The organism is Streptomyces sp. NPDC052079 (genome assembly GCF_040680275.1).
Taxonomy (GTDB): Bacteria; Actinomycetota; Actinomycetes; order Streptomycetales; family Streptomycetaceae; genus Streptomyces.
This window is the reverse complement of record NZ_JBFAWL010000009.1, coordinates 95,757-199,311: the sequence shown is the minus strand read 5'-3', so window position 1 is coordinate 199,311 and position 103,555 is coordinate 95,757. Positions and strand designations below refer to the sequence as shown.

Sequence of the window (103,555 nt, the reverse complement as noted above, 5' to 3'; positions counted from 1 at the left end):
GGTAGGTCTCCGGCATGGCGACCGTGGCGACCCGTTCGGTGCCGAACCGGTCGATGATCGCGCGGTAGACCTCCAGACGCCGCGCGGACTCCACGCCCGAACCTCAACCGTGCGGGCCAACCGGTCGTGCAGACCGCGTCCGTCGCGGTCCCAGATGAGGGCCGGCACGGCCAGGCACAGCAGGGCCGAGCGCAGGAGCCCGCGCAGCGGCTGGACCCGGCCGCTGTCCAGGGCGATCACCCGCAGTCCGAACAGACGCTTGCCCGGGGTGAAGCCGACCGTGCCGACGGTGAGGACGCTCAGCACCAGGAACACCAGCAGCGCCCAGTTGCCGGTCGTCTGCCCGTCGTAGCCGTCGGTGATGAGACCGTATGCGATCAGCATGCACAGACCCCAGTCGACGGCGAGGGCGCCGAGCCTGCGGCCGGGGCGGGCGATCGAGCCCGGGCCGTGCTCCGGCAGCCCCAGCTGCTCGCCCCGGTACCCGAACTCGGCACCGGCTTCCTCCAGCGCCGCACGCGGCCCGGACAGCCATGATCCGATTGCTTGCCTGTTGTCCACCCGTCCACGGTACTGCTCCCGGATATGGCCACAGCACGGCAGGGTGCGTCGGGGCTACCGTGGGAGTGGGCCCGGTTAACTTGTGCGAAACAAATGGGTCACGCCAGAGAAATGACTCGTCCCTAGGGTCGAGTGCAGCGTGTGCCACCCGCACTGGCCGCACGAACGATCTACCACCCCGGCGGGACGGTCGGGAGTAGGAGGAGCTGGATGTTCCAGAACGCCGACGAGGCCAAGAAGTTCATCGCGGACGAGGACGTCAAGTTCATCGACGTCCGGTTCTGCGACCTGCCGGGTGTGATGCAGCACGTCACGGTGCCGGCGGAGGCGTTCAACCCCGACGACGAGCTGGCCTTCGACGGATCCTCGATCCGTGGTTTCCAGGCCATCCACGAGTCCGACATGGCGCTGCGCGCGGACCTGTCGACCGCCAGGGTCGACCCGTTCCGCCGCGACAAGACGCTGAACATCAACTTCTTCATCCACGACCCCATCACGGGCGAGCAGTACTCCCGTGACCCGCGCAACGTGGCCCAGAAGGCCGAGGCCTACCTGGCCTCGACCGGTATCGCGGACACCGCGTACTTCGGTCCCGAGGCCGAGTTCTACGTCTTCGACAGCGTGCGCTTCAAGACCTCCGAGAACGAGTCCTTCTACCACATCGACTCCGAGGCGGGCGCCTGGAACACCGGCGCGCTGGAGGACAACCGCGGTTACAAGGTCCGATACAAGGGCGGCTACTTCCCGGTTCCGCCGGTCGACCACTTCGCCGACCTGCGCGCCGAGATGTCCCTGGAGATGGCCAGGGCCGGCCTGAAGGTCGAGCGTCAGCACCACGAGGTGGGCACCGCCGGCCAGGCCGAGATCAACTACAAGTTCAACACCCTGCTGGCCGCCGCCGACGACCTTCAGCTGTTCAAGTACATCGTGAAGAACGTCGCCTGGCGCAACGGCAAGACCGCGACCTTCATGCCGAAGCCGATCTTCGGTGACAACGGTTCGGGCATGCACGTCCACCAGTCGCTGTGGGCGGGGGGCGAGCCGCTCTTCTACGACGAGCAGGGTTACGCCGGTCTGTCGGACACCGCCCGCTACTACATCGGCGGCATCCTCAGGCACGCCCCGTCGCTGCTGGCCTTCACCAACCCGACGGTGAACTCCTACCACCGCCTGGTGCCCGGCTTCGAGGCCCCGGTGAACCTGGTGTACTCGCAGCGCAACCGCTCCGCCGCGATGCGTATCCCCATCACCGGTTCCAACCCGAAGGCCAAGCGCGTGGAGTTCCGCGCACCCGACGCCTCCGGCAACCCGTACCTGGCCTTCTCGGCGCTGCTCCTCGCGGGCCTGGACGGCATCAAGAACAAGATCGAGCCGGCCGAGCCGATCGACAAGGACCTCTACGAGCTGCCTCCCGAGGAGCACGCGAACGTGGCCCAGGTCCCGACCTCCCTCAGCGCCGTCCTCGACCGCCTCGAGGCCGACCACGAGTTCCTCCTCCAGGGCGACGTGTTCACCCCGGACCTGATCGAGACGTGGATCGACTTCAAGCGGGAGAACGAGATCGCCCCGCTCCAGCTCCGCCCGCACCCGCACGAGTTCGAGATGTACTTCGACGTGTGACCGGCCGACGGCGCCCCCGCCCCTGGATGGATCCAGGGGCGGGGGCGCCGTCGTGTGACCGGAAAGCTTCCCTCTCCGCGCCCGGGGAGGGATCCTTGGTCTAACACTGCTGTTCGAGAGAAGGTCACGGGGATGTCCGAAAGGGACGACGAGCGAGAGTTCGACATCAAGTGGGCGGACGGCGCCGAGTACAGGGAGCCGTCGGCACGGGCCCGTATGCTCGCCGCCCGCTGGAAGGACAACCCGCCCGGACCGGTCCCGTTCCGGGGTGAGCCGGAGCACCGGGGCTCGGCGGGCCGCTCGTCGTGGGTGTCGACGGCCGTGGTGCTCGGCTGTGTCGTCGCGGTGATCGTGCTGCTCGGCTACATCAACTTCCGTCCGTACTGATCTCTCCGTCCCTGCCCCGCCCCCACGACCGCGGGACGGGGCTGGACGCAAAGGCAACGGCAAACGCAACGACACAGCCAGTGGATGGCCGTTGCGCAGGCCCGGGTTGTGCAGACCCGGGACTCTAGCCTCGGGTGGCCGTCGGCCGGTTGTAGCGCATGAGCGCGCGCACCATGTGGCACGTGGTCTCCGACGGCGGGTGCACGCCGATCAGCTCCGCCGTGCTCCGTATCGTCGCGTTGCGCGCCTGCTGGGGCAGGTAGACGCCGGAGTCGAGCAGGGCGATGGCGAGCCGCATCGCCTTGAGCCGGCGGTTGTGCGTGACGTACCACTCACGCGGGCGGCCGGGCGGCAGCGGACGCTTCTCCACCGGGGCACAGGGCATTTCGAGCAGCACGGGACGCTCCGCGGTGGACTGGGTGGGCTTCGGCTTCAGTGCGGCAGCGGGCATGGGCATCCTCCTGTCGCGGTCGGGGCGGCCCGCCGAGGTCCACGACGACCCCGGCGACTCCCTCGAACACTGCTAACAGTTTACTGCCCGCCACTGACAATCAGCAGACCTCCTCGGGCCACCAAATACCCTGGTGAGCACAGGTTTTGTCGCTGTGTCACAGCGCTCCCGCCAGGCACGTGCGAGACGGCGGTGAATTCGAACAGAGCGGTGCCGGCGTACCGTGTGCGGTATGGAGATCTGGATCAATCCCGCCTGTTCCAAGTGCCGTAGCGCCCTCAGCCTGCTCGACGCCGAGGGGGCCGAGTACACCGTGCGGCGATATCTGGAGGAGGTGCCCGGTGAGGAGGACATCCGGGAGGTGCTGGAGCGGCTCGGTCTGGAGCCGTGGGACATCACCCGGACGCAGGAGGCCGTCGCCACGGAGCTGGGGCTCAAGGAGTGGGAGCGCAACGCCGGTACGCGGGACCGCTGGATCGCGGCCCTCGCCGCACATCCCAAGCTGATCCAGCGGCCGATCATCACGGCGGACGACGGCACGGCGGTCGTCGGCCGGACGGAGGAGGCCGTTCGGGACGCCCTCTCCCGCCGAACCGACGTGTGACACAAGCCACTTGGTCAACTTGGCCCGACTGCTGAGTAACTCCGTTCGGTATCTCGTACATAGCGGCGTACGCCCCCCTACCTCTTCGAGGAGGCGCGCATGTCGCGCAAGAGAACTCTCGGTCCGAAGAAGAAGCTCGCACTGTTGCTGAGCGCCGCCACGGTGGCGGGAGGCGGCGCCTTCGTCATGGCGACGACGTCGAACGCCTCCCCGCCCGAGGCCACCACCAAGGCGGCGGCGGACTCGAGCGTCTGTCAGGGACTCGCCACGGCGCTCGGCAACAACGAGAGGTTCATCGAGGGCCAGAAGGCCAACCCCGACGCGCAGTCGGAGGCGCGGATCGCCAACCGCGAGGCGGTCATCGCCCAGATCAAGGTGCAGCAGGAGGCGTCCGGGTGCACGGTTGGGGAGTCGGCTCAGGGCTCCCAGGCCGCGCAGCCGGAGCAGCCCGCGCCTTCCCAGCCGGCCCAGGGTGAGCAGCCCGGCCAGGGCGAGCAGGCCGGCCAGGGTCAGCAGGCCGGTGGTGACGCCGGCGCGGCCGCGGGTGAGCAGGTGTGCAACGGCTCCACCGTCACCCTGTCCGGTGAGGGCGGCGCCCCGGCGGCGTCCAGCAACCAGTTCCCGGCCGGTACGAAGCTGAAGGTCACCAACCTGGACAACAACAAGTCCACGACGGTGGAGGTCACTTCGGTGTCCGGCAGCTGTGTGCTGCTCAACAACGCGGCCTTCGAGCAGGTCCGCGAGGCCGGCAAGTTCCTGATCCGCCGCGCGGTGATCGAGAAGGTGGGGTGACGTCCCGGGGTCCGTAGGGAGGGGCCCGCCGTTCCTGGGGTCGGGAGCGGCGGGCCCCTTCGCGTGCCCTCGCCTACACTCCGCCCGCCAGGTAACACGGGGTTCACATGCGGGCAATGGCCGGGAAATCGCCTGTTGACAGGCTGCGGGGCAGCGACGGCGGCGCCCCGGTGCCGCAGCGCCGCGGCACCCGCGCAAGCGCCAGACCCACCCCGAAGGATGTGGACCGTGAGCTTCAAGGCCGAGTACATCTGGATCGACGGCACCGAGCCGACCGCCAAGCTGCGTTCCAAGACGAAGATCCTGGGCGACGAGGCCAAGGGCGCGAACCTGCCGATCTGGGGCTTCGACGGGTCCTCCACCAACCAGGCCAAGGGGCACACCTCGGACTGCGTGCTCCGGCCGGTCTTCGTGTGCCCGGACCCGGTCCGCGGCGGTGACGACGTCCTGGTGCTGTGCGAGGTCCTCAACACGGACATGACGCCGCACGAGTCCAACACCCGTGCCGCGCTGGCCGAGGTCGCCGAGAAGTTCGCCGCGCAGGAGCCGATCTTCGGCATCGAGCAGGAGTACACCTTCTTCAAGGACGCCTACCCGCTCGGCTTCCCCAAGGGCGGCTTCCCGGCCCCGCAGGGCGGCTACTACTGCGGCGTCGGCTCCGACGAGATCTTCGGCCGTGACGTCGTCGAGGCGCACCTGGAGAACTGCCTGACGGCGGGCCTGGGCATCTCCGGCATCAACGCCGAGGTCATGCCCGGCCAGTGGGAGTTCCAGGTCGGTCCGCTGGCCCCGCTGGAGGTCGCCGACCAGTTGTGGCTGGCCCGCTGGCTGCTTTACCGCACCGCCGAGGACTTCGACGTCGCCGCGACCCTCGACCCCAAGCCGGTCAAGGGCGACTGGAACGGCGCCGGCGCGCACACCAACTTCTCCACCAAGGCGATGCGCGAAGGGCCTGACGGATATGCCGCGATCATCACCGCGTGCGAGTCGCTGGGCGAGGGTTCCAAGCCCCTCGACCACGTCAAGAACTACGGCGCCGGCATCGACGACCGTCTCACCGGTCTGCACGAGACCGCCCCGTGGAACGAGTACTCCTACGGCGTCTCCGACCGCGGCGCCTCGGTGCGCATCCCGTGGCAGGTCGAGAAGGACGGCAAGGGCTACATCGAGGACCGCCGTCCGAACGCCAACGTCGATCCGTACGTGGTGACCCGTCTGCTGGTCGACACGTGCTGCACCGCGCTGGAGAAGGCCGGCCAGGTCTGATCCGCACCGCAGTCGCCGCGAGGGGCGCCCGCCGATAGCGGTGGGTGCCCCTCTCGGCGTCTGCCAACAGCAGATTCCCGTTCCCCCGGGCCGCACGGGCGGGCAGAGTCGCCGGTATGAGACTTCTGTTGCTGGGTGGTACGGAGTTCGCGGGCCGGGCCGTCGCCGAGGCGGCCCTCGGGCGGGGCTGGGAGGTGACCGTCTTCCACCGGGGGCGGCACGCGTCACCGCGGGGTGCACGGACCCTGCTGGGCGACCGCACCGCGGTCGACGGTCTGGCCGCGCTCGACGAGGACCCCGGGGAGTGGGACGTCGTCGTGGACACATGGTCGTCCGCCCCGCGCGCGGTCCGGGACACGGCACGGCTGCTGCGGGGCCGCGCCGGGCGGTACGTGTACGTGTCGAGCTGCTCGGTGTACACCTGGGCGCCGCCCGCCGGGTACACCGAGGACGCTCCCGTGGTGCGGGGCGCCTCCGCCGACGCGGATCTCACGGACTACGCGCGCGACAAGCGGGGCGGCGAGCTGGCCGCCGTGGACGCCTTCGGCGCGGACCGCTCGCTGCTGGTGCGGTCCGGGCTGCTCCTCGGGCCGTACGAGAACGTGGGCCGGCTGCCCTGGTGGCTGAACCGGATGGCGCGCGGCGGGCCCGTCCTCGCTCCGGGCCCGCGTGAACTGCCCCTGCAGTACGTCGACGTCCGCGATCTGGCGGAGTGGATCCTCGGGGCGGCCGAGCGGGAGCTGAGCGGGCCGTACAACCTGATGTCCCCGCAGGGCCACACCACGATGGGCGAGCTGCTCGAAGCGTGTGTCGAGGTGACCGGCGGTCCGGCCGAGCTCCGGTGGACCGCGCCGGAGGTGATCCTCGAGGCGGGCATCGAGCCCTGGACGCAGCTGCCGGTGTGGGTGCCGCCGGGCACTGATCTGCACGACGCGCTGCACTCGGCGGACGTCTCCCGGGCGGTGGCGACGGGACTGCGCTGCCGACCGGTCGCCGAGACCGTGGCCGACACCTGGCGCTGGCTGACGGATCTCGGCGGCACGGCGCCGCAGCGCGCGGACCGGACCGCCAAGGGGCTCGACCCGGAGGTGGAGGCGAAGGTGCTGGCAACCGCCTGAGGGGTGGGCCGGTGGTGACGGAACGGGCGATCGCGCAGCACACCGAGAACATCTCCGCCGAACCGGGTCGTGAGGTCTCGGACGACGACAACCGGCGCGCGCCGGCGGTTCTCGCCCTTCCCGACCATGGCCGGTGAAACCGGACCCGTCGCTTCACCCGGGGTGGGTGATCCGCAACTCCCGGTATTTCAGGGGCTGTTGAAACACCAGCGGCCGTACTGACTTCTCACCGATTTCCGTGACGGGTGAACACCCGTGGGGCGGCTGCCGTACTCAAGGGAGCCGCTTCACTCCTAACGGGCGCCTCGATGCCCCGCAATGGGATGCCCCGCAAGGAAGTCAGAGGAGTTCCATGGGACGCAACACAAGAAAACGCCGCACGCCGCTGGCCAACAAGGCCATAGCCGCAACGGCGGCCCTAGCGCTCGGTGGGGGCGGGCTGATCTGGGCCAACTTCTATGCCTCGGCACACGAGGAGGACGGAGGCCACAACCGGACGAAGTCGAGGAACGCGCAGGTCGCGACGATCAACTGCCCCGACGTCGGCCAGAAGCTGACGAAGGTGCCGCGGCAGGCGCGCAGGGGTGTCGCAAGGGAACTGTCCCAGCTCGACCGGCAGATCACGGACGCCTACACGCGCCTCGCGGAGACGCGCCAGGCCCAGGCGGGTGACGACGGCTACGTCGACAACGCGATCCTCGCACCGCTGAAGTCCAAGCGGACGGCCACGCTGGACCGGATCCGCACCACCATCAACCGGGCCGGCGGCCAGGCGCCCCGTGACTTCGGCCGGTTCGCCCAGTGCCAGGGCGTTCCCGCGGAACAGCCGGCGGACGACGGCAACGGCCAGGACCAGGGTGACGGCGGCCAGAACGACGGTGGCCAGAACGACGGTGGCCAGGACCAGGGTGGCGGCGGCCAGGACAACGGCCAGGACCAGGGCAACGGCGGCCAGGCCGGCAACGGTCCCACGGCGGACGACTTCATCAACATCGAGGACGTCCAGCCGGGCTCGCGCAACCTGCCCAACGGTCTGGCCGCGAACGGCGACGGCGGTTCGACGGGCAGCTTCACCACCGAGTGCGGCACCAACGAGAACGAGCTGCGCAACTCGGACAACGTGATCGTCGCTCCCGGTGTCAGCAACGGTGCCCAGCACCAGCACGACTACGTCGGCAACCAGGCCAACACCGCCTTCGCAAGCGACGAGGACCTGGCCAACGGGGAGACGACCTGCCAGAACCAGGGCGACCGGTCGACGTACTTCTGGCCGGTCCTGCGGATCCAGGACGGTACGCAGGACATCGACCAGAACCAGCCGGGTGGCGGTCAGGACGGCAACGTCGGCACGATCGTCGCGCCCACCGAGGTGGACCTGAAGTTCGTCGGCAACCGGACGAGCGACGTCGTCGCGATGCCCACGGCCCTGCGCATCATCACCGGTGACGCGAAGGCCTTCACCAACGGCCTGAACAACGCCAACACCGCGTGGAGCTGCACCGGCTTCGAGGACCGCCAGGTGACGGACAAGTACCCGATCTGCCCCGAGGGCAGCAGCGTGGTCCGCACGTCCGCCTTCCAGAGCTGCTGGGACGGCCAGAACATCGACAGCGCCAACCACCGCACGCACGTCGACTTCGTCGAGGCGGACGGCACCTGCTCGAACGGCTTCCAGGCCATCCCGCAGCTCCAGGTCCGCCTGGTCTACGACAACATCCCGGCCCCGCAGATCCAGAACGGACAGGTGGTGAACCCGTTCGCGGTGGACTCCTTCCCGGAGCAGCTGCACAAGCCGATCACCGACCACAACGACTTCATCAACTTCTTCGACGAGGACCTGATGAACGAGATGGTCGAGTGCATCAACAGCGGCCAGGACTGCCAGTAGTCCGGTAGCGGCAAGGGGCCGGCGGTGGGAGATCCCACCGCCGGCCCCTTCGTCCGTCCGCGGACGCGGCGTCAGCCGTGGTGGCCGCCCTTGTTGTGGCTGCCACCGGGGTTCATGTGCTCGGAGCCCTCCTCCATGGTCCCGCCGAGGGTGTTGCGCAGCGCCGTGACGGTCTTCTCCTCGCCGACGGCCACCCACTTGCGGCCGACCAGGTAGTAACCGCCATAGTCCTTCGCCGTGTTGAGCCACTCGCGCTGGCCGCGGTCGGTGGCGAAGGTGGCGAGGACGTACTTCTCGCCGCCCTTCTTGCACAGGGCCTGGCGGATGGTGTCCGCGTCGGTCTGCATGTTCGGCTTGCAGTTCACCTCGGCGGCCAGGTGCTCCAGGCTGCCGGTGGCGGTCGGCGGGACGTGGTCCGCGTCGTCGTGGCCGCCGGATCCGCAGCCCGCCAGCGCCAGGGCCGCCACCGCGCCGGTCAGCGCGAGCATCGGTCGGGTCAGCCTCATGTGTTCCTCCGGTCCTTGACGGCGGCATCGTGACGGCGACACGCCACACGGAGCCCCGGCACGGGGCCCTCGGCCTTCGATACGTCCCCCAGGACCGCTGTGCTCAAATTCCGCCGGGCGAGCGGTCAGGTGACCATCCACCGGTTCGTTCGTTCTGCTGAACGTGCAGTCACAGGATGTCGTCCCGCCCTCGGTGCCCTCCTCCCCGGCCGGTCCGGGGGTGGACGTCGAGCAGGCCGAGGCCGCGCTCGTCGAGCACTATCCGCGGCTCGTCCGGCTCGCCTATCTGGTGCTGCCCGCCCGCATCGGACGGAGCAGACGGGTGCTCACCGCGCACGCCCTGGTCCAGCGGGCGCTGCCCCGCGGCCGTACCCCCGCCCCGGTGATCCCCGCCCAGTCGGCCGGGCGCCACGGGGACCCCGGCTATGCGCTGGTCCGGCTGCAGGTGGTGCGCACGGCACTGGAAGCGGGCCGCCCGCTGCGGCGGGCCGCCTGGCCCAGGCGGGCGCAGTTGCCGCCGCTGCTGCCCCAGGTGTGGGGGCTGAAGCTGTTCCCGCGCCCGGGCGGCGCCGACGAACTCGCGCTGGACCAGCGGCTGTCGGCGCTGTCCGGGCCGGCCCGCGCCGCCCTGGCGCTGCGCGGACTGGAGCGGCTCCCGGACGGCGACGTGCGGGCGCTGCTCACCTCCGCGGGCGTCACCGACGTGGCCGCCGCGCTGGACGAGGCGGACCGGGTCCCCGACTCCTACCGGCTGCTCGAGTCCCCCGAGTTCGACCCCTGTTCGCTCCAGGCCCGGCCCACGGATCTGCTGCGCCGCCGCCGGCATCTGAAGGCCGCGCTGGTCGGCGGGGCCGCGCTGGCGGTGTGCGGGACGCTGGTGGGCCTGCCGGGCGACGGCTGGGGTCCCGACGGTGCCGCCGCTCCCCCGTACGCGCGGAATCCGGCCGCGCAGGCCGCGCTGGATCCGGGGAAGCTGACCCGGGTGCCCCCCGACGCGTGGAAGACCTCCGCGCGCACCGACTTCTCCGTGTGGCCCGCGCGCGGCCGCCTCACCGACGACCGGTCCCTGCTGCGGCGGGCCCTCGCCGTCTGGGCCCGCCCGGGCAGGACCGTCCAGGTGGCGGCGACCCCGGGCACCCCCTCCGGCGGCCCGGCGGGTCCTCCCCAGCTGCTGTACGCGGGGACGGTCGGGGCCGCGCGGGTGGTGATTCTCTACGACGGTCTGCGCGTCGTCCGGTACGCCGAGCCGGCGGACGGTACCGGGGGCGCCGCGCTGGATCTCGCCCGGGTGGACGGTGCCGGGCGGGCCGGGTCGGGCGCGGTGGTGCTGAGCCGGGCCGACGGCAACGTCCGCTATCTGACCGCCCCCTGGGTGCGTGAGGCGGGTGAGCGGGATCTGCGCGAGCCGGGCTCCGGCGCGATGGCCCTGGCCCTCGTCGACGGAGTGACCTCGCCCCTGGCCGGTCCCGCGTCGAAGGACGGCTCCTGCACCTCCTGGAACGTGCTGGAGCTGACCGACGCCACCGGCACCCGGCTGCTGACCGACCTCGGCGAACTGGTCCCGGCCCGGCTGACCGCCGGGCGGCCCGGCGCGGTCACCGAAGCGTCCGGCGCGAAGGCGCTGCGCACCTGGGCGCCGTACGCCTGCTCACTGGGCGCGGTGCGTTCGGCGGGCGTGCGGAGTGTGAACGCCTGGGCGTTCGCCGAGCAGCCGCTGCCCGGTGGGGGCAGCCGGGCGGAGTGGGTGTGCACCCGCGCGGAGACCTGGCGGGGTGGCGGGGCGCGGGTGCTGGCGCAGTTCCGCACGCCGGGCGCGCGGTTCGGGGTGGTGGCGGCGAAGGCCGAGGACGTCCCGGCGTGCGGGGAGCGGGAGCCGCGGGTGCTCGCCGGGGTGCTGTGGAGGTCGGAGGAGGGCACCTGGTATCTGCTGGCCGCCGGGAGCCGCGACGTGACGTCGGTGAGGGCGGAGGGCGGGGTCGAGGGGTCGGCCCCGGGTTCTCTGCTGACCCTCCGCGCGAAGAAGGGTGCCCGGGCGGATCTGTTGGGCAGACTGGAGGACGGGCGGTCGATCAGCGGGCTGCGATGACGGGATGAACACCGCCGGCTGGTCCGGACCGGGAGAGGCCGGAATCGATCGGTAAGGTGTTCGTATGACTACCGGGGTGCGGCGCAGGATGGGAGTCGAGGAGCGGCGGCAGCAGTTGATCGGCGTGGCCCTCGAACTGTTCAGCCGGCGCTCTCCCGATGAGGTCTCGATCGACGAGATAGCGTCGCGGGCGGGCATCTCCCGCCCGCTGGTCTATCACTACTTCCCCGGCAAACTCAGCCTGTACGAGGCGGCGTTGAGGCGTGCCGCGGAGGATCTGGCGTCCCGGTTCGTGGAGCCGCACGAGGGTCCGCTGGGGTCGCGGCTGCGGCGGGTGATGGCCCGGTTCTTCGACTTCGTGGAGGAGCACGGGCCGGGTTTCGCCGCCCTGATGCGGGGCGGTCCCGCCGTCGGCTCCTCCGCCACGAACGCCCTGATCGACTCTGTACGGCAGGCCGCGTATGACCAGATACTGTCGCACTTGGGCGTGGTGGGACCGGCGTCGGCGCGGCTGGAACTGGTCGTGCGCTCGTGGATCTCGCTCGTCGAGTCGACGGCGCTGATCTGGCTGGACGGCCGGCGGGTGCCGCGTGAGGAGCTGGAGGCGCAGCTGGTGCAGGACTTCGCCGCGCTCGCCGCCGTCGCCGCCGCGCGGGACGAGGAGCTGGCCACGCTGCTGCGTGGGCTGCTCAAGAACGAGCCGGGCGACGGGCCGTTCACGGACCTCGCCACCCGGCTGATCTCGCTGGCCGCTTCCTGATCAAAACACCCAGCGGCCCTACTCCTCGAACTTCCGGTACGACGCGTCCAGGTCGCGTACTTCGGCGGAGGCGTGCAGCATCTGGCCCTCGGCCGGCTCGACGTACTGGCGCAGCAGGTCCAGCACGGTCTCGGTGAGGCGGGCCTTGGTCTCGTCGGTGCGGCCGGCCAGCAGGCCGATGTGGACGTGCACGAGGGCGTGTCCGTCGGTGTCCGGGCCGACCACGATGTCCTCGGTCCGCCGGAACCGGGTCTTGCACGCCGGCGGCTTGGCGGCCGCGATCTCCACGACGGCGGTGTGCAGGTCCCGCGCGAAGGCGGGCCGGTCGAAGCCGTCCGCCAGGCGCTCGGAGTAGTCGACGGTGATCTGCGGCATGAGCCCTCCTGTTCCAGGTCAGGAGGGCTCACACTAGCCGCAGCTCTTTACCGGGGTCAGCCGGCCTTGGTGAACACGGCGACCGTGCGCGCCGGAACGGTGAACGTGCCGGTGTCCTTCGCGTAGGACGAGGTCTTCACGACCGCGTCCCCGCCCGCCGCCTGCACCGGGTGCAGACCGTAGCCCGTCCCGGCGAGCGCGGTGACGCGCTGCTCCTGCCGCTCGGGCGTGGCGTTGAAGACGACGACCAGGTCGCCGAGCCTCATCGTGATCACGCCCGGCGTCTCGTCCTTGCCGGACAGCGGGAAGGACAGCCGGGACTGGACCTCTCCCGCGGTGTCGAGGGAGAACACCCGCTCCGTCGAGCGGATGGTCAGCAGGTCCCGGTACGCGGCCGAGGTGCCCTCGATCTGCGGGCAGCCGACCCGCACCGAGCCGAGCAGCGGCTTGGCGTAGGGCCACTTGTCCTTGTTGTCGGCGGCCGGCGGCAGTCCGCGGCCGAAGCCGTTGCCGTCCGCGCAGTTCCAGTGGATGGCGTTGAACCAGTCGCCGCTGTCGTAGGAGTTGCGGTCCAGGGACTTGGAGCGCAGCAGGTCGGTGCCCGCCTGGGAGAGGGCCGGGCCCTGCGAGAGGGTGGCCGTCGCCATGGCGAGGACCTGCATGCGCGCCCGGTCCGCGGCCGGGGTGTCCTTCGGCAGCTTGAAGGCGAGCGCGTCGAACAGCGACTCGTTGTCGTGCGCGTCCGCGTAGGCGAGGGCGTCGCCGGGCGCGGCCGCGTATCCGGCGGGGGCGCCGTTGTAGTCGACCTGGGAGCCCTTGACCTGCTCGCCGCTGGTGTCGGTGAAGGTGTAGTCGGCGAGGTTGCCGCTCAGACCGACCTTGATGAGGTCCTGGTAGTGCAGCAGGCGGGCCTTCTGCTCGGCCTTCGTGCCGTTGCCCGTCGAGGAGTTGGGGTCGGTGTAGAGGCCGGAGGCGAAGCCCTGCACTCCGGGGTCCTCGTCGAAGGGGCCGCCGCCGCGCACGGCGTCACGGGCCCGGTCGGAGAAGGTGGCGATGCCGGTGCCGGCCATGTTCTTCTGCGTGGCCTGCACGAAGCGGGCGTCGTCGGCGATCTCACCGAAGTTCCAGCCCTCGCCGTAGAGGATGATCTTCTTGCCGTCGACGCCGTCCTTCGTGAGGGTGAGCTCGTCGAGGGCCTTGCGCACGGCCAGCATGTTGGCCTTCGGGTGGTGGCCCATGAGGTCGAAGCGGAAGCCGTCGACCTTGTACTCCTTGGCCCAGGTGACCACCGAGTCGACGACCAGCTTGCCCATCATGGCGTTCTCGGTCGCCGTGTTGGCGCAGCAGGTGCTGTTGGCGACCGAACCGTCGGCGAGGAGCCGCTGGTAGTAGCCGGGCACGATCCGGTCCAGGACGGACGTCTTCGCCTGGCCGCTCGCGGCGGTGTGGTTGTAGACCACGTCCATCACGACCCGCAGGCCGTCCTCGTTGAGCGCCTTGACCATCTTCCGGAACTCGACGGTGCGCTCGGTGCCGTCCGGGTCGGTGGCGTAGGAGCCCTCGGGGACCGTGTAGTGGTACGGGTCGTAGCCCCAGTTGTAGGCGTCCTTGGCGGCTGCCTTCGCCACGCACTCCTGCTGCTGGTCGGAGTCGGCCGGGTAGGAGGCGAGGTCGCAGTCGGCGGTCTGCCGGTCGGACTCCTTCTCGGGGATGGTGGCGATGTCGAAGGCCGGCAGCAGGTGTACGTACGAGGTGCCGGCCTTCGCCAGCTCGCGCAGGTGCTTGCTGCCGTCGCTGTCCTTGTCGGTGAAGGCGAGGTAGGTGCCCCGGTGGTCGGCCGTGCGGTCGGCCACGGAGAAGTCCCGGATGTGCAGTTCCTGGATCTGCGCGTCCTTCAGCGGCACCGCCTTCGGCTTGTCGTACGTCGACCACGCACGCGGCTTCAGGGACCGGTCGCCGAGGTCGACGACGAGGCTGCGCTCGGAGTCGGTGGTCAGGGCGACCGAGTAGGGGTCGGTGATCTTGTTGGTGACGATGTCGCCGGCGGCGGGCGCCCACACCGTCACCGCGTACCGGTACTCCTTGCCCTTCCAGGAGCGCGGTCCGGTGACGGACCAGACGCCGGTGCCGCCGTCGCGGCGCATCCGGACGGTGCGGTCGCCGATCTCCAGGGTGACGTTCTGTGCGGTCGGCGCCCATACCGAGAGGGTGGGCCGGCCGTGGCGGAAGACCGGGCCGAGCTCCGCCTTCGTGGCGTCGGCGGCGTAGAGGTCGTCGAGGACGCCCGCGATCTGCACACCGGTCGCCGCGAGCACGGCGCCGTTCGCCGCCCGCTGGGAGGCGACGACCTGGCCGCGCAGGGCCTCGCGCACCCGGTCCCGGTCGCGCGGGTCGACGGACCAGGCGGTGCCGTCCTTCAGGTGCGGGAACCTGGCCTTCTGGGCGTCGGTGAGCTTCGCGCTCGTCAGCCGGATCCAGCGCGCGTCGTCGCTGGTCAGGGCACCGTCCTGCACCGTGATGGAACCCGTGCGGGAGGCGAGGAGCTGGGTGGAGGCGGCGGCCTCGGAGCCGTTCCAGACGACGGTGTCGCGGTCGATCCAGACCGCCTTGGAGGTGGTCGGGTCGAGGGCGGCCGCCGAGCCCGCGGGCTGCGGCAACAGGTACTTCTCCCGGCCGTTCAACAGCCACACCTCGTGGCCGTTGGCCTTGAGGTCGAGCGACTGGTCGGACGGGAGGTCCTTCTCGTCGCCCTTGTGGATGATGTAGCTGAGGCTGGTGGCACCCTCGGCGAGCGGTACCTCGAAGACAGCGCCATAGGCATCAGTCTTCACCGGCTGAAGGGGCTTCGACCAGTCGGTGGGGTTCGCGGCACCGGTCCAGGTGTGCAGCCCCCAGCCGTCGTAGTCGCCGTCGGCCCGCTGGTAGTGGAGCACCGCCTTGGTGGTGTCCTGGGCCGGGTACTCGGGCCGTTCGGCGGTGACGGTCTCCTTGCCCTGCTCGATCCAGATCTCACCGGTTCGGGTGAGGTCGATGGTGCGGTCGGTGGCGACGTCCTTGTTGCCCTCCTTGTCGATGACGAGGAAGCCGAGGTCGGACGCGCCCGGCTTGAGCTTGACGTAGGCGAAGGCGCCGTAGGCGTCCCGGCCGGTGAAGGGGTGGCTGTCCGGCCACTCGGTGGCCTCGCCGTCCGCCAGGTCGCCCCAGGCGTACAGGCCCCAGTCGTCGTAGTCGCCGTCGGCGCGCTGGTAGTGGACGATCGCGTAGTCGCGGGAGGCGGCGGTGGGCGGCTCGGGCGCGGGCGGGGTGCCGGTGGTGGAGGCGGCCAGGGCGCTCGCGGTGCGGCCGGCGGAGTCGGTCACGACCGCCTTGTAGCGCAGGGCGGTGCCGGCGGGGACGTCCTCGCCGATGGTGTGGGTGACCTTGTAGGGGGCGTGGTCGGCGGAGCCGAGGGTGTGCCATTTGCCGTTGCCGGTCTGGGCGGCGAAGACGACCCGGTTGAGCTGTCCGCCGTCGACGTCGGCGGTGAGCTCGACGGTGCCCGTGGCGCCGGCGTCCGGGGCCTTGAGGGTGATCGTGGGCTTCACGGCCGGCTCGGCGAGCGGGCCGGCGGCCTTGAGGACGATCGCCCGGCCGGCCGGCACGGTGACGGTGATCTTCTTGTCGGCGTCGCTGGTGACGGTGGCGTCGGTGCCGTGCAGGCCCTTGAACGTCATCCGGGCGGAGCCGGTCGCGAAGGTGGCCTTCCGGGCCTCGGCGGCGTTGTTGAAGGCGACCACGTACTCGGTGGTGTCCTTGCCGGTGCCGGTGCGGGAGAAGGCGTAGACGCCCGCGCCGTCGGCGGCGTACCGCTCCTGCTGGATGCCGTCGGTGAGGGCCGGGTGCGCCTTGCGGAGCTTGGCGAGAGCACTGATCTGCTCATAGAGCGGTGCTCGCGTGTCGTAGGTGTCCTCGGCGTGGGTGCGGCCGGTGCCGATCAGGTCGTCGTCGAGGTAGTCGGCCGTGCGGGAGGCGAACAGGGTCTGGCGGGCGTCCTTGTCGCCGCCGGCGCCGGTGAAGCCCTGTTCGTCGCCGTAGTAGACGACCGGGTTGCCGCGGCTGAGGAACATCAGCTCGTTGGCGAGCATGTCCTTCTTCAGCAGCTCGGCGTCGGAGGCCTTCGGGTTGTCCTGCTTCAGGAACGTGCCGATGCGGCCCATGTCGTGGTTGCCGAGGAAGGTGACCTGCTCGTAGGCGTTGGCCCGGTCGGTCGTGTACTTGTAGTCGTCGCCGAAGACCGCGGCCAGCTTCCTCGCGCTGCCGCCCTGGGAGGCGTACTGCCGGGCCGCTTCCTGGAAGGGGAAGTCGAGCGTGGCGTCGAGGCGGCCCTCGGTGACGTAGGGGGCGGTGACGTCCGTGTCGGCGGAGTAGACCTCGCCGAACATGAAGAAGTCGTCGCGGCCCTTCTTGGCGGCGTAGGAGTCCAGGGCGGTGGCCCACTGGGTCCAGAACTCCATGTTGACGTGCTTCACGGTGTCGATCCGGAAGCCGTCGATGTCGAAGTCCTTCACCCACCGCTGGTAGATCTTCGCCATGCCGCTGACGACCTCGGGACGCTCGGTCCACAGGTCGTCGAGGCCGGAGAAGTCGCCGTACTCGGCGGACTCCCCGGCGAAGGTGGAGTCGCCCCGGTTGTGGTACATCGCCGGGTCGTTGAGCCAGGACGGGACCTTGATCCGCTTCTTGGCGCCGGGCACGACCGGAGTGCGGGGGAACGAACCGGCGTCCACGCGCGGGAACCTGCGGTCGCCGCCGGCGTAGTCGGCGTCGTCGAAGGGCTCGCCGTCCTTCGTCAGATACGGGAAGGCGCCCTTGGAGAGGTAGCCGTAGGACTTCTCCTCGTAGTCGACGACGTCGGCGGTGTGGTTGGTGATGACGTCGAAGAAGACCTTCATGCCCTTGGCGTGGGCCTTGTCGATGAGGGTCTCGAGGTCCTCGTTGGTGCCGAAGTGCGGGTCGACCTGGGTGAAGTCGGTGATCCAGTAACCGTGGTAACCGGCCGAGGCGTCCTTGCCGGTGCCCTGCACGGGCTGGTTCTTGAAGATCGGCGCCATCCAGATGGCGGTGGTGCCGAGTCCCTTGATGTAGTCGAGCCGCTTGGTCAGGCCCTTGAGGTCACCGCCCTGGTAGAAGCCCTTGTCGGTCGGGTCGTACCCCGTGGTGAGGCGTGAACCGGTGAGTCCGCCGCGGTCGTTCCTGGTGTCGCCGTTGGCGAAACGGTCCGGCAGGACGAAGTAGAACTGCTCGCGGGTCAGATCGTGCCGCGCGGGCGACTGGGCGAGCCGGCCGTCCGAGGGGGGCGCGGGCGGCGTGTCGGCGCGGGCGGCGAGCGGCTGCACCAGGGCGGCGGCGAGCGCGGCCACGGTGACGGCGGCGAGGCGTCGCCCCCGTGCGGTGCGGCGCCCCCGGGGCGCGGGCCATCTGGGTATCAAGGCAGTGAACTCCTTGCGCTTACGGCTCATTGGGTCCGACCCCACGCCACAGCGGTGGCCTGTTTCGGCCGCATCACCGGAGCGTCGGCGTGACCGTATCGCCGTTGAAAGCTTTACAGCAAGGGTTATGAAAGTAACGGTAAGGACTTTCATCGCGGCAGGGGTCGCGCCGCCGCCCGTGAACGGCGGCGCGACCCGCGCGCGTTCAGCAGCCCGACTTGCCCGCGTACACCGCGAGGGCCGTGTTGGCACCCAGGGTGGCGGTCAGCCGGCCCGAACCGTCCACCGTCACCGGGGTGTTGTTCTGGACGTTGCAGTAAGTCCCCGCGGGCAGGGAGGTCTGGTAGGTGCGGGTCAGTGAGCCGGACTCGTGGTTGATGGCCACGAAGCCCTTGCTGCCCCGGCCGAAGGCAATGGCGTCGCCGCCGTTGTCCCACCAGTTGGTGACCGCCTGGCCCCGGGTCGCGTTGCGGAAGCCGACCATGGACTTGATCTCCGGCCAGGCGTGCTGGCACTTCCAGCCGCTCTGCCAGCAGGCGTCCACGCGGCCTCCGTTGGGCGGCCCGGCCTCGTGGTCGGTGAACTCGTAGCCGGAGTTGATGTCCGGGGCGCCGTAGGGCCAGGCCAGCATGAAGACGTTGGCCAGGGTGTAGTTGGCGTTGTCCTTGTAGGTGAGCGTGGAGCCGTTGCGTTCGGTGTCGTGGTTGTCGACGAAGACGCCGGAGACGGAGCTCTTCATATAGCCCCAGCCCTCGCCGTAGTTCTTCAGGTAGGCGAGGTTCTCGTTGTTGAAGACCCGCTTGAGGTCGTAGGCGTAGCGGAACTCCTGGACGTCGCCGTTGCCGGTGTACTCGGTGGGCTGGACCACCTCTCCCGCCCCGTAAATGACCTCCTGCTTCCAGTAGACGTTCGGGTTGCTCAGCCGGGACTTGATGTTGGCCAGGTCGGCCGCCGGCATGTGCTTGGCCGCGTCGATGCGGAAGCCGTCCACACCGAGCGAGAGCAGGTCGTTCATGTACCGGGCGATGGCTCCGCGGACGTAGTCCTCGCCGGTGTCGAGGTCGGCGAGGCCGACCAGTTCGCAGTTCTGGACGTTCCAGCGGTCGGCGTAGTTGGTGATCTGCGAGGTGCAGTTGTCGAAGTCGTACGAGGAGTACAGGCCAGGGTAGTTGTACTTCGTGTACGACGATCCGCCGGTGCCGGTGCCGTTGCCCGCGGCCATGTGGTTGATGACCGTGTCGGCGACGACCTTGACGCCGGCCGAGTGACACGTGTCGACCATGTTCTTGAACGCGGCGCGGTCGCCGAGCCGGCCGGCGATCCGGTAGCTCACGGGCTGGTACGACGTCCACCACTGCGGGCCCTGTATGTGCTCGGCGGGCGGGGAGACCTGGACGTATCCGTATCCCGCGGGGCCGAGGGTGGTGGCGCACTCGCGGGCGACGGAGGCGAAGTTCCACTCGAACAGGACGGCGGTGACGTCCTTGGTGCCGGGCGGGGAGGCCTGCGCCCCGGTCGGGGTCATGACAATGGAGGCGGCCGCGAGGGCGACGGCCCCGGAAAGGGTTCTGCGTGCCATGTGGGGTGCCTTCTTCATCGAAGGGTGTGGGGGATGCCGCCATGGATGGTTGCAGCTTCTTGCAGAAAGCTTCAACAACCTTGCGGCAACGCAGATGGTAGAGGCCCGCCGCCCAGAAGGGCAGCGGGCCGTACCAACTTGTATGAGAAAAGTTGCGGGACGGACGAACGTCAGTTCGTGGTCCACCATACGGTGGTGTCCGCCGGGACCTTCGCCTTGCCGGCCGTCTCCCCCACCTCACCGCTGGCGATCAGCACCCGCCCGTACGCCGGGACGGTCACCGGCTTCCCCGTGGTGTTGGCGACGCACACGAACCTCCCGCGCCGGAAGGCCAGGACACCCTCGGGCGCCCGCAGCCACTCCACCGCGTCGCCCGCGCCCAGGTCGGCCTGGTCCCGGCGCACGGCGAGCGCGGACCGGTACAGCTCCAGGGTCGAGCCGGGGTCACCGGTCTGCGCCTCGACGCTCAGCTCGCCCCAGCCCTTCGGCTGCGGAAGCCAGCTGCCGCCGTCACCGAAGCCGTACGAGGAGCCCTCGCGGGTCCAGGGGATCGGCACCCGGCAGCCGTCGCGGAAGCCGTCCTGGCCGGCGCCCCGGAAGTACGCCGGGTCCTGGCGCACCTCGTCCGGCAGGTCCACGACGTCCGGCAGACCGAGCTCCTCGCCCTGGTAGACATACGCCGAGCCGGGCAGCGCCAGCATCAGCAGCGTCGCCGCACGCGCCCGGCGCAGGCCCAGCTCGCGGTCGCCGGCCAGGCGGATCTGGGTGCCCAGGCCGGGCGGGTTGGCGAAGCGGGTGGCGTGCCGGGTGACGTCGTGGTTGGACAGCACCCAGGTGGCGGGGGCGCCGACCGGACGCATGGCGTCCAGGGTGCGGTCGATGACCGTGCGCAGCTCCTCGGCGTCCCAGTGCGTCCCCAGGTACTGGAAGTTGAACGCCTGGTGCAGCTCGTCGGGGCGCACGTAGTTCGCGGTGCGCTCGACGGTCGGGGTCCAGGCCTCCGCGACGAAGATGCGCCCGCCCGTCTCCCGCCCCCGCCCTTCTGCGGAAGGCCCTTCGGGCCCCATTGCATCGGAGTACTCGTCGAGGATGAGGCGCCACTGCCGGTAGATGTCGTGCACGCCGTCCTGGTCGAAGAACGGCATGACATCGTTGCCCAGCAGCTTCAGCTGCTCATGGGATCCCAGGTCGGGCAGGCCCTCGGCCTTCACCATGCCGTGGGCGACATCGATACGGAAGCCGTCCACCCCCATGTCCAGCCAGAACCGCAGGATGGAGCGGAACTCGTCGCCGACCGCCGGGTGCTCCCAGTTGAAGTCGGGCTGCTCCGGCGCGAAGAGGTGCAGATACCACTCGCCGGGCGTGCCGTCGGGCTCGGTGACCCGGGTCCAGGCGGGGCCGCCGAAGATCGACTCCCAGTCGTTGGGCGGCAGTTCGCCGTTCGCGCCCTTCCCGGGGCGGAAGTGGTAGCGGTCGCGCGAGGGCGAGCCGGGGCCCTCGGCGAGGGCGCGCTTGAACCACTCGTGCTGGTCGGAGGAGTGGTTGGGCACGAGGTCGACGATGATGCGCAGGCCCAGCGCGTGGGCGTCGCGGATCAGCGCGTCCGCGTCGAGGAGGGTGCCGAACATCGGGTCGACGGCGCGGTAGTCGGCGACGTCGTAGCCGGCGTCGGCCTGCGGGGAGGCGTAGAAGGGGCTGAGCCACACGGCGTCCACGCCGAGGTCGCGCAGGTACGGCAGGCGGGAGCGGATGCCTTCCAGGTCGCCCATGCCGTCGCCGTTGCTGTCGGCGAAGCTGCGCGGGTACACCTGGTAGATCACCGCGTCCCGCCACCAGCCGTGGCGCCGGGCGACGGTGGCGACGGCCGCGTCGGTCGTGGGGGGCGGGGCCGGGGCGGCGGAGTGCTGCTGGCTCATGTCGTCCTTGATACGAGTTCGTCGGGTGGCGAGTGGGTCGGCGGCGGGGAGACGGGGCGGCCGCGGTGACAGCGGGGTCGGATGGGCACCGCGGCCGCCTACCCGCGCGAGTCAGGCGCGCGGGAGTCGTGCTGCGAAGGAGGTCAGCCCTTCGTGCCGCCGGCGGTGAGGCCGGTGACCAGGTTCTTCTGCACAAGGTAGAAGAACGCGGAGACCGGTATCGCGATCAGGACCGCGGTGGCGGCCATGAGGTTGCGCTGCGCGTCGTGCTCGCTGACGAAGCTCTGCAGGCCGACCGCGAGGGTGTACTTCTCGTCGTCGAGCATGAACGTCGTGGCGAAGGCGACCTCGCCGAAGGCGGTGATGAAGCTGTAGAACGCGGCGACCGCCAGCCCGGGTTTGGCGAGCGGCAGGATCAGCCGCGCAAACGTGCCGATGGGGGTCAGCCCGTCGACGCGTCCCGCCTCGTCGATCTCGAACGGGATGGTGTCGAAGTAGCCCTTCATCAGCCAGGCGCAGTACGGCACCGCCGTCGAGCAGTAGACGAGGATGAGTCCAAGGTAGCTGTCGATGAGCTGAAGGTCCGAGAGGATCTGGTACATCGGGACCATCAGGACGGCCACCGGGAACATCTGGGTGACCAGCAGCACCCACATGAACTTCTTGTAGCCCGGGAAGCGCATGCGGGAGACGGCGTAGCCGGTGGTCGCGGCGACCAGGACACCGATGAGCGTGGTGCCGAGCGAGACGATCAGCGAGCTCTTGAGCCAGTCGAAGAAGTTCGTGTGCTGGAGCACGAACGCGTAGTTGTCGAGCGTCATCTTGCCCCAGATGCCGCCGGGACGCAGATAGTCGTCCTTGTCGGGGCCGAGGGACAGGAAGACCAGCCAGGCGACCGGGAACAGCGCGATCAGACTGGCGACGATCAGGATGCCGTGCGAGGTGAGGCGGGCCGCGGGGCCCCGCCGGCCGCGCCGGCGCGCCGTGCGGGGCGGGCGCGGGGCGTCGGCGGGCCGGTCCGCGGGAGCAGTGGTGGTGACGGTGGTGGTGCTCATGGGGACTCCTGCCTCAGATCGCGAGCTGCTGCTCATTGCGGTTCAGCCAGCGGCGGTAGAAGGAGGTGAAGACGATCAGGATGGCCAGCAGCAGCATGCCGTAGGCCGCGGACTCGGCGAACTCGCGCGGCTGCTGTCCAAAGCCGAGCTGGTAGGCCCAGGTGACCAGGATCTGTGCGTCCGGCGCGGTGTTGCCGAAGAGCAGGAAGATGATCGCGAACTGGTTGAAGGTCCAGATGACACCGAGCAGGATCACGGTGGAGCTGACCGAGCGCAGGCCGGGCAGGGTGACATGGCGGAACCGCTGCCAGGCGCTCGCGCCGTCCATCTCGGCCGCCTCGTACAGGCTGGCGTCGATGGACTGCAGCCCGCCGAGCAGGGAGATCATCATGAAGGGCACACCGCACCAGGTGTTGACCATGATGGCGGCGACGCGCTGCCAGAAGGTGTCCTCCAGCCACGCCGGGGTGGGCAGGCCGAGGGAGTCGAGGCCGGAGTTGATGATGCCGGCGTCGGCGAGCATGAAGCGCCAGCCGAAGACGGTGACGAAGGTGGGCACGGCCCATGGCAGGATCAGGATCAGCCGGTAGAGGGTGCGGCCGCGCAGCTTCTGGTTGAGCAGCAGGGCGAGGCCCAGGCCGATGCCGTAGTGCAGGGCGACACAGGCGGCCGTCCACACGATGGTCCAGATGAAGTGCGACCAGAAGCGGTCGTAGGCCGTCTCGCCCCACAGGATGTCGGCGTAGTTGTCGATGCCGATGAACTTGTAGGTGGCCTCGATCTCGTTGACGCCGATGGTCCGGGCCGAGTTGAGGCTGTCCGCGTCGGTGAGCGTGAGATAGAAGCCGTAGGCCAGGGGGTACAGCACGATGACGCCGAGCACGATGGCCACCGGCGCGATCATGGCGTAGGCGTACCAGTGCTTCCGGTACGCGTGCTTCAGGCGGTGGACCGGCCCGGGGCGGGGCGCGCGGTCACCGCGGCGCTTGCCGGTCGCGCGGTCGATGGCGACTGTCATGGTTCGGCACCTTCTGGATGATCAAGGAGTACGGCACACAGGCCGGCGGCCGCCGGACCCTCCCCTTTGGGACGTGGGTCCGGCGGCCACGCGGGCATTACTTGGTGAAGTCCGGCACCAGCTTGGTGATCGCGGTCTCCGCGTCACCGAGGCCCTTGTCCAGGGACTCCTTGCCGCTCGCGATCTGCGGCAGCTCGTCGTCCATCGGCACCCACAGCGAGCTGTACTCGGGCAGGGCCGGACGCGGCTGGGCGGCGGCGAGGACCGTCTGGTAGCCGGCGATGCCCGGGTCGGCCTTGACCTGGTCGGTGTAGGCGTCGTCACGCGTGGGCAGCGTGGAGTTCTTCAGCGCGATGGTCTCCTGCGCCTTGGCCGAGGTCATGAAGTTCACGAACTTCAGCGCGGCCTCCTGCTTGGCCTTGCTGGAGCCGGCGTAGACGGAGAGGTTGTGGCCGCCGGTGGGGGCGCCGGCCTTGCCGGTGGAGCCGGCCGGGACGGTGGCGATGCCGAGGTTGTTCTTGTCCTTGAAGGCGGAGCCCTTGTAGAAGTTGGTGATCTCCCACGGGCCCTGGATGATCGAGGCGACCTTGCCGTTGACGAACGCGTCCTGGATGTGGGCGTAGGCGTCGGCGGTGACGTCGGCCTTGTGCAGGCCCTTGCCGTCGAAGAGGTCCAGCCAGGTGCCGTAGGCCTTCTGGGCCTCGGCCGACTTCACGGTGATCTTCTTGGCGTCGGCGTCGACCATGTCGGTGCCCTCGCCGTACAGGAACGGCTGGGCGTAGTAGCCGGCGGTGGAGCCCCAGTAGCCGTCGACGCCGGTCTTGTCCTTGACGGTGGCGGCGGCCTTCTTCAGGTCCTCCCACGTCTTGGGGGCCTCGACGCCGGCCTTCTTGAACAGGGCCTTGTTGTAGACGAAGGCGAGGGTGTCCGTGGTGAAGGGGACGCCGTAGGTCTTGCCCTCGTACTTGGCCTGCTCCACCAGGTTGGGCTTGAACTTGTCCTGCTCGGCGAGGGCCTCGGTGCCGTCCAGCGGCAGGAAGAAGCCCTTCTTGGCGAAGGCGGGGGTCCAGCCGACCTCGGAGCGCAGCACGTCGGGGGCGCCCTTGGAACCGGCGGCGGTGTCGAACTTGTTCTGCGCCTGGTCGAAGGGGACGTTGACGTACTCGACCTTGATGTTCTTGTTCGCGGCCTCGAACTCCTTGACCAGGGCCTGATAGGTCGGCGCCTCGTTGGTCGCGTTGGAGGTGTCCCACCAGGTGATGGTGACCGGTCCGCCGGCCGAGTCGCCGCTGTCGCTGTCTCCGCCGCAGGCCGTCGCCGCGAGGGCGAGGGACGCCACCAGCGCGGTGGCCGCTATGCCACGCCGCATGAGGTTCTCCTTGAGGGTTATGCCCGTGTGGGGGGCCCTGACGAGGGCCCGCGGGCCGGCCCCGTCTGCCGTCCCGCTGACTTGCCGACCGCGCCGTTGCCGCCGCCGGGCGACTGGAACGTAACAGCGATGGAACCGTTCCGAAAGACCTTGCAGAAAAGTTTTGCAAGAGACCCCGAGAGTTATGCCGTCGTGACCTCTTCTCGACCGCCCCGCGACCCGGGTTTCCGCCCGTACGACAGGGGTTCGGACTGTTGTGCAAGACTCTGCAAGCACTTGCCATCCGTTGCCGCCGGGGGGAATCATCCCTTGCGGAGCGGACGCCGACCACGACTTGAGGGATCGCGATGACCCAGCAGCCCGCAGCGGGCCGTCCGACGGCGCGCACCAGGCGTCCCATCGGTGTGCAAGGGGAGAAACGGCAGATACAGTCCGGTCCTGTGACCACACGGCTTGCTGATATCGCTGCTCAGGCGGGGGTGAGCGAGGCGACCGTCAGCCGGGTCCTGAACGGGAAGCCGGGCGTCGCCGCCACCACCCGCCAGTCCGTGCTCGCCGCCCTCGACGTGCTGGGCTACGAGCGCCCGGTGCGGCTGCGGCAGCGCAGCGAGGGCCTGGTCGGGCTGATCACCCCCGAGCTGGAGAACCCGATCTTCCCGGCGCTGGCCCAGGTCATCGGGCAGGCGCTGACGCGCCAGGGCTACACCCCGGTACTCGCCACCCAGACCCCGGGCGGGTCGACGGAGGACGAGCTGACGGAGATGCTCGTCGACCGCGGCGTGGCCGGCATCATCTACGTCTCCGGACTGCACGCCGACACCAACGCCGACATGCAGCGCTACGAGCGACTGCGGGCGCAGGGCGTGCCGTTCGTGCTCGTCGACGGCTTCTCGCCGAAGGTGCAGGCGCCGTTCATCTCCCCCGACGACCGGGCCGCCATGGCGCTCGCCGTGACGCACCTCGCCTCGCTCGGGCACACCCGTATCGGGCTGGCGCTCGGGCCGAAGCGGTTCGTGCCGGTGCAGCGCAAGATCGAGGGCTTCGTCCGCACGGTGCAGGAGCAACTGGGCCTGACTGCCGAGACGGTCGAGACCGAGCTGATCCAGCACTCCCTGTACACGCTGGAGGGCGGCCAGGCCGCCGCCAACGCGCTGATGGACCGCGACTGTACGGCGGTGGTGTGCGCGAGCGACATGATGGCGCTGGGCGCGATCCGGGCGGCCCGCCAGCGCGGACTGGACGTGCCGAAGGACATCTCGGTGGTCGGTTTCGACGACTCGCCGCTGATCGCCTTCACCGATCCGCCGCTGACCACGGTCCGCAAGCCGGTCCCCGCGATGGGCCAGGCGGCGGTGCGCACCCTGCTCGAGGAGATCGGCGGAACGCCCGCGCCGCACAGCGAGTTCGTGTTCATGCCGGAGCTGGTGGTGCGCGGTTCGACCGCTTCGGCCCCTGGGGAGCGGAATCGTCCCTAGGACGGATATACGGCCTTTCGGGCACTGCCGGAGGAGGAGAGCGGACGCCTGTTCCCGCAGGAGAACATGCAGGCCGGGCCCGACCGAGGGATGATCCTAGGGGGACGTCTTTTCTGGCAGACTCTGTGCCCATGGGTGACACGACCGTGACAACGCTGGAAGGCCGGGAAGAGGCCACAGCGCAGCCCGTCGCGGAAGAGACGACGGGGCAGGGGCTCGTGCGCCGTCGGCGTGCCCCCCGCCGCCCCCGATTGTGGTTCGAGATCCTGCTGATCGCGGTGAGTTACTGGACGTACTCACTCATCCGCAACGCCGTGCCGGAACAGCGCGCCGAGGCGCTCGGCAACGCCGACTGGATCTGGCGCCTGGAGCAGCAACTCGGCACGGCGTTCGAGGAGTCCGTCAACCATGCCGTGAACTCGGTGACTTGGCTCGTCGTCGGCATGAACTACTACTACGCCACCCTGCACTTCGTGGTCACTCTGGGTGTCCTGGTGTGGCTCTACCGTGGTCATCCGGGCCGCTACGCGGCGGCCCGGCTGGTCCTGTTCACCACCACGGGCATCGCCCTGGTCGGCTACTACCTGTATCCGCTCGCCCCGCCCCGGCTGATGAACGGCCAGGACTTCATCGACACCGTGCTGGTCCATCAGACCTGGGGGTCGATGGCGTCGGGCGATCTGAAGAACATGTCCAACCAGTACGCCGCGATGCCGTCGATGCACATCGGCTGGTCGGTGTGGTGCGGTCTGACCATCTTCGCGCTGGCCACGGTTCCGTGGGCGCGGGTGCTGGGGCTGGTGTACCCGGCGGCCACGCTGGTGGTCATCGTCGCCACCGCCAACCACTTCTGGCTGGACGCGGTGGGCGGCGTCATCTGCCTGGCCGTCGGCTACGGCGTCGCACTGGTCTGGTACGGCCGGCAGCCGTACGCCCTGCCGAGGCTGGTGCCCGAACGCGAGAAGCGGACGGGACAGGGGAAACGGGAGCCGGAGCGGATTCCGGTGCCGAAGCAGGGGTGAGGCGGAGCCGTCCGTTACTCCGCGGGGCGGCCCGTCGCGTTCGGGGCCGCCCTCACGTCCGGGACCGCCGTCACGCCCCTCCGTAGAACAGCTTCTCCACCACGCCCCGGGCCCGCCGTGCCGAGCGCCGGTACGCGTCGAGCATGTCGCCCGCGTGGCCGGGGCCGTAGCCCAGGTAGCGGCCGACGGCGCCCAGTTCGCGCGGCTGGGTGGGGAAGGTGTCCCCGGCGCGGCCCTTGACCAGCATCACCGCGTTGCGCACGCGGGTGGCCAGGACCCACGCCTCGTCGAGGACGGCGGCGTCCTCCTCGGGGATCAGCCCGGCCGTGCGGGCGGCGGCCAGCGCCTCGCGCGTACGGGTCGTGCGCAGCGCCGGCTCCCGCGCGCCGTGCCGCAGCTGGAGCAGCTGCACGGTCCACTCCACGTCGGACAGCCCGCCCGGGCCGAGCTTGGCGTGCAGTTTGGGATCGGCGCCGCGCGGCAGCCGCTCGGACTCCATACGGGCCTTCAGCCGCCGGATCTCGCGGACGGCCTCCTCGTCGAGCCCGTCGGCCGGATAGCGCAGCGGGTCGATCAGCTCGATGAAGCGGCGGCCGAGGTCCTCGTCCCCGGCGACAGGTTCGGCGCGCAGCAGCGCGTGCCGCTCCCACACCAGCGACCAGCGGCGGTAGTACGCCTCGTACGACGCGAGGGTGCGTACCAGCGGCCCGGACTTGCCCTCCGGGCGCAGGTCGGCGTCGATCAGCAGCGGCGGGTCGGCGCTGGGGAGCTGGAGCAGCCGGCGCATCTCGGCGACGACCTTGCCCGCCGCGTCGGCCGCCTCCCGTTCGTCCACGCCCTCGCGCGGCTCGTGCACGAACAGCACGTCCGCGTCGGAGCCGTAGCCCAGCTCGTGCCCGCCGAAGCGGCCCATGCCGATGATCGCGAAGCGGGTGGGGAGCGTATCCCCCCAGCCCTCGCGGACCACCGCGCGGAGCGTGCCGGCGAGGGTGGCGGCCGTCAGGTCGGACACCGCGCCGCCCACCAGGTCCACCAGGGCGCCCTGGTCGGCCTCGGCGGGCTGGGACTCGGTGCCGTAGGAGCCGACGATGTCGGCGGCGGCCGTACGGAACAGCTCCCGGCGGCGCACGCCACGGGCGGCCGTGACGCCCTGGACGGCGTTGTCGGCGCGGCGGACGGCGGCGAGGATCTCCTGCTCCAGGTGGGCGCGTGAGCGAGGGGTCAGTCCCCCGCCGTCGCCGTCGCCGAGCAGGGCCACCGCCTCGGGGGCGCGCATCAGCAGGTCGGGGGCGAGCCGCCCGGCGGACAGCACGCGGGCCAGGTTCTCGGCGGCCGCGCCCTCGTCGCGCAGCAGCCGCAGGTACCAGGGCGTCTTGCCGAGCGCGTCGGAGACCTTGCGGAAGTTGAGCAGGCCAGCGTCCGGGTCGGCTGAGTCCGCGAACCAGCCCAGCAGCACGGGCAGCAGCGTGCGCTGGATGGCGGCCTTGCGGGTGACGCCGGACGCCAGCGCCTCCAGGTGGCGCAGCGCGGAGGCCGGGTCGGCGTAGCCGAGGGCCACCATGCGCTCCCGGGCCGCTTCCGGGCTGAGCCGGGCCTCACCGGGGCCGAGCGCCGCGACGGCGTCCAGCAGCGGCCGGTAGAACAGCTTCTCGTGCAGCCGCCGTACGACGGAGGCGTGTCGCTTCCACTCGCGGGTCAGGGTGGCGACCGGGTCGGTGCGCAGGTCGAGGGAGCGGGCCAGGCGCCGCAGGTCGGCCTCGTCCCGGGGGACGAGGTGGGTGCGGCGCAGCCGGTAGAGCTGGATGCGGTGCTCCATGGAGCGCAGGAAGCGGTAGGCGTCGTCGAGCTGGGCGGCGTCCGCGCGGCCGACGTAGCCGCCGGCGGCGAGGGCCTTCAGCGCGTCGAGGGTGGTGCCGCTGCGCAGCGAGGCGTCGGCGCGGCCGTGCACCAGCTGGAGCAGCTGTACGGCGAACTCCACGTCCCGCAGGCCGCCGGGGCCGAGTTTGAGCTGGCGGTCGATCTCGGCGGCGGGGATGTTCTCCACCACCCGGCGGCGCATCTTCTGCACGTCGGCGACGAAGTTCTCCCGCTCGGCGGCCTGCCACACCAGCGGCTGCAGCGCGCGGACGTACTCCTCGCCCAGCCGGAGGTCACCGGCGACCGGGCGGGCCTTCAGCAGCGCCTGGAACTCCCAGGTCTTCGCCCAGCGCTGGTAGTAGGCGAGGTGGGAGGCGAGGGTGCGCACGAGCGGCCCGTTGCGGCCCTCGGGGCGAAGATTGGCGTCGACGGGCCAGATGGAGCCCTCGACAGTGGTCTCGGAGCAGATCCGCATCATGTGCGAGGCGAGCCGTGTCGCGGCGCGCAGCGCCTTGTCCTCGTCGGCCCCGTCCATGGCCTCGCCGACGAAGATGACGTCCACGTCGGAGACGTAGTTCAGCTCGTGGCCCCCGCACTTGCCCATCGCGATCACCGCCAGCCGGCACAGCGCGGCGTCCTCGGGCGCGGCGGCCTCGGCGAGGGCGAGGGCGGCGCGCAGGGTGGCGGTGGCGAGGTCGGCGAGCTCGGCGGCGGTCTCGGCGACCTCGATGGTGCCGCAGACGTCACGGGCGGCGATGGACAGCAGACAGCGCCGGTAGGCGACGCGGAGGGACACCGGGTCGTCGGCGGCGGCGAGACCGCGTTCGAAGTCCTCGATGCCGGGGTGCAGATCGCGCGGCTCATAGGTGACCAGGGCCTGCCAGTCGCTCGGGTGCCGGGCGAGGTGCTCGGCGAGTGCCTCGGAGGCGCCGAGCACCCCGAGCAGCCGGTCCCGCAGCGGCTTGGCGGCTATCAGCGTGTCCAGCAGCTCCTGGCGGGCGGCGGCGCCGTCCTGCGCCTCCAGCAGCCGTACGAGTCCCAGCAGGGCGAGGTCGGGGTCGGCGGTCTGGCCGAGGGCGTCCAGCAGGACCGGGTCGCTGCGCACGGGCGCCAGTTCGTCGCTGTCCAGCAGCCGCTCGGCGGCGGACGGATCGGTGAAGCCGTGCCGCAGCAGCCGCGTGAAGATACTGCTCCTGCGCCCCGGCGCCGACGTCATCCCCGGTCTCCCTCGTGCCTCGGATCTGGGTCGTACGGCCACGAGCCTAGTCGCAGCAAGGGCGCGCGGCGCTGGGGTGCCTTGCGATGAGTTCCGGCGTCGGACGGGGTCCGAAGGAGGTAGGCATGTACCGCCCGCCCGCGATGGAGGTTCCATGAACGGCATTCCCGAGACCCGCCTCGATCCCGACGCCCGCCTCGACCCGCGCTACAGCGATCCGGAAGCAATCGCACCGCCCTGGTCCCATGTGGAGCGGCTGATCTCCCAGGCGGAACTGTTCTGGATCTCCACGGTCCGCCCCGACGGACGCCCCCACGTCACACCGCTCCCGGCCGTCTGGTCCGCGGGCGCGCTGCACTTCTGCACCGGGCCGGAGGAGCGCAAGGCGCGCAACCTGGCGGAGAACCCGCATGTCGTGCTGACCACCGGCACCAACATCTGGAACAAGGGCTACGACGTGGTCGTGGAGGGCGAGGCGGTACGGGTCGGCGACGACGCGCGGCTGCGGGAGCTGGCGGCGGCGTGGGAGGGGAAGTACGGCAGCTTCTGGCACTTCGAGGTGCGGGACGGGCACTTCCAGCACGGCGGGGGACGCGCCGTGGTGTTCTCGGTGGCGCCGCGGACCGTTTTCGGATTCGGTAAGGGAGAGCCGTTCAGTCAGACGAGGTGGCGGTTCGACTGACGCCGTATCCGACGAGGAGGCCGGAGTTTTCATGGACATGACCCTTGAAGTGATCCCGCTCCCAGTGAGCGACATCGACCGGGCCAGGGACTTCTACCGGGACATGGTCGGCTTCCACGTCGACATCGACCAGGAGGTCATGCCGGGCATGCGTATCGTCCAGCTGACCCCGCCCGGCTCCGGCTGTTCGATCGCCCTCGGCGACGCCCTCTGGGAGTCCGTCCCGGGGCCCACTCCGGCCCCCGGCTCCTACCAGGGGCTCCAGCTCTGCGTCGCCGACATCGGGGCCGCCCGCGCGGAACTGGTCGAGCGGGGCCTGCTGGTCTCCGAACCGGTCCGGTACGCCGAGGCCGACGGCGCCACGTTCATGTACTTCGCGGACCCGGACGGCAACGGCTGGGCGGTCCAGGAGTACCGGCGGCGGGCGGAGGAGCCGCTGCACAAGGCACTGACGGAGCAGGCGGGGGCGTAGCGGAGCCCCGCTGCCGCGCGGCTACAGGACGGGCAGGTTCTTGCGGAGTTCGAACGCCGTGACCTCGGAGCGGTACTCCTCCCACTCCTGCTTCTTGTTGCGCAGGAAGAAGTCGAAGACGTGTTCGCCGAGGGTTTCGGCGGCCAGGTCGCTGCGCTGCATCAGGCTCAGGGCCTCGCCCAGGTTCTGCGGCAGCGGCTCGATGCCGAGCGCACGGCGTTCCGCGTCGGAGAGGGCCCAGACGTCGTCCTCGGCGCCCGGCGGGAGTTCGTAGCTCTCCTCGATGCCCTTCAGGCCGGCCGCCAGGAGCAGGGCGTAGGCCAGGTACGGGTTGGCCCCGGAGTCCAGGGAGCGGACCTCCACGCGCGCCGAGCCGGTCTTGCCGGGCTTGTACATCGGGACGCGGACGAGGGCGCTGCGGTTGTTGTGACCCCAGCAGATGTACGACGGGGCCTCGCCGCCGGCGCCCGCGGTGCGCTCCGAGCCGCCCCAGATGCGCTTGTAGCTGTTGACCCACTGGTTGGTGACCGCCGAGATCTCCGCCGCGTGCCGCAGCAGACCCGCGATGAAGGAGCGGCCGACCTTGGAGAGCTGGTACTCCGCGCCGGACTCGTAGAACGCGTTCCGGTCGCCCTCGAAGAGGGAGAGGTGGGTGTGCATGCCGGAGCCCGGGTGCTCGGAGAAGGGCTTGGGCATGAAGGTCGCCTGGACGCCCTGTTCCAGCGCCACCTGCTTCATGACCAGGCGGAACGTCATGATGTTGTCCGCCGTGGAGAGCGCGTCCGCGTACCGCAGGTCGATCTCCTGCTGGCCGGGGGCGCCCTCGTGGTGGGAGAACTCCACCGAGATGCCCATCGACTCCAGCATGGTGATCGCCTGGCGGCGGAAGTCCATGCCGACGTTCTGCGGGGTGTGGTCGAAGTAGCCCGAGTTGTCCGCGGGGGTCGGGCGGCTGCCGTCGAGCGGCTTGTCCTTCAGCAGGAAGAACTCGATCTCCGGGTGGGTGTAGAAGGTGAAGCCCAGGTCGGAGGTGCGGGCGAGGGCCCGCTTGAGCACGTAGCGCGGGTCCGCGAAGGACGGGGAGCCGTCCGGCATGAGAATGTCGCAGAACATCCGGGCCGTGCCGGGGCCCTCGGCGCGCCACGGGAGGATCTGGAACGTCGACGGGTCGGGCTTGGCGATCATGTCGGACTCGTACACCCGGGCGAAGCCCTCGATGGCCGAGCCGTCGAAGCCGATCCCCTCGTCGAAAGCCTGCTCGAGCTCGGCGGGGGCGACGGCCACGGACTTCAGGAAGCCCAGCACGTCGGTGAACCACAGGCGCACGAACCGGATGTCGCGCTCCTCCAACGTCCGGAGCACGAACTCCTGCTGCTTGTCCATCTTCCGCTTCCCCATCCTTGCCGGTCAGGTCGCCTGTCCGCGCTCGCCCCTCGGAAGGCGGGCGAGGTGACGAGCGGGCACACGCGCATCCCACCACACCAGCGTTTCATACGGGTTGCCGACCCCGACCGGACGACTGGCCGTGGCCTGAACGCCCCGCTCACGACAGGTGTACCCCGCTGAGGCCCATCCTGCCTGTTCGGGTGCGTGTTCGTAACGGGTGGGGCGGGTCTTGCGGGTGCAGGTGGTCAGGGTTTCGGGGAGATGCCCAGCAGGAGCGGGCCCGTGGGGTCCGCGACGATGTCCGACACCGTGATCGGGTCCAGCGTGGCGTAGAACGCCTCCTGGGCCCGGCGCAGGGCGCCGCGCAGGCGGCAGGCGGAGCTCAGCGGGCAGGGGGCCGAGGTGGCCGTCCCCTCGCAGTCGACGACGTCTCCCTCGCCCTCGAAAGCCCGGACGAGGGCACCCACCGAGGCGGTGCGGCCCTCCTCCGTGAGCGCCAGGCCTCCGCCCCTGCCGCGCCGGGCCGTGAGCAGGCCCATGTGCTGGAGTTCGGCGACGACCTTCGCGGCGTGGGTGTACGGCACGTCCATGGCCGTCGAGACGTCCCGTGTCGTCGGGTTGGAGTCGCCGCCGGTCACGGCGAGGCGCATGAGGACCCGCAAGGCCAGGTCGGTGGAGCGCAGGAGCCGCATGGCATGCAGGGTAGGTAATGCGCATCTGGGGTTCAAATTTCGGGGAGGCGGTAGCCGCGTGCGTCCGTGCGGATGTTTCTACCCTCTACGACGGACCCGACTTCCCCATTACGATCAGCTGATCCGTTCGTCCTACTCCTCTCCCCCGAAGGACACTCCCATGGGCTCCGCCAACAAGAGCAGCGCGGCACGCACGGCACGCATAGAGGAGATGCGGCGTGCGGAACGGGCCCGCGAGCGCCGCACCCGGATTCTCACCATCGGGGCGAGCGTGGTCGTCGTCGCCGGACTCGTGGTCGGCGGTGTGGTGCTCATCCAGTCGCAGTCGGACGACGGCGGCAGCAGCTCGGCGGACGGTTCCAAGAACCCGGGCAAGTTCGTCACGGCCAAGGACGGCGTGCGGACCTGGGAAGGCGAACTGGCGCGCAATCACGTGACCAAGGTCGTGGACTACCCCGTCACGCCTCCCGTCGGCGGTGACCACAACCCCGTGTGGATGAACTGCAACGGGGACGTCTACACCGACGAGATCAACGACACCAACGCCGTGCACTCGCTCGAGCACGGGGCCGTGTGGGTGACGTACAACGCCGATGCCGACAAGGCCGACGTCGACGCGCTCGCCGCGAAGGTGAAGAAGACGCCGTACACGCTGATGAGTCCGGTGGACGGGCAGAAGGACCCGATCATGCTCACCGCCTGGGGGCACCAGCGGGCGGTGACTGGTGCGGATGACCCGGATGTCAACGCGTTCCTCGAGAAGTTCGTCCAGGGTCGGCAGACGCCCGAGCCGGGGGCCGCCTGCACGAACGGGCTGGCCGAATGAGGAAACCGGGGCTGATCGCCGGCGCCGCTGTCACCGTGCTCGTCGCGGCCGGTGCGATCACCTTCGCGGTGGCCGGGGACGAGGGGTCGTCCGGCACGGTTCCCGCTGCCGACTCCGCGGATGCCGGGTTCGCCCGGGACATGGCCGTCCACCATCAGCAGGCCGTCGAGATGTCGTACATCGTGCGGGACCGGACGGACGACGAGGCGGTCCGCCGGCTCGCCTACGACATCGCCCAGACGCAGGCCAATCAGCGGGGCATGCTGCTCGGCTGGCTCGACCTGTGGGAGCTTCCCAAGGTGTCCCTGGACCCGCCCATGACCTGGATGGGGATGGGTGACACGGCCTCCGGCAAGGACGGGGCGTTGATGCCGGGGATGGCGACCAACGCCGAGATGGAGCGGCTGGGGGCGTTGAGGGGTGAGGCGGCCGAGGTCTTGTATCTGCGGCTCATGACGGACCATCACAAGGGTGGGGTCCACATGGCTCAGGGGTGTGTCAGCGCGTGTGAGGTGGGGGTCGAGAAGCGGCTTGCGCGGGGGATGGTGGAGGCGCAGGAGTCGGAGATCGCGTTGATGGCCCGGATGCTGGAGGAGCGGGGGGCTGGGGGTGCGTAGAGAGCGCGCTATATCGCGTCGCTTTGACGATTACACTGGGGCTCGTGCCTCAACTACGTCTCGCCCTTAATCAGATCGACTCGACCGTCGGTGATCTCGCCGGCAACGCCGAAACGATTGTCCGCTGGACCCGGCACTCCGCCGAACGGGGCGCGCACCTCGTCGCGTTCCCGGAGATGGCGCTCACCGGGTATCCCGTCGAGGATCTCGCCCTCAGGTCGTCGTTCGTGGAAGCCTCGCGGGCCGCTCTGCGCTCGCTGGCGACGCGGCTCGCGGAGGAGGGGTTCGGCGAGCTTCCGGTGATCGTCGGGTATCTCGACCGCAGCGCCGCCGCCCAGCCGAAGTACGGGCAGCCGGCCGGTGCGCCGCAGAACGCCGGCGCGGTGCTGTACGGGGGTGAGGTGGTGCTCAGCTTCGCCAAGCACCACCTGCCGAACTACGGCGTCTTCGACGAGTTCCGGTACTTCGTGCCCGGCGACACCATGCCGGTGGTACGGGTCCGGGGTGTGGATGTCGCGCTCGCCATCTGTGAGGACCTCTGGCAGGACGGGGGGCGGATCCCCGCGGCGCGGTCGGCGCGGGCCGGGCTGCTGCTGTCGATCAACGCCTCGCCGTACGAGCGGGAGAAGGACGACACCCGGCTTGAGCTCGTGCGCAAGCGGGCGCAGGAGGCCGGGTGCACGACCGCGTACCTCGCGATGATGGGCGGGCAGGACGAGCTCGTCTTCGACGGGGACTCGATCGTGGTGGACCGTGACGGTCAGGTGGTGGCGCGGGCGCCGCAGTTCGCCGAGGCGTGTGTCGTGGTCGACCTGGATCTGCCGGCTGCCGTGGCTGATGCGCCGGTGGGCGTTGTGGACGACGGGTTGCGGATCGAGCGGGTCGTGCTGTCGGAGGAGGCTGTGCCGGCGTACGACGTCGAGTCGGCGGCGGCCGGGGGGTATGCCGAGCGGCTCGGTGATGACGAGGAGGTGTACTCCGCGCTCGTTGTGGGGCTGCGGGCGTATGTTCAGAAGAACGGGTTCCGGTCGGTGCTGATCGGGTTGTCCGGGGGGATCGACTCTGCGTTGGTCGCCGCGATCGCTTGCGATGCGGTGGGGGCGGAGAACGTGTACGGCGTTTCTATGCCGTCGAAGTACTCGTCGGAGCACTCGAAGGACGACGCGGCGGAGCTGGCGCGGCGGACCGGGCTGAACTATCGGACCGTGACGATCGAGCCGATGTTCGACGCGTATATGGGGGCGCTGGAGCTGACGGGGCTGGCGGAGGAAAATCTGCAGTCGCGGCTGCGGGGGACGCTGCTGATGGCGATCTCCAACCAGGAGGGGCACATCGTGCTGGCGCCGGGGAACAAGTCGGAGCTGGCGGTGGGGTACTCGACGCTGTACGGGGACTCGGTGGGGGCGTACGGGCCGATCAAGGACGTGTACAAGACGTTGGTGTTCCGGCTGGCGGAGTGGCGCAACCGGGCGGCGGTGGAGCGGGGGCAGACGCCGCCGATTCCGGAGAACTCGATCTCCAAGCCGCCGAGTGCGGAGTTGCGGCCGGGGCAGGTGGACACGGACTCGCTGCCGGACTATCCGGTGCTGGACGCGATCCTGGCGCTGTATGTGGACCGGGACCGGGGGGCTGACGAGATCGTCGCGGCCGGGTTCGATGCGGAGCTGGTGGCGAAGACGCTGCGGATGGTGGACCGGGCGGAGTACAAGCGGCGGCAGTATCCGCCGGGGACGAAGATCTCCCCGAAGGGCTTCGGGAAGGACCGCCGTCTGCCGATCACCAACGGCTGGCGCGAGGGCTGACGCCTGCCGCTGCGGGTGGGTGGGGGTGCGCGTTGTATGCCTGCGGCGCCTCTGTCCCTCCGGTGGGGGTTTGGGTAGCGCCTACGGGGGTGGGTGGTGCGGGGCCGGGTCGGGGGTGTCCGTCCTCGGACTGGCGCGACTGTGCTTGTTGGTGGAGGCGAGGGGGCGGACGCGCCAGTCGCTGCGGGCGGGCACCCCCGCCCCGACCCCTCCCCGCCGTCGGCGGCCACACCGCGATCCGCTGTTAAGCCGGCGCCATGCGGGCGGCCGGTTCGCTGCGCAGGCGCACCCGCCCCGTCCCCTGCCCGCCGTCGGCGGCACACCCCCGGCCACCGCGATCCGCCGTTAAGCCGGCGCCACGCGGGACGGCCGGTTCGCTCTGCGCGGGCACCCCCGCCCCGACCCCTCCCCGCCGTCGGCGGCACACCCCCGGCCACCGCGATCCGCCGTTAAGCCCGCGCCACGCGGGCAGCCGGCTCGCTCTGCGCGGGTGCCCCGCCCCGACCCCTCCCCGCCGACGTCGGCATACCCACGGCCACCGCGATCCGCCTTTGCGCCGGCGCGCCGGTTCGCTGTGCGGGTGCCCCCGCGCCGTCGCCTCCCGCGGTCGGTGGCTCCGCTTAAGCCGGCGCCATGCGGGCGGCCGGTTCATTGTGGGGGTGGTGTCGGGAAAGTTGCTGGTAGAGGGCCGCGTAGGCGGCTGCCATCTGGTCGGTGTCGAAGTGACGGCGGACTCGTCCTCGGCAGGCCACGGGGTCCAGCCGGTCCACCGAGCCGATCGCCTTGGCCAGTTCGGCGGGGTGATCACAGATGTAGCCGGTGACGCCTTCCTCGACGATCTCGGGCACCGATCCACGGCGGAGTGCGACGACCGGCGTGCCGCAGGCCATCGCCTCGATCATCACCATTCCGAACGGTTCCTCCCACTGGATCGGGAACAGCAGGCAGCGGGCGCTCGCCAGGAGGTCCAGCTTGGTGTGCCAATCGACCTCCCCGACCAAGTGCACGTCGTCGCCCATCCGGGGCCGGATTTCCGCCTCGATGTAGGGCTGCTCGGAGGGGTCGTTGCAGTTGCCGGCGACGGTCAGGGGCAGCTCTGCCTCCCGGGCCGCGTCGATGGCCAGATGGACACCCTTGTCCGCGGCGATCCGGCCGAGGAAGAGTGCGTTGCCGCCCTTGCGGTCGCGGTAGGGGTAGTGGGCGCTGCGCAGCGCATTGTGGACCTGTCCGGACCAATGGATGTCCGGAGCCTCTGCCTGCTGCGCGCGTGAGAGCGCCACCATGTGCACGGTGTCACTGAGTGCCCGGTAGTAGAGGCCCATCTCCCCGGTCACGGGGCCGTGCGCGGTGACCACGGTCGGCGCCTGGCGCTGCCCGGCTTGGAGCGGACCCGCCATGCTGTGGTCGTGGATCACATCGGAATCGAGGGAACGCAGCACGCGCGCCGTACGCGCGGTATGCAGGACCTCCGGGCGGGAGTTCCCCAGCCTCCGCGAACCCGCGGGATTGTCGTCAGTGGCGATGAAGCGGCCCTTGGTCCCGTTGCGGCCCACTCCGATGACGGTCACCCGATGCCCCAGTTCCACCAGGCCGTCGACCAGCTCGGCACACATCGCCTCGATCCCTCCGTAGCCCTCGGGCGGCAGCGCGAACCAGGGTGTGGAGATCATGGTGATGTTGAGTGGTGACTTCGGCCTCATGGGGTCCGCCCTTGGGGTGATCCAGGGCCCGATGACATGTCCGGGCCCTGCTGGTGGTGGGGTGCGGGAGCGGGCGGACGGCGAGACTGGCGCACGATCTCGACGTCGTTGGGCAGCCCGTGGATGCTGGTTGACGCCCCGTCGACCTCCAGATCCACGCGCCGACCGGCCAGCGGGATGTTGTTGATGGACAGGCGTCCGTAGCGGGCGGGCCACGCTGGCTCCACCCATACCTGGCTGTGCGACATCCACGGATCGATGCGCAGCAGCGCTCGCAGCAACTGGACCGGAGTGGCGGCAGCCCAGGCCTGCGGGGAGCAGGAGGTGGGATACGGCACCGGCGCCTCGTACTCCCCGCGGTCGAAGCCGCAGAACAGCTCGGGCAGCCGGCCGCCGAAGGTTTCGGCGGCGTCGAGGATGCCGGTGGCCACCCGCTGGGCCTCGTCGACGAACCCGTAGCGCATCAGTCCGGTGGCCAGGATCGCGTTGTCGTGCGGCCAGACCGAGCCGTTGTGGTAGCTCATCGGGTTGTACGCACCCATCGTCGTGGCCAAGGTGCGCACCCCCCAGCCGGTGAACATCTCCGGGGACAGCAGTCGTTCGGCCACCTGCCCGGCCTTGTCGCGGTCCGCGATCCCCGTCCACAGGCAATGGCCCATGTTCGAGCCCAGCGCGTCGATGGGGCGCTTGTCGCGGTCGAGACCGATGGCGTACCAGCCCCGCTCGGGCAGCCAGAATTTCTCGTTGAAGGCTTCCTTCAGCGCGACAGCCTTACTGCACCAGTGCTCGACGGCCTTGAGGTCACCGGCCTCATGAGCGAAGTGCGACCGGACGACATAGGCCGCGTAGACGTAGCTCTGCACCTCGGACAGGGCGATCGGCGGCTCGGCGAGGGTGCCGTCGGCGAAGTTGACACCGTCGAAGGAGTCCTTCCAGCCCTGGTTGAGCAGACCGTTGTCGGTCATGCGCTGGTATTCGACGAAGCCGTCACCGTCTTGGTCGCCGTAGTTCTCGATCCACTCGAGTGCCCGGTCGGCGTGCGGCAGCAGGCCCTCGACGGCCTCGGGGGCTATGCCCCAGCGGCTCAGCTCACCGAGGACGATGACGAACAACGGTGTGGCGTCGGCCGTCCCGTAGTACACACTGCCGCCGCCGCGGGCCAGCGGGAAGTCCAGGCCGAAGCGTGTCTCGTGCAGTATGCGTCCCGGCTGTTCCTCAGTGGTGGGGTCGACCTTGCGGCCCTGGGCCCGCGCCAGCGTCTGCAGGGTTCCCAGGGCCAGGTTCTGGTCCAGCGGCAGGGCCATGTAGGAGGAGAGGAGTGAGTCCCGGCCGAACAGGGCCATGAACCAGGGCGCGCCGGCGGCCACTGCCGTGTCCTGCGGGTGTTCCGGATCGAAGATGCGCAGCGCGCCCAGATCCTCCAGGCTGCGCCGCACCGTCCGGTGCAGTTCCGGGTCCTCGATCTTCGTAATACGCGGAGTGCTCTCGCGCCAGGCACGCAGGCGGCGGGCCGGCGCGGACTCGGTCGGCTCCACGCCCACCGGAAAGACACCGCCGGCATGCTCCTGGTCGACGCTGGGTCGCACCAGCAGCGTGGTGCGCCACTGGCCGTGGGCCGGCACGTCGGCCCGGAAGTCCAGGCCGTCCGGGCGGGCACGGGCGCCCTCGCTCTGCACCCGTACGCCGCGCCATGCCGAACCGGAGCGGAGGTCGAATTCCAGGACCGAACCGTCCGTCGTGGCCGTCACCTCGCCCTGCGGGCGCATTCGGTTCTCCTTGACGGCGAAGACGTCGGCGAAGTCGGCGCCGATGTCCAGGGAGACCGCCACGGTCATCGGTCGTGGGCTCAAGTTGCGCACCTTGAGGTCCTCGCGCATCCCCTCACCCACATAGCGTGTGCGCTCCACCAGCACTTCACTCTGCGAGCCGTGGGGTGGCACGCGGGCCAGGAACGTCGTGCGGTACGGGTCGGGGGACATGACGGTCAAATGGTGGGGGCGGACGCCGTCCACCCGTACCCGCCAGTCGGAGATGACCCGCATGTCCCGGAAGAACAGTCCCTGCGGGACCTCGGATTCCATGTCACCGGAGGCACTCGACACGCAGAACGTCGGCCCCTCGACCAGGGTGACGGTGGCCGCGTTGAGTACGGCCGGTTCGCTTTCCTCGACGATCGTGCTGACCTCGTCGGTCGTCGTCATGTCGCCTCCCTAGCTGTGAGGGCTGTCTGCAGCGGCTCCGGACACCGTGTCGATGAAGGGCTCGTCATCCATGAGCTGTCTCCTCGTGGGTCACAGGCGGGCCACCTTCCGGTAGAGCGACGTCTGCTGCAGCAATTGACGGTCGTCCAGGAAGTTCTCCTGGACCCGGCGCCGGGCACCGGCTCCCAGCGCACCCGCAAGGCCGTGATCACCCACCAGACGGCTGGTGTGCGCGGCGAAGGACACGCTGTCGCGTGGGTCGTCGAGCAGAATGCCGTGGACTCCGTGCTCGATCTGGTCACGGATACCACCGACGGCGCTGGCGACGACCGCGCGTCCCTTCCACATGGCCTCCGTGACGGTGAGGCCGAATCCCTCCGCCAGGCTCTTCTGTGTCACCACCGCCGCCGAGCACTGCAGGGCATTGACGATTACCGCGTTCTCCTCCGAATCGGCCATCGGCAGGCAGGCCAGGTGGACCCGAGTGCGCACCCGGTCCGGCAGCCGCTGCCACAGCGCCACACATTCCGCGAAGACCTGCCCGCCCTCGGGATCGTCGGTGACACCGGTGACATCCGGGCCCACCAAGGCCAGGTGGGCGCCGTCCAGGCTGCCGTCGGCCTCGGCGAACGAGGTGAGGACGCTGGCCATGTCCTTCAGCGGGTCCCAGCGGGAGACCTGCACGATGAGCGGCGCGTCAGCGGGTGGCGGCGAGGCGCTGTACAGGGAGGTCGGATTCCGCCGTACGCGGCCCACCGAGCCGTCGCCTCGACGGTAGATCGCCGGCCCGTCGTGCCCGTCCGCAGGCGCGCGCAGACCGACCCGGCGCAGGATGGCCGCAGCGGCCGAGGGGGCCAGGGGCCGGTTCTTGGCCGACAGGGGGTCGATCGACGGCCGGATCACGGCGACCCCCCGCCCGGCGAGCCAGCCGGGAACGTACTGCTCCCGGGAGAACACGAAGGCATCCGCCATGTCCAGCCAGGGCTGCAGAAACGCCCATGCCCGGTCGGTGTACGGATTGGGGTGGTCCGTGCCGATATGGCACCGCCAGACCACCCGCGCCCCGGCCAGCCGCAGGTGGGCGACGAGGCCGGCGGCCTGTGGATCGTGGAGGGTGACCACGTCTCCCGGCCGTATCGCGCGCAGCAGGGCGCGTGCATTGACCTCGCAGACTGCCGCGTAATGCTCGGTTCCGGCCCGGTCGAGTGGTGGGCCGGAGGCGTTGACCCCGTGCAGGAAGTGGTGCAACTGCTTGGTCAGGGCGAAGAAGGCGGGATCTCCCCGCATGGTGAACCAACGGGCGTCGAGCCCCGCACCACGGGAGTATCGCTGCAGCCGGTGCAGCATCTCGGCCACACCGCCACCGTTCATCGTCGAGTTCACGTCGATGATCCGGCGGCCGGCGAGCGCTTCCCTTGCCTTGCGGAAGGCGGTATCCAGCTTGTCGGCCCGCGCGGGCCCCACCGTGCCGCTGAGCACGAGCGGATCGGCGCCGGGGACGTGGGCTTCCGGGAGTACCGGTGGCGCGGCATGCGGCCCCCGGGGGATGACGGTCTGCGGTTGTGGGGTGCCGGGATGTGCCATGGTGCCTCCGCCCGCACGGCGGCTCGAGCGTTCGGGGCGTTTGCCCGTTTTATCCAGGTTCTGGGCGCGGGCAGTCCGCTGCATGCCCCCGGCGGTACCAATGCCGTAGCACGCGTTCGACCCGCCAGAGCAAGCGGCGACGGGGGCTGCCGGTTGATGCAAGCGCCGGGTTGAGTCGCGCGGGGAGGGGCTGACCCGGGGTTTCAGTCGCCCGGTGTGGTGACCTTCACTCGTGCGGCGATCGGGAGGTGGTCGCTCGCCGTGGCCGGGAGGGTCCAGGACGCTTCCGGTTCGGCGCCCTTGACCAGGATCTGGTCGATCCGCGCCATCGGGAACGACGCCGGCCAGCTGAAGCCGAAGCCACTGCCCACGGCGCCCTGGGTGGAGCGCATCTGCGAGGTGACGGCGTTCAGGGCGCGGTCGTTCATCGTGCCGTTCAGGTCGCCGAGCAGGACGACGTTCGGCAGCCGTTCCGCGGCGATGGCCTCACCCAGGGCGTCGGCGCTCTTGTCGCGCTGGCGGGCCGTGAAGCCGGCCTCCATCTTCACCCGGACCGAGGGCAGGTGGGCGACGTAGACGGCGACCCGGCCGCTGGGGGCCGTCACCGTGGCGCGCATCGCCCGCTGCCAGCCGAGCCGGATGTCCACGGCCCTCACGTCGCTCAGCGGGTACTTGCTCCACAAACCCACGGTTCCGACCACCGCGTGGTGCTTGTACGTCGCCGCCAGCGCCGACTCGTAGGCCGGGACCTTCGACGCCTTCAGCTCTTCCAGGGCCAGGACGTCCGCGCCCGAGGAGGCCACGTCGTGGGCGGTGCGGGACGGGTCCGGGTTGTCGGCGTTGACGTTGTGGGTGGCCACCGTCAGGTCTCCGCCCTCGGCGTTCTTGTCGGTGAGCAGCCCGCCGAAGAGGTTCAGCCAGACGGCGGCGGGCAGGATCGTGGCGATCAGTGCCGTCGCCGACTTGCGGAGCACCGCGAGGACGAGCAGCACCGGGATGAGCAGGCCCAGCCAGGGCAGGAAGGTCTCGACCAGGCTGCCCAGATTGCCGATCGCGTTCGGAATCTGCGCGTGGGCCAGCATGACCAGGGACAGCAGGGCCGCGACCGCCGCCAGGAACAGTCCCCGGCGCCAGATGCGGCGGTCGCCGCGCCGGCGGTCCCACAGGCGCCGAAGCCGGGAAGCCGGCTGCTCGGGACCCGAGCCTCCGTTGTCCGTCTCCGTGATGTACGCCTGCTGCGCCATACCGTCGCCTCACAACCTGCCGTGCACACCGTCGCCCCCCGTGTCCGTACGACCCTAGGGGATGATCGGTCCCTTTCCTGCCGCCGCGGGGCGGCCGTACGGGGGCGAGGACGTACGGGGACGCCCGGGGAGTTCCGGGTGGGGGTGCGGGGAGCGTCGTCTGTGACGAAACGCGCATATTTGGGGACGGGGGTTCGCCGTCTAGTTCTCGTCGCCGGCGGGGCGTAGGCCCTCGAGGAGGGTGTCGACCACTTGTTCGGCGAGGTTGTCCGGGAGGTCGGCGTCCGGGCGCATGACCGTGCGGAGCAGGACCGGGCCCACGATGATGTCGTTGAGGAGTTCCAGGTCGAGGTCGGCGCGCAGTTCGCCGTTGTCCCGGCCCCGGCGCAGCACCTCCAGGCCTAGCCTGCGGCGGGGCACGATGACGGTGTTGTGGTAGGCCTCCCAGAGGTTGGGGCTGCTCTTCATCTGGGCGTGCACGTTGTGCAGGATCGCCGAGGTCCGGCCGGCCAGGCCGCGCAGCCGCAGGGATTCCAGCAGCACGACGAGGTCGTCCCGCATGGAGGTGCCGGGGAGTTCGGGGTCGGGGGGCTCGGCGGCGCGCATGACGTCGACGAAGAGGTCCTCCTTGCCGTTCCAGCGGCGGTAGATGGTGGCCTTGCCGACGCCCGCGGTGCGGGCGATGCGCTCGATGGAGAGCTCCGCGAGGGGCACGCCGTCCTCCAGGAGCTTCATCACCGTGTCGATGATGGCGCGTTCGACCGCCTCGCTGCGGGGGCGGCCCCGCGCGGGTGCCTCCTGCCTGGGGTCGGTGCCGGCCGGACTCACGTTGTCGGATCCTTTCGGTTGGCTGCGGTGATTCTCCCCGGTCGGCGTCGGCAACGGCCCGCCGACCGTGGGTTTTCAGTCCGCCGTCGTCACCAAATCCGGTTCCTGGTCGTCCTGTTCGGGCGCGGGCATGCGGCCGGGGAAGAACACGGCGACGACGACCGCGCCCAGCACCGCGACGCCCGCTCCCCACAGGGCCGTGACATGCATCGCGTGCAGGAACGCGTCGTCGGCGGCGGCGGCCAGGGTTTCGCCGCGCGGGCCGAGCCGGTCGGCGACGGCCAGGGTGGCCTCGATGGACTCTCCGGCGGCGTGCCGGGCGCCGGGCGGCAGCAGGACCAGCTTGTCCTCGATGTCGGTGCGGTAGGCGGTGGACAGCACCGAGCCGAGTACGGCGACGCCGAGGGCGCCGCCGACCTGGCGGAAGGTGTTGCTGAGCGCGGACGCCGAGCCGGCCTTCTCCCGTGGCAGGGCCTGCATGATGACGACGCTGACGGGCGTCATCACGTGCGCCATGCCGGCGCCCATCAGGAGGAAGATGACCTCCAGGATCCAGATCGGCGTGTCCCCGTCCAGGATCAGGAAGGCGGCCAGCGTCGCCGCGAGCAGGAGAAGGCCCCCGGTGGTGGTGACCTTGTTGCCGAACCGGTCCACCAGCAGGCGTGCCCGGGGCGCGAAGAACATCTGGGCCGCGGCCAGCGGCAGCATCAGCAGCCCGGTCTCCAGCGGCGAGTAGCCGCGCACGCTCTGGGTGTAGAACACCGCGAAGAACGTCACGCCCAGGAGCGCGAAGAAGACCAGCGCGATCGCGACGATCGCGGCGGAGAACACCTTGTTCCTGAAGTAGGTGATGTCGACGGACGGGTGGTCGCTGCGCTTCTCGAACACCACGAACGCGGTCAGTACGGCGAGACCGGCGCCGATCGTCGTCAGCACGGTGCCGTCGGTGAAGTCGGCGAGCTGGCCGCCCTTGATGATGCCGTAGACCAGCAGGACCAGGCCGGTCACCGAGAGCACGACACCGACCGGGTCGATCCGGCCGGGCCGCGGATCGCGGGAGTCGGGGACCAGCCACAGCATCAGGGCGACGGCGAGGACGACGATCGGCACGTTGACGAGGAAGACCGAGCCCCACCAGAAGTGGTCCAGGAGCAGCCCGCCGGTGATCGGGCCGATGGCGATGGCCAGGCCCACTCCGCCCGCCCAGACGCCGATGGCCTTGGGCTGTTCGTCGCGTTCGAAGACGTTCATCAGGACGGCCAGGGTCGCCGGCATGACGAACGCCGCGCCCAGGCCCATCACCGCGCGGAAGCCGACCAGCTCCGCCGGGGAGCTCGAGAACGCGGCGAGTGCCGAGCCGATGCCGAACACGGCCAGGCCGCCGATCAGCATCTTCTTGCGGCCGAGCCGGTCACCGAGTAGTCCCGCGGTGAAGAGCAGGCCGGCGAAGACGAGCGTGTAGGCGTTGATCGCCCACTCCAGCTCGCTCTGCGTGGCGCCCAGACCGGTGGGGGCGGGGGTGGAGATCGTCTTGATGGCGACGTTCAGGATCGAGTTGTCCAGGACGACGATCAGCAGGCTGAGCATCAGCACGCCGAGGATCGCCCAGCGGCGCCGGTGCACGGCTTCCGGGACGTGGCGGGCAGGGGCGGCAGGAGAAGTCATGGGATCCAGCGTAGCGACTTTCGATACGAGACCGTCTCGTATCGATTGTGTTTTGCCCAGTTCTTGCCCGGTTCCGGCTCGTTCTTGCCGGGACGTTGGAGGGTCAACGGGTGCGCAGGGGCCGGTGAGGGGGCTGCTGATACGGGCCCGGCCACCTCTGGCCCTCCGGCGGTCCGGATGCCACCATGGACGTGGTCCGGGGACGCCGTCAGGGCGCCTCGAGATGACGTGTTGGGAGACGGTTCAATGACGCAGCTTTCGGCTGCCCAGACCGGGACGACGTCCGGTTCCCCCTCCGACGGCAAGACGCTGTACGGGGGCAAGGGCACGCGCCGTATCACTGTCCGTGACATCGCCGCCGCCAAGGAGCGCGGCGAGAAGTGGCCCATGCTCACCGCGTACGACGCGATGACCGCGTCCGTGTTCGACGAAGCCGGCATCCCGGTCATGCTCGTCGGCGACTCCGCGGGCAACTGCCACCTCGGGTACGAGACCACCGTGCCCGTCACCCTCGACGAGATGACCATGCTGGCCGCCGCGGTCGTACGGGGCACCTCGCGCGCCCTGATCGTGGGCGACCTGCCCTTCGGCTCGTACCAGGAGGGGCCGGTGCAGGCACTGCGCTCGGCGACCCGGCTGGTCAAGGAGGCCGGTGTGGGCGCCGTCAAGCTGGAGGGCGGCGAGCGGTCGCACCGCCAGATCGAGCTGCTGGTGGAGTCCGGCATTCCGGTGATGGCCCACATAGGGCTGACCCCGCAGTCGGTGAACGCGATGGGCTACCGGGTGCAGGGGCGCGGCGAGGAGGCGGCTCAGCAGCTGCTGCGGGACGCCAAGGCGGTGCAGGACGCGGGCGCGTTCGCGGTGGTGCTGGAGCTGGTGCCGGCGGAGCTGGCGGCCGAGGTTACGCGGGTGCTGCAGATTCCGACCGTCGGGATCGGGGCGGGGGCGGCGACGGACGCGCAGGTGCTGGTGTGGACGGACATGCTGGGGCTGACGGGCGGGCGTGTGCCCAAGTTCGTCAAGCAGTACGCGGATCTGCGTGAGGTCATGAGCGGGGCGGCGAAGGCGTTCGCGGAGGATGTGGTCGGCGGGGCGTTTCCGACGGAGGCGCACTCCGTGCACTGAGCGCCGGCGCTGGCGTTGAGCCATTGCGGCACCACCTTGTCGGCCCCGCTGATCTTCCCCCGTCGGCGGGGCCGACGCATGTCACCGGGGGCGGGGGGGTGTTGGCGCAGCCCGGCTGTCCGCCGGGGGGTGTCGCGCATCCCGGCGCGGGCGGGGTATCCGTCGCGCCCACCCGAGCCGCCCTGGGGGCACCTCCCAGGCCCTTAAGGCACTGGGGGAGGCACGACTGCCCGCGGGGGCGGTGGCGGTGCGGGTGGCCGCGGGAGCGGCAGCGGGACGCGGGGCCGGGGGTGTCGCGCCCCCGTGCCTTGTTCCGGTCCACGACGGTCAGCTCGGAGCACGGTCAGCGGCGCGCGCAGCCGCGCCCCGCCGACGGGGACGGCGGTGCCGTCGGGACGGAGTGCCTGGGTCGTGCCGAGGATGCGGTAGCGCACGGGGTCCATTGTCTCCGGTGGTGGTCGCGGCGGTGAGGCGGGCGGGGGTCGGCGCCGTTCCGGCGGGCGGGTCACCGGTGCGGGCGGTGGCCGGGCCGCCCCACCCTGCACGGAACCGGACGCCCGCGCGCGACGTTTTCCTCATGCGCCCGGTACGGTCGGGCGGTCCCCCACGCGTTTCCCGCGTGTTTCCCAGTGCCCGACAGTCCAGGGAGTCCCATGACCACCGCCCCGACCCGCCACAGCGACCGGAGGATCAGTTCGGTCTTCCTGGGGATCCTGGCCGTCACGGCGGTCACCGGATGGGCCACCTGGACCGGGTTCGCCGCCCAGCCGGGCGTCGCGGTGTTCCTGTTCGTGACGGCCGCCTGGATCGTCTCCCTGTGTCTGCACGAGTACGCGCACGCGCGCACCGCGCTGCACAGCGGTGACATATCGGTGGGGACAAAGGGCTATCTCACGCTGAACCCGATGACGTACACGCACGCCCTGCTGAGCATCGTGCTCCCCGTGGTGTTCGTGATCATGGGCGGAATCGGTCTGCCGGGCGGTGCCGTGTTCATCGAGCGCGACCGGATCCGGGGGCGGTGGCGGCACAGTCTGATCTCGGCGGCCGGTCCACTGACGAACGTGCTGTTCGCGGTCGTGTGCACGGCGCCGTTCTGGCTGGACGCGCTGGAGGGCGTACCGGCCGACTTCCGGTTCGCGCTGGCCTTCCTGGCGCTGCTCCAGGTGACGGCCGCGATCCTGAACTTCCTGCCGGTGCCGGGTCTTGACGGCTACGGCGTGATCGAGCCCTGGCTGTCGTACGGCATCCGGCGTCAGGTGGAGCCGTTCGCCCCGTTCGGTCTGCTGTTCGTGTTCGCGCTGCTGTGGGTGCCGGAGGTGAACGGCTGGTTCTTCGCTGTCGTCGACTCGCTGCTGGGGTCCTTGGGGATCCACGAGTTCGACACCTACTGCGGTTTCGAACTGTTCCGCTTCTGGCGTGACACCAGCGGGGTCTGCTCGGTCAGCCCGTGACGGGTCCCTCGTCCCGCTCGGCCCGCCCGCGCCGCACGTAGTACCAGGTCATGTTGGACGACAGACCCGCCAGCAGCACCCAGACGACGCCGATGAACACACTGCCCCGGACGAAGGAGACGACGGCCGCGGCGACGGCGAGGAGGCACACGGCGAGGGCGTAGAGGGCGAGGCGGGGCATGGGCGGGGGCTCCTGTCGGGGGACACTGCTACGGCGTCCAGTGTCCCCCATCGCCTCATACGTCCGTGACGCGGAGCCCGGCGTGTGCCTTGTAGCGGCGGTTGACGGAGATCAGGTTGGCCACGAGCGACTCCACCTGGTGGGCGTTGCGCAGCCGTCCGGCGTAGATGCCCCGCATGCCGGGGATGCGCCCGGCCAGTGCCTGGACGGTCTCGACGTCGGCCCGGACGTCGCCGAGCACCATCACGTCGGTGTCGATCTCGTCGATCTGCGGGTCCTGGAGCAGTACGGCCGACAGGTGGTGGAAGGCGGCGGTGACCCGGGAGTCCGGGAGCAGCGCGGCGGCCTGCTGGGCGGCGCTGCCCTCCTCGGGCCGGAGGGCGTAGGCGCCCTGCTTGTCGAAGCCGAGCGGGTTGACGCAGTCGACGACGAGCTTGCCGGCCAGTTCCTCGCGCAGGGACTCCAGGGTCTTGCCGTGGCCGTCCCAGGGCACGGCGACGATCACGATGTCGCTGCGGCGGGCGGTCTCGGCGTTGTCGGCGCCCTCGATGCCGTGTCCGAGTTCCCCGGCGGCGGCCTGCGCGCGCTCGGCGGCGCGGGAGCCGATGATCACCTTCTGGCCGGCCCTGGCGAGCCGGTACGCGAGGCCCTTGCCCTGCGGCCCGGTGCCGCCGAGCACGCCGACGACGAGCCCGGACACGTCGGGCAGGTCCCAGGGGTCCTTGGCGGGGGCCTTCGCGGGCTGCTGTGCGCTGTCGGTAGAGGTCATGGGGCGACTCTACGTCCGTGACGGCGCCGCTTCCGGTCCGGGTGAGCGCCGTCATTGGGTGGTGGGCGGTGTCCCCGGGTCGGGCGAATCCGGGGTGAACGGCGCGACAGGGACGAGCGGTTGGGGCAGGATGCGGCCGCATGGATGCCGTACGGGTCGCGCTGCTGCGGGATGTGCTCGCCGGGACGCAGTGGCTGGGCGCCACCCGGCACTTCGCGGGGACGCTGCGTGGGTCGGTGGTCTCGCACGGCGGCGGGCTGCTGCTGGTGGGTACGCCGGACTACGAGCCGTGGCATCTGGCGGCGCATCTGGTGGACGAGGCCGCGTGGTCGGGCACGCCGGAGCTGGCCCCCACGCTGGTGCGGCATGACGCACGTCCCTCGGACCCCGCGCATCTGGCGGTGGGGCCGGGGCGGCTGGAGGCGGCGCGACGGGGCGAGACGCTGCTGGTGGTGGCGCCCGGGGAACCACCGGCCGCGCTGCTCGAGCGGATCTGTGACGCCCGGCGGGCCGGGGCGACGCTGCTGTCCCTGGGCCCCGGTAAGGGGGAGCTGCCGGCGCTGGCGCACGAGGTCCTGCCCGTGCCGGAGGGCTCCGAGCTGGACCTCGACACGGTGCAGCACCTGGTGAGCGCGGCGGCCGGGGAGAACGCCCTGCCGGCCCGCAGGGGGCCCCGCCGGTTCCGGGACCGGCTGTCGCGGCTGGCCGACCTGCTGACGGCCCCGCCGCCCACGCGCTGGTAGCGGGGCCGGCCGGGTCAGTCGTCGTCGCGTCCGGCCGTCGGGGCGTCGTGCCACCTGGGGTCGTTCTCCCACTGGAGGTTGCGTTCGCGGGCAATCTCCATGGCGTGTTCGGCCTCGGTGCGGCTCGCGTACGGACCCAAGCGGTCCTTGGCGGGGCATTCGGGGCCCTCCTCGACCTTCCGGTGTTCCAGGCAGTAGTACCACTCGCCCGGCTTTCCGACCGTCCGCTTCTTGAACAGGGGCATGACCGGCTCCTCTCTCCGTCTCGCCATGAGGATGGTCCCCCGTCGCCGCTGAATTAGACTCACCGGCATGTCTGGCCAGTCGCTGCTCGTCCCTGGGGAGCTGTCCCCCACCCGTTCCGTGCCCGGGAACATCCGTCGTCCCGAGTACGTCGGCAAGCCCGCCCCCACGCCGTACACCGGACCGGAGGTGCAGACGCCCGAGACGATCGAGGCGATGCGGATCGCCGGGCGGATCGCCGCGCGGGCGATGGAGGAGGCCGCGAAGCTCATCGCGCCGGGTGTGACGACGGACGAGCTGGACCGGGTGGCGCACGAGTACATGTGCGACCACGGTGCCTATCCGTCGACGCTCGGCTACCGGGGTTTCCCGAAGTCCCTGTGCGCGTCGGTCAACGAGGTGATCTGTCACGGCATCCCGGACTCGACGGTGCTGCGCGACGGGGACATCGTCAACCTGGACGTGACGGCGTACATCGGCGGGGTGCACGGCGACAACAACGCGACCTACCTGGTCGGCGAGGTGGACGAGGAGAGCCGGCTGCTGGTGGAGCGGACGCGTGAGTCGCTCAACCGCGCGATCAAGGCGGTCAAGCCGGGCCGGCAGATCAACATCATCGGCCGGGTGATCGAGTCGTACGCGAAGAGGTTCGGGTACGGGGTGGTGCGCGACTTCACCGGGCACGGGATCAACTCGTCGTTCCACTCGGGTCTGATCATCCCCCACTACGACAGTCCGCACGCGACGACAGTCATCCAGCCCGGGATGACCTTCACGATCGAGCCGATGCTGACGCTGGGCACCCACGAGTACGACATGTGGGACGACGGCTGGACGGTCGTGACGAAGGACCGCAAGCGCACGGCGCAGTTCGAGCACACGCTGGTGGTGACGGACACGGGCGCGGACATCCTCACGCTCCCGTAGCCGCCCTTCCGCTGTGCCGGGGCCCGCTCTCTTCCGGAGGGCGGGCCCTCGCTTGTGCGGGGATGATGGAGGAGAGGTTCCCGACACCCCGTCGGCAACCACCGACTCAGGTAACCCTAACCACAGAAAATCCCGCACCATGGACCCCTTCTCGACCCTTATCCGCACCGCTTCCCATGAGCAGCACGCCGAGGCGGAGACCTCGACGTTCATGAGCGATCTGCTCGGCGGCCGGCTGGGCCTGGACGCCTATGCGCGCTACACCGAGCAGCTGTGGTTCGTGTACGAGGCACTGGAGTCCGGCGCGCCGGGGCTGGCGTCGGATCCGGTGGCGGGCCCGTTCATCCGGCCGGAACTGTTCCGGCTGGCCGCGCTGGAGCAGGACCTGGCGCGTCTCCGCGGCCCGCACTGGCGTTCCAGGCTGACAGCCCTGCCCGCCACCCGAACCTACGCCGACCGGGTGACCAAGTGCGCCCGGGACTGGCCGTCCGGCTACCTCGCCCACCACTACACCCGCTACCTGGGCGACCTCTCCGGCGGCCAGATCATCCGCGGCAAGGCGGAGCAGACCTGGGGCTTCGCACGCAAGGGCGACGGCGTCCGCTTCTACGTCTTCGAAGGAATCCCCAACCCGGCCGCCTTCAAGCGCGGCTACCGCGAACTGCTGGACACCGTCCCGGTGAACGACCCGGAGAAGCAGCGCATCGTGGCGGAATGCAAGCGGGCGTTCACCCTCAACACGGAGCTGTTCCGAGCACTGGGCGAGGAGTTCCCGCGCTCGGCGTGAGGCGGCCGCTTTCGCACGGTCGAGCGAGTATGTTCGGGCCATACGTAGTACTGGGCTTTCCGGAGGAGGCGGCGCTCGACGTTGTGCTGGCGGACAACCCGACCGGCTCCACGTGGCTGGAGCGGGAGACCGAAGTCGCGCGCTACCAGGAGTTGTTCGACGCTGCTCGCACGTCCGCGCTGTCCCCTGTGGAATCCCGTACGGTCATCCGCCGCCGGGCCAAGGAGCACAGGACATGAACACCGCACGCCACGGCACGCCGGACCTGTCGGGCGCGACGTGGCGTAGCAGTACCTACAGCGGCGGCAACAACGAGTGTCTCGAACTCGCCCACAATGTTCCCGCCCTCGCCCCCGTCCGCGACAGTAAGGAACCCGCCGGGCCGGTGATCCTTTTCGGGTGGAGCGCCTGGGGGGCGTTTGTCGCGGGGCTGGGCTGATACTCGTCAGCGTTCCAGGTGGACGCGGCCGCCGATTTCCGTCCAGCCGTGCGGCTGGGGGGCCGTGAGGATTTGGGAGCCTGTGCCCTGGGTGATGTTCAGGGCGCGGCCCAGGTGGTCGGTGAGGAGCAGCGCCGCCGCGCCCGTCGCCTCGTCCTCCTCGATGCCGTCGTCCCGGCCGGGGAAGGCGCGGGCGCGGATGCGGCCGGCCGGCTCGTCCAGCCAGGCCCAGGCGTAGATCCACTCCCCCTTCGGCGGCACGGGCAGGTCGTCGACCTCCGCAGCGGTGGCGTACTGGCGCAGGGTGCGCGGCGGCGCCCACTCCGCCCGTGCCTCGATCCAGCAGAACTCCCCGTCCTGCCGGGCGCCCATCACCCCGGCAGGCACGACCAGTTCGGGCACGTCCAGGAGCCAGGCCGTGCCGACGCAGGGGTGACCGGCGAAGGGCAGCCGCAGGGTGGGGGTGTAGATGTCGATCACCCCGCGCTCGGGGTCATCGACGAACACGGTCTCGCTGAAGCCGAGTTTCGCGGCGAGCTCCTGGCGGTCAGCGCGCTCCGGCAGCACCGAACCGTCGCGGACGACACCGAGCTCGTTGCCGTACCCGCCCCGGGGGCCGCAGAAGACGCGCAGCACGTCGTAGTCAGTCACGGGGGCATTCAAGCATCGCCGCGGCTGTGGGGCGGGTTCCCGGTGCGGGCCTCGCGCTCGGTGCCGCCGCGGCCGGTGGCGCGGTGGCGGTGGCCCGTACCGGCTACGGACCGGAGACGGACGGGACGGACGCGGGTGCGGCCGTGGAGTTCCACGGCCCGCACCAGGCGGGCATCGCCACGCCGGTGCAGGACCGGCTGCACTTCGCCGCGTTCGACGTGACGACCGAGGACCGCGCCGAGTTCGTCGAGCTGCTGAAGGAATGGACGGCGGCGGCGCGCCGGATGACGGCCGGCCGCTCGATCGGTGAGGGCGCGTACGGCGGTCCGGGCGAGGCACCTCCGGACGACACCGGTGAGGCGCTGGGGCTCAAGCCGTCCCGGCTGACGCTGACCGTCGGCTTCGGTCCTTCCCTGTTCGGGAAGTTCGGCCTTGCCGAGCAGCGGCCCGAGGCACTGGTGGACCTGCCGAAGTTCGCCGGGGACAACCTCGACCGCGACCGCGGCGACGGTGACCTGTGCGTGCAGGCGTGCGCGGATGATCCGCAGGTCGCCGTGCACGCGATCCGCAATCTCGCCCGCATCGGCTTCGGCCGGGTCGTGGTGCGCTGGTCGCAGCTCGGCTTCGGCAAGACCTCGTCGACGACTCCCGACGCGCAGACCCCGCGCAATCTGTTCGGCTTCAAGGACGGCACCCGCAACATCTCCGGGACGGAGAAGGACCGGCCGGAGAAGTTCGTCTGGGTCGGGGAGAAGGACGGGCCCGCGTGGATGGCGGGCGGTTCCTACCTCGTGGCCCGGCGGATCCGGATGCACATCGAGACCTGGGACCGCACCTCGCTGCAGGAGCAGGAGGACATCTTCGGCCGTGACAAGGGCGAGGGTGCGCCGGCCGGAAAGGCGAAGGAGCGGGACGAGCCGTTCCTGAAGGCCATGAAGCCCGACGCCCATGTGCGGCTGGCCCACCCCGACACCAACGCCGGGGCGACGATCCTGCGCCGGGGCTACTCCTTCACCGACGGCACGGACGGGCTGGGCCGGCTGGACGCGGGTCTGTTCTTCCTCGCCTTCCAGCGCGATCCGCGCACCGGGTTCATCCCGATCCAACGGAGCCTGGCCAGGGATTCCCTCAACGAGTACATCCAGCATGTGGGTTCGGCAGTCTTCGCCGTCCCGCCGGGCGTCCGCGACCAGGACGACTGGTGGGGCCGGGCGCTGTTCTCCGAGGAGGCGTGACCGTGTTCTCCAACTATCTGATCGGTCTGCGCGAGGGCCTGGAGGCCAGTCTCGTCGTCTGCATCCTGATCGCCTATCTGGTGAAGACGGAGCGGCGGGACGCGTTGAGGCCGGTGTGGTCCGGGATCGGGGTAGCGGTCGCCGTCGCGCTCGGGTTCGGCTGCGCGCTCGAGTTCGGCTCCCAGGAGCTGACGTTCGAGGCCCAGGAGGCGCTCGGCGGTTCGCTGTCGATCCTCGCGGTGTGCCTGGTGACGTGGATGGTGTTCTGGATGCGGCGCACCGCCCGGCATCTGAAGGCGGAGCTGCACGGCAAGCTGGACACCGCGCTCGCGATGGGCACGGGTGCGCTGGTGGCCACCGCGTTCCTCGCGGTGGGCCGCGAAGGGCTGGAGACGGCCCTGTTCGTGTGGGCGTCGGTGCACGCGGCCGGTGACGGCAGCCCGCGTCCGCTGATCGGCGTGGCGCTGGGGCTGGCGACGGCGGTGCTGCTCGGCCGGCTGTTCTACCGGGGCGCGTTGCGCATCAACCTCGCCAGGTTCTTCACCTGGACCGGCGCGATGCTGGTCGTCGTGGCGGCGGGTGTCCTGGCGTACGGCGTCCACGACCTGCAGGAAGCCGACTGGGTACCCGGTCTGACCAACCGGGCCTTCGACATCAGCGGCACCGTTCCGCCGGACAGCTGGTACGGCACGCTGCTGAAGGGCGTGTTCAACTTCCAGCCCGACCCGACCGTCCTCCAGGTCACGGTGTGGCTGCTGTACCTGGTCCCGACGCTCGCGCTCTTCCTCGCCCCGGTAGGGTTCGCCTCCGGGAAGGGGAAGGTGAAGGTACCGGATGAGCAGGGATCGCGGCCTTCGAAGGCTCCGCAGTCACCGCGGGCTTGAGACGTGGGTGCTCGTGGCCGCTCTGTCGCTGACGGCGAGCGGCTGCGTGGTGGTGCACGGTGAGCGCGAGGTGCTCCCGGCCACCACCCGCGCCGAGGCGGCGAAGGCGCTGGAGGAGTTCACGGCCGCCTACAACGAGGCCGACAAGGCCTACGACAGTTCCCTGGACGCCGATTACACCACCGGCCCCCTCGCCGACATCGACGCGGCACGGCTGAAGGCCGGGCGGGCCAACAGCCCGGAGGGCAATCCCCGGCACGTTCCGCTGAAGCTGACGGACGCGAAGTTCACCATCCCCGCGAAGGCGGGCTGGCCGCGCTGGTTCCTCGCGGATGCGGCCGGCAACAAGGGCGGCGAGGTGCGCTGGCTGCTGGTGTTCACGCGGAACGGGCTGGACGAGCCGTGGGAAGCGGCGTATCTGACGCTCGTGGCCCCGGAGGAGATACCGGAGTTCAAGACGGACGAGGACGGCTGGGCGGAGGCCGTGCCCGCGAACGCCACCGATGTGGCGGTGCCGCCGGGCGAGTTGAGCAAGGACTACGCGTCGTACCTCAAGGACGGCGGGAAGGTCTTCTCGGACGGCCCGCACACCAGCGCCTGGCGGGACGCGCGCGGGAAGCGGGCGGAACGGCCGGGGCTGGCCAGGCAGTACATCGACGAGCCGATGACGAACGGCGACTACGCCCCGCTGGCGCTGCGCACCGAGGACGGCGGGGCGCTGGTGTTCTTCACCACGCGCCATTTCGAGAAGCAGACCGCCGCGCAGGGGGCGTCGGTGCCGACGCCGAACAAGGATGTGCTGGCGCTGACGACCGGCGAGATCAGGCAGTCGCTGACGATGGAGTTCGTCTCCAACGAGGTGGCGCTGGATCCTCCGGCCGACGGGGCGGTGGAGGTCCTGGGAAGGATCCAGGGGCTGACGTCGGCGAAGGGCGAGTAGGGTCCGGGTCGGGCTTCCGGCGAAGGGCGAGTGGGGTCCGCGTCCGGCTTCCGGATCGGGCGAGTAAGTCCGCGCCCGGCTCAGACAAGTAGGTCAGCGTCGGGCTGAGGCGAGGGTCCGCGTCCGGCTTCCGGATCGGGCGCGTAACTCCGCATCCGGCTCAGACAAGTAGGTCAGCGTCTCCGGCTGAGGCGAGGGTCCGCGTCCGGCTTCCAGCTCAGGCGCGTAACTCCGCATCCGGCTCAGGCGAGTAAGTTCGCGTCCGGCTCAGCGGCGTAGGGGCCAGGCTGTGCCGGCCTGGTCGGAGTGTCCGCCGGCGTGGCGGGCGCAGGAGTCGGTGAGCATCTCAAGCAGGCTCAGCGGGTCCGGGAGCGCGTGTTCGGGGCCGCGCACCCAGTGCACCGACCGGCCGTCGTCGCCGGGCAGCCGGGCGGGCGGTACCAGGACGTAGGAGCCCCGGCAGTGCCAGCGCAGGCCGGGGTGCTCGTCCATGGTCTCCGGGTGGCAGTCCAGCTCGCACGGCCACCACTCGTCCTCGTCCTCGGGGGTGCCGCGGGTGAGGGTGAAGAACAGCATGCGGCCGTCGTCGCTCTCGGCGACGGGGCCGACCTCGATGCCGGCGTCGAGCAGGCGGGTCAGCGCCTCGCGGCCCGCGTCGAGGGGGACGTCGAGGACGTCGTGCACCATGCCGGTGGCGGTGATGAAGTTGGCCTGCGGCTGGTGGCGGGCCCAGCGCTCGATCTGGGCGCGGTCGGTGGTCGACTGCGTCTGCCAGGCGAACGACACCGGGTGCCGGGCGGGGGTGGGACAGCCCACGCGGTCGCAGGAGCAGCGGTACCCGGCGGGGTGGGCGGCGGGCGCGAGCGGCAGTCCCGCGTCGGCGGCGGCGAGCAGCAGGGCCTCACGGCCGCCTTCGTCGGCGGCCTGCTGCGTGCGGCGTCCGCGCAGCCACTGGGAGAGTCTGCCCTGTCGGCCGCTCCGGCCACCGAACTCCGCGCTCATCTATCCCCTCGCCTCGCCGTCGTGCGCATCAGCATGCCCCATGGTCCCACGCTCGTGCGCACCGGGGGGCCGTAGCCCACAATCGGCGCAGGTCGGACGAGGGTGACAGGAGCGGACGAGGGGGGTCCGGTGGGGCGAAGGGGGCGCTCACGGGGGCGCGCGGGGCGCACCGGAGCGGGTGTCATTGCGGACTGTCACGGGATGTGCGCCCCTACCGTGGTCGGCATGGTCACATGGATCGCGTCGCCGGGGCTCGCGTCCGTGGCGGCCGTGGTCTCGCTGGCCCTCACGGGCGGCCACGGCGGGGATCCGCCGCTGGAGTGGGGCCGCGGACCGCTGACGGTCGACTCGCTGCCCCCGGTCCCGTACGCCGCCCATCGGGGCGGGGCGCGCGAGGTGCCCGAGAACAGCATGTCGGGGCTGATGGCGGCGTACCGGCGCGGTACGGCGCAGGTGCTCGACGTCGACACCCGGGTGCTGCGGGACGGCACACCGGTCGTCTTCCATGACGCCACCCTGAACCGCACCACCTTTCTGGGCGGCGAGGTCCGGGGCCTGGACGCGCGTGAGTGGCGGGGCGTACGGCTGCGGCCGCGCGACCGGCTGCCGGGGAGCTGGCGCTCGGAGCGGCCGCCGACGGTCGCCGAGGTGCTGGACCGCCTGGGCGGGCGGATCGTGCTGATGCTGGAGGTGAAGGATCCGCGCGGGCTGGGCCGGCTGGCCGAGCTGATCCGGTCGCGCGGCCTGACCCGCTCCGTGTTCGTGAACACCAACGATCCCGAGGTAGCCCGCCGGATCCACGAGCTGGGTCTGCCGGCCCAGTTGTGGCGCTCGGCCCGGCAGCTGCGCACCGACCGCCCCGAGCGCTGGCGCTCCTACGTCGATCTGCTCGACGTCGACATCAGGGCGCGGGACGCCGATCTGCGGCGCGCGGTGCGCTCGGGCATCCCCCGGGTGTGGGCCCACACGGTCGTCACCCCGGCCCAGCGCGACCGGGCCCTGGCCCTCGGCTGCAACGGCATCATCACGGACGCGCCCGCCCGGCTGGCACGGCATCCGGTGCGGGGGCCGGGGGCGGTGAGTGCGGCGCTGGGGAGGTGACGGCGCGGGAGGCCCGGTCAGCGGGGGGCGAGGCCGTGGAGGGCGTAGTCGACGAGGGTGTCGGTGTAGTCGTAGTCGATCGGGCCGGTGTGCTGGAGCCAGCGCTGGGCGAGGGGGGAGACGAAGAGTTCCAGGGCGATGCGCGGACCGAGGTCGGGGCGGACGTCTCCGGCCTCCTGGGCCGAGCGCAGGCGGTCGACGTAGAGCTGGAGCTGGGGTTCCAGGAGCCGGGCGACGAATCTGCGGCCCAGTTCCTCGTTGACGACGCCCTCCGCGGCCAGGGCGCGGGAGGGGGCCTCGAAGGCGGGGTTGCGGAGTTCGTCGACCGTGGCGCGCAGGACCTGTTTGAGGTCGGCGGCGAGATCACCGGTGTCCGGGATGGCGTACTGCGTCTCGGCGGGTTCATGGCCGGTGTCGGCCCGGTCCTGGGCGGCCGCCTCCTGCGCCGCCTGCTCGCTCAGGTCCAGGAACGCCTCGAGGAGAACGTCCGCCTTCGACGGCCACCATCGGTAGATCGTCTGCTTGCCCACGCCGGCACGGGAGGCGATGCCCTCGATGGTGGTCTTCGGGTAGCCGACCTCGGCGACCAGGGCGAGTGCGGCGTCGTAGATGGCCCGCCGGGAGCGCTGGCTGCGGCGGGTGGCATCGGGGGCGGACTGATTGGGGGCCATACGTCGAATCTACCAGGCCGACAAGACGGTGCGTCTCGCCACGGGGTGGTTCAGGGCGGGCCGGTCAGGCGTCGGCGACCGGTGGCCAGGGGGAGCCCCAGTCGGCGTCCCGGGCCGCCCGGTACAGGTCGCCGTGGCGCTTGGTGACGGTGGCGCGGCGCAGGGACGGGTCCTTCTCGCAGAGGTCGAGGAGGACCTGGCCCTTGCGGATCTGCGGCTTGCGGACGATCCGGGCGGGGGCCGGGGCGGCCGGGACCCGGGTGGCGGCCACATAGCTGAACTTCTCGTCCTCGTAGGCGAGGGAGCCGCCCTTGACCTGGCGGTGCAGGGAGGAACGGCTGACCCGCGCGGAGAAGTGGCACCAGTCCGTGCCGGGGGCGATGGGGCAGGCGGCGCTGTGGGGGCAAGGGGCGGCGACGTGGAAGCCGGCGGAGATCAGGCGGTCGCGGGCCTCGATGATCCGGGTGTAGCCGTCGGGGGTGCCGGGTTCGACGATCACGACGGCCTGCGCGGCGCGGGCGGCGGCGTCGACGAGGGCGGCGCGGTCGGGGGCGGCGAGCTCGTTGAGGACGTAGGAGACGGTGACGAGATCAGTGCTCTCGACGGTGAGCGCCGCTCCGATACGAGAGCGCTGCCAGCGCGCGGACCGGAGCGCGGGGTTCGCGGCGGCGAGTTCCCGGCCGAGGGCGAGTGCGGGTTCGGCCCAGTCGAGGACGGTCACGGGGCGCTCCCCGTCCCAGGTCGCGCTGACCGCCCAGGCCGCCGCGCCGGTGCCGCCACCGACGTCCACATGGCCGCCGGGCACCCAGCCGGGCACGGCGTCCGCGAACGCCTCCAGCGCGGACCGCACCGCCTCGAAGGTCGCCGGCATACGGTAGGCGGCGTACGCGACCACATCGGCGCGGTCCCGGAGGATGGGTGCCTCGGTAGGGGTCGCGCCCCGGTAGGTGGCGATCAGCCGCTCGACGGCCTCCGCGGCCTGCCGCGCCGGAAGCCCGTCCAGCAGCCCGGCGAGGGCGGAGCGCAGGGTTTCGGCGGTGCTGAGGGAGGCGGAGGCGTTCACCCGGCGAGTCTACTGACCGGAGCCGGCCGAACGGCGCCCCGCCCACGGGCGGGCGAGGGGAACCCGGAGGGCGAGCCTGCCGCAGAAAAGCGGCGCCCGTTCACAACCCCCGCACCGCCCGCGCCACCCGGGTCGCCGCCTGCGCCCTCGGGCTGCTGTCCGGCGACTGCGGGCGGCGGGGGTGGACCGTGTTGGCCAGGAGGATCACGTAGGTGTCCGTGGCGCGGTCCAGGACGAGGGACGTGCCCGTGAAGCCCGTATGGCCCGCGGCGCCCCGGCCCGCCAGTTCCCCCATGAACCAGGGCTGGTCCAGCGCGAAGCCCAGGCCCGGCGGGGTGAACAGCAGGTCCACGAAGTCGGCGCCGAGGATGCGGGCGGGGCCGTAGGAGCCGCCGGCCAGCAGGGTGCGGCAGAAGACCGCCAGGTCCCGTCCGGTGGAGAAGAGGCCGGCATGCCCGGCGACACCGCCCAGCGCCCAGGCGTTCTCGTCGTGCACCTTCCCCCGCAGCATCCCCCGCTCCGCCTTGGCCCACGGACGCCGCTGGTCCTCGGTCGCGGCGGCGGACGGGCAGGGCCCGAAGGCGGTCGCGGTCATGCCGAGCGGCCGCGTGATGCCGTCCCCCACCAGGATGTCGAGGCCGCGGCCGGTGAGGCGTTCCAGGACGTGCTGGAGGAGCAGCATGTTGAGGTCGGAGTAGCAGTAGGTGCCGGGCACGCCGACGGGCCGCTCCGCGCGCAGGAGGGCCAGCCGTTCCGCGTCGTCGGCGCAGGCGTACAGCGGGAGGTCCGGGCGCAGCCCCGAGGTGTGGGTGAGCAACTGGCGCACGGTGATGCCATGCCGTACGGCCGCGGTGAAGTCCGGGAGGTACGCGCCCACGCGCGCGTCGATGCCCAGCGTGCCCCGCTCGATCTGCTGCACCGCCGCCACCGAGGTGAACAGCTTGGTCAGGGAGGCCAGGTCGAAGGGGGTGTCGACGGTCATCGGGACGCGTGCGGCCGGGGGCAGTTCGACCGGGGTGTCGGTCTTCTCGTCGTAGGCGGCGTAGCGCACGGCCCAGCCCGCCGCCTCCTGCACGGCGAGCACCGGGCCGCGCCCGACGACCACGACGGCGCCCGCCGCCCAGGGGCGTTCGCCGCGGGTGCGGGCGTGGACCTCACGGACCAGGTGCCGGAGTTCCCCGGCGTCGAGCCCGGCGCGTTCCGGTGTGCCGTGGCGAAGTCGCGGCGCGCTCAGATGCCCCCGCCTTTCGCTCCCGTCCGCTCGTTCCACGGACGGCACATTCCCAGGAAGCAGCCCATCGCCACCAGGGCGGCAACCAGTTGGACGACGGCCATCGGAACGGCCGTGTCCTCCCCCGCGATCCCCACCAGCGGTGACGCGATCGCCCCGATGAGGAAGGCCGTCGTACCGAGCAGGGCGGACGCGGAACCGGCCGCGTGGCGGGCGCGCATCAGCGGGAGGGTCTGGGTGTTGGGCAGGATGACGCCCATCGCGGACATCAGCACGAACAGCGCGACGGCCATCGGCGTCAGCCCCGCGTCACCGAAGACGCCCAGGGACAGCAGCAGCAACGCGACCGCGGCGACGATCACGACGGTGAGACCGAGGCCGAGCACCTTGTCCAGCCGGACCCGGCCGACCAGGATCTTCCCGTTGACCTGCCCCATGATCATCAGCCCGATCGAGTTGAGCCCGAACAGCAGGCTGAACGTCTGGGGGGAGGCGCCGTAGATCTCCTGCACGACGAACGGGGAGGCCGCGACGTACGCGAAGAGGGACGCGAAGCCGAAGCCGCCGGCGAGCATGTAGCCGGCGAAGACCCGGTCGGCGAGGAGCCGGCGCATCGAGCCGAGGGCCTCGCCGATGCCTCCGCCGTGCCGCTCGGCGGGCGGCAGCGTCTCCGGCAGCTTCGCCCAGACGACGGCCGCCAGGGACACTCCGATGACGGTGAGGACGACGAACACGCCCCGCCAGTCCGTGATCCGCAGGATCTGCCCGCCGATGAGCGGCGCCACGATCGGCGCGACTCCGGAGATCAGCATCAGTGTGGAGAAGAAGCGGGCCATGGTGATGCCGTCGTACAGGTCACGGGCGACCGCACGCGCGATGACGATGCCCGCCGCGCCCGCCAGGCCCTGCGCGAGCCGGCAGGCGACGAGGAGTTCGACGGTCGGCGCGAAGGCGCACAGCGCGGTGGCGACGACGTAGACCGCGAGGCCGATGAGCAGGGGCCGGCGACGGCCCCAGCGGTCGCTCATCGGACCGACCACGAGCTGCCCGAACGCCATGCCGGCCAGGCAGGCGGTGAGGGTGAGCTGGACCGTCGCGGCGGGTGCGTGCAGGGACTGGGTGACCTCCGGAAGCGCGGGGAGGTACATGTCCATCGCCAGCGGCGGGGTGGCGGTCAGGCCGCCCAGGAGGAGGGTGACCAGCAGGCTGGTGCGGCGGGCGGTGGTGGTGCGGTTTCCCGGCGGGATCGTCTTCCCGTCCGTGACGGCCGCTGTCGATACTGCGCCAGGTGTCCTGCTTTCTGCCGTTTTCGGTATGAATGCCCCGCCCTCAGGCACGTGACCCCTCCCTTTTCATGCCACCGGCTCCCTATGCTCTCAGCTCATGCGGAGTGCTCCACGTCGACGACGATGTCATGGGAGCGCTTCCACGAGAGTGGGACGATCACAGAGTCGGCACAAGGCACGAGCAGGGTGGGACGAATGACCGCGCGGAAAACGCGCCGAGGCCGCGGAGGTGATGCGGGCCCTGCGGGCCGGCGAGACCGAGTCGCCGCCGGTGCCGCTCGACGGCACCCTCGCCGTGATGCGGACGCTCGACGCGATCCGGGACCGCGTCGGCGTCCGCTACCCGGGAGAGGCCGCCGGAACCCGCGAGGTCACGCGGGCTTTTGTTCTCGGTCTCGTGGTCGTCCCAGGTGACCACGAAGGGGTGCGCGGCGTGCGCGGCCCGCAGGTCGGGGTCGGACTTGTAGAGGGCGTACCGCAGCCGGTAGTCCTCCAGCGTCACCGTCTCCCGCGCGAACAGGCCGGGAAGGGTACCGGAGGGGTAGGCACGGGCGCCGGCGACGTCGTTGACCGCGTACTCGTAGAGGTAGTCGCCGAGGTGGAACACGACGTCCAGGTCCTCGTCGGCCAGGTGCCGGTAGGCGGTCCAGTAGCCCTGGTCGTAGCGCTGGCAGGAGACCACGCCGAAGGTGAGTCCGGCGGCCCCACTGTGGCGGGCGGGCGCGGTTCGGGTGCGGCCGACGGGGCTGACGAAGCGACCTGCCCGGAAGCGGTAGTAGTAGACGTGGCCGGGGGCGAGGCGGCCGGCCTCGACGTGCACGGTGTGGTGGAACTCGGGGTGGGCGGTGGCCCTGCCCCTTCTGACGACGCGGCGGAACCGTTCGTCGAGGGCGAGCTCCCAGTCGACGGTGACGCGTTGCGCGGGCAGCCCGCTGTCGGCCTGGTAGGGAGTGGGGGCCAGGCGGGTCCAGAGCAGGACGGACTCGGGGTGGGGGTCGCCGGAGGCGACGCCGAGGGTGAAGGGGTCGTCGGTGATCCGTGCGGCGTCGAGTTCGGCGGCGGCCGCGGTGCCCGTGCCGGGCACGTTGACCGCGAAGGCGAGCGCGGCGGCGGCGCCGGTGGTGGTCAGGAAGCGCCGGCGGCCGACGTGCCGGGCGGCCGCCCTCAGTTCGGGCGCGTGCGGTGACTGGCGGACCTCGGATGTCATCCGTTTCCTCCCCTGGCGTGTGGATGCGGAAGAAATTCGAGTGGGCGGGGACGACGCCTGGTTGACGCGTACACAGCATCCGGATGACGGTCGTATGAGTTCCGCATGGCGGACCCTCCCGTACGCTGCGGGGCCATGAACGCCAAGGAAACGGACGGACGGGCAGGGGTCGCGGTGGTGACCGGGGCGGGTTCCGGCATCGGGCGCGCGGTGGCGGTGGAACTGCTGTGCGCGGGCTGGTCGGTGGCGCTGGCGGGACGCCGCGAGGAGACGCTGGAGGAGACCGCGGCCCTCGCCGCGCGCGAGTCCGGCGGAGGCGGATCGCTCGCCGTGCGGACGGACGTGTCACGTCCCGAGGACGTGAGCGCGCTGTTCGCGGCGACGGTCGGGCGCTTCGGCCGCGTGGATCTGCTGTTCAACAACGCGGGCACGTTCGGTCCCGGCGGGGTGCCGGTGGAGGAACTGCCCTACGAGGCCTGGCGGCACGTGGTGGACACCAACCTGAACGGGGCGTTCCTGTGCGCGCAGGCGGCGTACCGGCGGATGAAGGAGCAGGATCCGCAGGGCGGCCGGATCATCAACAACGGCTCCGTCTCGGCGCACGCCCCGCGCCCTTACTCGGTCGCCTACACCGCCACCAAGCACGCGCTGACGGGCCTCACCAAGTCGCTGTCGCTGGACGGGCGGCCGTACCGGATCGCGGTGGGCCAGATCGACATCGGCAACGCGGCGACCGACATGACCCGGCGTATGGAGACCGGCGCGCTCCAGGCGAACGGCGAGACCGTGCCCGAGCCGGTGATGGATGTCGCGGACGTGGCCCGCACGGTGCGGCACATGGCGGAGCTGCCGCTGGAGGCGAATGTGCAGTTCGCGACGGTCCTGGCGACGGCGATGCCGTACGTGGGCCGGGGCTGAGGGCGGGCGTACCGGCCGCACGGACGCGGACCTTCCACAAGCAGACTTTCAACGTCCGCCCCGTTGCGGCCGGTAGAGGACTTATGCTCAACTCTCCTACACCAAAGCTTCACACTTGGAGCAGAGGTCTTCCGCAGGCCATGTCCAGGGGGATGCGGCAGCCGTTCCACGCCATCGGGTGGGGGGTGGACCCGCACGGGACCGCGGGTACGCACCGGTGGGTGGAACGGCTGCCGCACGAAACGTGGGAACCGCTCGGAGTCGTCGTCGCCCATCGGGTCCGTGGGCAAGGCGCTCCGTGTGGATGCGAGCGGTCAGGGGCCGAGGTCGATGACGCGTACGGACTGCCCCTTCCACGTTTCAGGTGCGGTTGTGGCGATGACCGCCCCGTTCGGCCGCTCCGCCGTCGGCTCGGCGGCGTACCTGGTGTGGGCCGGGGCCCAGGAGGTCTCACGGGCCACGGCGAGCGCGGCGGGCAGATCCAGTTCCATGACGGTGATGCCAGGGAGCGCGGCAAGGTGCTCCGCCGTGCCCGGCCGCACGCGGTCGGCCGAGACCAGGGCGCAGGCAGGGGCGTAGAGGAACCAGCCCGCCTCGGCGTGGGCACGATGGATCAGCCGGGAGGCGAGCGCGTTGCCCTTACCGGCCGCGACCATCGCGGTGTCGTCGAGGACGATGTGCAGAGGTTCGGCCGTCACCTGGCGCCTGCCTCACTCAACCGCCGGTCCAGCTCCGCGTCGAGAGCCGCCCGTTCGCCCGCGCTCGGGTCGTAGCCGTTCCACTCACGCAGGGCGGCGCGGGCCTGCTCGGCCCTCTCCGCACGCTCCTCGGGGGTGAGCAGCGTCTCAGCGAGGTGCGAGAGGTAGCCCCGCAGGGACATGCCTTCGGAGGAAGCTATCCGGGCGAGCCTGTCTCGGGCCTCGGCGGGGATGCGGACGTTGGCGTCGGACATGATGCCTCCTTCGGACTGGGCCACTGGAGTACGGGTACGGGTACGTACCCGCCCAGCGCCCGCGATCAAGACCAACCGTCCGGTCGCGACGCGGTCCGCTGTACGCGACGCGGTCCGCTGTACGTGACGTGCCGGCGCGAGTACGTGGCGTGCGGCGTAACGGCGTCCCCGGCGGGCGCGTTGGGCCGGAGAAGGCGGTGGTCGATTCTTCCTGCTCGGGACCACCCCCCTCAATTTGAACGCGTTCAAATCACTGGATACCCTTGGGCGCAGACGACCTCGAGCAAGGAGCCCTCATGGCCACCGGATCCGCGGACAGCCCGGCAACCCTCTACGGCCACGTCTCCCTCGCCCTCGGAGCGGCCGCGCTGGCCGCCGCCGTGTTCGCCGGCCTCCTCGGCATCGCGTTCCCCCTGCTCTTCGGCAGCCTGGCCGTCACCTTCGCGCTGCTCGGGCTCGGCCGAGGGCTCAACCGGACCCAGTGCGTCGTCGGCCTGACCACGGGGTCCCTGGGCCTGATCTACCCGGTCCTCCTGGTCGCGGCCTGGGGATGACGTGGCGGAGCCCGGGAGTCGTATCCAGCTCCCGGGCCCCTGGGGATGCCACCCAATTGCGCACGCCGGTGGCGTTTAAGAGGACGGATCAGTCATCAAGCCGTCGTGTTCTTCCTTTGAACTACCGCACCGTGAGAGAGGTGCAGACGAGATTCGAACTCGCATCCGATGGCGTTGTCCGTCCCCGGTCGATCCGGCGATCGGCGGCAATGCTGAGACTGGAGCGAGAGTCTGAGATTGACCGCGGCCGCCGTCTTGGCGAGCCGCGCTTTCAGGCTGAACTTCAGTTTCAGCTTGCGCTCCTGGCACGAACCGGGTCCTCATTCCGGGCGTGCCCCGTAGCGCACCCCCGCGCTCGCACGCGGGGGCGTTCTCGGTCGCGGTACCCGCGTCCGGCATCAGCCGAACAGGTACCCGAACACCGCGTCCCCGACCCGCTGGTCGGTGACCTCGGCACTGTTGGCCTCCTCGCGGGCGAACTTCACCGCCTGCTGGAGCTTCTCGACCCGCTCGACGAGCTCGTTGACCCGCCGCGCGGGGAGCGCTCCGGAGAACTTCACGGTCGTCCAGTACCCGATGGGCACGTCCTCGTAGTACACCTCGACCTGGGCCGGGTGCTTGTCGGTCGCCTCCGCCTTGACGTGGTTGCGCGGGACCTTCTTGGTACGGATGGTCCGCACCGGGTCCGTCTTCCACCAGTCCGTGGACGGGTCGTGGGACCAGGACTCGGCGGCGTCGAGGGTGGGGAGCTTCTTGACGAAGGTGTGCAGATCGGTGAGCTGCTTCTCCAGAAAGAGCAGATGACCGACCGGCACATCGGCCACGACGGTCCGCCCGTCGACCGTGACGTCCGCCCGGGCCGTGCAGTTCGCCCAGTCCTTGGTCGCCGTCACGTCGAACAGCCGCGTCAGCGAGGCAGCCATCTCCCGCAGCACGTCCTCGGCCTGCACCTGCACCCGCGTGGACTCCGGCGGCAGCTGCTCGCCCTCCTCGTCCTTGGGCTGGTAGGTGCGCGAGATGCCGGACAGCAGCGCGGGCTTCTGCACCTTGTGGTGCGCGGCGGTGATGTCCTGGAGCGACTTGCTCTTGACACCCTTCTCGACAGCGATGATCTGATTCAGCTTCGCCATGTGGCTCCCCCTTCGAACACCAGGGAACCTACCTGTCCGGGGCCCGGACGTCCGCCGAATTTTCCCGCCCGCCGCCCACCCTCACCGGTGGCCGTTGACCTCCAACGGTTCCGCGTGGGTACGGTACCCACGCATCGGGGAACGCCTTAACCTGACAGACCCGGGCAATGGGGCGACACGGCGCACTGCCCGGCGTACGCGTGAGGGGGCACGTGGACATGGCAGGAGAAGGACCGGGGTTCTCGGACCCGCCCGCCCGCGGGGCGGGCCGGGCGCCGTGGCGGATGCGGGTACTGGTCGGCCCGGACACCGCGGAGGCGGGAGAGTTACCGGAGCTGCGGCCGGTCGGCGGGAGCATCGTCGCCGATCCGTCAAGACCGGGGACCGGCACCGTTCCCCGGCAGCTGACCGGGCCGGCCCGGACCGCCGTCGCGGGCGCCGCCGTACTGCTCACCGACCGGCTCGCCGTCACCTGCGCCCATGTCGTGGAGAGCGCGCTGAGGTGCCGTCGGCTGGAGGAAGCCCCGGAGGGTGCCTTCCCGGTGGACTTCCCGGCGTCTCCCGGACACCGCGTGACCGCCCGCGTGGCCCCGGGCGGCTGGTTCCGGCACCCGCCCGCCGGGGACCTGGCCGTACTGGCGCTGGACGGCGCACCGCCCCCGGGCGCCGGCCCGACGCCCGTCACGGAGGGCCCGGCCTGTGACGGCGCCGCGGTCCTCGTGTACGGTCACCCCGCGACCGTGCCCGACGGAGTGTGGGCGCGGGCCAGGACGGTGGCCGTCGGCGGCACGCATCCGGGCTGGATGCAGCTCGAGGGCGACGACGGCCGGGGGGCCCGGATCGAACGCGGATTCAGTGGCGCGGGAGTGTGGGACGAGGCCCGGGGCCAGGTCGTCGGCGTGGTGGCGTCCGTGCTGCACGCGGTCGGACCGGCCCCTACGCGCGTCGCGTGGATGATCCCCCTCGGGCTGCTCTCCGGCACCCCCTTCATGCCACCGCCCCCGGCCGGTGCGGCCGGCCCCGTGTCCGTGGACGCCTGGGACCTCGTCGACACGCTCATGACCACCGGGTCCGCCGCCGCCGACGCCCGCCGCCTGCTGTCCGTACTGCCCGTCGGCATCTCCGGCACGGTGCCCCGTGACGACGTACCGCGGTTGCAGCTGTTCCACCTGGTGCGCCGATGCGGTGACTATCCGGACGGACCCGCCGAGCTGGTGCGTGCCGTGCGCAAGCTCGAGGGCGACTCCGTCACCGCACGGGACTTCGCCCGGGCGGCACACGCTCTCTGGCCGGACCGGTTGGGCGGCGATGCCTGACATGTTGGAACGCGCCTGGTGGAGCCCGGGTGCGGGTGACCCCGTCTCCCGCACCGAACGTGCCGCACAGCTCGTCGACGCGCTCATGAAGGTGCCCGTGCTGGACACCGTGCGCTCGCGCCGGCTGTGCGTCGAAACCGCCCTGGAGCGCCTGGGACAACGGCTCTCCGTGGCGGAGTTCGACGAGAAGAAGCCCCATCTGGTCGAGATGGTGAAGGTCTTCGGAGGTGTTCCCGAGGGCTGGCGGGAACTGACGGGTGCGGTGCGGTTCCTGGCCCACTACGACCTGCCCTCGGAGCAGGCGGCCGCCCTGGCCGGCGGCCCCGCCCCACACCTGGGCGACTCCAAGCAGCGGCGCGAACTCGCCTTGCTCCTGGCCGGTCTTGACCGGCAGAACGTCCCCGAGCTGGAGCGGATCTTCGCCTTCGCCGCCGGGGACGGCTTCGGACCGCTGCCCGCCAGCGTGCGCACGGCCTGGGAGGCGTACGAGCTGCTGGAGAACTGCAATGTGCCGCCCGACGGCGTCGCCCGGAGCGTGCGCTTCGTGCAGGAAGTGGCCTACGTCGTCGGCCCCGAGCTCGGTGACGCGCTGCGCCAGTGGCTCAGCCGGGACGTGCGCGCCTCGGTGGACGAGGGCGTGGAGGCCATGCGTCTGCTGGACAACGTCCGTCGCACCAGCGGTCGTTGGCGGGACGCGGCAGACGGGACGGCCTATCTCGTGGTCCGGCTGCATCCGTGCGAGGACTCCACCGAGCAGGTGTGGCTCACCTGCTGGACCAGTACGGGAGGCACCTGGGAGCCGCGTCAGCGCGACGACCGGAGGCTGTCGCTGAGCGACGTGCCGGCCCGGGTGGCCGCCTTGGTCGACCAGGAGGAGGCACGGCTGCGGCATCACCGGGGAGGCGTCGTTCTCGAGTTCATCCTTCCGGTGGACATGGTGAACACCCCCGTGGAGGAGTGGCCGCGCGCGGCTCCCTTCGGCTCGGTGGCGGAGGACGCGGCCTTCGCCGCGCCCTTCGGGATGGAGTACAAGGTCGTCATAAGAAGCCTGGAACGGATGGACGCCCTGCATCTCCACCGCGTCTGGAACGAGCGCTGGCAAGTGCTCACCGGTGGCGGCGGGGCGAGCGTGCACCGCTGCGAGCACGGCGACGGCACCCAACGGCGGCGGCTGTACACGAAGTTGAAGCAAGACCCGTCCATCGCACTGATGACCCTCGGCTCACCGCCCGACGACGAGGCGGGCCGCCGAGAGCTGGTGCTGGGGTTGCAGGTGGGCCTGCCCGTACTGCTGTGGGCGCACGAGGGGGCGCTCAGCGACCGGGAGCACGCCGTGGTGCACACACTGTCCGACGCGGGCGGCTGGGATGCCCTACTCGACCATGTGACGCGCTTGCACTTCTCTCCCGGAACACGGGACGATGGGTTCGAGGGTGCCATGCGCTCTCGCATAGCTGTGCTGTGGGACGATCCGAGCCGCCTCCCCGAGGTCCCGGAATCGGCGGGTTGAGCTGCCCGCTCGTCCGGGCGTGCGTCAACTCGCGGCGGAGCGAGGGGCGTTGGACGGGAGGTGGCTCGGTCGTACGGATGTGCACCGCTCCGCGCACGACTGAGGTTTGGGGGGACGGTCGATGGCCGACAGGGGTCTGCACGATCCGGCAGCGGCCGACGGCACCGTCGTCGATCCCGGTGCCTGGCACATCTACCGGGGCACGGGGCGGCCACGCGAGGGCACACCGGGAATCGACCTGCTGCCGCCTCCCCCGCCGTGGCGGCGTTTCTCAGGCGGACCGCTCGTCGAGGAGCCGGCGCCGCAGGACGAGGCGGAATTCACCCGACGGCTGGGACCGGCCGACGGACCTGTGCCGCGCACCGCCTCCGTGCAGGAGAAGGACCTGGTCAACGCCGCGCTGATGCTGCGCCGCCCGTTGATCGTCGCGGGCCCGCCCGGCATCGGGAAGTCCAGCCTCGCCCATTGCGTCAGCCGTGAGCTGGGCCTTGGCCGAGTGCTGCGATGGAACATCACCAGCCGCAGCACCCTCAAGGAAGGCCTCTACTCCTACGACGCCATCGGCCGGGTGCAGGAGGCCGCCGCCCGCGGAGCCCTGCTGGGTCCCGCCGTGGGGGCGTTATCCGGTGAGGCTGCCGGGAAACCGCCTGCCGAGCCCGGCTCCGACGGACTGCACAACATCGGCGACTACATCCAACTCGGGCCACTGGGAACGGCATTACTCCCCCGCGTCGTACCGCGGGTGCTGCTGATCGACGAAATCGACAAGGCCGACGTGGATCTCGTGGGCGACCTCCTGAGCGTGTTCGAGGAGGGCGAGTACCGGATTCCCGAACTGGCCCGCATGCGCGCCCGGATGCCGGACGCCGAAGTGCACACCGACGATCCGGACGGCACGGCGTTCGTCCACCACGGGCTGGTGCGTTGTGCGGCGTTCCCCGTCGTCGTGATCACCAGCAACGGCGAGCGGGTCCTGCCGCCGGCCTTTCTGCGCCGTTGTCTCTACCTCGAACTCCCCCCGCCGGACGCGGACCAGCTCGCGGCGGTGCTCTCTGCCCATCTGGCCGACGGGGACGACGAGCACCGGGCCGTCATGATCCGGGACTTCCTGGCCCGCTCTCGCACGGGCGGCACACTCGCCGCCGACCAGTTGCTGAGTTCGGAGTTCCTCCGCACCACCCCGTCCGGCCCCGGCCGGCATTCCTGGAACGAGCTGCTGCACGCCCTGTGGCGGCGGCTCGACGGGGCAGGGACTGGAGGATGAGCCACACGCCCTTCCAAGGCGGCGGGGCGCGTGACGGTGTCAGGCCGGGTGCCGCTTCGCGGTCCGGGCTGCGCGCCGGCCAGGATCGTACGACGCCGCTCTGGGACGAGGCCGGGGACGTCGTCTGGCTGGCGATGCAGCGCGAGAGGCTGATCCTCCGGGCCGCCGCGGCACCCCCGCCCGGGCCGCCGGCGACGGAGACCGGGCCGGTCCACTCCCCGCCCACCGACGACACATGCTCGCCCAGGCCGGCCCCGGCGCCGAACCCCGGCCCTGCTCCACGGGAGACCGCCCGCCCCGACGGCCACGACCCGTCCGACGACCCCGGCCCCGCGCCCGCTCCCGTGGGGAGCACCGCGGAGCCCTACGGCACCTCCCTCCGGCCCGATCCCGGTTCCGCCGGCCGGCCGACGGAGCGGCTGGAGAGTCTGCTGGTGGAGCTGGGCAGAAAACTGGCCCTCGACGGTTCCCGGTCCATCGAGAAGTCGGTGCTGCCCCTCAAACAGCGGGTCGGCTCGCTGCACCGACAGGAGCTGGACGAGGAGCTCACCGCCGAGACCGCCGCCGAGCAGGGAGTCTGGCTGCCGTTGCAGCATCCCGCCGAGGAACGCTGGCTGACGCTGACGCTGCTGGTCGACTCCGGAGAGTCGATGCGGCTGTGGGCGCCGACCGCCGAGCGGCTCCAGGAGACACTGCACGGCTCGGGCGCGTTCCGCGACGTCCGTCTGCTCCACTGGCCGACCGGACCGCGGTCCGCCGACCCAGGGCCCCCAGGCGACGGACGCCACGTGTTGCTGGTCCTCACCGATCTCCAGGCCGCCCGCTGGGCCGACGGCAACGCCCACCGCGCACTCGCCCGGTGGGCCCGCGCGGCTCCCACGGCGATCGTGCACGTCCTGCCCAGCCATGTGTGGGCCCGCACCGGCAGCCGCACCCACCGGCTCCGGATCACCGCGCCAGGTCCGGCAGCCGCCAACGCCACCTGGTCCACCCGCCACGACGACCTCGCCCTGGGCCCCGCCGACTTCCCGGACGGCCCGACGGACGGTCTCACGGACGGCTTCACGCCGGGACCGGGGCCCGGCGCTCCCGGGCAGGGCATCGCCGTACCGGTGGTGACGCTGACGGCCGAAGGGCTGGGCCGCTGGGCACGCTTCACCGCGGGCGAAGTAACCGGCGCGTGGGCCACCCGGGCCCTGTGGGTGTCCCCGACGGCCGGCGGCCCGCCCCTGGCGGCACGGCAGGACCCGGCGCACCTCATCGCACCGCCCGAGGTGGCGGCCCGCACCCTGCGGGCGCAGCTGTCCCCCACCGCCTACCGCCTGGCCCGGCTGTGCGCGGCGCTGCCGCTGCTGAACCTCGCGGTGCTGCGAATGGTGCAGGCCCGGCTGCTGCCCGAGGCGCGCACCTGGCACGTGGCCGAGCTGCTGCTCTCCGGCATCCTGCGGCGGGTCCCCGGCGATCCCGAGACACCGGCCCTGGCCCGGTCCGAGCTGGAGCTGGGAACCGAACTGCGCAGGGAACTGCTGTCCGAGGGGACCAAGGGGGAGACGGCATGGGCGATGACTCTCATGTTCGATTCCCTGGCCGCCGCGGTGCAGGGCCCGTTGGGCCAAACCTTCGGTCAGCTTGGGGGAATCGTCCGCGATCCGAGTCGCGCTTCCCGTTTTCCCATGGAAGCTTTACCGCCATGGATTTCCTCTGTTTTACCTGCATTCGCGGCCATGTCCGGCCCCTACGCGACGGCCTTGCACGAGCTCAGTCGCCGCCTTTCCGCAGCCGCTGAGCACTCCTCCCCATCACTCGCCGAGGTGTCCGAGAACTCGGAGAACGCAACCTCCGACGACAACAACGCCCCGTTGGTGGTGGCGGCCGATGTACCGGATCCCGAAGAAGAGAGGAACGCCGAAGTGACCGCCTTGCAGTCCGCCGACGTCGGGCAAAGGAGTGACGGGCTGCAGAAGCCGCCACCCGTCTGGGGCAATGTCCCTCCCCGAAACAGGGCCTTCACCGGCCGTGTCCAGCTCCTCGAGGATCTCCACCGCAGGTTGCAGGAGGGCACCACGGCAGTGCTGCCCGAAGCACTGCAGGGAATGGGCGGCGTCGGCAAATCCCAGCTGGCGGTCGAGTACGTTTATCGCCACCTCCACGAGTATCAGGTCATCTGGTGGATCCCCTCCGAGCAACCGCAACAGATCCGCCAGTTCCTGGTGATGCTGGCCGCCCGGCTCGGAGTGAGCGTCGGCAGCGGGGAGGCGAACAGTGCCGTTCCCGCGGTGATAGAAGCACTGCGTATCGGCGAACCCTACAAGAACTGGCTTCTTGTCTTCGACAACGCAGAAAATCCCGAGGCCGTGCGCGAATTCTTTCCGACAAACGGGCCGGGCCGTATTCTTGTCACCTCTCGCAATGCCCAGTGGGCCGCCTCGGCGCGCCCGCTGGAGGTCGATGTCTTCACCCGCGAGGAGAGCAGGGCACTGCTGCAACTGCGTGCCCCCACACTGGACGACGAGACAGCGGACCGGCTCGCCGAGACACTGGGCGACCTGCCCCTGGGCATCGAACAGGCGGCCGTGTGGCTGTCCGAGACCGGTATGCCCGCGGACGAGTACCTCCGCCTGTTCGAGCAACAGGCCAACGAGCTGATGAACAGCGACCCTCCGGCCGACTACCCGCTGACCGTGGCCGCCGCCTGGAACGTGTCGCTGGAACGGCTGCGCCGCAATCACCCCGCGGCCCTCCAGCTCCTGCAGGTGTGCGCGTTCTTCGCCCCCGAGCCGATCTCCCGGCGGCTGCTGACCGGCGTACGGGACGCCCCCGTACCGGCGGAACTGAGCGCGGCCCTCAGCGACCCGATCAAACTGGGCCGGGCGATGCGCGAGATCAACCGCTACGCGCTGGCCCGCATCAACCACAACACCAACACGGTCCAACTGCACCGCTTGGTCCAGCGGGTGCTCATCAACCAGATGTCGGATCCGCTGAAACGGCAGATGCGCGAGGGCGCCCACCGGCTGCTCGCCAAGGGCGACCCGGACGAGCCGGAAGCCTCGCACCAGTGGCAGCAGTACGGCGATCTGCTGCCGCACGTCCTGCACAGCGGCGCCGTCGAGTCGACCGACCCCTGGGTGCGCCAACTCGTCCTCAACGAGGTGCAGTACATGTTCTCGTGGGGCGACCACCAGGGCTGCGCCGATCTGGCGAAGCTGACCTACGACACCTGGCGGGCGCAGGATGGGGAGAACGCCGAGCACGTCTTCGCCGCCGCCAAGCCGTACGCCGACGCGCTGCGCATCCTGGGCCGCTACTCGGAGGCGTATGAACTGGACCAGCGGACCCTGTCCGGCATGACGGAGGTACTCGGTCCCGAGCACGAGTCCACCCTCGAGGTCACCAGCATGCTCGCCTGGGACCTGCGTCTGCGCGGTGACTTCTCCCGGGCCTTGGAGCTCGACAAGCACGTCTTCGACACCTGCACCCGGCTGTTCGGGCCGAACGACGTGACCACGCTCGTGGCGGCGCACCGGCACGCGCTCAACCTGCGGTTCATCGGCGAGCTGGGCGAGGCGCTCGCACTGGACCGGGAGACGTACCGCCGCAGAGTGGAGGAGTTCGGCGAGAACTCCCTGAACACCTTGTCCACCATGGCGGCCGTCGCCCTCGACCTCCAGGAGGGCGGGCAGTACCTGGCCGCCCGCGACCAGGCGCGGGACGTGGCGGACCGCTACCAGTACAACTACGGCGAGGCCCACCCGCACACCATGGCCGCGCTGCGCCTGCTGTCGGTGACCGAGCGCCGGGCCGGCAACCACTCCCGGGCACTGGAACTGTCCGGCCGTGCCCTCAACCTGTTCCGGACCCGGTACGGCGACAAGTACCCGCTGACCGTCTCCACCCTGGTCGCCCATGCCATCGACGTACGGCAGAGCGGTGACCTGGACCGGGCGCTGCTGCTCGGGCAGCAGGGGTACGAAGGGTTCGAGGCGCTGCTCGGCCACGACCACCCGCACACCGTCGCTGGGCGCGTCAACCAGGCGATCTGCCTGCGGCTGTCCGGCCAGGTCGAGGCGGCGCACGCGATCAACACGCAGGCGCGGCAGCGTCTGGTGGAGACACTGGGCGAGGACCACCCCAACGCGCTCGCCTGCTCCTCCAACCTCGCCGTCGACCTGTACGAACTGGGCGAGGTCCAGGCGTCGGTGGACCTCGCGCGGCGCAGCCTGGAACAGGGACGGGCCCGCTTCGGCACCGACCACGACCACCCGGTCGTGCTGGCCATCGCCCTCAACCTTGCGCTCGGCCTGCGGCAGTTGGGCCGGCATGAGGAGGCGGAGGAGCTCTACACCGACACCCTCACCCGCTACCGGACGTCCCTGGGCGAGGACCACCCGGCCTGCCTGGCGGCGGAGGAGAGCCGCACCGCCAACTGCGACATCGACCCGCTGCAGATCTGACACCGGGGCCGGCACCGGGGTCGCGCGCGTGCGGTTCCGGTGCCGGGCGTCCGGCGGGCGTCACTCACTCAGCCAGGTGCACAGCTTCACCGGATCCACCGGGGAGGCACCGTCCGTGTGGAGTTCCAGCGCGAGGGCGCGGACCAGTTCCGGCCTGCCCAGCAGACAGGGCGTCGCGGCGGTGGCGTCCGCCGCCCGCAGGGCCAGCGCCAGCCCCGCCCAGGCGGCGTGCGCGCCCGGGTCACCGGCCAGGACCGCCTGGTACCCGCGCAGCGCGCCGGCGGTGTCCCCGCCGATGAGACCACAGTCGGCGGCCAGCAGGTCGGCACGTCGGTCGTGGTCCGTGCGCGCCGCCTTCAGGGAGCCGTCGGCGAGGAGCACCCGGCGCAGTTCACCGCGCGGCTCACGCCCGCCGCCGGACGCCTGCGGCACCGGCTCCGGGGCGCCGCCGACCCCCCGCGCCGACAGACCCGACCGCCACCGCTCCGCCAGCTCGCGGACCTCGTCCGGACGGGCGCGCACATGGTGCAGCCGCCAGGTGATGCGCAGGTCGGCGCTCTCCTCCCGGGCCAGCGCGAGCGGGTACGACGGCACCCGCTCCCGGGCCCAGGGAGCGGTCCAGGAGGCGAGCCGGTCGACGAAGCGGCGGCCCCAGTCGGTCAGCCGCGCCTGGGGACCAGGGGCGCTCAGGGAACGCAGTGCCTGCGCGACCGCGTCCCGCCACACCGCGAACTCGAAGTGGGCGAGATCGGCGCGGCGTCCGCTCAGCGCGTGCCGTTCGACCCGCCAGAAGTCGGCGACCCCGGCGAAGGCGTACACCCCGTGCACCAGACCCGGGGTGGGCCGCGGATCGCTGCGCCAGGGCGCGTACAGCAGCGGTTCGCCCGGCTCCCGCCCGTCCGGATCCGGCCGCCGGAACAGCCCGACCTGGTGGACGAGGCTGTTGAGGACGGAGTGCCGGGCCTCGTGCACCAGTGTCGCCGCGAGTTCGGCCGCGTCGTGCGGCTCGGACAGGACGACACCGCCGACGGACTCCGAGTACGAGGCGCTCTCGGCGCGGAAGCGGGGCATGCGGGGCAGCGGCGCGAGGGTGCGCAGCGAGGAGGACAGCAGTCCGGCGGCACCGGAATGGCGTGCGGCCAGCACCTGCCCGGCCTCGGCGAACAGCCTCCGCCACGTTTCCTCCTCGGCGCCGGCCAGGGATCCGCGCGTGGGGTGGAGCTCCCGGAAGTCCCGGTACGGGTCACAGTCGTCGAGAGCGAGGGTGTGCGGCCCCCCGTCACCTCCCGGATCCCAGACGAGCGTGCGCACGGGGTGCCAGCGCTCACCGGGCAGCCCTGGCTCCCCGGGCAGCCGCAGTACGCGCGTACCGAGTGTCAGGGTGGCCCCCGCGCCCGGGGCCGTTTCGAGTACGGCGGTGGCGTACTCCATGTGCGGGCCGGGGAACTCGGCCCGTCCCAGGGTGGGCAGGCACACCGTGCCTGCGTAGGCCGGCACCCGCACGAGGGCACCCACTCCGGCGCGTACGGCCGCGGCGCCCGCCAACGTGTGCAGATACCCCGTGTCCTGCCACAGAGGCCGCCCGCCGGGCGCGTCGGCCGCCCCTTCCGAACGGAGCCGGGCCAGCAGACCAACCGCCCACACCCCGACCGCGGGATGCGTGAGGATCTCCGACACGACCCGGGCGTCGGCGGCCTCCGCGCGCAGCAGCAGCGCGACCGCGTCGGTGACGGGCGGCAGCGGCCCGGGATCCCCGGCGGCGACGACCGCCGCAGTTACCCCGCGCAGCATCAGCATCCGCCGACTGCGCTCGCCGAGGCTCAGCCGCCCGGCCGTCCCCTCTCCCACGCGTCCGGCCGCCACGGCGTCGAGATCGGCCACCGGAAGGCGATGCCGTGATGTACCGCCGACCTGTCTCGATGTCGTCCCGGACATCGAGCGCTCAGTCCTCGGGGGCGTCGCACCGCGCAGGGGAGAACGGGCTGGGGTACGGGCCGCCGGCGCTCTGTCCTGCCGCTTCCCTGGCGAGCTCCGCGAGCAGTGCCTCCTGTGCCTTGGCTATGGGATCGCCGGACAGGGCCATTGCCTCCCGAAGACCACAACCGCTGAGATCGACAAGTCCGCTCTCTATGTCGGTCGTAGAAGTCCTCACGTCAGGCTTCCCCCTGTCGGCTCCTGCTGGTGACCCGGCGCGTGCGGACGCACCTCTTCCCATAGTGGCGGGCCCGCAGCCATGCCGAAAGGGCTCCTGGTGGCCACGAAGGCCGGAATCTTTCGATCAGCCCCGCCGTACGGCCGCCGGTGTTCCCGCCGGTCCCCCTGATCGCTACGGTGGGGCCCTGTCCGGCCGGACGGCCGAGGGGGAGGCAGCATGCTGGTCAGATTCGACCTGGACGACGACGATTTCGTCATCGCGGACATCACGGTGAACGAGGGTACGGTCGTGGACGCCGCCACCCCGTCCGACCTGGTGGCCCGCGCCACCGGCTCCTTCACCACGGCCCTGGAACAGGTGCGCAGCGCCGCCGCCCTCACCGTCCACCGCATGCGCGACCTCCCCCAGCGCCCCGACGAGGTCACCGTAGAGTTCGGCATCCAGCTGGACGCGGAGGTGGGCGCGGTACTGGCCCGGACGGGGGCGCAGGGGCATCTGCAGGTGCAGCTGACGTGGCGGAACGACAAGGGCCCGGACGAACCCACGGGATGAGCGCCCGCGACCGCCGGAAACCCTTGACCTGCACATCTGCCCCGGTGAGAGTGGTACGCGGGCGCGCCGCACGTAGGGCACAGTGGAGCCGTACAACAGCGTCGGCGGAACCACGGCGGCGACAGCAGGCAAGGCACCCCTCGCGCCGTGAAGCCCTGAGAAGAGACGGGACATGACGCGGACCGGGAGGCCGAGATGCGGGCCGCGCACGCGCACTTCCAGGCGCGGCTGGACGCCGAGGTCGCCGCAGGCCGCTGGACACCGCCCGAGCCAGTGACCGTGGACGCCTGACCGCCACACCACCCCGGACACACCTGTGCCCTGTGGCTCCTCCCCTCGGAGCCACAGGGCACAGCAGCAAAGCGGCGATGCTCAGCCGATCCGGTCGGCGGTGAACCCGACGAACGCGGCCCACGTCTCCGAACCGACCGCCAGACCAGGACGGTTCGTGTCCTTCGAGTCCCGCACGTGCACGGTGTGCGGGCCGGTGGCCACCTCCACGCACGCACCGCCCTCTTCGCTGCTGTAGGTGCTCTTGCGCCAGGCCAGGTGAAGGTCAGGCAACGCTCTGTAGCGGGCGTTCATAGCTCTCCCAGCAGATTCTCAATGTATGTCAGCGACTCTTGGGGGCTGAGAGCTTGAGCGCGAAGAGTGCCGTACTTCGTCTCCAGTCCTCGGACGAGGTGCTGCTCTGCGTGGACGTGACTCACGTTCTGCACCTCGACGTACGCGATCCTGCGCCCCTCCTGAGTATCGAACAGCATGAAGGGACCAGCAAGGCCAGCGTTCTGCTCCCGGCTCAACGGCAGGATCTGGAGTTCAACCGTGCGTTTCTGGCCGACAAGGAGCAGTTGCTCCAACTGTCCACGCAGTACGCCGTGCCCTCCGATCGGTCTCCGAAGTACCGACTCATCCATGATGAAGCTGACCAAGGGCGTCGGCCGCCTACCGAAGATCCGTTGTCTCGCCAGACGCGCAGACACCCTCTGCTCGATGGCTTCGTCCTCCAAGGGCGGACGCATGGTGGAGAACACCGCCCGCGCGTATTCCTCGGTCTGCAACAGCCCGTTCACGACCTGTGCGTCATAGGCGGACAACGCCAGGGCCTCTGATTCCAGCCGAGCCGCGTCCCGGAAGAACGCGGGATACTGCGCCCGAGCGACCTCCTCCTTCATCTCCTGGAGCACCCCGCCCGCGTCCAGCAGTTCGTCTGCCACGTCGATGAACCTCGGCGGAGGAATCCGCCGCCCCAACTCGTAGGACGCGATGGTGGACGGCGAGTATCCCGTCCGCGCGCCGACCTCCGACCGCTCCAGCCCCGCCCGCAACCGGAACCGCTTCATCTGCCGCCCGAACACCCGAAGGATCCCCATCCCCGGCTCAGACGAAGCCGCCTCCGGCTCCTCCTCCCCAGCCGCCGTCGTCTCCTCCGGCTCCCGCACCGTCTCGCTCATCGCCCGCACACCTCCGCCACCCGTCGACCGGTCCGCCCAACTCCCCCGCCTCACCGGAGGACACGGCCCGCACCGCGTACACGCGCCGCCGGAACGCGTACAACGCTCCCGGTCCGTCACCCGGCGTCAACGCTAGGACTCGCCGCACAGAGGAACCGGTGAACGACCACGGTTCACCAGATCGAGTACGCGCAGGCCCCTCGGCGGCCGTCGCCGAAGCGCGGCGGCTCAGCCCGGACCCGGCTCGCCCCGTAGAGTCCGGACGATTTCCTGGAGCTCCTCCGAATACCAGGAGAGACGGAGGTCCAACTGTCCGCGAATGGCAGGGCTCGACCGGTACATGGACCGCACCAGCGTCCTCCACGCGGCCCGGTTGCCCGGACTCAGGTTGTGGGACTGCTCCACGAGTTCCTGGAAGTAGATGCAGTAGAGCTCGGCGAGTGAGGCGATCCTGCTGGTGTCCGGGTGATCGGGCGGAACCGGGACGTCGCCGAAGAAGAAGGGCCGCAGGTGCGGGTGCTCGACGAGGACCAGTTTGATCTGGACCCCGATGTCGTAGGTCGCGCGACGGGCCGACGACCTGATTCCCTCCGCGAGGTGCCGCAGTTGCACGATCACCGCGGCGAGGCCCACAACCGCGGCCGTACTCGCGACCACCGCGGCGAGCGCCTCCGCCCTGTCCGTCCAGTGCACTGCGCACCCCCCTACGGCTCGCACCTGCGCTTTCGACGTCCTCTCCCCGGAAGCAGAGTACTTCGCGGCCCCTGACCTGTCCCGGGCGTTCCCGAGGCACACGGCGGGCGCACCGGCGCACGTGCGTGCTCCCCCCTCCGCCTCCCCTCCCCCGTTCCCATGCCGCAGGGCAGTGCGATCCGTCACGCATCGACTACTGTACGAGGGCGTTCGGCCCGTGCTCGGCATCGCAGAGGGGGCACGTCATGGTCGGCAGCGCGTCCGCGCCACCACCCGGCCCGCAGAGGTCCCCGGAGCCGGAAGTCCCCGAGGGACCGGCGCTCCAACCCGCGGAACCCGCCGTCGAGTTCACCGACACCAGCATCAGCACGGGCATCGAGGCCGAGGACATGGGCGAGGCCGGCCGGATGCCCTTCGATCCCGAGCTCATCGACGTCGCCCCCCGCAACCCCACGATCGACCTCGTCCTCCAGCGGCTGAAGCGCGGGCTCATCGACCTCCAGACGGACTTCCAGCGCCGTTCCGGCATCCGGAACGACACCGCGCAGAGCCGACTGATCGAGTCACTGCTGCTGCGGATCGCCCTGCCCACGCTCTACGTGGCGGAGGAGGCGGACGAATCCTGGTCCGTGGTCGACGGTGTACAGCGCCTCACCAGCATCGTGCGCTTCGTGAAGCCGGAAGCGGCCGGCCTGAAGCCGCTGCGGCTGGAGAACCTGGAGTACCTGACCCGGTACGACGGCGCCCGCTTCGACGACCTCCCCGGCAGGATGCAGACCCACATCCCGGAGAGCGAGCTCTCCGTGCTGCTGATCCGCAAGGGGACCCCGGAGGAGGCCAGGTTCAACATCTTCGCCCGGATCAACACGGGCGGCCTGCCCCTCTCTCAGCAGGAGTTGCGGCACGCCCTGATCCCGGGCCGGGCCCGCACGTTCCTGGCCAGACTGGCGGAGAGCGAGCAGTTCCTGGACGCCACGGCGCACAGCGTCTCCCCCGCGCGCATGGCGGAGCGTCGCGGACGCCAAGAGCGTCTACGACATCTGCCACTACCCCGAGGACCGCTCCCTCAGAGGCTTCACGAAGCCGGTCACCCGCATCACCGGCCTGCTGCGAAGCCTGGGCAAGATCCCGGAGTCGGCCGTCCAGGTCCTGAAGGCCGAATACAACGCGGGCCCCGGCCCCGCGTCCGGCTTCTCCGTCCACCCACTCCTCGTACCACTCGTCAACGAGCTGGGAGACGAGGACGAGCCGTGACCGACGACCTAGCATCGAACGGATGCGTAATCGGCCGGCGAAGCCGCGTGTTTACGCTCCGCGCCATGCCCCGTGCAGCAGCGCGGGAGATACGCTCTCCGAGCTTGCCGCTCCACCCGTCTTCCGTCTAGCTCTCACCCTGATCCCAGCGACCAGCGCAGCCCCCGCTTCACCCCCCAGCCACTCTGTGAGCAGGCTTCACACATCCCCCCTTCACCCCAGTTGTCCGGCGTTTGCCGGTTGCCGTGTCATGGGCATTCTGTATGGGTCTGATCACCTGCGTGGGTGCGGCCTTGGGGGGCGGATGTCACGAGGGGACGTCTCGACGGCAAAAGGCACCAACAGATCGGTCGCAGACCTCGTCGCGCAGTTCGGGCAGGAGGTCAGAGCGAAGCGGCAAGGTCCCGCCGGGGCGGACAGCGGCAAAGAGGAGAGCCTCACCGCACCGGTGGAGCATCTGCTGCGCGGCATGGCCTTGCGGCAACGGCTCAAACTCATCGCCCACGGTCAGACTCGCGTCAAGAAGCTCAGGATCCGCCCCGACTTCGCCATCAGCTGCGGCGGCAGGACTATTGGGCACGTCGAGCTGAAACAGCCGGGCAGAGGGGTCGACCCGGAGAAGTGGTCCGCGAAGAGCCACGACCGGAAGCAGTGGGAGAAGATCAAGGCCCTCCACAACGTCCTGTACACCGACGGATATCAGTGGGCGGTCTACCGCTTCGGCGAGCGAGTCGGCCCTGTCGGACGCCTCATCGGAGATCTGGAGTCCGGGAGTCGGAGTCAGAGTCGGCAACTCGTCGTCGCAGATTCCGGGTTCGAGCGCGCCCTCACCCACTTCTTCCTACCGGCGCCCATCGTCCACGGCAGCATCGACGACCTGGTCAAGCGCATTGCGGGAATCTGCGCCCTGCTGCGCGACGAGGTCACCGAACGTCTCACTCGCGAGGAAAGCGGAGAAGTCGATGCGGCGTTCTCGATCCTGGCCGGGAACTGGAAGGATCTGCTCTTTCCCGACGCCCGTCCAGAGGAGTTCGCGGACCATTACAGCCAGACGCTCACCTTCGCTGCGTTGCTGGCCCGCCTCCATCACATCGATCTGGACAAGCTCTCCCTCCCCGATGTCGCGACCCGATTGGGCAAACGCCACTCCCTGATGGGCAAGGCGCTGGCGGTACTGACGGACGACGCCCTCGACGACCTGCGAGGGATCATTGAACCGCTGATCGACGTGATGTCCGCCGTCGACCCCGAGATGTTCAAGGACGAGACGGGAGACGCCTACCTCCACCTGTACGAGGGCTTTCTCAGCGCCTACGACCCGGAACTGCGGCGGCGGACAGGGACGTACTACACACCCGGCGAAGCCGTCCGTTTCATGGTGAGGTTCACCGACGAGGTACTGCGCGACCGGCTCGGCCAGGAAGACGGCTACGGAAGCCAGGACGTCACCGTGGTCGACCCGGCCATGGGTACCGGGACCTTCCTCATCAACATCATCGACCACGTGGCCAAGAACTTCGCGCTGAAGCACGGCAGGCACCTCAAACCCGGACTTCTGCGGGAACTCTCGAAGCGGATCGTCGGGCTGGAGAAACAGACCGGGCCGTATGCGGTAGCCGAACTCCGTGTGCACCATGCCTTCCAGGCCCACGAGACCGATGTGACACGTCACCCACCAAGGCTTCTGGTTGCCGACACGCTCGACGATCCAGCCGTCGAGCACCACTTGGGGCTGATGTACGAGGCGATCGCCCGACACCGCCGCATGGCCAACAAGGTCAAAGCGGACGAGAAGGTCATGGTGGTCATCGGAAATCCGCCCTATCTGCGGGGCGCGAAGCAGTCAGGTGTCGGACGGTGGGTCACCGAGGGCAATCCGAACGACCAAGGTCCGATCCTCGCGCGCTTCCACCCGGAGGACAACGGCCGCATCGGCTACGCCCTGGACAACCTCTACGTATATTTCTGGGCGTGGTCCACCTGGAAGGTCTTCGACCAGGTGACAGCTTCGGGCACGCCGAAAGCGCCGAGCGGCATCGTCGCCCTCATCACCAACTCCGGTTTTCTGGACAGTAAGGGCGCGGCCGGCATGCGCCACTACTTACGCGAGGCGGCCGACGAGGGTTGGGTCATCGGCCTCTCCCCCGAGGGTCCTTACTCCGACCCACGGACCCGTGTCTTCCAGGACGTGAAGCGCGAGGTCTGCATCGCCGTATTCGTCCGCCGAGGTTCCCCTGATCCGAAGAACCCGGCACAGGTATGGCGACTCGACGTCCCCGCGGGTACGCGCGAAGAGAAGTTCGGCTGGCTGGACGGCCTCGGTATCGAGGGCCATCAGGACGGGGCTTCCTGGCAACTCTGCCCCACACAGTGGACCGCGCCTTTTCACATCACGTCCGGTTCCGAATGGGCTGCCATGCCACCAGTGGAGGCCCTGCTCCCGTGGACGAGCTCCGGCAACAAGAACAACCGCAGTTGGCCCGTCTCGCCGAGCCAGGATGTTCTGAAGAGGCGCTGGCGAAGGCTCGTCCAGGCTCCGGCAGAAGCCAAGGCGGCGCTGATGAAGAGCACTGGGGACCGCCATCCCGACAAGCCGGAACCACCTCTGCCCGGCCAGCAGGAGAGGGGCAGCCTGGCCGAGGAGAGGGAGAACGTTCCGGTCATCGTCCCGTACGGGCGGATGACCTTCGATCGGCAATACATCATCGCGGACCGGCGGGTGATCGACCGGCCGCGACCGGCCCTGTGGTTCGCACACGACAACCAACGTCAGATCTACCTGTCCGAACTCCACACCGAGTCGGGTCGCCCGGGTCCGGCAGTCAGCTTCACCGCACTGCTGCCTGACATTCATCACTTCAAGGGCACGGAAGGCGGCCGCATCGCACCCCTCTACCGCCACCCCCACCTCCCCGAACCGAACGTGACACCCGGGCTCTTACAAATGCTCACCAAAACGCACGGGGTGCCGGTTACCGCCGAAGACCTCTTCGCCTACATCGCGGGGATAGCCGGCCACAGCGGCTACACCCGCCGTTTCGCCACGTACCTGGCCGAGCGGGGCGCCCGCATCCCCCTGACGCGTGACTCGACGTTATGGGCGGATGTGGTGGAAGTCGGTCGTCGCACGATATGGATCCACACCTACGGCCGGCGGTTCGCTTCTCACCACCGCGGCAGCTCGTCCGATTCGACTCCGAGACTGCCTCTGGCAGAGCGACCCGAATGTGACGGCGAGATCGGAGAGGGCGCCGGGCTGCCGGACAACATCTCCTATGACGCGACGACGCGAACCCTCACCGTGGGCACCGGCTCCATACGCAATGTGGCGCCGGAAGTCTGGGAGTACCGGATCGGCGGCGTGCAGGTGATCCGCAAGTGGTTCAGTTTCCGCAAGCTCAAACCGGATGTGGAACGGCAGACCCCGCTGAACGACATCCTGCCCCCGACCTGGACTTCCCAATGGACCGTCGACCTGCTGGACCTCATCAACGCGCTCGGGCTCCTAGTAGCTCTTGAGCCCCGACAGGCCCGGCTCCTGGACGCGGTGAGCAACGACCCGCTCATCACCACCGACGACCTTCGTCAGGAGGGCATCCTGCCCGTGCCCACCTACGCGACCAAGGAGCCGAGGCCACCGCGGCAGTCTCGGCGCACCCCTGGCCCCGGTCAGGAGCCCCTCGACTTCCCGAACTGACCGGTGAGGAGGACGCCGAACCGTGGGCCCACGCCCTCTACTACTCCGACGGCGCGACCCCCGATGGTGCTCCTACACCGACAAGAACGAACCGGGCCTCACCGGCGATCTGACCTGCCGACCGTCGCTGTCCCAACTCGTCGTCACCCGTGCCACACCACGTTGCAGATGTAGACGCACTCATTCCGGGGTACGGCGAGGAACTGGATGAAGCCGCGTCCACCGAAGATCGGGAAGTTCCTCAGCCCTCCGGGTTTGTCCTCGGGTCTGCTCCCTGCCGTCTCGGCGTCACGGCCCAGCGCGGCAAGTTCTGTGGCGATGCGTTCCACTTCTGCGACCACTCCGACGGGAAGACCGGCAGTCAGGTACTCCTCGCTCGGGTTGTAGTCCCACTTCCAGTCGGTCACAGGCCGGCCTCGGCCTCCGCCTCTGCGTGGATCTTCCTTATCTCGGCGATCGCATCCGCCGGATCCTCCACCCCACCGCTCACCACGTCTTCCAGGTGACGCAGCCGTACGGCTCGTGAGGGATAGCGCTGGATCGCGACGAACACGCCCCACGTGTGAACGAAAGTGCGCAGCGGCGCAAGGGACTGGGCCTGCTGAGCACTGGTAGTCGCATCGACGAGATCGCTGACGAACGCCGGCATCCGGCTTGGCGTGAGTGCCTCAACGGCTGCACGCAAAGCGTCGGGCGTCAGGGCGGGCATAGGGATGAGCGGCTCACCGGCCTGCGGATGCGCATGCAGTGCGCTCACGGTCGTGCTCCCGGTTCGAGGGTGGACGTTGGCTGCGTTCTAGACGGTACCCCCACCGCCCATGCTCGACGGCCGGATCAGCTGAGGGCTTGGACAGCCGCCCGTTCTCTCAGTGGGACCACCTCACACTCCCGTCCGTACACAAATTCGAATATCAAGGATCCTGTAAACGCGTTGACAATGCTAACAAGTTGCCGCCATTCTCAGAGTGCCAACACTGTGCATCACCAGTCCGCGTGGCCCCTCCTGCCGCGCCCGACAGCGGGAACCGACCATGACCGATCAGCCCCCTGCCTCCCTCCGCGCTCTCCTCCTCGACCGACTGCGCCACTCGTACCTCGCACCTCAGGTGCAGGAGCTGCTGCGCGAGCTGGTTCCCGACGAACCGGCCACGAGCAGTGGAGGTCGTGCCGGACCCGTGCAGCTCCGGTCCATCACCGCGGCCGGCTGGCGCGGTGTCGGTCCGCGCACCACGCTCGAACTGCCGCCCGGGCCCGGGCTGGTCGTCGTCGCGGGTCCCAACGGCTCCGGGAAGTCGAGCTTCGCCGAGGCCGCCGAGACCGCGCTGACGGGACGCAACTCCCGGTGGGACGGACGACGGGCCACCGACTGGCAGAAGGGCTGGCGCAACCTGCACAGTCCCGACGTCACCCCCGAGGTCTGCGTCCAGCTGGCCGTCGGCGAGCGGGGCGAGGCGGTCACCGTGCGGCGGACCTGGCACGGGCTCAAGGTCGACGAGGCACGCACCAAGGTCGAGGGACCGGACCGCTCGGAACTGAAGCTGGAGGAGGTCGTCGACGCCGAGGCGCTGGACCTCGCCCGGCCGTTCCTGCCGTACAGCGAACTCGGGTCGATGATCAACGGCACACTTGGCGGCCTGCACGACGCCTTCTTCAAGCTCCTCGGGCTCGAACTGCTCGCCGAGTTCGACGGCCGGGTCAAGGACACGGTGAGCGAGTGCGAGCAGGCGATCAAGCACGCAGACGCCCTCACCGCGCAGCTCCTCGACGCGCTGGGCACGCTCGACGACCCCAGGTCCCGCGAGGCCACACAGGCACTGTCAGGGGCCAAGCGCGACCTAGGCCGGGTGCGTGCGCTGCTGGGGAGCCGTATGCCAGCGGCCGAGGCCGAGCTGGCCCGGCTGCGACAGCACGCGAGCCTCGCCGGGCCGGATCTGGCGGAGGTCGGCGGGGCTGCCGGAAGGCTGCGGGAGGCCGCCGCCGCTGCCGAGGAGGCCCGGTACGGCAGTGCCGAGGAGGCGCGCCGCCTGGCCCGGCTGCTGGAGGCGGCGATCGAGCAGCAACGGCGCTCGAGGAGCTCGGACTGCCCGGTCTGCGGCGCCGAGAACCGGCTGGACCGGGCGTGGGCCGAGCAGGCGCGGACGGAGGTGGAGCGGCTCCAGACGGAAGCAGCCGACGCCGAGGCCGCCCGGCAGGAGGTGGCGGTGGCCGTGCGGGCCGTGCACGACCTCGTACAGCCGGTTCCGGTGTGGCTGCGCGGGGAGGACTCCCCGCTCACGGTGGTGTGGCAGGAGTGGGTCCAGTGCCGGGATGTCATCCACCCCCGGGAGCTGGCGGACCGCGTCGAGCGTGCCGCGGCGACCCTGGACGACGCCTGCCGGCAGGTGCGGGAAGAAGCCGTTCAGCGGCTCTCCGCGCATGACGTCGCCTGGCAGCCGTTCGCCGTACGGCTGGCGGAGTGGCTCGGTGCCGAGGAAGCGGCCGAGGCCGCGCGCGAACGCCGCAAGCACGCGCGCAAGGCGCGAGCCTGGCTGCGGCCGATCATCGACGAGCTGCGCGACGAGCGGCTGCGGCCGTTCGCCCAGCGGTCGCAGGAGGTGTGGCAGAAGCTGTGCGAGCACAGCAGCGTCACGCTCGGATCCGTCACCCTCGCGGGCACTCCCGGTCGCGGGAAGGTCGAGCTCGACGTCTCCGTGGACGACATGTCCGCCCCCGCCTACAGCGTGATGAGCCAGGGCGAGCTGCACTCGCTCGCGCTCTCGCTCTTCCTGCCCCGTGCCACGCACGCGGACAGTCCGTTCGGGTTCCTCGTCATCGACGACCCCGTGCAGTCCATGGACCCCGAGAAGGTCGAGGGCCTGGCCCGGGTGCTCGACGCGTACGCCCAGGACCGGCAGGTGATCGTCTTCACCCATGACACCCGGCTCCAGCAGGCCGTCGCACACCTCGGCATCAAGGCGACCGTTCTGCGCGTGAGCCGCCAGACGGACTCCGTGGTGGGCGTGGAGACGCTCACCGATCCGGTGGAGCAGGCTATCGCGGAGGCGCGGGCCGTCTCTCTGGACCGCGGCCTGCCGCAGGACGTGGCCGACCATGTGCTCCCCGCCATGTGCAGGGTGGCGGTGGAAGCCGCCTGTCTGGAGACGGCTCGGCGCAGGCTCCGCGATGAGAAGGGACTCGGGCTTCGGGCCGTGGAGGAGCGCGTGGAGTCCCTCGACCGCACCAAGACGTACGTGTCGCTCGCCCTGCTCGGCGACGAGCAGCAGCCTGCCCGTGCCGCCGTCGAGCGGATCTGTCCCGGTGGCTGGGCGCTGATCGAGGTCTTCAACTCGGGTGCCCACACGCCCCTGCCGACCGTGGACGACCGTAAGGATCTCGTCCGCCGTACCAAGGCGCTCGCGGCGGCGATCCGGAACAGTGCTGGGACCCAGAGCACCGGGGGCGCCCGATGAGCGCGCCCCCGGAGGCCCTGGTGACCGCCGCCGCCCGCCTCCTCCTGCCCGCCCCCGGCACCGTGACCACCCTGCCTCCCGGCCTCCGCGCCCGTGCCGCCGCGGTCCTCCTCCGCATGGCGCTCGACCAGGCCCTGGACGCCTACTGGCAGCGGGTCACTCCCTCGATGACGCGGGTCGGCAAGCACCGCATGCTGTGCCTGGAGTGGTACGCGGGCCACGGCACCGCCCGCCGATGCCGCACCACCTGGTCGGCGCTCAGCGCGGCATGCCACTACCGCACGTACGAGCTGCCGCCACGTCCGGAGGAGATCCACGGACGACTGAGGGAGGTCACCAGCCTCCTGACGGTCCTTGGCGCCACAGGCAGCTGAGCCGAGAATCTCCCGGGATTTTCTGCGGGGCTGTCAGTGCCGGCCCGTACGCTGCAATCGAGATCGCACCAGCTGTGCAAGGGGGAACCGAACCCATGGCCGACGACGGCCCGCAGTACCCGGAGTTCCGGCTCCGGCTGCCCAACGGCGGCCCCGAGGCCCGGGGACGGCTGCTGACCGAGAAGGGGACGAACGGAAGTCAGAAGTTCGTCGTCCTGGCCGGTTCTCCCGGCCGGTCCGAGGTGGTGCCGTCGTTCCCCGTGCGCATGCCGTCGTCCTACCGGCTGAGGCAGCGGCTGATCGACGAAGGGGTCCTCACTCGGTCGGCCAACTGGCCCGGCTGGCTGGAGACGACGCGGGACGTCGAGTGCAACTCGCCGTCTGCCGCCGCCGAGATCCTGGTCGGTCGCAGTGCCAACGGCTGGCTGGAGTGGAAGACGGACGACGGCCATCCGCTCTCCGACTATCTCGACCAGGTGTGGTGGGGGCCCAACCGGGCCTGGCTGGTACGCGGCTCCAATGTCTCGGGCCTCGACCTCGTCCGGCGCCTGTGGCTGTCCGAGGGGTTGGTGACCCTGCGCGCACGCCACCTGCGGCAAGGTGTCGAGCAGGGCGTCAGCAAGGACCGGCTGCGCACCGCCGTCGAGGAGGACTACGCCTCCACCGCGACGTACAACCAGAAGGTGCAGTTGGTCGAGGAACTGCACATGTTCCTCTCCCGGATGAGGCCCGGTGACACCATGTGCACCATCTCGGGCGGTCGGCTGTACGTCGGCAAGATCACGGGCGACGCCGAGCAGCTCGCTTCCGAGGACGGCCGGTCGGATCTGCGCCGGCCGGTGGACTGGGCGGACGACGGGCACGCGTACGAGGGCCTGCCCGAGGCACTCCAGCAGAAGCTCTCCGCGCAGCATGACGTCGTCGACCTGACCGCGGTGAAGGACCTTGTCGACGGCCTGGGGATAAGCGACGAGGACCTGATCGAGGAGGCCGAGGCCGCCGATCGGGACCCGAGCGTGGAGATCCCCGCGCTCACCGCCCGGCGTGAGCTGGAGCTGCCCGAGCCCACGGACGAGTTGGCCGAGGAGCTCCTCGTAAACGGCACGGGCTGGTTGCGTGAGGTGCGTGACCTGCTGTGGGACGAACGGCAGTTGGTGCTGTACGGCCCGCCCGGGACCGGTAAGACGTATCTTGCCCTGAAGCTAGCAGAGTTCCTCGGTGGCGGGCCCGAGCAGGTCAAGCTCGTGCAGTTCCATCCGTCGTACGCGTACGAGGACTTCTTCGAGGGCTTCCGGCCGCAGGAGGATCCGCAGACCCGCGAGGTCGCCTTCCGGCTCACCGCCGGTCCGCTGCGCGAACTCGCCGATCTGGCCTCCCGTGAGGGCAACCGGCACATCCCGCACTTCCTGATCATCGACGAGATCAACCGCGCCAACCTGGCGAAGGTCTTCGGCGAGTTGTACTTCCTGCTGGAGTACCGCAACAAGTCGGTCCGGCTGACGTACTCCGGCGACGACTTCGCGCTGCCGCCCAACCTCTTCGTGATCGGCACCATGAACACCGCCGACCGGTCGATCGCCCTCGTCGACGCGGCGATGCGCCGCCGCTTCGCCTTCGTCGAACTGTCCCCGCGCACCGAGCCGACCAGCGGACTGCTGCGCCGCTGGCTCACCCGCGAGGGACACGACGCCGAGCCGGCCGACCTGCTCGACGCGCTCAACTCCCGTATCGACGACGCCGACTTCCGCATCGGGCCCTCGTATCTGATGAAGAAGGGGGTCTATCGGGAGGGCGGCCTCGAACGGACGTGGCGGACCAAGATCCTGCCCCTGCTGGAGGAGTACCACTACGGGGAAGGCGTGGACGTCGAGAAGCGGTACGGGCTCGCCGCCCTGCGGGAGTCGTCGAGGTGACCCGTGTCGTCGAACTCGTCGAGCACGCGGCGGCCGCAGGCGTCGTGCTGCCGGACGCGATCGGGCGGGCACTGGCGGCCGGGGACATCGTGGACGCGGCTCCTGATCCGTATGTCCCGGGGCACTGGTCCCTGCGGGCCGGCAGCAAGGTCGGCGCGGTGGCGGTCGCGGTGCCGGGGGACGACGAGCCGGTCACCGTACGCGTCACCCCCAAGGTTCCCATCGCCCGCCTCTTCTTCCTCCTCGGGTACGGCCTCGACCCGAAGGGCGGTTGGCGGGACGGGGACGTCGATGTCACCGGGCACCGCGATCTGCTGCCCGCCCTTGCCCATGCCGTGGAGCGGCAGATCGACCGCGCCCTGTGGCAGGGGCTCCTCCAGGGATATCGGGTGACCGAGGAGACGTCCCTGGTGGTCCGGGGCCGCATCCGGGAAGCCGAGCAGATACGGCGGCGGTTCGGTGCGACGCTGCCGGTGGAGGTGGAATACGACGAGTTCACCACCGACATCGCGGAGAACCGCCTGCTGCGCGCCGCCGTCGAGCGCCTCCTGCGACTGCCCGGCGTACCCCACGACGTGCGTCGCGGGTTGCTCCACCAACGTGCCCGCCTGGCCGAGGTCATGGCGATCGTGCGGGGTCAGCCGCTGCCTGCCTGGCAGCCGAGCCGACTCAACTCGCGCTACCAGCACGCCCTGCACCTGGCCCGGGTCGTCCTGGACAACGCCTCCGTCGAGCACGCGCCCGGTGAACTGCGCGTCGACGGCTTCCTGTTCGACATGAACAAGCTCTTCGAGGACTTCGTGACGGTGGCGCTGCGCGAGGCGTGCTGTGGCCTCGGGCACTCGGCGCGGCTCCAGGATCCGCATCACCTCGACGAGGCGTCCGCGATCCGTATGAAGCCCGACTTCGTGCTCTACGGGCCGCACGGCGCCCCGTGCGCCGTCGTGGACGCCAAGTACAAGGCCGAGAAGCGGGACGGTTTTCCGGACGCCGACCTCTACCAGATGCTCGCGTACTGCACCGCCCTCGGCCTGCGCGAAGGTCACCTGGTGTACGCCAAGGGCAACGCCCCACACGCGGCCCACGTGGTCCGGCACGCGGGCATCGTCATCCACCAGCACGCCCTCGACCTCGACCAGGAACCCTCCGGGCTGCTCTCGGACGTGGCGAAGGTGGCCGACCGGCTGGTGAGTACGCCGCGCGTATGATCGACTGCGAAGTGTCCGTTCAGGGTGGGGAGTGCGCCTCGTGCCGCAGCTCGCGTTCGCCAACAGCGGCAGACGAGCCGGGCTGTACGCCGGGTTCTGTTCCCGGGGTTCCTCGCGGAGCCCCGGGCGACGGCCATCCATCTAGGGCCGGTGTTGCCACCGGCCTCGTGCGGTCTACCCGCGGACTCGGGCGGGCAGCCCTCGAGCGTCCGCGCAGAGACGCTTCCGAAGAGGCGTCTCCTCTTGACCTTGCTCCAGGTGGGGTTTACCTAGCCGCCTGAGTCACCTCAGGCGCTGGTGGTCTCTTACACCACCGTTTCACCCTTACCGAGGACTGCGGTCCCCGGCGGTTTGCTTTCTGTGGCACTGTCCCGCGGGTCACCCCGGGTGGCCGTTAGCCACCACCTTGCCCTGTGGAGCCCGGACGTTCCTCGGGAAGTCCCGTGAGGGACTCCACGCGGCCGTCCGCCCGGCTCGTCTGCCGTGTGGACCATTGTACCCGGCGGCCGGCCGGCTTCCGTTCCGCGTTGGCGAGGACCGAGCCGGTGAGGATCAGGGCGAAGGCGGCCAGGACGGTCACGGTGAGGGGTTCGTCCAGGAAGAGGGCGCCGGCCGCGACCGCGATCGCCGGGTTGACGTAGGTGATGACCGATGCGCGGATCGGGCCGGCCTCCTTGATCAGTTCCAGGAAGGCCACGAAGGCCACCGCCGTGCAAACCAGGCCCAGGGCGGCCAGGGCGGCCAGCGCCTCGGCCGAGGGCAGGGCCGCCGGGCGGGTCGCGACGGCTGCGGGGGCGTGGACGAGGGCGGCCAGGGCCAGACAGGGCGTGATGAGGTGCAGCGTCGGGACGTCCTTGAGGTGGCGGTTGGCTATCAGGGGTGCCGTGGCGTAGCCGACGACCGTGACCAGGACCTCCGCCAACGAGAGGGCGTCGCCGCCGGTCAGGTGGGGGACGGTGAGGACGCCGACGCCGCCGAGTCCGAGCGCCAGACCCGTGACGCGGCGGGCGCCGAGCGACTCCGCGGCACCGAAGAAGCGGGACAGCAGAACGCCGACGATCGGTACGCCCGCGATCAGCAGGCCCGCGGTGGAGCTGGAGAGGTGGCGTTCGGCGTCGGTCAGGGTGTACCAGGGGCCGATGATCTCGATGACCGCGAACGCCAGCATTGGCTTCCAGTGGGTGCGTACGTTTCGGGCGAGGCCCGGTTGACGCAGCGCGAAGGGGAGCAGGAGCAGCGCGCCGAGGGCGCAGCGGACGAACACCACCGCCGACGGGGACACCTCGTCCACCGCCACCTTGATCATCAGATAGGGGATGCCCCAGACCACTCCCATCAGGGAGAACAGGAACCAGCCGCGTGCAGTCATGCGGTCAGTGTCGGTCCGGTCAGCGCCCGGTGTCTTGAACGCTGTTGCGGTACGCCGCCGGGGTCACCCCCAGGACGCGGCGGAACCAGCGGGTCAGATGTGCCTGGTCGGCGAAGCCGACGAGTGCGGCCGCCTCCGCGGGGCGCAGTCCGGCGTCGAGGAGGGCGCGGGCCCGGCTCACCCGGTACTGGGCGAGCCAGGCGTAGGGCGGCACCCCCATCGTCGTACGGAACGCGCGGAGCAGCTGGTAGCGGGAGAGGCCCAGGTCGGCGGCGAGGGCGGCCAGGGACGGCGGGGCGAGCAGTTCGTCGGCGAGGCGGTCGCGGACGGCGAGGGCGATGGGTCCGGCGCCGGGGACGGTGTCGTCGCTCGCGCGGGACGTGGAGTGGCGGCGGGCGAGGGCGGTGAGCAGCCAGGGCAGGCGTGACTCCGCCTCCAGGGGGTCGGGGTGGGCGCTGAGGTCGGTGTGCGTGCGGCACAGGGCGGCGGCCAGTTCGGGGTCGTCGAGGACCGGGTCGCGGAAGTGCGGCAGACCGGTGCCGAGGGTGCCTTCGGTGAGGAGGGCGGGGGCGGCGTAGAGGGCGCGGTAGGAGTAGCCGTCGGGGGCGGCGGGGCCGCCGGTGTGCATCTCACCGGGTTCGAGGACGACGATCGAGCCCGGGCCCGACACGATGCGCCCGCCCCGGTAGGCGATGACCTCCAGCCCCCCGACGGTGACGCCGACCGTGTACTCGTCGTGGGCGTGCGGGGCGTACTCGTGCCGGTCGAAGCGGGCGGTGAGCAGATCGAGCGGAGGCCCGCACCGACCTAGCCGCGCCCTGGTCCAGCGTGCCTGTTCCCGTCCGTTTACCACCGCTCGCACCCCCGTCCACAGGGGATCAGAGGAAGTCGGCGGTGTCCAGGTCGAAGGAGAAGGGAGCAGGAAGGGACAGGATTTTGCCCAGGGGGCGGGTGCACCGCTCGTGGTACTCGTTCTTCTGTGGGTCGCTGAACAGCGTGATCGCGGAGGCTTCGCGGTCGACGAGGAAGTAGAGGGGGATGCCACCGCGTGCGTAACAGCGCGGCTTGGTCTCCCGGTCGGTCTCGGGTTTGGTGCCGGTTACTTCGATCACCATGGCGATCCCCTCGCCGGGCATCCACGGGGCGGCTCCCCGGAAGAGGCGAGATCCGGTGGGAGCCAGTCGGGGATCACGTGGTCGTCGGGACTGCCCTCGGCGCCTCGCAGTTTCAGGCCCTTGTGGCCGGAGAAGGCCATGCCGGTCGCAGAGCGGGTGTACATCTGGCTCGTGGTCAGGCTGAGGCAGTGCTCATGTGATCCGTCCGGCGGGGGCGTGAGGAGGAGCTCGCCCTCGATCAGCTCGGCCCGGAATCCGTATGGGGGGTCGAGGGTGGTGAACCAGTCGAGGAGGAGTTCCTCCGACAGCGGGTCATAGGTGATCACAGTGTTGCCTCTGCTTTCTGTCGGCCGCCCAGGTTGGCGTACGGGAGGCTCTCCTGGAGGCGAACCAGTACCGTTCGCCCGATCGGGCTGCTTGACCCTGTCGCAGCGGCAACGTTTCTACTGGTGGCATGCGGATCGGAGAACTCGCCGCCGTCGTCGGTGTGACCACGCGAGCGGTGCGGCACTACCACCATCTGGGGCTGTTGCCGGAGCCGGAGCGGCTGGGGAACGGGTATCGGGACTACACCCTGCGGCACGCCGTCGTGCTGGCGCGGGTCAGGCGGCTGACCGAGCTGGGGCTGGGGCTGGCCGAGGTGCGGGACGTGCTCGCGGACGACGCCGGCAAGGACCTCGCCGAGGTGCTGACGGAGCTGGACGAGGATCTGGCGCGGCAGGAGGAGGCGATCCGGGAGCGGCGGGCGCGGTTGCGGGCGTTGCTGGAGTCGGAGGACGAGCTGACCGCCGAGGGGCCGGTCTCCCCGGAGCTGGCCGCGCTCTTCCGGGACACCGGCGGGCTGTCGGGCTCCCCCATGGCCGCCAAGGACCGCGAACTGCTCGCGCTGATCGGGACGTCGGCGCCGCCGGAGGAGCGGGAGCGGCTGATGGGGCTGATGGGCGAGGTGGTGGGGGCTCCGGGCGGGGTGGAGCGGGCCGCGACCGTGTACCGCCTGCTCGATGAGCTCGCGGAGACCGGACCGGATGACCCGCGGGTGGAGGAGGCAGCCCGTGCCCTCGCCGCGTGCGTACCGGCGGAGCTGGTGCCGGAGGGGGCGGGGCTCGATGAGAACAACAGCTTTCTGCGGGCCTTCTACGCTGACTTCCCCCCGGCGCAGGCGGAGGCGATCCGGCGGGCGATGCGGATCGTGGCGGAGGGCCGGTCGTGAGGGGCCTGCGGGTGGGCCGGTCGCTGGTCCGGCACGAGCTGCGGCTGATGGCGAGCCTGGGGCTGTGGCTGGCACGGCGGACGCACGGCACCGGCGGCGGGGCGGCCTTCGGGTACGCGGGCGGGCAGGCGGCGGTGATGTTCGGGTTGGCGTTCGTGTGCGTGGTCGAGACGGTCGCGATGTCCGTGCTGCTGAGCGACTGGCCGAGGGTGCATGCGGTGGTGCTCTTCCTGGACGTGTACACCGTCGTCTTCGTCATCGCGTTGCACGCCGCCTCCGTCGTCCGTCCCCATGTCCTGGACCCGGGGGTGCTGCGGGTTCGCCAGGCCGTCCACGTCGACCTGCGGATACCGCTGGAGCGGATCGCCTCGGTCCGGCGTGAGCTGCGGATGACGCACGAGAACGCCGAGGGCGAGCTCGATCTCGCCGTCGGCTCGCAGACCACCGTGACGGTCGAGCTCACCGAGCCGGTGGTGCACCTGACCTTCCTCGGTCACCGCCGCGAGGTCCGCGTGGTCCGCTTCCACGCGGACGACGCCGACGGCCTCGTACGCACCCTCGGCGCACGGATCGCCGCAGCCCCTCCCTTGGGGGATGGCGTCTAACCGCCCTGCTCCACGGCGCCGAACCGGACACGCTCACGCACGCCGTACCCTGACTGGCGAGCTCTACCGAAGGAGTACGTGTGCTTGTCCTGCTGCCGCCGTCCGAAGGCAAGGCCGCTTCCGGCCGCGGTGCACCGCTGAAGCCCGAGTCGCTGTCGCTGCCCGGGCTGACCGCCGCACGGGAGGCGGTTCTCGCCGAGTTGGTGGACCTGTGCGCCGGCGACGAGGACAAGGCACGCGAGGTGCTGGGGCTGAGCGAGGGACTGCGCGGCGAGGTCGCGAAGAACGCGGAGCTGCGGACCGCCGGGGCGCGGCCCGCCGGGGAGATCTACACGGGGGTGCTGTACGACGCCCTGGACCTGGCGTCCCTCGACGCGGCGGCGAAGCGGCGGGCCGCGAAGTCGCTGCTGGTCTTCTCCGGGCTGTGGGGCGCGGTCCGGGTCACCGACCGGATCCCGTCCTACCGCTGCTCGATGGGGGTGAAGCTGCCCGGCCTCGGCGCGCTGAGCGGGCACTGGCGTGCGCCGATGGCCGAGGTGCTGCCCGAGGTGGCGGGGAAGGGGCTGGTTCTCGATCTCCGGTCGGCGGCGTACGCGGCGGCCTGGAAGCCGAAGGGCGAGGTGGCGGCGCGGACGGCGACCGTACGGGTGCTGCATGCGCCGACGCGGAAGGTGGTCAGCCACTTCAACAAGGCGACCAAGGGGCGGATCGTACGGAGCCTGCTGACGGCCGGGGCGGCGCCGAAGGGTCCCGCCGAGCTGGTGGAGGCGCTGCGCGACCTCGGCTACGAGGTGGAGGCGGCGGCGCCGGCACGGGTGGGGGTGGCGTGGTCGCTGGATGTGCTGGTGGACGAGGTGCACTGAGGGGTACCCGCCTATTGCAGTATGCGCAATGGCCTTTGCGCATGACGCATCGGTAGGGGCAGGATGACGCCATGAGTTCTCCCGTGCCCTCGGTCCTCGACCTCGCACCCGTCGTTCCCGTCGTCGTCGTCGAGGACGCCGCCGACGCCGTACCGCTGACGCGTGCGCTGGTGGCCGGGGGGCTGCCTGCGGTCGAGGTGACGCTGCGGACGCCCGCCGCACTGGAGGCGGTCCGGGCGATCGCCGGTGAGGTGCCGGAGGCCGTGGTCGGCGCGGGGACGGTGATCACGGCGGAGCAGGTGGGCGAGGCGGTGGCGGCCGGGGCGCGGTTCCTGGTCAGCCCGGGGTGGACGGACACGCTGCTGGAGGCCATGCGGACGTCCGGGGTGCCGTTCCTGCCGGGGGTGTCGACCGCTTCGGAGGTGGTGGCGCTGCTGGAACGCGGGGTCCGGGAGATGAAGTTCTTCCCGGCCCGGGCCGCGGGCGGTACGGCGTATCTGAAGTCGCTCGCCGGGCCGCTCCCCCAGGCCCGTTTCTGCCCGACCGGAGGGATCGGCCCCGACTCCGCGCCGGACTATCTCGCGCTGCCCAACGTGGGCTGTGTGGGCGGGAGCTGGATGCTGCCGGCGGACGCGGTGGCCGCCCGTGACTGGGCCCGGGTGGAGGCGCTCGCCCGCGAGGCGGCGCGGCTCAGGGCTTAGGACCTGTCCGGCGGGTCATGCCGGGAACGCGGGGTCTGGCACGCCCATCTGCGGCGTTGTCGTCGGTCGCCGACTCCCCCACTCTCGACTTCTCCCACACTCTCGGCTTCGCTCGAGCGGGGGGACCCCCATGAGCGGGGGGGGACCCCCATCGCGTCGACTCCCTCCTCCGCCTTGCATCTGGACGCACCAGACCCCGCTCACCTGGGTTGCACGGCGCCGCCTCTTTCCCCCGACTTGATCCGCCGGACAGGCCCCAGCACCTAGCGCAGGTGCGAGGTGTCGTTGAACAGGCGGACGCTGGCGTTGCCGTCGGCGTAGTAGGCCACGGCGGAGAGTGAGGCCGCCGACAGTTCCATGCGGAACAGGGCCTCGGGCGGTGCGCCCAGCGCCAGCCGTACGAAGGTCTTGATGGGTGTCACATGGGTGACGAGCAGGACCGTACGGCCGGCGTACGCGGCGATCAGCTTGTCGCGGGCCGCGGCGACCCGGGCGGCGGTGGCCGCGAAGCTCTCGCCGCCGCCGGTGGGTTCGGCGTCCGGGGAGGACAGCCAGGCGTCCAGGTCCTCGGGGTACCGTTCGCGGACCTCGCCGAAGGTGAGGCCCTCCCAGGCGCCGAAGTCCGTCTCGCGCAGTCCGTCGTCCACGCTCACGTCGAGACCGAGGCGGGCGGCGACGATGCCGGCGGTCTCGCGGGCGCGGGCGAGCGGGGAGGCGACGACCGCCTGGACGGTGCCGCGCCGGGCGAGCGCGGCGGCGACCCTCTCGGCCTGCTCCCGCCCGACGGCGGAGAGGGAGGGATCACTTCCGCCGCTCCCCGAGAAACGCTTCTGCGGGGTCAACGGCGTCTCTCCGTGCCGCAGCAGTACGAACGTGGCGGGCGCCCCCATGTCGGGCCCCGCCCACCCGACCCCGGGCGTGGCGACGGCCTGCGCGGCCCGGACATCCGCGGCTGCGGCACCGGTGGCCTCATCGGCGTCTCCGGGCGGGCCCGGCGGCTCGGGCGGTGTCCGGGTGTCCAGCTCGGCGCGGGAGGCCGAGGGCGACCACTGCTCGCCCCGCTTGCCCGCGTCCATCGCCTCGTTGGCCAGGCGGTCGGCGTGCTGGTTCCGCTCGCGCGGGACCCACTCGTACGTGACCTGCTCCGGCGGGAGGACGCGGGCCGCCTCCGCCGCGAGCGGCTTGATCAACGGGTGCTTGATCTTCCAGCGGCCCGTCATCTGCTCGATGACAAGCTTGGAGTCCATCCGGACGTGCACCCGCGCCTCCGGGTCCAGTGCGCGGGCGGCGGTGAGTCCGGCGAGCAGGCCCCGGTACTCGGCCACGTTGTTCGTGGCGAAGCCGATGTACTCGGCCGCCTCCGCCAGGGTCTCCCCCGTCGCCGCGTCCCTGACCACGACCCCGTAGCCCGCGGGGCCCGGGTTGCCGCGCGACCCGCCGTCCGCCTCGACGATGAACTCCCGCACAGCCGGACGCCCCTACAGCCCCGACTCCGACGTACGCACCAGGATGCGGCGGCAGTTCTCGCAGCGCAGCACCGCGTCGGGGGCGGCGGCCCGGACCTCGTTCAGCTCGGTGATGGCGAGCTCCTGACGGCAGCCCTGGCAGGTACGGGCGTACAGCTTCGCCGCGCCGACGCCGCCCTGCTGCTCGCGCAGCTTCTCGTACAGGCTCAGCAGCGGGGCGGGCACGGAGCCGGCGACGACCTCGCGCTCCTTGGTGATCGAGGCGACCTCGCCGTCGATCTTCTCGACGGCGGCGTCCCGCCGCGCGGTCGCGTCGTCGATCTTCCCCTGTACGGAGCCGACCCGCTCGGTCAGTTCGGCGACCCGCTCCTGCGCGGACTCGCGGCGCTCCATGACCTCCAGGACGACGTCTTCGAGGTCGCCCTGCCGCTTGGCGAGGGAGGCGATCTCGCGCTGGAGGTTCTCCAGGTCCTTGGGCGAGGAGACGGCACCGGAGTCGAGGCGCTTCTGGTCGCGGGCGGCGCGCTGGCGCACCTGGTCGACGTCCTGCTCGGCCTTGGTCTGCTCGCGGGCGGTGTCGCTCTCCTCGGTCTGCGCGGCGACGAGCAGGTCGCGCAGCTGGGCGAGGTCCCGGTTCAGCGACTCGATCTCGGCGTGCTCGGGCAGCGACCTCCGCCTGTGGGCGAGCTGCTGCAGCCGTACGTCGAGGTCCTGGACGTCGAGGAGTCGGATCTGGTCGGCGGGCGCGGCGTTCAGTTGGGGGCTCCAGATGGTTCGGTGGGGGCGGTGGACGCCGCGTGGGCGGTCCAGGGGTCGGTGACCGTCCTCGAGACATGGACCCGCAGGCCCCATCCGTGACGGTCGGAGATCTGGTCGAGCTGGGCTGCCGCCAGCTCGCACCAGGGCCACTCGGTGGCCCAGTGCGCCGCGTCGAGCAGCGCGAGGGGGCTGTGGGCGCGCGCCTCCGATGCGGGGTGGTGGCGCAGGTCCGCGGTGAGGAAGGCGTCCACCCCGGCGGCCCGGACGTGGTCGAAGAGGCTGTCGCCGGAGCCGCCGCTGACGGCGACCGTGCGGACGAGCGCGTCGGGGTCGCCGGCGAATCGGATGCCCTGCGCGGTGGCGGGGAGCCGTTCGGCGGCACGGGCGGCGAAGTCGCGGACGGTCAGCGGGTGGTCCAGCTCGCACACGCGGCCCAGCCCCCGGCGGCCCTCGGGGTCGGCCGGGTCGGGGACGAGGGGCCGTACGACCCTGAGGTCCAGCGCGCCGGCGAGGGCGTCGGAGACTCCCGGGTCGGCGGTGTCGGCGTTGGTGTGGGCGACGTGCAGCGCGATGTCGTTCTTGATGAGGGTGTGCACCACGCGGCCCTTGAAGGTGGAGGCCGCCACCGTGGTCGTCCCGCGCAGATAGAGCGGATGGTGGGTGACCAGCAGGTCGGCGTCCAGCTTCACCGCCTCGTCGACGATGTCCTGGACCGGGTCGACGGCGAACAGGACCCGCGTGACCTCCTGGTCGGGGTCGCCCACGACGGTGCCGACCGCGTCCCAGGACTCGGCCCGCTCGGCGGGCCACAGGTTCTCCAGCGCGGCGATGACTTCTGACAGACGGGGCACGTCTGCAAGGCTACCTGGCTGTTTCGTACGGGAGTACCGGCTCCGTGGAGCACACCGCCCTCCCCCTCCTCAGGAGAATCGTTCCTGGAGCACCCTTACGTGTGAAGCGGGGGCCCACCCGTCCACCGTCCGGGCGGACGAAAACTACGTTCGTCACCGGAGGTGACCGAACGATGACGGTCTGTGCCATCGAACCTGCGGCGGGACACGAGAACGGAGCCGGGCGGGCGGGCTGCACCATCACCGCGGACGGTTGCTACGCCGCGCGCCTCGCCCTCGCCGGTGAGTCCCTCTTCCCGGAGCGCTGGACCCTGGACGGCCCCGAGCCCTACGCCGTTCCGCTGCCAGGCAACCAGCCCGAGGAACCCGGCACCGAGGTGCAGCCGCTGAGCGACGGGCGGGTCCTCATCCACCGGCTGGTGGAGGGGCGGCACGCCTTCTCCCTGCTGTACCCGGCCGGTCCCGGCACCGGCGAACTGCCGCTCGGCGCGGTCGAACGCCCGGACGGGGCCACCCGGCTGGGGCTGCTGCCGCCCGCCCCGGACGGGGAGCGGGCGTACGCCCTCGCCGTGGGCCCGCGGTCGAGCACGGTGTGGCGGGTGGCGGGCGGCGCGTTCGGGCCCGAGCCGGTCGCGGAGGTCCAGGGCCGCTGCTCGGGCGGGGTGTGGCTGGACCGGGCGGGACGGATGCTGGCGCTGGACCGCGAGACGGGCGGGTGCACCAAGGCGGTCGTGGTGGACCTGGAGCGCGGCGGGGAGATGTCGCCGCTGCTGCAGATCACCGAGGGGAGCGACGACCGGGTGCTGCTCGCCGACCCGGACAGCGGACTGCTGCTGCTCCGCTCTGACGCGCCCTCTCCCGGGCGGGACCGGCTGGGCTGGGGGGTGCTGGGCAGCACGCTGCCGGTGCGCTTCCCGGAGTGCCTGCGGGTGCCGGACTGCACGGTGACGCCGTTCGCGATCCAGCCTGGGCAGATGCTGACCCCGGAGGGCTGTGCGGTGGCGCTCCGCATCGACGGCGCGCTCGGCAGCTGGGTCGGGATGTGGCGGCCGGCGGAGCGGCAGCTGCTCCACTTCCCCGCGCCTGCCGGGTGGTTGACCGGATCCGGGCTGTGGACGGCGGACGGGGAACTGCGACTGCCGTACGCCAACCGGTCGGTGCCGTGCGGTGTGGCCGCCCTGAGGATGCCGGGGCGGGAGCGGCAGCCGGAGGGTCTGGACGTCCGCCCGCGTCCCGGCGTCCCGGAAGCCGGGGACGCCGGTCAACTTCCGGTGGACGGCGGTGAGTCGACGACCCCTTCGGGTGAACTGCCGCCCGCCGTCGAGCCCGAGGCGGACCCGGCGCCCCGGCCCGTGCCGTTGCAGCAGGCACCTTTGGGACAACTTGTGACGAAGTAGTGGCGGTTGGCGTGGCCGCCTGGATTCGGGGCGTGGTGGGCCGGTTAGACTCGCCCGGCTGTAGGAAAGATCATGTTTACGGGGTGAATTCCTTCCGATGAACGACGTCAGGACGAACGACGCGCAGTCCGTCGAGGACGGGCAGGCCGCTGCCGGGCACGGCAGGCACCGGGGACCGGTCTCCACGCAGGATGCCGAAACGTCGCCGCGTGGCCGTCACCGCAGGCCGGCGCAGGAGAACGAGACGGTGGAGTCGGCTGCCCGCGAGGCCTTGATCGCCGCGTTGAGGGCGGCCGGGGTGCGGCCGGTGGGATTGGGCACGGTGTGCACCCGCGGGTCCTCGGC

General features: G+C 70.8%; 85 protein-coding genes, 1 other RNA gene and 7 pseudogenes. 47 read left to right on the top strand and 46 right to left on the bottom strand.

Annotated features, from left to right (window positions below):
- Positions 1–96: 96 nt before the first annotated feature.
- Positions 97–561 (bottom strand): annotated as a pseudogene (locus AB0L56_RS17125) (RDD family protein); the annotation flags it as partial.
- A gap of 210 nt (positions 562–771) precedes the next feature.
- Between AB0L56_RS17125 and glnA (AB0L56_RS17120) the strand changes: the two are divergent.
- On the top strand, positions 772–2,181 hold the full coding sequence (gene glnA, locus AB0L56_RS17120; RefSeq protein ID WP_361035887.1) for a type I glutamate--ammonia ligase: 1,410 nt from the start codon (positions 772–774) through the stop codon (positions 2,179–2,181).
- Between the two features lie 132 nt (positions 2,182–2,313).
- Positions 2,314–2,568 (top strand): hypothetical protein, encoded by a 255-nt coding sequence (locus AB0L56_RS17115; RefSeq protein WP_361035890.1) that lies wholly within the window; start codon positions 2,314–2,316, stop codon positions 2,566–2,568.
- Between the two features lie 124 nt (positions 2,569–2,692).
- On the opposite strand, the gene AB0L56_RS17110 is transcribed toward AB0L56_RS17115, so the two are convergent.
- Positions 2,693–3,019, bottom strand: coding sequence for a hypothetical protein (locus AB0L56_RS17110; protein ID WP_365424154.1), 327 nt, complete (start codon positions 3,017–3,019; stop codon positions 2,693–2,695).
- 232 nt (positions 3,020–3,251) lie between these two features.
- On the opposite strand from AB0L56_RS17110, the gene AB0L56_RS17105 reads away from it, so the two are divergent.
- The 6 genes and pseudogenes from AB0L56_RS17105 to AB0L56_RS17080 all read left to right on the top strand — a co-directional run bounded on the left by AB0L56_RS17105 (position 3,252) and on the right by AB0L56_RS17080 (position 8,687).
- Positions 3,252–3,623, top strand: a complete 372-nt coding sequence (locus tag AB0L56_RS17105) for an arsenate reductase family protein (RefSeq protein ID WP_361035896.1) — start codon at positions 3,252–3,254, stop codon at positions 3,621–3,623.
- 99 nt (positions 3,624–3,722) lie between these two features.
- A complete protein-coding gene (locus AB0L56_RS17100) occupies positions 3,723–4,415 on the top strand; it encodes a hypothetical protein (protein WP_365424152.1) in 693 nt (230 codons plus the stop codon).
- A gap of 228 nt (positions 4,416–4,643) precedes the next feature.
- A complete protein-coding gene (gene glnII / locus AB0L56_RS17095; protein ID WP_365424150.1) occupies positions 4,644–5,681 on the top strand; it encodes a glutamine synthetase in 1,038 nt (345 codons plus the stop codon).
- A 116-nt stretch (positions 5,682–5,797) separates the two neighbouring features.
- Positions 5,798–6,799 (top strand): NAD-dependent epimerase/dehydratase family protein, encoded by a 1,002-nt coding sequence (locus tag AB0L56_RS17090; RefSeq protein WP_365424148.1) that lies wholly within the window; start codon positions 5,798–5,800, stop codon positions 6,797–6,799.
- An 11-nt stretch (positions 6,800–6,810) separates the two neighbouring features.
- Positions 6,811–6,936: pseudogene (locus AB0L56_RS17085) on the top strand (DNA-binding response regulator); the annotation flags it as partial.
- Positions 6,937–7,151: 215 nt separating this feature from the next.
- Entirely contained in the window at positions 7,152–8,687 is a 1,536-nt protein-coding gene (locus AB0L56_RS17080) for a DUF1996 domain-containing protein (protein ID WP_365424146.1), read from the top strand.
- Between the two features lie 71 nt (positions 8,688–8,758).
- Here AB0L56_RS17080 and AB0L56_RS17075 read toward each other — a convergent pair whose 3' ends face one another.
- The gene (locus AB0L56_RS17075; protein ID WP_361035912.1) at positions 8,759–9,193 is read right to left on the bottom strand and encodes a hypothetical protein; all 435 of its coding nucleotides are present in this window, start codon (positions 9,191–9,193) and stop codon (positions 8,759–8,761) included.
- Positions 9,194–9,356: 163 nt separating this feature from the next.
- Between AB0L56_RS17075 and AB0L56_RS17070 the strand changes: the two genes are divergently transcribed.
- Both AB0L56_RS17070 and AB0L56_RS17065 read left to right on the top strand, forming a co-directional pair.
- On the top strand, positions 9,357–11,279 hold the full coding sequence (locus AB0L56_RS17070; protein WP_365424144.1) for a hypothetical protein: 1,923 nt from the start codon (positions 9,357–9,359) through the stop codon (positions 11,277–11,279).
- Between the two features lie 64 nt (positions 11,280–11,343).
- A complete protein-coding gene (locus tag AB0L56_RS17065) occupies positions 11,344–12,039 on the top strand; it encodes a TetR/AcrR family transcriptional regulator (protein ID WP_365424142.1) in 696 nt (231 codons plus the stop codon).
- An 18-nt stretch (positions 12,040–12,057) separates the two neighbouring features.
- On the opposite strand, the gene AB0L56_RS17060 is transcribed toward AB0L56_RS17065, so the two are convergent.
- From AB0L56_RS17060 to AB0L56_RS17030, 7 genes are all read right to left on the bottom strand, one after another.
- A complete protein-coding gene (locus AB0L56_RS17060; RefSeq protein WP_361035920.1) occupies positions 12,058–12,414 on the bottom strand; it encodes a 5-carboxymethyl-2-hydroxymuconate Delta-isomerase in 357 nt (118 codons plus the stop codon).
- A 56-nt stretch (positions 12,415–12,470) separates the two neighbouring features.
- Positions 12,471–17,882 carry a pullulanase-type alpha-1,6-glucosidase gene (pulA, locus tag AB0L56_RS17055; RefSeq protein ID WP_365424140.1) on the bottom strand — a complete coding sequence of 1,804 codons (5,412 nt, stop codon included), beginning with the start codon at positions 17,880–17,882 and terminating at the stop codon, positions 12,471–12,473.
- Positions 17,883–18,087: 205 nt separating this feature from the next.
- Entirely contained in the window at positions 18,088–19,461 is a 1,374-nt protein-coding gene (locus AB0L56_RS17050; protein ID WP_365424138.1) for an alpha-amylase family protein, read from the bottom strand.
- Between the two features lie 170 nt (positions 19,462–19,631).
- Positions 19,632–21,377, bottom strand: coding sequence for a glycoside hydrolase family 13 protein (locus AB0L56_RS17045; protein WP_365424135.1), 1,746 nt, complete (start codon positions 21,375–21,377; stop codon positions 19,632–19,634).
- A 143-nt stretch (positions 21,378–21,520) separates the two neighbouring features.
- On the bottom strand, positions 21,521–22,432 hold the full coding sequence (locus AB0L56_RS17040) for an ABC transporter permease subunit (protein ID WP_365424132.1): 912 nt from the start codon (positions 22,430–22,432) through the stop codon (positions 21,521–21,523).
- A gap of 13 nt (positions 22,433–22,445) precedes the next feature.
- Entirely contained in the window at positions 22,446–23,450 is a 1,005-nt protein-coding gene (locus AB0L56_RS17035) for a sugar ABC transporter permease (RefSeq protein ID WP_365424129.1), read from the bottom strand.
- A 97-nt stretch (positions 23,451–23,547) separates the two neighbouring features.
- Positions 23,548–24,819 (bottom strand): extracellular solute-binding protein, encoded by a 1,272-nt coding sequence (locus tag AB0L56_RS17030; protein WP_365424126.1) that lies wholly within the window; start codon positions 24,817–24,819, stop codon positions 23,548–23,550.
- A 440-nt stretch (positions 24,820–25,259) separates the two neighbouring features.
- Between AB0L56_RS17030 and AB0L56_RS17025 the strand changes: the two genes are divergently transcribed.
- Positions 25,260–26,294, top strand: a complete 1,035-nt coding sequence (locus AB0L56_RS17025) for a LacI family DNA-binding transcriptional regulator (RefSeq protein WP_361035940.1) — start codon at positions 25,260–25,262, stop codon at positions 26,292–26,294.
- A gap of 131 nt (positions 26,295–26,425) precedes the next feature.
- A complete protein-coding gene (locus AB0L56_RS17020; protein WP_365424122.1) occupies positions 26,426–27,316 on the top strand; it encodes a phosphatase PAP2 family protein in 891 nt (296 codons plus the stop codon).
- Between the two features lie 70 nt (positions 27,317–27,386).
- Here AB0L56_RS17020 and AB0L56_RS17015 read toward each other — a convergent pair whose 3' ends face one another.
- Positions 27,387–30,389 (bottom strand): bifunctional [glutamine synthetase] adenylyltransferase/[glutamine synthetase]-adenylyl-L-tyrosine phosphorylase, encoded by a 3,003-nt coding sequence (locus AB0L56_RS17015; RefSeq protein WP_365424119.1) that lies wholly within the window; start codon positions 30,387–30,389, stop codon positions 27,387–27,389.
- 154 nt (positions 30,390–30,543) lie between these two features.
- Between AB0L56_RS17015 and AB0L56_RS17010 the strand changes: the two genes are divergently transcribed.
- Positions 30,544–31,071: a pyridoxamine 5'-phosphate oxidase family protein gene (locus AB0L56_RS17010; RefSeq protein ID WP_361035948.1), complete on the top strand. Its 528-nt coding sequence runs from the start codon at positions 30,544–30,546 to the stop codon at positions 31,069–31,071.
- Positions 31,072–31,102: 31 nt separating this feature from the next.
- On the top strand, positions 31,103–31,543 hold the full coding sequence (locus AB0L56_RS17005; RefSeq protein WP_365424116.1) for a VOC family protein: 441 nt from the start codon (positions 31,103–31,105) through the stop codon (positions 31,541–31,543).
- 21 nt (positions 31,544–31,564) lie between these two features.
- On the opposite strand, the gene glnA (AB0L56_RS17000) is transcribed toward AB0L56_RS17005, so the two are convergent.
- Positions 31,565–32,926, bottom strand: coding sequence for a type I glutamate--ammonia ligase (glnA, locus tag AB0L56_RS17000; RefSeq protein WP_361035954.1), 1,362 nt, complete (start codon positions 32,924–32,926; stop codon positions 31,565–31,567).
- 248 nt (positions 32,927–33,174) lie between these two features.
- A complete protein-coding gene (locus tag AB0L56_RS16995; protein WP_365424113.1) occupies positions 33,175–33,621 on the bottom strand; it encodes an Rrf2 family transcriptional regulator in 447 nt (148 codons plus the stop codon).
- Positions 33,622–33,781: 160 nt separating this feature from the next.
- Between AB0L56_RS16995 and AB0L56_RS16990 the strand changes: the two genes are divergently transcribed.
- The 3 genes from AB0L56_RS16990 to AB0L56_RS16980 are packed head-to-tail and all read left to right on the top strand — an operon-like array spanning position 33,782 to position 36,866.
- Complete coding sequence (locus AB0L56_RS16990; protein ID WP_365424110.1) at positions 33,782–34,447, top strand: DUF3105 domain-containing protein; 666 nt, start codon at positions 33,782–33,784, stop codon at positions 34,445–34,447.
- Entirely contained in the window at positions 34,444–35,064 is a 621-nt protein-coding gene (locus AB0L56_RS16985) for a DUF305 domain-containing protein (RefSeq protein ID WP_361035963.1), read from the top strand. Before AB0L56_RS16990 ends, AB0L56_RS16985 begins: the two co-directional genes overlap by 4 nt.
- Positions 35,065–35,108: 44 nt before the next feature.
- Complete coding sequence (locus AB0L56_RS16980; RefSeq protein ID WP_365424107.1) at positions 35,109–36,866, top strand: NAD+ synthase; 1,758 nt, start codon at positions 35,109–35,111, stop codon at positions 36,864–36,866.
- Positions 36,867–37,486: 620 nt separating this feature from the next.
- Here AB0L56_RS16980 and AB0L56_RS16975 read toward each other — a convergent pair.
- From AB0L56_RS16975 to AB0L56_RS16950, 6 genes are all read right to left on the bottom strand, one after another.
- Positions 37,487–38,536: a glycosyltransferase family 4 protein gene (locus AB0L56_RS16975; protein WP_365424104.1), complete on the bottom strand. Its 1,050-nt coding sequence runs from the start codon at positions 38,534–38,536 to the stop codon at positions 37,487–37,489.
- A 26-nt stretch (positions 38,537–38,562) separates the two neighbouring features.
- The gene (locus AB0L56_RS16970; RefSeq protein ID WP_365424101.1) at positions 38,563–40,767 is read right to left on the bottom strand and encodes a glycogen debranching N-terminal domain-containing protein; all 2,205 of its coding nucleotides are present in this window, start codon (positions 40,765–40,767) and stop codon (positions 38,563–38,565) included.
- Between the two features lie 90 nt (positions 40,768–40,857).
- The gene (locus tag AB0L56_RS16965; RefSeq protein WP_365424098.1) at positions 40,858–42,351 is read right to left on the bottom strand and encodes a glycosyltransferase; all 1,494 of its coding nucleotides are present in this window, start codon (positions 42,349–42,351) and stop codon (positions 40,858–40,860) included.
- Between the two features lie 203 nt (positions 42,352–42,554).
- The gene (locus tag AB0L56_RS16960) at positions 42,555–43,595 is read right to left on the bottom strand and encodes an endonuclease/exonuclease/phosphatase family protein (protein WP_365424095.1); all 1,041 of its coding nucleotides are present in this window, start codon (positions 43,593–43,595) and stop codon (positions 42,555–42,557) included.
- Between the two features lie 201 nt (positions 43,596–43,796).
- Positions 43,797–44,423: a TetR/AcrR family transcriptional regulator gene (locus AB0L56_RS16955; protein ID WP_365424092.1), complete on the bottom strand. Its 627-nt coding sequence runs from the start codon at positions 44,421–44,423 to the stop codon at positions 43,797–43,799.
- 75 nt (positions 44,424–44,498) lie between these two features.
- Complete coding sequence (locus AB0L56_RS16950) at positions 44,499–46,088, bottom strand: MFS transporter (RefSeq protein WP_365424089.1); 1,590 nt, start codon at positions 46,086–46,088, stop codon at positions 44,499–44,501.
- Between the two features lie 246 nt (positions 46,089–46,334).
- Here AB0L56_RS16950 and panB point away from each other — a divergent pair, with 246 nt between their 5' ends.
- Positions 46,335–47,213, top strand: a complete 879-nt coding sequence (panB, locus tag AB0L56_RS16945; RefSeq protein WP_361035987.1) for a 3-methyl-2-oxobutanoate hydroxymethyltransferase — start codon at positions 46,335–46,337, stop codon at positions 47,211–47,213.
- A 653-nt stretch (positions 47,214–47,866) separates the two neighbouring features.
- Complete coding sequence (locus AB0L56_RS16940; RefSeq protein ID WP_365424086.1) at positions 47,867–48,667, top strand: site-2 protease family protein; 801 nt, start codon at positions 47,867–47,869, stop codon at positions 48,665–48,667.
- Here AB0L56_RS16940 and AB0L56_RS16935 read toward each other — a convergent pair.
- On the bottom strand, positions 48,657–48,899 hold the full coding sequence (locus tag AB0L56_RS16935) for a hypothetical protein (RefSeq protein WP_361035993.1): 243 nt from the start codon (positions 48,897–48,899) through the stop codon (positions 48,657–48,659). The genes AB0L56_RS16940 and AB0L56_RS16935 overlap by 11 nt on opposite strands.
- Before the next feature lie 4 nt (positions 48,900–48,903).
- The gene (gene npdG, locus AB0L56_RS16930; protein WP_361035996.1) at positions 48,904–49,617 is read right to left on the bottom strand and encodes an NADPH-dependent F420 reductase; all 714 of its coding nucleotides are present in this window, start codon (positions 49,615–49,617) and stop codon (positions 48,904–48,906) included.
- Between the two features lie 140 nt (positions 49,618–49,757).
- Here npdG and AB0L56_RS16925 point away from each other — a divergent pair, with 140 nt between their 5' ends.
- Positions 49,758–50,360 (top strand): hypothetical protein, encoded by a 603-nt coding sequence (locus tag AB0L56_RS16925; RefSeq protein ID WP_361035998.1) that lies wholly within the window; start codon positions 49,758–49,760, stop codon positions 50,358–50,360.
- A gap of 14 nt (positions 50,361–50,374) precedes the next feature.
- Here the strand turns inward: AB0L56_RS16925 and AB0L56_RS16920 are convergent, their stop codons facing one another.
- Positions 50,375–50,605, bottom strand: coding sequence for a hypothetical protein (locus AB0L56_RS16920; RefSeq protein ID WP_361036001.1), 231 nt, complete (start codon positions 50,603–50,605; stop codon positions 50,375–50,377).
- Between the two features lie 67 nt (positions 50,606–50,672).
- On the opposite strand from AB0L56_RS16920, the gene map reads away from it, so the two are divergent.
- The 4 genes and pseudogenes from map (at position 50,673) to AB0L56_RS16900 (ending at position 52,756) form a co-directional block, all read left to right on the top strand.
- A complete protein-coding gene (gene map / locus AB0L56_RS16915) occupies positions 50,673–51,530 on the top strand; it encodes a type I methionyl aminopeptidase (RefSeq protein ID WP_361036004.1) in 858 nt (285 codons plus the stop codon).
- 139 nt (positions 51,531–51,669) lie between these two features.
- Positions 51,670–52,317 (top strand): biliverdin-producing heme oxygenase, encoded by a 648-nt coding sequence (locus AB0L56_RS16910; RefSeq protein ID WP_365424080.1) that lies wholly within the window; start codon positions 51,670–51,672, stop codon positions 52,315–52,317.
- Positions 52,318–52,340: 23 nt separating this feature from the next.
- Positions 52,341–52,556: pseudogene (locus tag AB0L56_RS16905) on the top strand (Scr1 family TA system antitoxin-like transcriptional regulator); the annotation flags it as partial.
- Positions 52,553–52,756 carry a DUF397 domain-containing protein gene (locus AB0L56_RS16900; RefSeq protein ID WP_365424077.1) on the top strand — a complete coding sequence of 68 codons (204 nt, stop codon included), beginning with the start codon at positions 52,553–52,555 and terminating at the stop codon, positions 52,754–52,756. The pseudogene AB0L56_RS16905 and the gene AB0L56_RS16900, both read left to right, overlap by 4 nt.
- A gap of 6 nt (positions 52,757–52,762) precedes the next feature.
- On the opposite strand, the gene AB0L56_RS16895 is transcribed toward AB0L56_RS16900, so the two are convergent.
- A complete protein-coding gene (locus tag AB0L56_RS16895) occupies positions 52,763–53,407 on the bottom strand; it encodes a PhzF family phenazine biosynthesis protein (protein ID WP_361036013.1) in 645 nt (214 codons plus the stop codon).
- A gap of 26 nt (positions 53,408–53,433) precedes the next feature.
- Here AB0L56_RS16895 and efeB point away from each other — a divergent pair, with 26 nt between their 5' ends.
- The 3 genes from efeB to AB0L56_RS16880 are packed head-to-tail and all read left to right on the top strand — an operon-like array spanning position 53,434 to position 56,466.
- Positions 53,434–54,642, top strand: coding sequence for an iron uptake transporter deferrochelatase/peroxidase subunit (gene efeB, locus AB0L56_RS16890; protein WP_365424074.1), 1,209 nt, complete (start codon positions 53,434–53,436; stop codon positions 54,640–54,642).
- A 2-nt stretch (positions 54,643–54,644) separates the two neighbouring features.
- Positions 54,645–55,526 (top strand): iron uptake transporter permease EfeU, encoded by an 882-nt coding sequence (gene efeU / locus AB0L56_RS16885; protein ID WP_365424170.1) that lies wholly within the window; start codon positions 54,645–54,647, stop codon positions 55,524–55,526.
- Positions 55,477–56,466, top strand: a complete 990-nt coding sequence (locus AB0L56_RS16880) for a hypothetical protein (RefSeq protein ID WP_365424071.1) — start codon at positions 55,477–55,479, stop codon at positions 56,464–56,466. The genes efeU and AB0L56_RS16880 overlap by 50 nt, the downstream gene beginning before the upstream one ends.
- Positions 56,467–56,733: 267 nt before the next feature.
- Here the strand turns inward: AB0L56_RS16880 and AB0L56_RS16875 are convergent, their stop codons facing one another.
- Entirely contained in the window at positions 56,734–57,468 is a 735-nt protein-coding gene (locus AB0L56_RS16875; RefSeq protein WP_361036022.1) for a bifunctional DNA primase/polymerase, read from the bottom strand.
- A 225-nt stretch (positions 57,469–57,693) separates the two neighbouring features.
- Between AB0L56_RS16875 and AB0L56_RS16870 the strand changes: the two genes are divergently transcribed.
- Complete coding sequence (locus AB0L56_RS16870; RefSeq protein WP_365424067.1) at positions 57,694–58,569, top strand: glycerophosphodiester phosphodiesterase; 876 nt, start codon at positions 57,694–57,696, stop codon at positions 58,567–58,569.
- A 17-nt stretch (positions 58,570–58,586) separates the two neighbouring features.
- On the opposite strand, the gene AB0L56_RS16865 is transcribed toward AB0L56_RS16870, so the two are convergent.
- The 4 genes from AB0L56_RS16865 to AB0L56_RS16850 form a co-directional block, all read right to left on the bottom strand.
- Positions 58,587–59,240: a TetR/AcrR family transcriptional regulator gene (locus tag AB0L56_RS16865; RefSeq protein ID WP_365424064.1), complete on the bottom strand. Its 654-nt coding sequence runs from the start codon at positions 59,238–59,240 to the stop codon at positions 58,587–58,589.
- Between the two features lie 64 nt (positions 59,241–59,304).
- Positions 59,305–60,303: a small ribosomal subunit Rsm22 family protein gene (locus AB0L56_RS16860; protein WP_365424061.1), complete on the bottom strand. Its 999-nt coding sequence runs from the start codon at positions 60,301–60,303 to the stop codon at positions 59,305–59,307.
- Positions 60,304–60,403: 100 nt separating this feature from the next.
- Positions 60,404–61,582 carry a serine hydrolase domain-containing protein gene (locus AB0L56_RS16855; protein ID WP_365424058.1) on the bottom strand — a complete coding sequence of 393 codons (1,179 nt, stop codon included), beginning with the start codon at positions 61,580–61,582 and terminating at the stop codon, positions 60,404–60,406.
- A complete protein-coding gene (locus tag AB0L56_RS16850) occupies positions 61,534–62,781 on the bottom strand; it encodes a multidrug effflux MFS transporter (protein WP_365424168.1) in 1,248 nt (415 codons plus the stop codon). Before AB0L56_RS16850 ends, AB0L56_RS16855 begins: the two co-directional genes overlap by 49 nt.
- A gap of 250 nt (positions 62,782–63,031) precedes the next feature.
- Between AB0L56_RS16850 and AB0L56_RS16845 the strand changes: the two are divergent.
- A pseudogene (locus AB0L56_RS16845) lies at positions 63,032–63,172 on the top strand (gfo/Idh/MocA family oxidoreductase); the annotation flags it as partial.
- Positions 63,173–63,205: 33 nt separating this feature from the next.
- Here the strand turns inward: AB0L56_RS16845 and AB0L56_RS16840 are convergent.
- Positions 63,206–64,027: pseudogene (locus tag AB0L56_RS16840) on the bottom strand (alkaline phosphatase D family protein); the annotation flags it as partial.
- A gap of 135 nt (positions 64,028–64,162) precedes the next feature.
- Between AB0L56_RS16840 and AB0L56_RS16835 the strand changes: the two are divergent.
- The gene (locus AB0L56_RS16835; protein WP_365424055.1) at positions 64,163–64,945 is read left to right on the top strand and encodes an SDR family oxidoreductase; all 783 of its coding nucleotides are present in this window, start codon (positions 64,163–64,165) and stop codon (positions 64,943–64,945) included.
- Positions 64,946–65,259: 314 nt separating this feature from the next.
- On the opposite strand, the gene AB0L56_RS16830 is transcribed toward AB0L56_RS16835, so the two are convergent.
- Together AB0L56_RS16830 and AB0L56_RS16825 are read right to left on the bottom strand one after the other, a co-directional pair.
- Positions 65,260–65,628, bottom strand: a complete 369-nt coding sequence (locus AB0L56_RS16830) for a hypothetical protein (protein ID WP_365424166.1) — start codon at positions 65,626–65,628, stop codon at positions 65,260–65,262.
- 11 nt (positions 65,629–65,639) lie between these two features.
- Complete coding sequence (locus AB0L56_RS16825; protein ID WP_361036042.1) at positions 65,640–65,897, bottom strand: hypothetical protein; 258 nt, start codon at positions 65,895–65,897, stop codon at positions 65,640–65,642.
- A 296-nt stretch (positions 65,898–66,193) separates the two neighbouring features.
- Between AB0L56_RS16825 and AB0L56_RS16820 the strand changes: the two genes are divergently transcribed.
- Entirely contained in the window at positions 66,194–66,451 is a 258-nt protein-coding gene (locus AB0L56_RS16820; RefSeq protein ID WP_365424052.1) for a hypothetical protein, read from the top strand.
- A 398-nt stretch (positions 66,452–66,849) separates the two neighbouring features.
- Here AB0L56_RS16820 and AB0L56_RS16815 read toward each other — a convergent pair whose 3' ends face one another.
- Positions 66,850–67,581 carry a hypothetical protein gene (locus AB0L56_RS16815; RefSeq protein WP_361036049.1) on the bottom strand — a complete coding sequence of 244 codons (732 nt, stop codon included), beginning with the start codon at positions 67,579–67,581 and terminating at the stop codon, positions 66,850–66,852.
- A gap of 218 nt (positions 67,582–67,799) precedes the next feature.
- Between AB0L56_RS16815 and AB0L56_RS16810 the strand changes: the two genes are divergently transcribed.
- From AB0L56_RS16810 to fxsT, 4 genes are all read left to right on the top strand, one after another.
- Entirely contained in the window at positions 67,800–68,897 is a 1,098-nt protein-coding gene (locus tag AB0L56_RS16810; RefSeq protein WP_365424049.1) for a trypsin-like peptidase domain-containing protein, read from the top strand.
- Positions 68,890–70,407: a hypothetical protein gene (locus tag AB0L56_RS16805; protein ID WP_365424047.1), complete on the top strand. Its 1,518-nt coding sequence runs from the start codon at positions 68,890–68,892 to the stop codon at positions 70,405–70,407. The genes AB0L56_RS16810 and AB0L56_RS16805 overlap by 8 nt, the downstream gene beginning before the upstream one ends.
- A gap of 121 nt (positions 70,408–70,528) precedes the next feature.
- Positions 70,529–71,671 carry a MoxR family ATPase gene (locus tag AB0L56_RS16800; protein WP_365424044.1) on the top strand — a complete coding sequence of 381 codons (1,143 nt, stop codon included), beginning with the start codon at positions 70,529–70,531 and terminating at the stop codon, positions 71,669–71,671.
- A complete protein-coding gene (gene fxsT, locus AB0L56_RS16795) occupies positions 71,668–76,125 on the top strand; it encodes an FxSxx-COOH system tetratricopeptide repeat protein (RefSeq protein WP_365424041.1) in 4,458 nt (1,485 codons plus the stop codon). The genes AB0L56_RS16800 and fxsT overlap by 4 nt, the downstream gene beginning before the upstream one ends.
- Positions 76,126–76,185: 60 nt before the next feature.
- Here the strand turns inward: fxsT and AB0L56_RS16790 are convergent, their stop codons facing one another.
- Both AB0L56_RS16790 and AB0L56_RS16785 read right to left on the bottom strand, forming a co-directional pair.
- Positions 76,186–78,006: an HEXXH motif domain-containing protein gene (locus AB0L56_RS16790; protein WP_365424038.1), complete on the bottom strand. Its 1,821-nt coding sequence runs from the start codon at positions 78,004–78,006 to the stop codon at positions 76,186–76,188.
- A 61-nt stretch (positions 78,007–78,067) separates the two neighbouring features.
- Entirely contained in the window at positions 78,068–78,208 is a 141-nt protein-coding gene (locus tag AB0L56_RS16785) for a hypothetical protein (protein ID WP_190162227.1), read from the bottom strand.
- Positions 78,209–78,496: 288 nt separating this feature from the next.
- Between AB0L56_RS16785 and AB0L56_RS16780 the strand changes: the two genes are divergently transcribed.
- On the top strand, positions 78,497–78,832 hold the full coding sequence (locus AB0L56_RS16780) for a CU044_2847 family protein (RefSeq protein ID WP_365424035.1): 336 nt from the start codon (positions 78,497–78,499) through the stop codon (positions 78,830–78,832).
- Positions 78,833–79,204: 372 nt separating this feature from the next.
- On the opposite strand, the gene AB0L56_RS16775 is transcribed toward AB0L56_RS16780, so the two are convergent.
- The 3 genes from AB0L56_RS16775 to AB0L56_RS16765 form a co-directional block, all read right to left on the bottom strand.
- Positions 79,205–79,417, bottom strand: coding sequence for a DUF397 domain-containing protein (locus tag AB0L56_RS16775; protein WP_361036071.1), 213 nt, complete (start codon positions 79,415–79,417; stop codon positions 79,205–79,207).
- Positions 79,414–80,286, bottom strand: a complete 873-nt coding sequence (locus tag AB0L56_RS16770) for a helix-turn-helix transcriptional regulator (RefSeq protein WP_365424031.1) — start codon at positions 80,284–80,286, stop codon at positions 79,414–79,416. Before AB0L56_RS16770 ends, AB0L56_RS16775 begins: the two co-directional genes overlap by 4 nt.
- A gap of 228 nt (positions 80,287–80,514) precedes the next feature.
- Positions 80,515–80,979 carry a hypothetical protein gene (locus AB0L56_RS16765; RefSeq protein ID WP_365424028.1) on the bottom strand — a complete coding sequence of 155 codons (465 nt, stop codon included), beginning with the start codon at positions 80,977–80,979 and terminating at the stop codon, positions 80,515–80,517.
- Between the two features lie 245 nt (positions 80,980–81,224).
- Here AB0L56_RS16765 and AB0L56_RS16760 point away from each other — a divergent pair, with 245 nt between their 5' ends.
- Both AB0L56_RS16760 and AB0L56_RS16755 read left to right on the top strand, forming a co-directional pair.
- Entirely contained in the window at positions 81,225–82,364 is a 1,140-nt protein-coding gene (locus tag AB0L56_RS16760) for a DUF262 domain-containing protein (protein WP_365424025.1), read from the top strand.
- Positions 82,365–82,483: 119 nt separating this feature from the next.
- Entirely contained in the window at positions 82,484–85,930 is a 3,447-nt protein-coding gene (locus AB0L56_RS16755; RefSeq protein ID WP_365424022.1) for a type ISP restriction/modification enzyme, read from the top strand.
- A 143-nt stretch (positions 85,931–86,073) separates the two neighbouring features.
- Here the strand turns inward: AB0L56_RS16755 and AB0L56_RS16750 are convergent, their stop codons facing one another.
- A complete protein-coding gene (locus AB0L56_RS16750) occupies positions 86,074–86,337 on the bottom strand; it encodes a hypothetical protein (RefSeq protein WP_365424019.1) in 264 nt (87 codons plus the stop codon).
- Positions 86,334–86,687, bottom strand: a complete 354-nt coding sequence (locus AB0L56_RS16745; protein ID WP_361036083.1) for a DUF6247 family protein — start codon at positions 86,685–86,687, stop codon at positions 86,334–86,336. The genes AB0L56_RS16750 and AB0L56_RS16745 overlap by 4 nt, the downstream gene beginning before the upstream one ends.
- Before the next feature lie 274 nt (positions 86,688–86,961).
- On the opposite strand from AB0L56_RS16745, the gene AB0L56_RS16740 reads away from it, so the two are divergent.
- The 4 genes from AB0L56_RS16740 (at position 86,962) to AB0L56_RS16725 (ending at position 92,874) form a co-directional block, all read left to right on the top strand.
- The gene (locus AB0L56_RS16740; RefSeq protein ID WP_365424015.1) at positions 86,962–89,379 is read left to right on the top strand and encodes an AAA family ATPase; all 2,418 of its coding nucleotides are present in this window, start codon (positions 86,962–86,964) and stop codon (positions 89,377–89,379) included.
- Positions 89,376–89,753: a hypothetical protein gene (locus AB0L56_RS16735; protein ID WP_365424012.1), complete on the top strand. Its 378-nt coding sequence runs from the start codon at positions 89,376–89,378 to the stop codon at positions 89,751–89,753. The genes AB0L56_RS16740 and AB0L56_RS16735 overlap by 4 nt, the downstream gene beginning before the upstream one ends.
- Positions 89,754–89,848: 95 nt before the next feature.
- Positions 89,849–91,666, top strand: coding sequence for a DUF4357 domain-containing protein (locus AB0L56_RS16730; RefSeq protein ID WP_365424009.1), 1,818 nt, complete (start codon positions 89,849–89,851; stop codon positions 91,664–91,666).
- Positions 91,663–92,874 carry a restriction endonuclease gene (locus AB0L56_RS16725; RefSeq protein WP_365424006.1) on the top strand — a complete coding sequence of 404 codons (1,212 nt, stop codon included), beginning with the start codon at positions 91,663–91,665 and terminating at the stop codon, positions 92,872–92,874. The genes AB0L56_RS16730 and AB0L56_RS16725 overlap by 4 nt, the downstream gene beginning before the upstream one ends.
- A 69-nt stretch (positions 92,875–92,943) precedes the next feature.
- On the opposite strand, the gene rnpB is transcribed toward AB0L56_RS16725, so the two are convergent.
- From rnpB to AB0L56_RS16705, 4 genes and pseudogenes are all read right to left on the bottom strand, one after another.
- Positions 92,944–93,351: RNase P RNA component class A (gene rnpB, locus AB0L56_RS16720), an RNA gene on the bottom strand.
- Between the two features lie 64 nt (positions 93,352–93,415).
- Positions 93,416–94,243 (bottom strand): annotated as a pseudogene (locus tag AB0L56_RS16715) (DMT family transporter); the annotation flags it as partial.
- A gap of 19 nt (positions 94,244–94,262) precedes the next feature.
- The gene (locus AB0L56_RS16710; RefSeq protein ID WP_365424003.1) at positions 94,263–95,096 is read right to left on the bottom strand and encodes an AraC family transcriptional regulator; all 834 of its coding nucleotides are present in this window, start codon (positions 95,094–95,096) and stop codon (positions 94,263–94,265) included.
- Between the two features lie 25 nt (positions 95,097–95,121).
- Positions 95,122–95,681 (bottom strand): annotated as a pseudogene (locus AB0L56_RS16705) (Uma2 family endonuclease).
- Between the two features lie 131 nt (positions 95,682–95,812).
- On the opposite strand from AB0L56_RS16705, the gene AB0L56_RS16700 reads away from it, so the two are divergent.
- The 4 genes from AB0L56_RS16700 to eda all read left to right on the top strand — a co-directional run bounded on the left by AB0L56_RS16700 (position 95,813) and on the right by eda (position 98,737).
- Positions 95,813–96,568 carry a MerR family transcriptional regulator gene (locus tag AB0L56_RS16700; RefSeq protein WP_365424000.1) on the top strand — a complete coding sequence of 252 codons (756 nt, stop codon included), beginning with the start codon at positions 95,813–95,815 and terminating at the stop codon, positions 96,566–96,568.
- Between the two features lie 47 nt (positions 96,569–96,615).
- Complete coding sequence (locus AB0L56_RS16695) at positions 96,616–97,173, top strand: hypothetical protein (RefSeq protein ID WP_365424164.1); 558 nt, start codon at positions 96,616–96,618, stop codon at positions 97,171–97,173.
- Between the two features lie 80 nt (positions 97,174–97,253).
- The gene (yaaA, locus tag AB0L56_RS16690; protein ID WP_361022480.1) at positions 97,254–98,036 is read left to right on the top strand and encodes a peroxide stress protein YaaA; all 783 of its coding nucleotides are present in this window, start codon (positions 97,254–97,256) and stop codon (positions 98,034–98,036) included.
- 71 nt (positions 98,037–98,107) lie between these two features.
- Positions 98,108–98,737, top strand: a complete 630-nt coding sequence (eda, locus tag AB0L56_RS16685) for a bifunctional 4-hydroxy-2-oxoglutarate aldolase/2-dehydro-3-deoxy-phosphogluconate aldolase (RefSeq protein ID WP_365423996.1) — start codon at positions 98,108–98,110, stop codon at positions 98,735–98,737.
- Positions 98,738–99,000: 263 nt separating this feature from the next.
- Here the strand turns inward: eda and AB0L56_RS16680 are convergent, their stop codons facing one another.
- The 3 genes from AB0L56_RS16680 to AB0L56_RS16670 are packed head-to-tail and all read right to left on the bottom strand — an operon-like array spanning position 99,001 to position 101,813.
- Complete coding sequence (locus AB0L56_RS16680) at positions 99,001–100,203, bottom strand: bifunctional RNase H/acid phosphatase (RefSeq protein WP_365423993.1); 1,203 nt, start codon at positions 100,201–100,203, stop codon at positions 99,001–99,003.
- A gap of 12 nt (positions 100,204–100,215) precedes the next feature.
- The gene (locus AB0L56_RS16675) at positions 100,216–100,959 is read right to left on the bottom strand and encodes a C4-type zinc ribbon domain-containing protein (RefSeq protein WP_365424162.1); all 744 of its coding nucleotides are present in this window, start codon (positions 100,957–100,959) and stop codon (positions 100,216–100,218) included.
- Positions 100,956–101,813: a Nif3-like dinuclear metal center hexameric protein gene (locus tag AB0L56_RS16670; protein ID WP_365423990.1), complete on the bottom strand. Its 858-nt coding sequence runs from the start codon at positions 101,811–101,813 to the stop codon at positions 100,956–100,958. The genes AB0L56_RS16675 and AB0L56_RS16670 overlap by 4 nt, the downstream gene beginning before the upstream one ends.
- Before the next feature lie 173 nt (positions 101,814–101,986).
- Here AB0L56_RS16670 and AB0L56_RS16665 point away from each other — a divergent pair, with 173 nt between their 5' ends.
- Positions 101,987–103,210 (top strand): hypothetical protein, encoded by a 1,224-nt coding sequence (locus AB0L56_RS16665; protein ID WP_365423987.1) that lies wholly within the window; start codon positions 101,987–101,989, stop codon positions 103,208–103,210.
- Positions 103,211–103,555 lie beyond the last annotated feature (345 nt).

What these genes read in the sequence shown, in the direction of transcription:
- AB0L56_RS16990 (WP_365424110.1), top strand. Translation starts at nt 33,782, where the DNA reads ATGGGCTCCGCCAACAAGAGCAGCGCGGCACGCACGGCACGCATAGAG.
- AB0L56_RS16735 (WP_365424012.1), top strand. Translation starts at nt 89,376, where the DNA reads ATGAGCGCGCCCCCGGAGGCCCTGGTGACCGCCGCCGCCCGCCTCCTC.
- AB0L56_RS16695 (WP_365424164.1), top strand. Translation starts at nt 96,616, where the DNA reads ATGGCGAGCCTGGGGCTGTGGCTGGCACGGCGGACGCACGGCACCGGC.
- AB0L56_RS17065 (WP_365424142.1), top strand. Translation starts at nt 11,344, where the DNA reads ATGACTACCGGGGTGCGGCGCAGGATGGGAGTCGAGGAGCGGCGGCAG.
- AB0L56_RS16970 (WP_365424101.1), bottom strand. Translation starts at nt 40,767, where the DNA reads ATGACGACGACCGACGAGGTCAGCACGATCGTCGAGGAAAGCGAACCG.
- AB0L56_RS17045 (WP_365424135.1), bottom strand. Translation starts at nt 21,377, where the DNA reads ATGAGCCAGCAGCACTCCGCCGCCCCGGCCCCGCCCCCCACGACCGAC.
- AB0L56_RS16940 (WP_365424086.1), top strand. Translation starts at nt 47,867, where the DNA reads ATGACCACCGCCCCGACCCGCCACAGCGACCGGAGGATCAGTTCGGTC.
- npdG (WP_361035996.1), bottom strand. Translation starts at nt 49,617, where the DNA reads ATGACCTCTACCGACAGCGCACAGCAGCCCGCGAAGGCCCCCGCCAAG.
- AB0L56_RS17115 (WP_361035890.1), top strand. Translation starts at nt 2,314, where the DNA reads ATGTCCGAAAGGGACGACGAGCGAGAGTTCGACATCAAGTGGGCGGAC.
- glnA (WP_361035954.1), bottom strand. Translation starts at nt 32,926, where the DNA reads ATGGACAAGCAGCAGGAGTTCGTGCTCCGGACGTTGGAGGAGCGCGAC.
- AB0L56_RS16815 (WP_361036049.1), bottom strand. Translation starts at nt 67,581, where the DNA reads ATGGCGAAGCTGAATCAGATCATCGCTGTCGAGAAGGGTGTCAAGAGC.
- AB0L56_RS16805 (WP_365424047.1), top strand. Translation starts at nt 68,890, where the DNA reads ATGCCTGACATGTTGGAACGCGCCTGGTGGAGCCCGGGTGCGGGTGAC.
- AB0L56_RS17105 (WP_361035896.1), top strand. Translation starts at nt 3,252, where the DNA reads ATGGAGATCTGGATCAATCCCGCCTGTTCCAAGTGCCGTAGCGCCCTC.
- AB0L56_RS17040 (WP_365424132.1), bottom strand. Translation starts at nt 22,432, where the DNA reads ATGAGCACCACCACCGTCACCACCACTGCTCCCGCGGACCGGCCCGCC.
- AB0L56_RS17005 (WP_365424116.1), top strand. Translation starts at nt 31,103, where the DNA reads ATGGACATGACCCTTGAAGTGATCCCGCTCCCAGTGAGCGACATCGAC.
- AB0L56_RS16730 (WP_365424009.1), top strand. Translation starts at nt 89,849, where the DNA reads ATGGCCGACGACGGCCCGCAGTACCCGGAGTTCCGGCTCCGGCTGCCC.
- AB0L56_RS16785 (WP_190162227.1), bottom strand. Translation starts at nt 78,208, where the DNA reads ATGGCCCTGTCCGGCGATCCCATAGCCAAGGCACAGGAGGCACTGCTC.
- AB0L56_RS17060 (WP_361035920.1), bottom strand. Translation starts at nt 12,414, where the DNA reads ATGCCGCAGATCACCGTCGACTACTCCGAGCGCCTGGCGGACGGCTTC.
- AB0L56_RS16880 (WP_365424071.1), top strand. Translation starts at nt 55,477, where the DNA reads ATGAGCAGGGATCGCGGCCTTCGAAGGCTCCGCAGTCACCGCGGGCTT.
- AB0L56_RS16825 (WP_361036042.1), bottom strand. Translation starts at nt 65,897, where the DNA reads ATGTCCGACGCCAACGTCCGCATCCCCGCCGAGGCCCGAGACAGGCTC.
- AB0L56_RS17015 (WP_365424119.1), bottom strand. Translation starts at nt 30,389, where the DNA reads ATGACGTCGGCGCCGGGGCGCAGGAGCAGTATCTTCACGCGGCTGCTG.
- AB0L56_RS16865 (WP_365424064.1), bottom strand. Translation starts at nt 59,240, where the DNA reads ATGGCCCCCAATCAGTCCGCCCCCGATGCCACCCGCCGCAGCCAGCGC.
- AB0L56_RS16985 (WP_361035963.1), top strand. Translation starts at nt 34,444, where the DNA reads ATGAGGAAACCGGGGCTGATCGCCGGCGCCGCTGTCACCGTGCTCGTC.
- AB0L56_RS16780 (WP_365424035.1), top strand. Translation starts at nt 78,497, where the DNA reads ATGCTGGTCAGATTCGACCTGGACGACGACGATTTCGTCATCGCGGAC.
- AB0L56_RS16775 (WP_361036071.1), bottom strand. Translation starts at nt 79,417, where the DNA reads ATGAACGCCCGCTACAGAGCGTTGCCTGACCTTCACCTGGCCTGGCGC.
- fxsT (WP_365424041.1), top strand. Translation starts at nt 71,668, where the DNA reads ATGAGCCACACGCCCTTCCAAGGCGGCGGGGCGCGTGACGGTGTCAGG.
- AB0L56_RS16965 (WP_365424098.1), bottom strand. Translation starts at nt 42,351, where the DNA reads ATGGCACATCCCGGCACCCCACAACCGCAGACCGTCATCCCCCGGGGG.
- AB0L56_RS16800 (WP_365424044.1), top strand. Translation starts at nt 70,529, where the DNA reads ATGGCCGACAGGGGTCTGCACGATCCGGCAGCGGCCGACGGCACCGTC.
- AB0L56_RS16770 (WP_365424031.1), bottom strand. Translation starts at nt 80,286, where the DNA reads ATGAGCGAGACGGTGCGGGAGCCGGAGGAGACGACGGCGGCTGGGGAG.
- AB0L56_RS16925 (WP_361035998.1), top strand. Translation starts at nt 49,758, where the DNA reads ATGGATGCCGTACGGGTCGCGCTGCTGCGGGATGTGCTCGCCGGGACG.
- AB0L56_RS16835 (WP_365424055.1), top strand. Translation starts at nt 64,163, where the DNA reads ATGAACGCCAAGGAAACGGACGGACGGGCAGGGGTCGCGGTGGTGACC.
- AB0L56_RS16760 (WP_365424025.1), top strand. Translation starts at nt 81,225, where the DNA reads ATGGTCGGCAGCGCGTCCGCGCCACCACCCGGCCCGCAGAGGTCCCCG.
- AB0L56_RS17050 (WP_365424138.1), bottom strand. Translation starts at nt 19,461, where the DNA reads ATGGCACGCAGAACCCTTTCCGGGGCCGTCGCCCTCGCGGCCGCCTCC.
- glnA (WP_361035887.1), top strand. Translation starts at nt 772, where the DNA reads ATGTTCCAGAACGCCGACGAGGCCAAGAAGTTCATCGCGGACGAGGAC.
- AB0L56_RS16810 (WP_365424049.1), top strand. Translation starts at nt 67,800, where the DNA reads ATGGCAGGAGAAGGACCGGGGTTCTCGGACCCGCCCGCCCGCGGGGCG.
- AB0L56_RS16995 (WP_365424113.1), bottom strand. Translation starts at nt 33,621, where the DNA reads ATGCGGCTCCTGCGCTCCACCGACCTGGCCTTGCGGGTCCTCATGCGC.
- AB0L56_RS16950 (WP_365424089.1), bottom strand. Translation starts at nt 46,088, where the DNA reads ATGACTTCTCCTGCCGCCCCTGCCCGCCACGTCCCGGAAGCCGTGCAC.
- AB0L56_RS16910 (WP_365424080.1), top strand. Translation starts at nt 51,670, where the DNA reads ATGGACCCCTTCTCGACCCTTATCCGCACCGCTTCCCATGAGCAGCAC.
- eda (WP_365423996.1), top strand. Translation starts at nt 98,108, where the DNA reads ATGAGTTCTCCCGTGCCCTCGGTCCTCGACCTCGCACCCGTCGTTCCC.
- AB0L56_RS17100 (WP_365424152.1), top strand. Translation starts at nt 3,723, where the DNA reads ATGTCGCGCAAGAGAACTCTCGGTCCGAAGAAGAAGCTCGCACTGTTG.
- AB0L56_RS17090 (WP_365424148.1), top strand. Translation starts at nt 5,798, where the DNA reads ATGAGACTTCTGTTGCTGGGTGGTACGGAGTTCGCGGGCCGGGCCGTC.
- AB0L56_RS17020 (WP_365424122.1), top strand. Translation starts at nt 26,426, where the DNA reads ATGGGTGACACGACCGTGACAACGCTGGAAGGCCGGGAAGAGGCCACA.
- AB0L56_RS17110 (WP_365424154.1), bottom strand. Translation starts at nt 3,019, where the DNA reads ATGCCCGCTGCCGCACTGAAGCCGAAGCCCACCCAGTCCACCGCGGAG.
- AB0L56_RS16870 (WP_365424067.1), top strand. Translation starts at nt 57,694, where the DNA reads ATGGTCACATGGATCGCGTCGCCGGGGCTCGCGTCCGTGGCGGCCGTG.
- AB0L56_RS16820 (WP_365424052.1), top strand. Translation starts at nt 66,194, where the DNA reads ATGGCCACCGGATCCGCGGACAGCCCGGCAACCCTCTACGGCCACGTC.
- panB (WP_361035987.1), top strand. Translation starts at nt 46,335, where the DNA reads ATGACGCAGCTTTCGGCTGCCCAGACCGGGACGACGTCCGGTTCCCCC.
- AB0L56_RS16935 (WP_361035993.1), bottom strand. Translation starts at nt 48,899, where the DNA reads ATGGGGGACACTGGACGCCGTAGCAGTGTCCCCCGACAGGAGCCCCCG.
- AB0L56_RS16700 (WP_365424000.1), top strand. Translation starts at nt 95,813, where the DNA reads ATGCGGATCGGAGAACTCGCCGCCGTCGTCGGTGTGACCACGCGAGCG.
- AB0L56_RS16665 (WP_365423987.1), top strand. Translation starts at nt 101,987, where the DNA reads ATGACGGTCTGTGCCATCGAACCTGCGGCGGGACACGAGAACGGAGCC.
- AB0L56_RS16920 (WP_361036001.1), bottom strand. Translation starts at nt 50,605, where the DNA reads ATGCCCCTGTTCAAGAAGCGGACGGTCGGAAAGCCGGGCGAGTGGTAC.
- AB0L56_RS17030 (WP_365424126.1), bottom strand. Translation starts at nt 24,819, where the DNA reads ATGCGGCGTGGCATAGCGGCCACCGCGCTGGTGGCGTCCCTCGCCCTC.
- AB0L56_RS16740 (WP_365424015.1), top strand. Translation starts at nt 86,962, where the DNA reads ATGACCGATCAGCCCCCTGCCTCCCTCCGCGCTCTCCTCCTCGACCGA.
- AB0L56_RS16755 (WP_365424022.1), top strand. Translation starts at nt 82,484, where the DNA reads ATGGGCATTCTGTATGGGTCTGATCACCTGCGTGGGTGCGGCCTTGGG.
- AB0L56_RS17010 (WP_361035948.1), top strand. Translation starts at nt 30,544, where the DNA reads ATGAACGGCATTCCCGAGACCCGCCTCGATCCCGACGCCCGCCTCGAC.
- AB0L56_RS17080 (WP_365424146.1), top strand. Translation starts at nt 7,152, where the DNA reads ATGGGACGCAACACAAGAAAACGCCGCACGCCGCTGGCCAACAAGGCC.
- map (WP_361036004.1), top strand. Translation starts at nt 50,673, where the DNA reads ATGTCTGGCCAGTCGCTGCTCGTCCCTGGGGAGCTGTCCCCCACCCGT.
- AB0L56_RS16975 (WP_365424104.1), bottom strand. Translation starts at nt 38,536, where the DNA reads ATGATCTCCACACCCTGGTTCGCGCTGCCGCCCGAGGGCTACGGAGGG.
- AB0L56_RS17035 (WP_365424129.1), bottom strand. Translation starts at nt 23,450, where the DNA reads ATGACAGTCGCCATCGACCGCGCGACCGGCAAGCGCCGCGGTGACCGC.
- AB0L56_RS16960 (WP_365424095.1), bottom strand. Translation starts at nt 43,595, where the DNA reads ATGGCGCAGCAGGCGTACATCACGGAGACGGACAACGGAGGCTCGGGT.
- AB0L56_RS17075 (WP_361035912.1), bottom strand. Translation starts at nt 9,193, where the DNA reads ATGAGGCTGACCCGACCGATGCTCGCGCTGACCGGCGCGGTGGCGGCC.
- AB0L56_RS16875 (WP_361036022.1), bottom strand. Translation starts at nt 57,468, where the DNA reads ATGAGCGCGGAGTTCGGTGGCCGGAGCGGCCGACAGGGCAGACTCTCC.
- AB0L56_RS16900 (WP_365424077.1), top strand. Translation starts at nt 52,553, where the DNA reads ATGAACACCGCACGCCACGGCACGCCGGACCTGTCGGGCGCGACGTGG.